General features: G+C 51.1%; 87 protein-coding genes and 2 riboswitches (1 of these 89 only partly in view). Of the genes, 42 read left to right on the top strand and 45 right to left on the bottom strand.

What is annotated here, in order from left to right; translation table 11 throughout:
- The first annotated feature begins 311 nt into the window (after nt 1-311).
- The 13 genes from gspE (ACR02O_RS10985) (at nt 312) to ACR02O_RS10925 (ending at nt 17,863) form a co-directional block, all read left to right on the top strand.
- Nucleotides 312-2,018, top strand: coding sequence for a type II secretion system ATPase GspE (gene gspE, locus ACR02O_RS10985; protein ID WP_445369889.1), 1,707 nt, complete (start codon nt 312-314; stop codon nt 2,016-2,018).
- Nucleotides 2,019-2,163: 145 nt separating this feature from the next.
- Nucleotides 2,164-7,884, top strand: coding sequence for an autotransporter domain-containing protein (locus ACR02O_RS10980; RefSeq protein WP_494523384.1), 5,721 nt, complete (start codon nt 2,164-2,166; stop codon nt 7,882-7,884).
- A gap of 327 nt (nt 7,885-8,211) precedes the next feature.
- On the top strand, nt 8,212-9,429 hold the full coding sequence (locus ACR02O_RS10975; protein WP_494523383.1) for a type II secretion system F family protein: 1,218 nt from the start codon (nt 8,212-8,214) through the stop codon (nt 9,427-9,429).
- Between the two features lie 57 nt (nt 9,430-9,486).
- On the top strand, nt 9,487-9,912 hold the full coding sequence (gspG, locus tag ACR02O_RS10970) for a type II secretion system major pseudopilin GspG (RefSeq protein WP_494523382.1): 426 nt from the start codon (nt 9,487-9,489) through the stop codon (nt 9,910-9,912).
- Nucleotides 9,913-10,380, top strand: a complete 468-nt coding sequence (locus ACR02O_RS10965; RefSeq protein ID WP_445369827.1) for a GspH/FimT family pseudopilin — start codon at nt 9,913-9,915, stop codon at nt 10,378-10,380.
- Entirely contained in the window at nt 10,367-10,786 is a 420-nt protein-coding gene (locus ACR02O_RS10960) for a type IV pilus modification PilV family protein (protein ID WP_415878620.1), read from the top strand. The genes ACR02O_RS10965 and ACR02O_RS10960 overlap by 14 nt, the downstream gene beginning before the upstream one ends.
- On the top strand, nt 10,786-11,499 hold the full coding sequence (locus tag ACR02O_RS10955; protein WP_494523381.1) for a prepilin-type N-terminal cleavage/methylation domain-containing protein: 714 nt from the start codon (nt 10,786-10,788) through the stop codon (nt 11,497-11,499). Before ACR02O_RS10960 ends, ACR02O_RS10955 begins: the two co-directional genes overlap by 1 nt.
- Entirely contained in the window at nt 11,492-12,472 is a 981-nt protein-coding gene (locus tag ACR02O_RS10950; RefSeq protein WP_494523380.1) for a type II secretion system minor pseudopilin, read from the top strand. Before ACR02O_RS10955 ends, ACR02O_RS10950 begins: the two co-directional genes overlap by 8 nt.
- Nucleotides 12,447-13,622 (top strand): PilN domain-containing protein, encoded by a 1,176-nt coding sequence (locus ACR02O_RS10945; protein WP_494523379.1) that lies wholly within the window; start codon nt 12,447-12,449, stop codon nt 13,620-13,622. Before ACR02O_RS10950 ends, ACR02O_RS10945 begins: the two co-directional genes overlap by 26 nt.
- Entirely contained in the window at nt 13,619-14,197 is a 579-nt protein-coding gene (gspM, locus tag ACR02O_RS10940; RefSeq protein ID WP_033159567.1) for a type II secretion system protein GspM, read from the top strand. The genes ACR02O_RS10945 and gspM overlap by 4 nt, the downstream gene beginning before the upstream one ends.
- Nucleotides 14,194-14,811: a hypothetical protein gene (locus ACR02O_RS10935; protein WP_033159566.1), complete on the top strand. Its 618-nt coding sequence runs from the start codon at nt 14,194-14,196 to the stop codon at nt 14,809-14,811. Before gspM ends, ACR02O_RS10935 begins: the two co-directional genes overlap by 4 nt.
- Nucleotides 14,801-17,071 (top strand): type II secretion system secretin GspD, encoded by a 2,271-nt coding sequence (gene gspD / locus ACR02O_RS10930; RefSeq protein ID WP_494523378.1) that lies wholly within the window; start codon nt 14,801-14,803, stop codon nt 17,069-17,071. Before ACR02O_RS10935 ends, gspD (ACR02O_RS10930) begins: the two co-directional genes overlap by 11 nt.
- 45 nt (nt 17,072-17,116) lie before the next feature.
- Entirely contained in the window at nt 17,117-17,863 is a 747-nt protein-coding gene (locus ACR02O_RS10925) for an MgtC/SapB family protein (protein ID WP_494523377.1), read from the top strand.
- Between the two features lie 68 nt (nt 17,864-17,931).
- On the opposite strand, the gene ACR02O_RS10920 is transcribed toward ACR02O_RS10925, so the two are convergent.
- From ACR02O_RS10920 to ACR02O_RS10910, 3 genes are all read right to left on the bottom strand, one after another.
- Entirely contained in the window at nt 17,932-18,144 is a 213-nt protein-coding gene (locus ACR02O_RS10920) for a hypothetical protein (protein WP_033159564.1), read from the bottom strand.
- Between the two features lie 316 nt (nt 18,145-18,460).
- Entirely contained in the window at nt 18,461-19,678 is a 1,218-nt protein-coding gene (locus ACR02O_RS10915; RefSeq protein ID WP_494523376.1) for a M20 aminoacylase family protein, read from the bottom strand.
- Between the two features lie 18 nt (nt 19,679-19,696).
- On the bottom strand, nt 19,697-21,112 hold the full coding sequence (locus ACR02O_RS10910; protein ID WP_033159563.1) for a sigma-54 dependent transcriptional regulator: 1,416 nt from the start codon (nt 21,110-21,112) through the stop codon (nt 19,697-19,699).
- 228 nt (nt 21,113-21,340) lie between these two features.
- Between ACR02O_RS10910 and ACR02O_RS10905 the strand changes: the two genes are divergently transcribed.
- Nucleotides 21,341-22,585, top strand: a complete 1,245-nt coding sequence (locus ACR02O_RS10905) for an HlyC/CorC family transporter (protein WP_033159562.1) — start codon at nt 21,341-21,343, stop codon at nt 22,583-22,585.
- Nucleotides 22,586-22,793: 208 nt separating this feature from the next.
- Here ACR02O_RS10905 and corA read toward each other — a convergent pair whose 3' ends face one another.
- From corA to xrtA, 3 genes are all read right to left on the bottom strand, one after another.
- A complete protein-coding gene (corA, locus tag ACR02O_RS10900; RefSeq protein ID WP_033159561.1) occupies nt 22,794-24,071 on the bottom strand; it encodes a magnesium/cobalt transporter CorA in 1,278 nt (425 codons plus the stop codon).
- Between the two features lie 274 nt (nt 24,072-24,345).
- Nucleotides 24,346-25,746, bottom strand: coding sequence for a mannose-1-phosphate guanylyltransferase/mannose-6-phosphate isomerase (locus ACR02O_RS10895; protein WP_494523375.1), 1,401 nt, complete (start codon nt 25,744-25,746; stop codon nt 24,346-24,348).
- A gap of 152 nt (nt 25,747-25,898) precedes the next feature.
- Nucleotides 25,899-27,422, bottom strand: coding sequence for an exosortase A (gene xrtA, locus ACR02O_RS10890; protein ID WP_494523374.1), 1,524 nt, complete (start codon nt 27,420-27,422; stop codon nt 25,899-25,901).
- 260 nt (nt 27,423-27,682) lie between these two features.
- On the opposite strand from xrtA, the gene ACR02O_RS10885 reads away from it, so the two are divergent.
- The 14 genes from ACR02O_RS10885 (at nt 27,683) to ACR02O_RS10820 (ending at nt 43,885) form a co-directional block, all read left to right on the top strand.
- The gene (locus ACR02O_RS10885; protein ID WP_494523373.1) at nt 27,683-28,921 is read left to right on the top strand and encodes a hypothetical protein; all 1,239 of its coding nucleotides are present in this window, start codon (nt 27,683-27,685) and stop codon (nt 28,919-28,921) included.
- A 36-nt stretch (nt 28,922-28,957) separates the two neighbouring features.
- Nucleotides 28,958-29,911, top strand: a complete 954-nt coding sequence (locus ACR02O_RS10880) for a glycosyltransferase family 2 protein (RefSeq protein ID WP_494523372.1) — start codon at nt 28,958-28,960, stop codon at nt 29,909-29,911.
- Nucleotides 29,912-29,949: 38 nt separating this feature from the next.
- Nucleotides 29,950-31,191, top strand: coding sequence for a glycosyltransferase family 4 protein (locus ACR02O_RS10875; protein WP_494523371.1), 1,242 nt, complete (start codon nt 29,950-29,952; stop codon nt 31,189-31,191).
- 20 nt (nt 31,192-31,211) lie between these two features.
- A complete protein-coding gene (locus ACR02O_RS10870) occupies nt 31,212-31,784 on the top strand; it encodes a hypothetical protein (RefSeq protein WP_494523370.1) in 573 nt (190 codons plus the stop codon).
- Between the two features lie 63 nt (nt 31,785-31,847).
- Nucleotides 31,848-32,666 (top strand): ABC transporter permease, encoded by an 819-nt coding sequence (locus ACR02O_RS10865; RefSeq protein ID WP_494523369.1) that lies wholly within the window; start codon nt 31,848-31,850, stop codon nt 32,664-32,666.
- Nucleotides 32,667-32,709: 43 nt separating this feature from the next.
- The gene (locus tag ACR02O_RS10860; RefSeq protein WP_494523368.1) at nt 32,710-33,969 is read left to right on the top strand and encodes an ABC transporter ATP-binding protein; all 1,260 of its coding nucleotides are present in this window, start codon (nt 32,710-32,712) and stop codon (nt 33,967-33,969) included.
- Between the two features lie 228 nt (nt 33,970-34,197).
- Nucleotides 34,198-35,079, top strand: a complete 882-nt coding sequence (locus ACR02O_RS10855) for a hypothetical protein (protein WP_494523367.1) — start codon at nt 34,198-34,200, stop codon at nt 35,077-35,079.
- Between the two features lie 27 nt (nt 35,080-35,106).
- Complete coding sequence (locus tag ACR02O_RS10850) at nt 35,107-36,027, top strand: glycosyltransferase (RefSeq protein ID WP_494523366.1); 921 nt, start codon at nt 35,107-35,109, stop codon at nt 36,025-36,027.
- Nucleotides 36,028-36,113: 86 nt separating this feature from the next.
- Complete coding sequence (locus tag ACR02O_RS10845; RefSeq protein WP_494523365.1) at nt 36,114-37,028, top strand: glycosyltransferase family 2 protein; 915 nt, start codon at nt 36,114-36,116, stop codon at nt 37,026-37,028.
- A 67-nt stretch (nt 37,029-37,095) separates the two neighbouring features.
- Nucleotides 37,096-38,493 (top strand): glycosyltransferase family 4 protein, encoded by a 1,398-nt coding sequence (locus ACR02O_RS10840; RefSeq protein ID WP_494523364.1) that lies wholly within the window; start codon nt 37,096-37,098, stop codon nt 38,491-38,493.
- Between the two features lie 30 nt (nt 38,494-38,523).
- Nucleotides 38,524-40,572, top strand: coding sequence for a glycosyltransferase family 2 protein (locus ACR02O_RS10835; protein WP_494523363.1), 2,049 nt, complete (start codon nt 38,524-38,526; stop codon nt 40,570-40,572).
- Entirely contained in the window at nt 40,569-41,897 is a 1,329-nt protein-coding gene (locus ACR02O_RS10830; RefSeq protein WP_494523362.1) for a glycosyltransferase, read from the top strand. Before ACR02O_RS10835 ends, ACR02O_RS10830 begins: the two co-directional genes overlap by 4 nt.
- Nucleotides 41,898-41,969: 72 nt before the next feature.
- Complete coding sequence (locus tag ACR02O_RS10825; RefSeq protein ID WP_494523361.1) at nt 41,970-42,926, top strand: glycosyltransferase family 2 protein; 957 nt, start codon at nt 41,970-41,972, stop codon at nt 42,924-42,926.
- Nucleotides 42,927-43,012: 86 nt separating this feature from the next.
- Nucleotides 43,013-43,885, top strand: coding sequence for an FAD:protein FMN transferase (locus ACR02O_RS10820; protein ID WP_494523464.1), 873 nt, complete (start codon nt 43,013-43,015; stop codon nt 43,883-43,885).
- A gap of 504 nt (nt 43,886-44,389) precedes the next feature.
- On the opposite strand, the gene ACR02O_RS10815 is transcribed toward ACR02O_RS10820, so the two are convergent.
- Nucleotides 44,390-45,367 carry a malate dehydrogenase gene (locus ACR02O_RS10815; RefSeq protein ID WP_033158994.1) on the bottom strand — a complete coding sequence of 326 codons (978 nt, stop codon included), beginning with the start codon at nt 45,365-45,367 and terminating at the stop codon, nt 44,390-44,392.
- A 207-nt stretch (nt 45,368-45,574) separates the two neighbouring features.
- On the opposite strand from ACR02O_RS10815, the gene ACR02O_RS10810 reads away from it, so the two are divergent.
- From ACR02O_RS10810 to glyA, 3 genes are read left to right on the top strand one after another with little or no spacing between them, the layout of a single operon-like run.
- On the top strand, nt 45,575-46,432 hold the full coding sequence (locus ACR02O_RS10810; protein ID WP_171694824.1) for an NADP-dependent methylenetetrahydromethanopterin/methylenetetrahydrofolate dehydrogenase: 858 nt from the start codon (nt 45,575-45,577) through the stop codon (nt 46,430-46,432).
- Nucleotides 46,433-46,449: 17 nt separating this feature from the next.
- Nucleotides 46,450-47,805: a glycerate kinase type-2 family protein gene (locus ACR02O_RS10805; RefSeq protein WP_494523360.1), complete on the top strand. Its 1,356-nt coding sequence runs from the start codon at nt 46,450-46,452 to the stop codon at nt 47,803-47,805.
- A gap of 24 nt (nt 47,806-47,829) precedes the next feature.
- A complete protein-coding gene (glyA, locus tag ACR02O_RS10800; protein WP_171694822.1) occupies nt 47,830-49,089 on the top strand; it encodes a serine hydroxymethyltransferase in 1,260 nt (419 codons plus the stop codon).
- 644 nt (nt 49,090-49,733) lie between these two features.
- Here glyA and ACR02O_RS10795 read toward each other — a convergent pair.
- The 4 genes from ACR02O_RS10795 to fur all read right to left on the bottom strand — a co-directional run bounded on the left by ACR02O_RS10795 (nt 49,734) and on the right by fur (nt 53,229).
- Nucleotides 49,734-50,282 carry a hypothetical protein gene (locus ACR02O_RS10795; protein WP_458137136.1) on the bottom strand — a complete coding sequence of 183 codons (549 nt, stop codon included), beginning with the start codon at nt 50,280-50,282 and terminating at the stop codon, nt 49,734-49,736.
- A 583-nt stretch (nt 50,283-50,865) separates the two neighbouring features.
- Nucleotides 50,866-51,564, bottom strand: a complete 699-nt coding sequence (lolD, locus tag ACR02O_RS10790) for a lipoprotein-releasing ABC transporter ATP-binding protein LolD (RefSeq protein WP_494523359.1) — start codon at nt 51,562-51,564, stop codon at nt 50,866-50,868.
- Entirely contained in the window at nt 51,557-52,804 is a 1,248-nt protein-coding gene (locus ACR02O_RS10785; protein ID WP_171694819.1) for a lipoprotein-releasing ABC transporter permease subunit, read from the bottom strand. Before ACR02O_RS10785 ends, lolD begins: the two co-directional genes overlap by 8 nt.
- Nucleotides 52,805-52,806: 2 nt before the next feature.
- A complete protein-coding gene (gene fur, locus ACR02O_RS10780) occupies nt 52,807-53,229 on the bottom strand; it encodes a ferric iron uptake transcriptional regulator (RefSeq protein WP_026146882.1) in 423 nt (140 codons plus the stop codon).
- 115 nt (nt 53,230-53,344) lie between these two features.
- On the opposite strand from fur, the gene ACR02O_RS10775 reads away from it, so the two are divergent.
- On the top strand, nt 53,345-53,899 hold the full coding sequence (locus ACR02O_RS10775; protein ID WP_033159000.1) for an outer membrane protein assembly factor BamE: 555 nt from the start codon (nt 53,345-53,347) through the stop codon (nt 53,897-53,899).
- Between the two features lie 18 nt (nt 53,900-53,917).
- Here the strand turns inward: ACR02O_RS10775 and ACR02O_RS10770 are convergent, their stop codons facing one another.
- Genes ACR02O_RS10770 through ACR02O_RS10750 form a run of 5 tightly spaced genes read right to left on the bottom strand, consistent with a single transcriptional unit; the run spans nt 53,918 to nt 56,723 of the window.
- On the bottom strand, nt 53,918-54,391 hold the full coding sequence (locus ACR02O_RS10770) for a LabA-like NYN domain-containing protein (protein ID WP_494523358.1): 474 nt from the start codon (nt 54,389-54,391) through the stop codon (nt 53,918-53,920).
- A 7-nt stretch (nt 54,392-54,398) separates the two neighbouring features.
- Nucleotides 54,399-54,713 carry a pyrimidine/purine nucleoside phosphorylase gene (gene ppnP / locus ACR02O_RS10765; RefSeq protein ID WP_205453913.1) on the bottom strand — a complete coding sequence of 105 codons (315 nt, stop codon included), beginning with the start codon at nt 54,711-54,713 and terminating at the stop codon, nt 54,399-54,401.
- Between the two features lie 36 nt (nt 54,714-54,749).
- Nucleotides 54,750-55,337 carry a tRNA 5-(aminomethyl)-2-thiouridylate-methyltransferase MnmM gene (gene mnmM / locus ACR02O_RS10760; RefSeq protein ID WP_494523357.1) on the bottom strand — a complete coding sequence of 196 codons (588 nt, stop codon included), beginning with the start codon at nt 55,335-55,337 and terminating at the stop codon, nt 54,750-54,752.
- Nucleotides 55,312-56,367: an NAD(P)/FAD-dependent oxidoreductase gene (locus ACR02O_RS10755; protein WP_494523356.1), complete on the bottom strand. Its 1,056-nt coding sequence runs from the start codon at nt 56,365-56,367 to the stop codon at nt 55,312-55,314. Before ACR02O_RS10755 ends, mnmM begins: the two co-directional genes overlap by 26 nt.
- A gap of 5 nt (nt 56,368-56,372) precedes the next feature.
- The gene (locus ACR02O_RS10750; protein ID WP_033159004.1) at nt 56,373-56,723 is read right to left on the bottom strand and encodes a HopJ type III effector protein; all 351 of its coding nucleotides are present in this window, start codon (nt 56,721-56,723) and stop codon (nt 56,373-56,375) included.
- A 366-nt stretch (nt 56,724-57,089) separates the two neighbouring features.
- Between ACR02O_RS10750 and ACR02O_RS10745 the strand changes: the two genes are divergently transcribed.
- From ACR02O_RS10745 to ACR02O_RS10730, 4 genes are read left to right on the top strand one after another with little or no spacing between them, the layout of a single operon-like run.
- Nucleotides 57,090-57,599, top strand: coding sequence for a polysaccharide biosynthesis/export family protein (locus ACR02O_RS10745; protein ID WP_033159006.1), 510 nt, complete (start codon nt 57,090-57,092; stop codon nt 57,597-57,599).
- A 25-nt stretch (nt 57,600-57,624) separates the two neighbouring features.
- Nucleotides 57,625-58,929, top strand: coding sequence for a TonB-dependent receptor domain-containing protein (locus ACR02O_RS10740; protein WP_494523355.1), 1,305 nt, complete (start codon nt 57,625-57,627; stop codon nt 58,927-58,929).
- 1 nt (nt 58,930) lies between these two features.
- Nucleotides 58,931-60,673 carry a lipopolysaccharide biosynthesis protein gene (locus ACR02O_RS10735; protein ID WP_458137128.1) on the top strand — a complete coding sequence of 581 codons (1,743 nt, stop codon included), beginning with the start codon at nt 58,931-58,933 and terminating at the stop codon, nt 60,671-60,673.
- Nucleotides 60,674-60,691: 18 nt separating this feature from the next.
- Entirely contained in the window at nt 60,692-61,474 is a 783-nt protein-coding gene (locus tag ACR02O_RS10730) for a CpsD/CapB family tyrosine-protein kinase (RefSeq protein ID WP_458137127.1), read from the top strand.
- Between the two features lie 48 nt (nt 61,475-61,522).
- On the opposite strand, the gene ACR02O_RS10725 is transcribed toward ACR02O_RS10730, so the two are convergent.
- The 6 genes from ACR02O_RS10725 to ACR02O_RS10700 all read right to left on the bottom strand — a co-directional run bounded on the left by ACR02O_RS10725 (nt 61,523) and on the right by ACR02O_RS10700 (nt 69,401).
- Nucleotides 61,523-63,910, bottom strand: coding sequence for a tetratricopeptide repeat protein (locus ACR02O_RS10725; RefSeq protein ID WP_458137126.1), 2,388 nt, complete (start codon nt 63,908-63,910; stop codon nt 61,523-61,525).
- A 154-nt stretch (nt 63,911-64,064) separates the two neighbouring features.
- Nucleotides 64,065-64,724: a hypothetical protein gene (locus ACR02O_RS10720; RefSeq protein ID WP_494523354.1), complete on the bottom strand. Its 660-nt coding sequence runs from the start codon at nt 64,722-64,724 to the stop codon at nt 64,065-64,067.
- Between the two features lie 11 nt (nt 64,725-64,735).
- A complete protein-coding gene (locus ACR02O_RS10715) occupies nt 64,736-66,430 on the bottom strand; it encodes a putative porin (RefSeq protein WP_458137124.1) in 1,695 nt (564 codons plus the stop codon).
- Between the two features lie 18 nt (nt 66,431-66,448).
- Nucleotides 66,449-67,111 carry an energy transducer TonB gene (locus tag ACR02O_RS10710; protein ID WP_458137123.1) on the bottom strand — a complete coding sequence of 221 codons (663 nt, stop codon included), beginning with the start codon at nt 67,109-67,111 and terminating at the stop codon, nt 66,449-66,451.
- Nucleotides 67,112-67,122: 11 nt separating this feature from the next.
- On the bottom strand, nt 67,123-67,527 hold the full coding sequence (locus ACR02O_RS10705; RefSeq protein WP_020482301.1) for an ExbD/TolR family protein: 405 nt from the start codon (nt 67,525-67,527) through the stop codon (nt 67,123-67,125).
- An 86-nt stretch (nt 67,528-67,613) separates the two neighbouring features.
- Nucleotides 67,614-69,401, bottom strand: coding sequence for a DUF2341 domain-containing protein (locus ACR02O_RS10700; RefSeq protein ID WP_494523353.1), 1,788 nt, complete (start codon nt 69,399-69,401; stop codon nt 67,614-67,616).
- Between ACR02O_RS10700 and ACR02O_RS10695 the strand changes: the two genes are divergently transcribed.
- Nucleotides 69,400-69,585 carry a hypothetical protein gene (locus tag ACR02O_RS10695; RefSeq protein ID WP_494523352.1) on the top strand — a complete coding sequence of 62 codons (186 nt, stop codon included), beginning with the start codon at nt 69,400-69,402 and terminating at the stop codon, nt 69,583-69,585. The two genes, ACR02O_RS10700 and ACR02O_RS10695, sit on opposite strands and share 2 nt — an antisense overlap.
- A 9-nt stretch (nt 69,586-69,594) precedes the next feature.
- Here ACR02O_RS10695 and ACR02O_RS10690 read toward each other — a convergent pair whose 3' ends face one another.
- The 16 genes from ACR02O_RS10690 to ACR02O_RS10615 form a co-directional block, all read right to left on the bottom strand.
- Nucleotides 69,595-80,196, bottom strand: coding sequence for a filamentous hemagglutinin family protein (locus ACR02O_RS10690; protein WP_494523351.1), 10,602 nt, complete (start codon nt 80,194-80,196; stop codon nt 69,595-69,597).
- 44 nt (nt 80,197-80,240) lie between these two features.
- A riboswitch (cyclic di-GMP riboswitch) is annotated at nt 80,241-80,319 on the bottom strand.
- A gap of 437 nt (nt 80,320-80,756) precedes the next feature.
- Nucleotides 80,757-81,800 (bottom strand): IS110 family RNA-guided transposase, encoded by a 1,044-nt coding sequence (locus tag ACR02O_RS10685; protein WP_494522208.1) that lies wholly within the window; start codon nt 81,798-81,800, stop codon nt 80,757-80,759.
- A gap of 411 nt (nt 81,801-82,211) precedes the next feature.
- Nucleotides 82,212-83,801: a ShlB/FhaC/HecB family hemolysin secretion/activation protein gene (locus tag ACR02O_RS10680; protein WP_494523350.1), complete on the bottom strand. Its 1,590-nt coding sequence runs from the start codon at nt 83,799-83,801 to the stop codon at nt 82,212-82,214.
- A 109-nt stretch (nt 83,802-83,910) separates the two neighbouring features.
- Nucleotides 83,911-85,470 carry a hypothetical protein gene (locus ACR02O_RS10675; protein WP_101052120.1) on the bottom strand — a complete coding sequence of 520 codons (1,560 nt, stop codon included), beginning with the start codon at nt 85,468-85,470 and terminating at the stop codon, nt 83,911-83,913.
- A gap of 100 nt (nt 85,471-85,570) precedes the next feature.
- Nucleotides 85,571-86,362, bottom strand: a complete 792-nt coding sequence (locus tag ACR02O_RS10670) for a hypothetical protein (protein ID WP_494523349.1) — start codon at nt 86,360-86,362, stop codon at nt 85,571-85,573.
- Between the two features lie 39 nt (nt 86,363-86,401).
- Nucleotides 86,402-86,480, bottom strand: a riboswitch (cyclic di-GMP riboswitch).
- A gap of 699 nt (nt 86,481-87,179) precedes the next feature.
- Nucleotides 87,180-87,695: a type II secretion system protein M gene (locus ACR02O_RS10665; protein WP_458137120.1), complete on the bottom strand. Its 516-nt coding sequence runs from the start codon at nt 87,693-87,695 to the stop codon at nt 87,180-87,182.
- Nucleotides 87,676-88,869 (bottom strand): type II secretion system protein GspL, encoded by a 1,194-nt coding sequence (gene gspL / locus ACR02O_RS10660; protein WP_494523348.1) that lies wholly within the window; start codon nt 88,867-88,869, stop codon nt 87,676-87,678. Before gspL ends, ACR02O_RS10665 begins: the two co-directional genes overlap by 20 nt.
- Nucleotides 88,862-89,782, bottom strand: a complete 921-nt coding sequence (gene gspK / locus ACR02O_RS10655; RefSeq protein ID WP_494523347.1) for a type II secretion system minor pseudopilin GspK — start codon at nt 89,780-89,782, stop codon at nt 88,862-88,864. Before gspK ends, gspL begins: the two co-directional genes overlap by 8 nt.
- Nucleotides 89,779-90,357 (bottom strand): type II secretion system minor pseudopilin GspJ, encoded by a 579-nt coding sequence (gene gspJ / locus ACR02O_RS10650; RefSeq protein ID WP_494523346.1) that lies wholly within the window; start codon nt 90,355-90,357, stop codon nt 89,779-89,781. The genes gspK and gspJ overlap by 4 nt, the downstream gene beginning before the upstream one ends.
- On the bottom strand, nt 90,347-90,724 hold the full coding sequence (gspI, locus tag ACR02O_RS10645) for a type II secretion system minor pseudopilin GspI (RefSeq protein WP_494523345.1): 378 nt from the start codon (nt 90,722-90,724) through the stop codon (nt 90,347-90,349). Before gspI ends, gspJ begins: the two co-directional genes overlap by 11 nt.
- Complete coding sequence (gspH, locus tag ACR02O_RS10640) at nt 90,721-91,263, bottom strand: type II secretion system minor pseudopilin GspH (RefSeq protein ID WP_445366313.1); 543 nt, start codon at nt 91,261-91,263, stop codon at nt 90,721-90,723. Before gspH ends, gspI begins: the two co-directional genes overlap by 4 nt.
- Complete coding sequence (gene gspG, locus ACR02O_RS10635; RefSeq protein WP_033159026.1) at nt 91,248-91,679, bottom strand: type II secretion system major pseudopilin GspG; 432 nt, start codon at nt 91,677-91,679, stop codon at nt 91,248-91,250. Before gspG (ACR02O_RS10635) ends, gspH begins: the two co-directional genes overlap by 16 nt.
- Before the next feature lie 96 nt (nt 91,680-91,775).
- Entirely contained in the window at nt 91,776-92,987 is a 1,212-nt protein-coding gene (gene gspF, locus ACR02O_RS10630; protein ID WP_494523344.1) for a type II secretion system inner membrane protein GspF, read from the bottom strand.
- A 6-nt stretch (nt 92,988-92,993) separates the two neighbouring features.
- Entirely contained in the window at nt 92,994-94,505 is a 1,512-nt protein-coding gene (gene gspE, locus ACR02O_RS10625) for a type II secretion system ATPase GspE (protein ID WP_494523343.1), read from the bottom strand.
- Nucleotides 94,492-96,399 (bottom strand): type II secretion system secretin GspD, encoded by a 1,908-nt coding sequence (gene gspD, locus ACR02O_RS10620; protein ID WP_494523342.1) that lies wholly within the window; start codon nt 96,397-96,399, stop codon nt 94,492-94,494. The genes gspE (ACR02O_RS10625) and gspD (ACR02O_RS10620) overlap by 14 nt, the downstream gene beginning before the upstream one ends.
- 21 nt (nt 96,400-96,420) lie before the next feature.
- The gene (locus tag ACR02O_RS10615; protein WP_494523341.1) at nt 96,421-96,966 is read right to left on the bottom strand and encodes a type II secretion system protein N; all 546 of its coding nucleotides are present in this window, start codon (nt 96,964-96,966) and stop codon (nt 96,421-96,423) included.
- Between the two features lie 150 nt (nt 96,967-97,116).
- On the opposite strand from ACR02O_RS10615, the gene ACR02O_RS10610 reads away from it, so the two are divergent.
- The 5 genes from ACR02O_RS10610 (at nt 97,117) to ACR02O_RS10590 (ending at nt 104,323) form a co-directional block, all read left to right on the top strand.
- A complete protein-coding gene (locus tag ACR02O_RS10610; protein WP_494523340.1) occupies nt 97,117-98,256 on the top strand; it encodes a hypothetical protein in 1,140 nt (379 codons plus the stop codon).
- 57 nt (nt 98,257-98,313) lie between these two features.
- Nucleotides 98,314-100,560, top strand: a complete 2,247-nt coding sequence (locus tag ACR02O_RS10605; RefSeq protein ID WP_494523339.1) for a hypothetical protein — start codon at nt 98,314-98,316, stop codon at nt 100,558-100,560.
- Nucleotides 100,561-100,776: 216 nt separating this feature from the next.
- Nucleotides 100,777-102,048 carry an IS256 family transposase gene (locus tag ACR02O_RS10600; RefSeq protein WP_494521800.1) on the top strand — a complete coding sequence of 424 codons (1,272 nt, stop codon included), beginning with the start codon at nt 100,777-100,779 and terminating at the stop codon, nt 102,046-102,048.
- 119 nt (nt 102,049-102,167) lie between these two features.
- On the top strand, nt 102,168-102,557 hold the full coding sequence (locus tag ACR02O_RS10595) for an HNH endonuclease (RefSeq protein WP_458137111.1): 390 nt from the start codon (nt 102,168-102,170) through the stop codon (nt 102,555-102,557).
- 722 nt (nt 102,558-103,279) lie between these two features.
- A complete protein-coding gene (locus ACR02O_RS10590) occupies nt 103,280-104,323 on the top strand; it encodes an IS110 family RNA-guided transposase (RefSeq protein WP_494522208.1) in 1,044 nt (347 codons plus the stop codon).
- A gap of 72 nt (nt 104,324-104,395) precedes the next feature.
- Here the strand turns inward: ACR02O_RS10590 and ACR02O_RS10585 are convergent, their stop codons facing one another.
- The 7 genes from ACR02O_RS10585 to ACR02O_RS10555 all read right to left on the bottom strand — a co-directional run.
- Nucleotides 104,396-105,667, bottom strand: a complete 1,272-nt coding sequence (locus ACR02O_RS10585) for a FecR family protein (RefSeq protein ID WP_458137109.1) — start codon at nt 105,665-105,667, stop codon at nt 104,396-104,398.
- A gap of 68 nt (nt 105,668-105,735) precedes the next feature.
- Nucleotides 105,736-106,251, bottom strand: a complete 516-nt coding sequence (locus tag ACR02O_RS10580; RefSeq protein ID WP_458137108.1) for an RNA polymerase sigma factor — start codon at nt 106,249-106,251, stop codon at nt 105,736-105,738.
- Nucleotides 106,252-106,482: 231 nt separating this feature from the next.
- The gene (locus ACR02O_RS10575) at nt 106,483-107,409 is read right to left on the bottom strand and encodes a LysR substrate-binding domain-containing protein (RefSeq protein WP_171695860.1); all 927 of its coding nucleotides are present in this window, start codon (nt 107,407-107,409) and stop codon (nt 106,483-106,485) included.
- 556 nt (nt 107,410-107,965) lie between these two features.
- Entirely contained in the window at nt 107,966-111,892 is a 3,927-nt protein-coding gene (locus ACR02O_RS10570; protein WP_494523338.1) for a PAS domain S-box protein, read from the bottom strand.
- A 49-nt stretch (nt 111,893-111,941) separates the two neighbouring features.
- The gene (locus ACR02O_RS10565; protein WP_494523337.1) at nt 111,942-113,084 is read right to left on the bottom strand and encodes a response regulator; all 1,143 of its coding nucleotides are present in this window, start codon (nt 113,082-113,084) and stop codon (nt 111,942-111,944) included.
- Nucleotides 113,085-113,318: 234 nt separating this feature from the next.
- Nucleotides 113,319-114,800: an N-acetylmuramoyl-L-alanine amidase gene (locus ACR02O_RS10560; RefSeq protein ID WP_494523336.1), complete on the bottom strand. Its 1,482-nt coding sequence runs from the start codon at nt 114,798-114,800 to the stop codon at nt 113,319-113,321.
- 9 nt (nt 114,801-114,809) lie between these two features.
- Nucleotides 114,810-115,343 carry the 3' end of a hypothetical protein gene (locus ACR02O_RS10555; protein WP_494523335.1) on the bottom strand. The gene runs 837 nt beyond the window's last position, so only the last 534 of its 1,371 coding nucleotides appear in the window; its start codon lies beyond the right edge, outside the window; it ends in the stop codon at nt 114,810-114,812.

Genomic DNA, 115,343 nt, shown 5'->3' with positions numbered 1-115,343 from the left:
TTGACAAAGGTGCAGGCAAGTATAGGGGCGATGCCAAGCCATTGGGGCTTGCCATCATGATCAACCTACCAAGCAATTGATCAGTATTTAACCGTCAACTCACCATGGTGCGATCTGACAAAAGCGGGAACCCAAGGGCGTCAAAATCCCCAACACTCGCCACCCCAAAAACAAGAAACTGTTCGAGCAGCGCCTCATTCCCTCTCTAACGCGGCGCAAGAGTCACCATCCCATAAACAATTACTGCCGGACTGAGTGGAAAATCGCTACAATGCGCCCGAGTTCTGCAAGTTTAGGCCGACACAGTGAACATGGAAACCGTGGAAAACCCCGAAAAATACGCCGCCTTTCTCAGCTTGTTAAAAAGGAAAGGTAAGCTCTCCGACAGCGATTTGAGTAAAGTCCGCCGCATGCAAAAATCGGCATTGGACGACTCCGTGCCGCAACTGCTGATCAAACTGGGTTTGTGTTCGGACAGCGACATCGCCGGCAGTTTCGCCGAAGCCAGCGGGATTGCTCGCGTAGGTCCGGCACAGTACCCGCCGCAAACGCCGCTGCCGGATAGTGTTTCGCAGCGTTTTTTAAAGCAATACCATGCCGTAGGTCTGACGGCGGACGACGAACAGATCCAAGTCGCGGTGATGGACCCGGAAGATGACTATGTGACGCAAGCTTTACAACTTGCCATCGGCAAACCCATTAAATTGCAAATCGGCCAACTTTCGGAAATCGACGCCGCGCTGGAATTGCAATACGGCGAAGGCAAGTCGCAAATGGACAAGCTGATGGACAACCTGAATGTCGAGGAAGAAGGCAGCGAAGACCTTGAACATCTAAAAGATCTAGCCAGCGAAGCGCCCATCATCAAGATGGTGAACTTCATCCTACAAAAAGCCGTGGAAAGCCGCGCCTCGGACGTGCATATCGAACCGTTCGAGCAAAGCCTGAAAGTGCGCCTGCGTATCGACGGCGTGTTGCAAGACATCGACTCGCCGCCGGTCGCCTCGACCGCCGCCGTGCTGTCGCGGATCAAGATCATGGCCAAGCTCAATATCGCCGAGCGTCGCTTGCCACAGGACGGCCGCATCAAATTGCAAATGATAGGCAAGGAGCTGGATTTGCGGGTTTCCACCATTCCTACCCTGCACGGCGAAAGCGTGGTGATCCGCTTGCTGGACAAGGAAAACGCGGTATTGGATTTCGAAACCCTGGGCTTCGTCGGCAAACAGGCCGAGCGCTTTATTGAAGTACTGGCGCAACCGCACGGCATTTTGTTGATCACCGGCCCGACCGGTAGCGGTAAATCCACGTCGTTGTATGCCGCTTTAAAAACCCTGAATACCTCGGAACGCAAGATCATCACCGTCGAAGATCCGGTGGAATATCAGTTGGAAGGCATCAACCAGATTCAGGCCAAACCACAAATTGGTTTGACTTTTGCATCGGCCTTGCGCTCCATCGTCCGCCAAGACCCGGACGTGATCATGATCGGCGAGATGCGCGACCTGGAAACCGCAAAAATTGCCGTGCAATCGGCACTGACCGGTCACTTGGTGTTATCCACCCTGCACACCAACGACGCCGCCGCCGGCGTCACCCGCTTGCAGGACATGGGCCTGGAAGAATACCTGCTCAGCTCTACCATCAACGGCATTCTGGCCCAGCGCTTGGTGCGCCGCCTCTGTCCGCACTGCAAACAAGCCCACCCGGCCTCGGACACGCTGATCGAAGAAATGAAACTTAGACAGTGGCAACCTACCGGCGAAATCCTGCTGCACAAACCGGTCGGCTGTCCCACCTGTAACGGCATCGGCTATAAAGGCCGACTGGCGATCATCGAATTTTTGACGATGACCGACACGATCCGCAAGCAAATCATGAAACACGAAGAAGCTTTCGTGATCCAGCAAACCGCGATCCAGGAAGGCATGCAAACCATGTACGAAGACGGCGTCGGCAAAGCCTTGCAGGGTATCACCACCTTAGAAGAGGTATTAAGGGTAACGACCGAAGCTTGAGCTGTTTAATCGGCGCCCGACAACAAACTTTCGTTGATCTAAACCTAGAAAGGCTTTGAATAACAAAGCCAACATACCGCATAACAAATAGCGTCAAGTGGAATATGACTAAAACCCACTTTTTAATCAACATCATGGATTCAAGATGTGCCAATCGCCAGCCGAGTCTGCAAATAATCCAACGATAGCCAAACGACGTTCGCGCAGCGTCGGCGCCGATGCCTCTTTCGCTTTCTCGGCGTTGCTGATCGGATTTTTTTCAACTGCCGAAGCTGCCGTTTGTACCTGGCAAGGTGGTGATGATATTTGGTCTACGCCCGCTAACTGGTCATGTGCCGCAAGCCCCGGAGCGGCCGATGATGCGGCTATCAATGTCGGCCAAAATGTGGCTCTTGATATTTCGCCCACTGTGGCAAATTTCAGTATGGCGCATGCCGGGGCGACTTTGAGCGGTGCCGGCACATTATCCTCAACCAACGACTTTGATATGCAAGCCGGCACGGTCAGTGCGATATTGGGCGGTAGCGTCGGATTGACCAAAACTACTGCCGGCACCGTGACACTCAGCGGGGCGAATACCTACACCGGCAACACCCAAGTAAATGCCGGCACGTTAGCCTTGGGCGCCGGCGATGTGCTTGCCAATGCCTCGAGTCTGGTCGTCAACGGCGGCACTTTTGATTTGGGTGCGAACAACGACACTGTCGCCGGCGTGCAATTACTGTCCGGTTCGATTACCGGCACCGGCACTTTGACGTCTACCAGCACGTTTGATGTGCAAGCCGGCACGGTCAGTGCCAATTTGGGCGGCAGCGTGGGCTTGAACAAAACCACCGCAGGTACCGTGACCCTGAGCGGCGCCAATACCTACACCGGCAACACCCAAGTCAGCGCCGGCACGTTGGCCTTGGGTGCCAGTGACGCGCTTGCCAACACCTCCAGCTTGATCGTCAACGGCGGCACTTTCGATTTGGGTGCGAACAACGACACCGTCGCCGGCGTGCAATTACTGTCCGGTTCGATTACCGGCACCGGCACGTTAACATCAACCAGCGACTTTGATATGCAAGCCGGCACGGTCAGCGCGGCGTTGGGCGGCAGTGTGGGCTTGAGTAAAACCACCGCCGGCACCGTGACCCTGAGCGGGACGAATACCTACACCGGCAACACCCAAGTCAATGCCGGCACGTTTGCCTTGGGCGCCGGCGATGTGCTTGCCAATGCCTCGAGTCTGATCGTCAACGGCGGCACCTTTGATCTGGGCGCAAACAGCGACACCGTCGCCGGCGTGCAATTGCTGTCCGGTTCGATTACCGGCTCCGGCACTCTGACGTCGAACAGCACGTTTGATGTGCAATCCGGCACGGTCAGCGCCAAGCTAGGTGGCACCAATATCGGTCTAAACAAAACCACCGCCGGCACCGTGACGCTGAGCGGCGCCAATACCTACACCGGCAACACCCAAGTCAGCGCCGGCACGTTGACCTTGGGCGCCAGCGATGTGCTTGCCAATACGTCCAGTCTGGTCGTCAACGGCGGCACTTTTGATTTGGGCGCAAACAACGACACCGTCGCCGGCGTGCAATTAACGTCCGGCTCGATTACAGGCACCGGCACGTTAACGTCAACCAGTGACTTTGATATGCAAGCCGGTACGGTCAGTGCCGCACTAGGCGGCAGCGTCGGATTGACCAAAACTACTGCCGGCACCGTGACCCTGAGCGGGACCAATACTTACACCGGCAACACCCAAGTCAACGCCGGCACGTTGGCCTTGGGCGCCGGCGATGTGCTTGCCAATGCCTCGAGTCTGATCGTCAACGGCGGCACTTTCGATTTGGGCGCGAACAACGACACCGTCGCCGGCGTGCAATTACTGTCCGGTTCGATTACCGGCTCAGGCACTCTGACGTCGAACAGCACGTTTGATGTGCAAGCCGGCACGGTCAGCGCGGCGTTGGGCGGCAGTGCGGGCTTGAGTAAAATCACCGCAGGAACCGTGACGCTGAGCGGGACCAATACTTACACCGGCAACACCCAAGTCAGCGCCGGCACGTTGGCCTTGGGCGCCAGCGATGTGCTTGCAAATGCCTCGAGTCTGGTCGTCAATGGCGGCACTTTCGCTCTAGGCAACCATAACGACACAGTAGATGGGGTGCAATTAACGTCCGGTTCGATTACCGGCTCCGGCACTCTGACGTCGAACAGCACGTTTGATGTGCAATCCGGCACGGTCAGTGCCGCACTAGGCGGCAGCGTCGGATTGACCAAAACTACTGCCGGCAGCGTGACACTGAGCGGGACGAATACCTACACCGGCAACACCCAAGTAAATGCCGGCACGTTGGCCTTGGGCGCCGGCGATGTGCTTGCCAATACGTCCAGTCTGGTCGTCAACGGCGGCACCTTTGATCTAGGCGCAAACAGCGACACCGTCGCTGGGGTGCAATTACTGTCCGGTTCGATTACCGGCTCCGGCACTCTGACGTCGAACAGCACGTTTGATGTGCAATCCGGCACGGTCAGCGCGGTATTGGGCGGCAGCGTCGGATTGACCAAAACTACTGCCGGCAGCGTGACCCTGAGCGGGACGAATACCTACACCGGCAACACCCTAGTCAGCGCCGGCACGTTGGCCTTGGGTGCCAGTGACGTGCTAGCCAACACCTCCAGCTTGATCGTCAACGGCGGCACATTCGCTCTAGGCAGCCATAACGACACAGTGGCAGGCGTACGACTGCTGTCGGGGTCTATCACCGGCGCCGGCACCTTGACTTCGAACAGTGCCTTTGATGTGCAATCAGGCACGGTCAGCGCCAATTTAGGCGGAAGCGTGGGCTTGAGCAAAACCACCGCCGGTAGCGTGACGCTAAGCGGCAGCAATACTTATACCGGCAACACCCAAGTCAGTGCCGGCGCGTTGACCTTGGGCGCCAGCGATGTGCTTGCCAATACGTCCAGTCTGGTCGTCAACGGCGGCACCTTTGCTCTGGGCAGCCATAACGACACAGTGGCAGGCGTACGACTGCTGTCGGGGTCTATCACCGGCGCCGGCACCTTGACTTCGAACAGTGCCTTTGATCTTCAATCCGGCACAGTCAGCGCCAATTTGGGTGGTGGCGCGGGTTTGAACAAAACCACTTCGGGTACGGTGACCTTGAGCGGCACTAACAGCTACACCGGTAACACGCTGGTAGATGCCGGCGTATTGAATTTTACCGGCAGCAATACCCACTCCGGCAATTTCACCGGCAACGGCACCTTGCAATTCGGCGCAGGCACGCAACAATTCAATGCCGGCACCAACCTTGGCACAGCCAATATCACTTTTAGCGGTGGGACCAATCTAGTCAACGCCGGCGTTGCCCTAACGGCCACCGATGCGGTGTTCAGCGGCGGAACAACCACTATCGCCGGCGATTATTCAGTAAGCAATTCCACGACGGTATCGGGCGGCACCGTCAATTTTTCGTCCGCGGCGACCAAGCAGCTCAATCTGGGTAGCACTTTTACCATAAACAATGGCACCGTCAATTTACAGCACAGCAGCACCGAGGTGAGTCGTTACGTGCAGACTGGCGGCATATTATCGGGCCCAGGCGAATTAAGAGTGCAATCCGCAGTGCTTTCCGGGGGCGAGATGCGCGGCCCAGGTAGCTTGATTATCAGCGGCTCGGGAGGCTCCGCCAGCGACTTATTGCTGAACGGCAATTTCATCCTCAACAATCAATCGACGGTCATTAATTCCGGCAATGTGCGCGTGACCAGTAATGCCTCGTTTATCGGCAACGGCACTTACCGGCAGACCGCGGGTACTACCCGGGTAGACGGGGTTTGGAGCCAGGCTTTGACCGACATACAAGCCGGCAGCTTCGGCGGCAACGGCAGCGTCAGCGGTCCGCTCATCAACAATGGCACGGTCGGCATCGCCGGTTCGCACCTGACTTTGAACGGGCCGGTATCCGGCAACGGTTCTTACGCCGGCATCGTGGACATAAACAACAGTTTCTCGCCGGGTCCGGGTGCCAATGGGCAAGGGATAGCGGCCATTGACGCCACATCGGCTGATTTGATTTTCCGCCAATCCGGCAGCTTGAATTTGGAATTGGGCGGGGTAAACGGACAGTTGGTAACCGATTCGATTACTGCGCGCAGCATCGATATTCAAGGCGCAAAGCTTAACTTACAACGCTTGGCCAGCCAGCCTAACTTCTCGCCGCAACAGGCTTTTTCGCAGTCTGTGCTGTTGCAAACCACCAGCGGCAGCATCTCCGGAAATTTTAACCAAAGCATTACCTGTCCGGAAGGCTCCAGCGATATGTTTATATTTTCCAAGCAGGAAAAGCAGTTTTTGCTGACCATGGTGCCCAGATTGCCCAATCTGGTTCCCGCCGACGTGCAATCCTTGGCCAACGCCTTACAGCAAATAGACTGCAGTGCCTCAACCCCAACTAATCTGCAGAATCTATTGAACGGCTTGAAACCCTTTTTAGCAAACGGTAACGCCGATGCCAGCAAAGTAGACCAATTCATCAGCGCGTTGCGGCAAATCAGCCCTGGCCAAATCGCGGCGGAACAAACCGTATCGAACCAAATAGCCAAATTGCAGACCGGCAACATTACTCAGCGACTCGTCACCCTGAGGTCCGTAAGCGTCGGCACCGGTTCCGCTTCAAGTTTCAAGTCGTCCCCCACGTTCAACACACCGGTAAGCAGTTCAATGGCTATCGGCAGCGCTCCGGGCGTTCTCAGCGCACCCAGCTCAGCCAACAGTATCAGCTCACCGAATGCGTCAAGCAGCATAAACACGCCTAGTAGTGCACCCAGTGCGCCCACCAGTTCAGTTAGTTCAGCCAGTTCACCCAACACACCCAGTTCTAACGCTATCAGCATTCAGGCTTCAACGCCGGAAAAAGACGGTCAACCCTCATCCAATGCCCCCTCCTCGGTCAGTATTTCCCTAAGCACGGGTAATGACAGCGACGGCACCGATCTTATCTCCGGCTTCAGCAATTTGGGCTTATTCATTAACGGCCAATTCGAATGGGCTGATAGAACCGCGACGGTCGTTCAACGCGGTTATGCGTCCACGATGTCCGCCGTCACTGCCGGTGCCGACTATCGCTTGAGCAAACGGCTACTCTTGGGTTTGTCTGCCGGCTACGGCAGCAGTACTGCCCTGATTTCCCAACAGGGCGGCAGCCAAAGCATAGACGGGTACACTTTATCAGCCTTCGGCTCGTTAAACCTGACCGATAACTGGTACGTTGATCTGGTCAACAACCTGACTTATAACCAATACGATTCCAAACGTGTCACGCTTTATAACGATGCCAACGGCACAGCAATTAATGAAACGGCATCCAGCCAAACCGATGGCTGGCAAAATCGCACCAGCCTCAGCAGCGGTTACGACATAGCGGTAAAAGAATGGACATTCGGCCTTAGAGGCCGCACGGAATACGGTTACAACTTTGTCAACGGCCGCAAGGAACAAGGTGCCGGTTTAGGCATGAACATGATAGTCGGCGAGCTGGACAACGAGTCGTTGAGCAGCAGTATCGGCGCGATGGTCTCGCATGCGCTGAGCACGCCGGTGGGCGTGCTGGTTTCGCAAGTGAATGTCGAGTGGGAGCATCAGTGGTTCAACAAAAACTCCTTGATTACCACCCGCTTCGTCGATTCGCCTAACAATGCCTTTACCACCAACAGTTTTAGCGTCGATAAGGACTACATCAATCTGCGCGCCGGTTTATCCGCCCAACTGCCGTTTGGCGGCTCGGCATTCGTGCAATACGACACCACCTTCGGCCAGCAATACGTTTCCCGCCACGCCTTTAATGTCGGGATACGCATGGAGTTTTGAGATACGCCCGCAACTACTTTATAGTGGCGAGCATGTTTTGCTGGCGGCATTAAGCCTCGCCAGACCGAATCTGCGTGATGATTAACCCGGCCCTTAAATAGCCGGTCACCTTTATGCCGTTGGCTATCGAAGCGCATATCCGTCTGGGCTTAGATGAACTCAACTTGATCGGAATATCCGTTATCAATAGGGCCGGGCTAGTAACATGAAATGTGATAGACATATACACGCTACGCCAAGGTTATCGAGTATCCATGTTTTGGCATTGCAAAAACATTGCCGAGTACCAAAACGCAAACCCAGCTAAAAAGCAAACTAAACAAATACATGCCTTTATTCTCCTACAAAGCCGTCAACAGTCAGGGTGTCGCCGAAGAAGGTGTGCGTAATGCTGCAGACGAGCAGGCCTTGCTGCTGGAATTGCAAAACCAGGGCTTGATTCCCATCCGCATTGAGTTGGCGAAAGATAAGACCTTTCTGGGGTTCAAACTAAAGTCGGCTACCGTCAAACTGTCGCAAAAAGAAATCGGTATGCTGACCGGCGAATTGGCGACCTTGCTGGAATCCGGTTTGCCGCTGGATCGGTCGTTAACGATTCTGATGCAGTTGACCGAGGAAAATCCGAAACTGAATAAACTAGTCGGCGAAGTGCTGGAAAAGGTCAAAGCCGGCAAGGCACTAGCCGATGCCTTGGAAAGCCAGAGCGGCGTGTTTTCCAAGTTTTATCTGAACATGATCCGCGCCGGGGAAATGGGCGGCAATCTGGGCGGCGTGTTGCTGCGCTTGTCGGAATACATGGAACGTTCGCAGGAACTGAAAGACACGGTCAGCACCGCGTTGATTTACCCGGCCATTTTGTTGCTGATGTCGCTGGCCTCATTGTTCGTGATGCTGACCTTCGTAGTCCCGCAGTTTAAGGAAATGTTCGATAGCGCCGGCCAAGCCTTGCCGGTGCCAACCCAGATAGTGATTGGCCTGGCCGAGTTTCTGCAAAGTTATTGGTGGGTGCTGCTGATTGTTATTGTCGGCAGCGTGCAAACTATAAAATTGCAGTTGGCCGATCCGGCCGGCAAGAAAGCCTGGGACGGCCGGCTACTGAAGTTTCCGTTATTCGGCGACATCATCCTGACCATGGAAATAGCCAATTTCAGCCGTACCTTCGGCACTTTATTGGGCAACGGCGTGTCGATTTTGAAATCGCTGGGCATCGTCCAGGAAACCGTCGGTAATATGGTGTTGGCCGATTTGTTGGAAAATGCCGAAGCCCAGCTCAAGCAAGGCCGGACCATGTCGGACGCCTTGGCCCAGCAAAACCTGTTTCCCAAACTGGCGGTACAAATGATTAAAATGGGCGAGGAAACCGGCAAGCTGGAGGAAATGCTGATGCGGGTAGCCACCATTTACGACAAGCAGCTAAAGACCACCATCCAGCGGATGCTGGCGCTTTTGGAACCGGCCTTGATCATTTCGCTGGGCTTGATGATAGGCGGCATCATCGTTTCCATCTTACTGGCTATTTTGAGCGTAAACGATCTGGCGGCTTAGGCGCATGGGCGAATGAATTCGCCGGTAACATCCATTTTTATAGAAGGAGTTTTGCAAATGAAACACATGTTACGCCTCCACGGCGGTTTTACCTTGCTGGAATTATTGGTGGTATTGGGCATTATCGCCATGCTGGCCGGGATTGTAGGCCCGCAGGTGATGAAACATATGGGCGCCTCCAAAACCAAGGCCGCCAGAGTACAAATCGAGGATCTGGCGGCGTCGCTGGACATGTACAAACTGGACGAAGGCCGCTACCCCACCAGCCAACAAGGCTTGGCCGCGTTAGTGGAAAGACCCGCCGATGCCAAGCGCTGGAACGGCCCTTACCTGCGTAAGGACAAAATCCCGCAAGATCCTTGGAATCAGGATTATCACTATGTCTTCCCCGGCCAGCACGGTAAGTTCGATTTATTCAGCTATGGTGCCGATGAAAAAGAAGGCGGCGAAGGTGAAGACCAGGACATCAACAGCTGGGAATAAATGACCACCCAGCCCGCCCGCCAACGCATGCAAGGCTTTACGCTGATCGAGCTGATCATCGTACTGCTGATCAGCGTGCTGGCTTTTGCGGTGGTCGGCAGCAATATCGGCTCCGGCAACCGCAGTACCAAGCTACAAGCCGTCGCCAGGGATATGGCGTCGGCTCTGCGTTACGCGCACGGCCAGGCACTGATGACGCAAAAGCCGGTCAGTGTCGCCATCGACCTGCAAGACAACAGTTACCGCATCAGTAACCACGACAAAACTTATCCGTTTGCCGAAGAGATTGACGTGTCCTTAGTGGTCGCGGAGGAAGAGTTTAGCGAGGGCGAGCAAGGCCATATTCGGTTCTTTGGCGACGGCTCGTCCACCGGAGGCAGAATCACGCTGGAATGGGGCAATCAATTGCGCCGCATCGACGTTAACTGGATTACCGGCCAGGTCAGTATTTCCGATGCAGCGGCATAAAGGCTTTTCCCTGCTGGAAATTCTGGTCGCCTTTTCCATCATGGCGATAGCGTTAACGATACTGCTGCGCATCTTCGGCACCGGTGTTAACAATGCGGTTATTTCCGAGGAATACACTATCGCGGTGCAAATTGCCGAATCGCTGATGGCCCGCACCGGGGTGGAGACAGAGCTGACAACCGGCGAAAGCCAGGGCACGGAAGGCGATAAATACGACTGGCAAATCACGGTCAATCCGGCGACGCCAGTGCAATCCCGAGCCAGTCTGAAAGATACGGATCCCGATCAGCAAAAGCCGGCGCCGGTGTTGATGTCGGTGCGGGTAGTGGTGGCGTGGGGTGAGGATGAACAACCGCGTGCCGTGGAATTGCATACCCTAAAACTACAACAACCAGGTCCGGGCTAGTGTCGCAGCGTTCATCGGTAAAAGGATTTACGCTGATCGAAATGCTGATAGCCATCAGCTTGCTGGGGATCATGGTGGTCTTGCTCTTCGCCAGTTTGCGGATAGCCGCGGAAAGCTGGAACAGCGGTGAAGCCAAAATCAGCGAAGTGAATAAAAAAGCCGTGGTTTACCAATTCTTCAAACGGCATTTGAGCAATACCAAACCCTTCCCTATCATCCAGGAAAACCAAGCACAAAACGCTCAACAACTGGCATCGCAAGAATTGCCGAAACTGGCTTTCGAAGGCTTGCCGCAAAGCATCAGCTTTGTCTCTGCGCTGCCGGCCGCGTCGGCACGCAAGGGCTTACAAGTGTTTCATGTCGGCCTGGACCCTCAGGAGCCGTCGACCCTGAAAGTCGCATTAACCCCTTACCGGCAAACCGAATCGATACCGGCCGACGCCGAACCGGTCGTGCTATTGGAAAACTTACGGCATTTCAAAATCAGTTACTTTGGCGCATCGGCTGACAACGTTGACGGTAATGGTGCTTGGCTGGACGAATGGCAAGGACAAGCCACCGGCCAGTTACCCAAACTGGTAAAAGTCAGCATCGCACTAAACGACGACAGTTTTTGGCCGGACATGATATTTGCATTAAAAATCAACGGCCAGCCGAACGCAGAAGCGTTGCTCGGCGAGCAAAACCAGCAGCCCGGCATCGCGAATGAATAGCACGCTTCGTACACAGGCCCCCCATCGGCAACGCGGCCTGGCGCTGGTAATCGTCATTTGGATTTTGACGCTGCTGAGCCTGATGGCCGGCAGTTTTGCGTTAAGTATGCGCCGGGAAAGCAGCGTCGCCGGCGCGTTGAAAAACAATGCCCAAGCCCAAGCACTGGCGGAAACCGGTTTAAACATTGCCCAATTCATGCTGCAACAGGCCGATCCCGAGCGGCGTTGGCACGCGGATGGCAGTATCTATCGAATACCGGGCAACGATAGCGAAATTCGGGTCCGAATTATCGCCGAATCCGGCAAAGTGGATATCAACGCCGCGGAGGAACCTTTATTAAAGGCCTTGATTAGTTCGGTAAGCGACGACAAAAAGCTACAGCAGAATTTGTTGGATGCCCTGCTCGATTGGCGGGACGCCGACGATGATCCGCGCCCGCAAGGCGCCGAGAAAAAACAATATCGGCAGGTCGGGCTGCCTTATCAGCCCAGCAATCAACCTTTTCAATCCCTGGAGGAGTTGCAATTAGTGCTGGGGTTCAACGCTGATATTTTCGAGCAGCTGCAACCGTGGATTACCATCTATTCTGGACAAGCGGAATTAAACTTGCGGCGGGCACCGTCGGAGTTACTGGAAATGGTTGGTGACAACCTGAAGGCACAGAATATTCATGATGTATACTTGGACAAACGCTTGTCTGAATCGGCTGCGGCAGACGATAGCACGGCCGATCAGACCGATCCAGCATTGGCGGATGAAGAGCAAACGTATACTATTATGGTGCAAACCCTGCTGGAAGATCAGGCGACGGCCGCTATCGAAGCAGTGGTAAGAATCCAGAACCAAGACCCCAGCCAAGCGCCCTACCAAATCCTGGATTGGAAACAAGGTCAGCAAGTATTGGCCTTATTCGACTCGGCCAAGGAATCCCAGCTCATTACCGTTCATGATGAATTTACAAACCAGCATTGATTTCGATCTGAAACGTTTCTTCCAGTGGTGGGGGCGAGAATTGGCGTTTTTGGTACCGAGTCGTCTCAGATCCTTGCTGACAGACCGTAGTGGCGCACTCGTAATCAGCGCCGCCGACGCGGATTTTCAAATCCGTTTTTACCGCGAGGCCGAACAGCAAACCCCGATGACATGGCGCTTGGACAGCAACATCGCGGATAGTTATCAAACCTTGAAAGCCCAACATCCGGACTTTGAAAAAGCCGAATGTATCTTGCGCCTGGACCCGACACAGGCACTAAAAAAAATCGTCTATTTACCCGCTGCGGCCCAAGAGAATCTGCAGCAAGTTGTCGGATTTGAATTAGACCGTTATACGCCGTTCAAGGCCGAGCAAGTCTATTTTGCCGCCATACCGCTCGGTAAAACCGAGCATGGTCAAATTGAAGTATTACTGGTATTTACACCCAAAACCGTACTGGACGAGCAACTGGTCAAACTACAGGCTTTGGGGATACAGCCGGTGCGGGTGGATTTTTGCCATGCCAGCACCGTGTGCCCTGCCGATGCGCCCGCTTACAATTTACTCCCGGAACGCTACCGGCCGCGCGGCAACGCCTTGGCTCAAGCCATGCACTGGCTGCTGAACAGCTTACTGTTACTGTTGTTTCTGGCAGTTTTGATTTGGCCGGTGTGGCAGGAAGGTCAAGCCGTCGATGTCTTGAAAAATCACATCAAAACGCTGGAAAAAGAAACCCGCGTAATAGAAGAACAACAGCACGAAATCGATGCCTTACGCCAGCAAACCCAACGATTGATAGACATTAAAACCCAGTCTCCCGCTCTGGTCGCGGTATTGAACGAACTGAGCACCTTGTTAAAAGATGACAGCTGGTTGACGCATTTTCAATTTGCCGACAAACGTCTGCAAATCCAGGGTCAATCGCCGGGGGCGTCGTCTTTGATCGGTTTGTTGGAAAGTTCCGGATATTTCAGCAATGTCAGTTTCGTCTCGCCGTTGACCCAGGATAAAGCCACCGGGCGCGAGCGCTTCCAAATTAGTATGGATGTTAGCCCGCCACCCGCCGAGCCTGCTGAGGATACTGAGGCGACGACCACCAGCCAGCCTGCTCCAGCTGAATCCGAGGCAAATGGAGGGTCCGAGCAATGAATGAAGCGCGCTATCAGCGCTGGCTGGCACTGGCTTTACTTGGATTGGTGTTATTTACCGTGATATTTTTGGTACTGCTGCCTTTATTCAGCAGCTGGCTGGATTACCGCGAGCAAAAAAACGACCTATTGTTTCGTTTGCAACGCCAACAAGCCATTGTCGCCCGCCGCGACAGCGTTGCCCAAAACCTGGAATCATTGAATCAGCAATACCAGCAGCAAGGCTATCTAAGCGACAGCGACACCGAAGCCTTGGCCTCAGCTGAGCTACAAAACATCGTCAAAACCGCAGTAACGGAAGCCGGCGGCCAACTGACCAGCACGCAAGGTTTACCGGGCAAGGCCGAAGAGGATTTTGTGCGTATCGCGGTAAAAGTGCGCATGAGCGGCAGCATTGAAGCATTGCGCGCGGTGCTGCACAGTCTGGATACCAATATGCCCTTGCTGCTGGTCGATCAATTGGACATTTCCCCGGTACGCGGCGCGCGTAACCGCAGCACCAACAAAATGGACCCCAGTTCTCAGTTGAATGTCAGTTTTGAAGTGATCAGCTTTATGCGAGCCAAAGCCTCATGAATCAGAAACTGATCAGATTGCAATTACTGGGTTGCGGCACGCTGAGCCTGCTGTTGGCAGCGGAATGGACGTATAGTCAATATACGTTAAAGCAATTGCAAACATTGCTTGAGCCGCGCCCGCAAACCGAATCCCCGGCAGAGCAACTGCCCAATATCGCCGATAATAGCGGCTCTGCGGAAACCTACAGCGATATTGTCGACAGACCTTTGTTTGTGGAAGGCCGAAAGCCTGTCGCGGAAACCAATCCGACCGACAATTTGCAAACTCAAGATTCCGGACAAATCGACGATTGGGAGTTAATCGGCGTTTACGATAAAAATAACAAGCCGACCGCCTTGTTTAGAAAGCGCAACGAAGCGAAAAAGTTTTTAAAAATAACCGAAGAACAAAGCATATCCGGCTGGCTGCTGAAGCAAATACACGCCGACAATGTGCTGCTTCAGCAAGGCAGCCAGGAAAAATCGGTCGTATTGAGAAAGCCGCGTGCGCAAGTCAAGCCTCCGGTACCGGGCAAGCCAGCCGTACCGCCCAGACCGCCGCAGCCCAACGCCGTTGCCAAACCTATAGAACCAGTACCTAATGAAAATCCCGAGAACATCAATGACAACTAAAAAAATCAACATTCCTCCAATGTTGGCGTTGGCGCTGTCCATGACCGGCTGTGAATTTATCGGCCCGCAGTTGCATGAAAAACTGGCTATTGCCGATCACAAACCGGCTCAAGAAGATACTTTGTTGATTCCGGAACTGGCTAACGAGGCCAATAAAAACGCCGAAAATAGAATCACTAAAGTCGAAATGTACCCTAGCGGCGACGCAAGCATCGCCCCGCAAGCCGGCCACCAAGGCAGCGGCAAAACCAGCGGTAAGGGCGAATACAGTTTGAATTTCGATGACGCCGATCTGGGCGAAGTGGCGAAAGTAATACTCAGCGATATTCTGGGCCGGAACTACACCATCAGTCCGCAAGTGGTCGGCAAAGTGACTTTGCAAACCTCCAAACCCTTAAGCAAGGACGAGCTGATCCCAACCCTGGATATGCTGCTGAGCTTGAATAATGCCGCCCTGACCGAACAAGGCGGCATGTATCTGATTAAACCGTCCAATGAAGCCTTGTACAGCAGCTCAATCAGCTCGCTGTCCGGCGCCAAAATGCCCAATGGTTATCAGGTGCGGGTAATTCCGGTCAAAAATGTCGCGGCCTCGGAACTGGCGGAGATATTGAAACCGTTATTGCCGGAAAAATCGTTGCTGCATGTCGATCCGAACCGTAATCTGATATTGGTCGCCGGTTCCGGCGCGGAAATCTCCAGGGCGTTGGATGTGGTCAATACCTTTGATGTCGACATTTTAAAAGGCCGCTCGTTTGCTCTGTTTACACCGGCTAACGTCAGCGCCGGCAAAATCATTGAAGAGCTGGAGCAAATCTTCAACACCAAAAAATCCAAAGACGACGAAGCCAGCTTTTTCCGGTTTATCGAAATAGAAAGGCTTAACGCGGTATTAGCCGTCACCCATCAAGCCGGTTATCTGAAGGACATTGAAAACTGGGTATTTCGGCTGGATCGCATTAACACAGCGGCAGCCGGCGGCGTGAATGTCTACCGGGCGCAACATGTCAGCGCCACCGATTTGGCCGAGACCTTAAGCAATATTTTCGGTAGCGGCGGTTCTGGTAAATCCAGCAAGGCCTCTATCGCTTCCGGCCGCAAATCATTATCGGCCAGCAATAAAAAGTCGGACAGCTCATCAAGTAGCAGCGCAGGCGGCGCCAACCGGCAACAGGATTCGATGAGCGATAGAACGCTTAGCGACCGAACCAAAGACAAAAACAGCAGCGGTAGCGGCGCACTCGGCGGCAGCTTAAGCAGCAGTTCGGGCGGTAGCAATAGCAACGACATGCCCAACGTCAAAATCATCGCCGATGAAGGCAATAACGCGCTGATTATTGTCGCAACTGCCCAGGAATATGCAGTGATAGAGCGCGTGTTAAAACAGCTGGATGTGCTGCCTTTACAAGTGATGATCGATGCCACGATTGTGGAAGTTACGCTGAAAGACGATTTAAAGTATGGATTGCAATGGTATTTTAGCCACAATAACGGAGGAAATAACGATACAGCTGGAGGCTCTGCACAAGGCTTGAGTCTCACAAATGTTGCTAAAGATGCTATGAAGGCATTTGGCACAAGTGGTTTCTCCTACGCTTTTTCTAGCGGTTCAAAGGACATTCAAGCCGTACTAAATGCCAGTGCTGTCAATAATAACGTCAATGTCATCTCCTCGCCGTCCTTGATGGTACTGAACAACCAGGAAGCCACGATCAAAGTCGGCGATTCGGTGCCGATACGTTCCTCAGTTTCCAGCAATTTGAGCAGCAACAATTCCAATAACGGTATCGTGCAAACCAGTTCAATCCAGATGATCGATACCGGTGTGAATTTGTCGGTTAGGCCCAGGGTGAATGCCGGTGGATTGGTGCTGATGGACATATTACAAAGTGTTAATCAGGCTATCAAAACCACGACCAGCGACACCATCGACTCGCCCACCATTCAAAAAAGGGAAATCGAGAGCAGCGTTGCAGTACAAAGCGGCGAAACCATTGTTTTGGGCGGTTTGATCAAAGAAAACAACGATTATTTGCGTGATGGCGTGCCGCTGCTGCACGAGATACCCTTAATCGGGCCGCTTTTCGGCGGTACGACGCGGAATAAGGACAAAACCGAGCTGGTGGTGCTACTCACCCCCCGCGTGATGAAAAGCCGCCAGGATGCTAGGGATATAACAGACGAGTTCAAACGTAAACTGTCCGGCATCTATTATCAAAAGCCTGTTGAAATTAATGTTGAAGTGGAAACGGTGCCATAGGCCCAAGCCTTTAGCCCGTATCTACCAAAAAACCGGACGATAAACATGAATCCAATCTCGCCGGACCGGCTGATTTCGTTTTGGTCGCTTGCCCAATTGGAAGCCAGCGTGGTGATTCTGATGAATATCGTCGGCGCTTTGTTTTTGGGCATGGTGGTGGGCTACGAACGCTCCTACCACGGCCGAGCAGCCGGCATGCGCACCTATGGACTGGTGTGCATGGCTTCCGCGGCGGTAACGGTTATCGTCGGTTACCCGCAGTTCTGGTTTGGCGGCTTATTGCCGCTCACCACTACCGCCGACCCCACTCGGGTTATTCAAGGCATCGTGACAGGTATCGGTTTCTTGGGTGCCGGCGTAATCATGAAGGAAGGTCTGAACATCAGCGGCTTGACGACCGCCGCATCGATTTGGGCCTCTTCGGCGATTGGTATTTTATGCGGCGCCGGGTTTTATTTTGCGGCCATTTTGTTGGCTTTAATTGCGTCGGCGACGATGATCTGGGGCGGGCGAATCGAAGCAGCCTTACCTTCCCGTCATGCAGTGTCGGTGATTTTGCGTTTTCAAACCGGCTTTCGACCTAATCAGACCGAGATTAACGATTTGGCAAATGCCTTGGGTTATCGATTGGCCGAAGGCTCGATTGCCGTTATCAGCAACAATAAACACGAAGAATGGCATCTGGTTTTTATTGCAACCGGTAATCATAAAATATCGATTCCTGCGATTGCGGAAAGCTTGGAACGCTGCGAATTTCTCAACGGTTATCAAGTCGCCTTTGCCCGAAACTGAGCGTCAGGAAGCAGTGAATCGATAAGATGCCCTGCTTCCTCATCGCTTTTCTCGGTTGAATTGCCGGGTTATTCCAATACGTTTTTCACACATTGTCTGGCGAACGTATTAATCGACAGCGTATCGCTTAAGTATTGGTTGAATAAACCGCTGATATCGACCGGGTTGAGATAGACATAAACGCCGCAGCCGGTTAGCGCGATAAATTGCTGACTCAGCGTTTCAACGAATAAAGTGCGTGTGTTGCTGAGTTGGGTGATTTCGTTGCTTGAGGTTTTCATGACATCCACCTAATTTGCTGGTTAAACCCAACAACCAAGCAGCATGATCCACGCCAAATCACTCACCAATTACGCTTCAATGGCCTCAACGCAAACCGGAATCCGTCCAAGTACCTCAAAATCCTGCCTTTTCTAAAACATAAGGAACCCAGACTGATTCTTTCCCGGGTTGATGCTTTGAAGGAAACCGCTCTCCTCATGAGCTAAGCATGGAAAACTGTGCACTGACCTGGCAATTTTGTCGCAAAAACTGCCAGAGTTGTCACAAAACCGGCATTTTCAATCCACTCTGTCACAGTCGTTTGGCAGGCATTATTTAAGCTGACAGACAAGTTTCTACCAATCTCACCCAATAGGTCGCGCCTAGAGGCAAAATATCATCGTTAAAATCGTAACTGGTGTTATGCAGGGCACAAGGACCGGCGCCATGACCAATACTGCGATGATCACCGGAGCCGTTGCCGATGAAACAGTAGCTACCGGGTAACTTTTGCAGCATAAACGCAAAATCTTCGGCGCCCATCGTGGCTTTTTGCTCCAAAACATGCCGGTCGCCAACAATAGAGGCCATGACGCTACGCGACGTTTCGACTGCCTCACGGTGATTAACCGTCGGCGGATAGCTACGTTTAAATTCAAAATCACATGCCATTCCATGTGCCAGACAAATATGCCGGGCTACTTCCTGCATACGGGTTTCGATCAAATCCAGTAATTGGTTGGAGAATGTGCGTACTGTACCGGCTAGCTCGCAGGTATCGGCAATAATATTGGTCGCCTCTCCGGCATGTAACATCGTGACTGAAATCAAACCGTTATCCAAGGGATGGGCGCTGCGGGTTAAGATGGTTTGAAACGCCATAATCATTTGCGCGGCCACCGGCACCGGATCCAATCCCAAGTGCGGCAATGCTGCATGGCAGCCTTTGCCCCGAATCACGATACGAAAAGTATTCAAAGATGCCATCACCGGTCCGGGACTCACCGCAAATTGCCCAGCCGGCAACTCCGGCCAATTGTGCATGCCATAAACCGCTTGCATCGGAAACAATTCAAACAGGCCATCCTTGATCATCTCATCGGCGCCGCCACCGCCCTCTTCCGCCGGTTGGAATATTAGATAGACAGTCCCGTCAAAATGACGGTGGGTTGCCAGATATTGCGCCGCAGCCAACAGCATCCCGATATGGCCATCATGCCCGCAGCCGTGCATTTTGCCTGGGTACCGCGAGGCATGTGCAAAGCTGTTTTGTTCATGCATCGGCAAGGCGTCCATATCGGCACGCAAGCCGATTGCCTTGTCGGAACTCCCTGCTTTGATGATCCCGACTACACCGGTTTTACCCAAGCCGCGATGAATAGGAATCCCCCATTCGGTCAGTTTAGCCGCGACCAAATCCGCGGTACGCATCTCTTCGAAGCACAACTCCGGATGGGCGTGTATGTCGCGGCGCAATTGGCGAATACCGGCAATATTGGCGACAATTTCCGGTATCAGTAAGGCTGACGACAATTCAGCATCGAGTTTATTCATGGCAAGGCGGTGTGCGGTCTAAGCCGTATCGGTTTTGCGCAGCTTTTCCACGAGCGTGGTTCTGCGCATATTCAGCAATTTGGCGGCATGCGCTACAACGCCATTGCATTCTTCCAAAGCCTGACGAATCAATTCGTTCTCGAGATCGGTCAAATATTCCTTAAGATCGATACCTTGTTCGGGTAAATGCACGGCCGCGACTGCACCGGGAGTCGGCATCGCCAGCGCTTCACGCTCAGCGGGCCGCACAATGTGAATATCTTGCTCCGGCAATACAATCTGCACGCCTTCCGGTACTTCATAGCCCTGAAATTTTTCCGGTAAATCACTGACATCGACACTAGCATCCGGACTAATGATGGCTAAACGCTCGATCAAATTTGACAACTCGCGGACATTACCGGGCCAACTGTGTTGCATCAAGGTGGCGATTGCGCGAGGCGATAAACTGACGGTGCCCCGGTTGGCGGCTTCCATGCGGGCAATCAGGTCGTTGATTAAATAAGGAATATCTTCGGCTCTTTCCCGCAAGGCTGGCACTTCGATCGGGAACACATTCAGACGGTAGAACAAATCCTCTCGAAAGCGCTTCTCGGCAATTTCCTGTTCGAGGTGACGATGCGTCGCGGCAATAATCCGCACATCGCAATGGATGGTTTTATTACTGCCGACACGTTCGAAAGTGCGTTCCTGCAATACTCTTAACAATTTAACCTGCATCGGCATCGGCATGTCGCCGATTTCATCCAAAAACAGCGTACCGCCTTCCGCCATTTCGAAACGACCTTGCCGCGAAGTCAACGCGCCGGTAAATGCACCCTTCTCGTGGCCGAACAATTCGCTTTCCAGCAGTTCACCGGGAATAGCGCCGCAATTGACCGGCACGAATGGCCTGTCTCGCCGCGCAGAGGCACGATGCAGCGCTTGCGCCACCACTTCCTTACCTGTGCCGGATTCGCCGAGGATAAGCACCGTGGCGTCGGATTTGGCGACTTGATCGATCTGCGCACGGGTTTTTTGAATGGCTTTGCTTTTACCCGCCAGACCCTTATCAGGCAGCGATTTTTTACTGGCTTGCGCAGGCTGCGGCAAACTGTCCAATAGTTGGATCAATAGCGGGTAGACAGTCGGCCACTCCAAGGTTTTATTGACCATTTGCTGAATGGCGCTAACCACCTGCGGCCCACCGGCGTCCACCAGCAAAACCACAGGAATGTCGCCGACGCTTTCGGTGACCGTTTTGATCAAGCTGGCTTGCTTGTCTCCGCCGCAGCCGACAAATACCGCACCGAAACTGTCATGATCTCTAAACGCCGCTTCAAAATCGCTACTGGCAACCACCTCCACGCGATATTCCAAAAACCGGAGTATGCCTTCTACTTGCTGACTGCGGTGGGTGTTGTCATCAATGAGCAAAATTTCTGGCAAAGCCATGCGTATATTCTCTACAAACTACGTTGTTTTAAGGCGGAAGGGGGTTGCTGATTTTAAGTTAAGCATCGAATCCGGTTATTGTCAAAATGGCCCCATTTCAAGCTATTGCATAGTTTAGTTCATGTTATTTACATCGATTGACTAATCAGCCATCCCATTTTGCAGCTTGACAAATTTTCCACAACATAGAAACTAGCTCGATGTTTAACAACCAAGAGCCCCGTTGCCTTGAACGACATATCTTTGAGTATACTGTTCGGTATACTGGCAGCCTTACTGATTATTTCAGCTTTTTTTTCCGGCTCTGAAACCGCCTTGATGACGCTGAACCGTTATCGGTTGCAGCATTTGGTGAAAAAAAATCATAAGGGCGCGATTAAAGCCCATCAACTCTTAAAAAGGCCGGACCGTTTGCTGGGCCTGATCCTGCTGGGCAACAATTTTGTCAATATCCTGGCGTCGTCGTTAACAACCTTGATTGCCATCCGCGTCAGCGGAGATAACGCTATAGCCCCCGCTATCGGCCTGCTAACTTTCGGCATGCTGGTATTTTCCGAAGTAACCCCAAAAACCCTGGGCGCCCTCAAACCTGAGTTACTGGCATTACTATCCTCCTGGATTTACATTCCGTTATTAAAGATATTTTATCCCTTGGTATGGGTGATTAACGCTATATCCAGCCTGTTGTTATGGCCGTTCGGTATTAAAAGCACGAGTAATACGGCTATCGAATCGCTAAATAAAGACGAGTTAAAAAGTATCGTTTCGGATGCCAATCATTTGCCGGCTCGCTATCAAAACATGCTGTTGAGTATTTTAGATCTGGAATCCGCCAGCGTTACCGACATCATGACCCATCGCAATGAAATTATCGGTATCGATCTGGAAGAATCGGTCGAAGACATTATCGAACAACTACAAAATAGCCCGCATACTCGCCTGCCGGTATACAAAAAAAATATAGACCGGGTGATAGGTTTTCTACATTTACGTACGATTTTGGCACAAATTAGCGACCCTGATTTCGATAAACACAATATCACCAATAGCCTGTCCAAGCCTTTTTTCATTCCGGCCAGCACCTCGATTCACAAGCAAATGCAAATCTTTAAGGCCGAAAAACTCCGTATCGGCTTGGTAGTAGACGAATATGGCGATGTACAGGGCTTAGTGACGTTGGATGATTTATTACAGGAAATCGTCGGTGAACTAGTCTCGGAAGAACCCGATATAAAAATGCAAAAAGACGGTAGCTATCTGGTGGATGCCGGCGTAACCATACGCGAACTCAATCGCATCACCCACTGGGATTTGCCCACCGAAGGCCCGAAAACCTTGAATGGCTTGGTAATCGAATACATGGAAACCATTCCGGAACCAGGTACCAGCGTGAAACTGCATGGGCACATTATTGAAATAATTAAGCGCGATGAAAACGCGATCAAGCTGATTAAATTCAATCCCAAACGCTGACCAAAGTTTATTTTAGGCAAAAAAAAGGCGGTTATTTTTAATAACCGCCTTAGAAGCAATAGGAAGAAATATAACGCAACTTTAAACTATCAAACCGAACTAAAAAGTTAGGTTAATCATAGTGGCGAAAATTTCAAATTCAAATGTGACATATTGTCGCAGGTTGAGTTTGAGCGTTAAACAGTTCAGCAGTATGTAAATCGCTCGCTTACCTCAACCACCCCTTCCTTTTAAAGAAAATAAACGGCAATAATACCGAGATAGTCATCAATCCGAGTGCAAAAGGATAACCCAGCATCCACTGCAATTCCGGCATATTCTCAAAGTTCATACCGTAAATACTGGCAATCAGGGTGGGCGGTAACATTGCCACCGAAGCGACCGAGAAAATCTTGATCACCTTATTCTGATTGATATTGATAAAACCGACGGTGGCATCCATCAGGAAGTTAATCTTGTCGAACAAAAACGCGGTATGGCTATTAAGCGATTCTATATCGCGCAGAATTTGCTGCGCATCTTCCAACTGCGTGGTATTCAGCAGTTTGCGGCGAATCAAAAACGACACGGCGCGCTGAGTGTCGAGCATATTCCGGCGGATTCGGCCGTTTAAATCCTCCTCTGCGGCAATATCGGTCAAAATATCCGCAGCTTCTTCGTCGCTAATATCCTGGCTCAAAACTTTTTTGCTGACAATTTCCAACTGCTCGTAAATATTCTCCAGCGCGTCCGCGGAATACTCGGCTTCAGCGCCGTATAAATCCAGCAACATATCCTTGCAATCGGAGACAAAGCCTGGCTGCGTGCGTGCGCGTAAACGCTGTAAACGAAACACCGGCAATTCTTCGCTACGTACCGAAAACAACATATCGCCGCGCAATATAAATGCGACCGGTACGCTGCGCGATTTGCCTTCGCGATCCAGCAAAAAATCCGAATGTATATGAATTTCGTGCTGATCCTCGACGTAGAACCGGGCGCTGGCTTCCAAATCGGTCAAATCCAGGGGGTCCGGCAACTCCAGGCCATAATGTTGCCCGATAAGCAGCCGCTGCGCCTTGCTTGGCGCCAACAAATCGATCCAGATCGGCTTGATGGCGTACAAATCGTGGCGGCAGGTGATAGCGACCTTAGCGAGGCGACCTTCGACCAACTCGAATGCGCTCATTTGTCCCACGCCACAATGCGGTTCTCGGTCGCCGACCAATTCCTCGCGCAAGGTATCGGACAATTCCCAAAGCACATCGTCCTGTCTGGCTTCCTCGACCTGCTGCCAAACCAAGTTCGCATCTTCCAGGTCCAGAGCATGCAGAATTTGCCCAATTTCGATAGCAGACAGCCGCGCCAACAGACTACGCAGTTCCACCATGTGCTGCTTTTGTACCAAAGCAGTGATCAACTTGCGGCGCGGCATAGGCTGGTTATTCAGCATGCCTTCGACAAGCTTATGTTTTTTCAACAAATCGTTGATTGTTTGTAGCGACAAGAGCAACTCCGGAATAAAGCAAGCACCACATTTTTTATTCGGCGGGTATAAAACGGCTAACTTTAAACCAAAACGCTGACAAAAAATCCTTCGCCGCTCTTCGTTGAACGGCGAACTTCAGTAAATTTAGACAAAAGCATTTAATTTTGATGACACATCAAACGATGGATTGATGCAAACCATATGCTTAAAGTAGTCGCTGACAGATAATTTAGACAATATGCAAGTCCAGGCGCCACGTAAACTGACGCGGCGATAAGCAAGCAATTCCGAGTTAAATACGGCCGTATTGGTCTTCGTAACGGACGATATCATCTTCGCCTAGGTAGCTGCCGGACTGGACTTCCACCATTTCCAATGGAATCACCCCCGGATTCTCCAGGCTGTGAATAACCCCCAAAGGGATATAAATCGATTCGTTCTCAGTGACTAAAATTTTCTCACCGTTTTTATCTACCCAGGCCGTACCTTTGACAACTACCCAATGCTCTGCGCGGTGATGATGCTTTTGTACTGATAATTTGGCGCCGGGCTTCACGACTATACGCTTGGTTTGATGGCGCTCACCGGCATCGACCAAATCGTAATGTCCCCAAGGTCTGTAAACTTTACGATGCACGCTGGCTTCACTGCGTTTCAATTTTTTCAGTTGATCGACTACTTCCTTGACGTCTTGCACCCTATCCTTCGCGGCAATCATGACCGCATCGTCGGTTTCAACCACCACCAAATTATCCACACCGATCACCGCTACCAATTTGTTGGCCGAGTGAATATAGGAGTTGCAAGTATCCACCGTTAACACATCGCCTTTGATGGCGTTGCCGGCTGCATCTTTATCCGTTACGTCCCAAAGCGCGGACCAAGAACCGACGTCATTCCATTCTGCATCCAACGGGATCACTACCGCCTTATCGGTTTTCTCCATCACCGCGTAATCGATGGAATCTGATGGACATGTCGAAAAAATCTGCTTATCCAAACGCACAAAATCCATATCCGGTTTTGCCGCCCGCAAAGCTTCTCTACACACTTCCAGCATTTCCGGATTGAATTTTTCCAGCTCACGCAAAAAGCAACCCGCTTTAAAAGCGAACATGCCGCTGTTCCAAAAATATTCGCCACTTTCCAGATAGCGCTGCGCGGTTTGCAAATCGGGCTTTTCAACAAATGCGGCAACTTTATAGGCTTCACCATGGCGGGTATCGCCGCGCTTGATGTAGCCATAGCCGGTTTCCGGCTCGGTCGCGACGATGCCAAACGTCACCAAAAGATCCTGTTTCGCCAACAGTTCGGCTTGAACCACCGCCCGATGGAAAGCGGCACGATTACCGACCACATGGTCAGCCGGCAAAATCAACAACACATCGTCTTCGGAGCGTGCACTTAATGCCGCCATCGCTACGGCCGGTGCGGTATTTTTGCCGACAGGCTCCAAAATAATCGCAGCCGGTTTGATGCCGATTTCCCGCATTTGCTCTGCGAGCATAAATCGATGGTCTTCGTTACAAACCGCAATGGGTGCTTGTAGGCCGGCAACACCATCAAGCCTTAAAATCGTTTCCTGAAGCATGGTGTTGCCGCACACCAAGGGTAAAAATTGCTTGGGATACTGACCACGAGACAAAGGCCATAGCCGAGTTCCTGAACCGCCTGATAATACTACCGGGATCATAATGTCGTTTTCCTTACGGGCTGAATGAAAATGGGTTGGTCTAGTCTAACATTTAGGTAACTGCTGGGGTCAAGCCTTAGATTACGCAATTTAACTCGCAAATTTGCCCCTTCGTTTTCATTGAATTGTCACAATAAGCTCAGCGCAGCCGTTTAATCACAACAAGCTACCGCGAGCTGTTTCAATTTTTGCCGGGCCACATCGTAATCTCCATCCGGGGTTTCGGTATACATAACGACAAGCAACTCGGCGGATGCATCACCTGACAAACGTTTCAGCAACTGCCACCATTTCGCCAGATAGGCATTGGCGGTATTTTTGTTGCCAATCCGATACCAACGCTCAACCAACAAACTCCGATGCGTACTGTTTAGTACCGCTTCTTCAATATCGCCACTTTTATCGGCCGCCCACGGCATGGCAATGACGTCGTCATGCAGCATCCGCCATATCGGGTGTTTTTGCGGCACCAGATAATTTTGCGAATTAACCAGTTCACCACCTTGGGTTTCATCGCCAAAATTGGCAAAATACATACCGACTATGGTTTGACCATCGCTTAAATAAACTTTGGCATCCGCCACCACGCCCTTAAAACTGGGCACCCAACCCCAATCGGGCGCTGCAACCGGCTGCCAATCAGGCGAAGACGGGCGGCTAAAGCGCTCGGGTACCTCGACGTGGGCGGCCTGTAGTGCGGATAGACCTTGTGACGCAAACGGCCAAATGAAAACGCATAAAGCGGTTACTGTTAAGGCTGGCCAATAATGTTTGTAAATCGTTGCAGCATCAGCAAGGTTAGAGTCACCCGCCAAATCCGGGGTCGATGCGGCCGCTACCCCAGCATCCGAATCGTGCCAAAAAGAGCCAAAATAAAACAACGCAAACATGACGATCCCAAAAAACACCCAGCCGTAAACGATGTGATCGACACCCGCAGCCAGCTTCATGTTACTGAAGTGGCCTATCATCACAATCAAATAGGCGCGCAGACCGTTAGCTAAAATCGGCACCAAAAACGAGAGCGTAATGAAGATAGTCCGTTTCTTGTAGCTGCTGTAATTGAGATACGCATAGACCGAACCCAGTGTTAGCGAAGAAATCAAATAACGTAAACCACTGCAACCCTCTACCACCGACCAGTTACCCGAGGTTAGCGTAAAAAACAAGCCTTCCCGGTAAACACTCATTCCGGTCAGCCGTATCAGCGTAACGACAAAGGTGGCGGTGTATTCCATTAAAGGCGGAATAAATGCTTCCCCGAATGGCACCATCAAAAATAAAAACACTATCGGAAATAACATTTGCGCGACGGTATGGCTGCCAAGCACGGCCCAAAAACCACCGACCAAAACACCAACCACTGCCCATTGCTGAATCACCGCAACATGCACCAAATCCGCAATTAACCAGCCAAATCCGCTAACGATAATAAACAGCAAACCTAACGGGCTAAAAGCCGGCCGTAAATCTCGATAGAGCTCCCGGCGCGACCAAATCAACCAAAGACTAACCGGGGCCACTAAAAAACCGTGCGTGAATGTGTCTGACCGAGACCAAATAGCAACAATTTCTGACCAGGTCTCAAAAAAAGCCGCTACTGAAACCAGGGTAACCAACACGACGCCCAGCAGCGGTCTACGCCAGTGTTCAGGCAGTCCTAAAGCTTTTAACATTCTAATTCCTCTGCTATTTAGAGTTTTGTTATGGTTACTCAACTACGAACGCCCGTGTCGTCTGCCTGTTATTGAGCCTAGACTCATTCCAAAGTTTAGCGAATGGCTATTTACCGCTGTTATCATAAGCCTGCTGCTATGTCGACCACATCTAAAGTTTGCGCTGTGGTTTTCAGCTAGTTCACTAATCTCTGCTACGATAAAAGTTCAGTGCGTTCGTCGACCCAATATTCAGGCTTTTTAATTATTAAACAAAATCCATGGTAGTTCTGTTTTTTTTAGGTTTCTGGCTGGCCTGCCTTACCGGCTTATGGCTGTGGAAAAAATCCCTATTTATCGCTACCTGGCGTGAGCCCTATTTTGCCGATACGCCGGTTTTAATCGAAAGCGACGACTGGGGGCCGGGTGGCGACTTCCACGCAGCGCGTTTAACAGAGTTGCTCTCCATGCTGGCTCAACACAAAGACGCTGTAAACCGCTCTGCGATACTTACCGCCGATATGGTGTTAGCCGTTCCGGATTTAGCAAAGATCGAATCCACGGGCCAATACCACAGGCGCATGCTGGACAAAGACTTCCCGGCCATTTTTGCAGCACTGCAACAAGGCATACAACAAGACACTTTAGTGCCGCAACTGCATGGCATGGAACACCTGAACGGCAAGGCCTTCGCGGAATTATGCCGGCAACAAGACCCCCGCCTGGCAACCGCCCGCGCAACTAAGGATTGGTGGGACTGGGAAAAACTGGATTCACCGCTACAAGGCCACTATGTAGACGGACGCAATTTACCTACCCAGGCAATTGACGCTGCGGAAGCCAATTCACTGGTCGCAAATGCCATGCAATGTTTTACCGGCATGTTCGGCTATCCCAGCCTCAGCACAGTCGCCCCGTGCTATTTATGGAACGATGAGATCGAACAAAGTTGGCAACAGCAAAATATCATCGCCATTCAAACTGCTGGCTACCGCTGTACCGGGCGCAATGAAACCGGACATTATTTTCAGGATCCTCCGCTGATACGGGTCGGCAATACCAATCGTTTCGCACAACTTTACCTCGTTCGCAACGTGATGTACGAACCTGTTGACGGCAAAAACACACCGGCCAGCGCGTTTGCCGAAGCTGAAATGGCTTATCGCCAAGCCCTGCCTGTGAGTATTTCCACACATCGCTACAATTACACGCGCTCAGACGACGAATGCCAACAAGCTATACGTGGGTTAGACCATCTTTTAGGGCAAATCAGGGCAAATTTGCCCAACGTTCGCTTCTTGGCGTCCCCGGAACTCGGCGAATTCTTGCAAAACAAAACCGACAATATCGTGAATCGTTTCAATCAGCGTCAATGGCCAGCAATTAGCTTAGCTGCGACGCACCGCAAAACCGGTGCATTTCTATACCGTCTATACTACAGACACAGAAAATTAGCGCTGATCGGTTATTGCACCGGATTAATTGTACCGGCGTGGTTGATCTGCAAAACCAGTCTATAACCATTCTAACGTATCGAAAATTTTGATTAGCCCAAAATGAAAATCAGCGCCGTCATTCCAGCGTATAACAGCGCGACATTCATTCGTGCCGCCATCGAAAGCATCCAGGCGCAAACCAGCAAAGTTGACGAGATCATCGTGGTGGATGATGGCTCCACGGACAACACCGAACAAGTCCTTAAGACGTTTGCCGATACCGTCATTTATCACAAACAAGCCAATCAAGGCCCGTCCGCCGCGCGCAATAAAGGCATAGAATTGGCTAGCGGTGACTGGATTGCATTTCTGGATGCCGATGATCAATGGACTGTGGACAAAACCACCAAGCAAATCCAAGCATTGCAAACCAATCCGGAACTCCACCTGATTGCCGGCGACATGACGGAAATCGACAACGACGACCAACTGCTAACCCAATCGGTGTTAGCCAAACATAAAATGTTGGACTATTTCCAACAGCTGGCCGGAAAACCAATTCCCAACGCCCTTGCTGCGTTAGTGAAAAAAAATTTTATACCGACGGGTACCGTTTTGGTGAAGCGCCAAACCTTGCTTGAAGCAGGCATGTTCAATACCGAGATTCGCTATGGAGAGGACTTGGAGTTGTGGGCAAAAATCGCCACATTTCACGCAGTAACGTGCCTTCCCGACATTTTGATGCTGCGCCGCCAGCACGGCAACAATGCCACGCAAGCCAGCGAAGGTATGTTAATAGACTTGACCAAGGTGACTGAGTCTATTCGGAACTTCGCCTCGCCCCAGCTAATTGCCCAAGGCGTTTCGCCAAATAGTTTAGTGGCAGAGGCGCAATGGACGCTTGGCTACTGGTATTTCAGCGGCGGCAATAATGCCAAAGCCAGAGAAGCCTTTAAAAAAAGCCTCTCCCAGGACTTCACACTTAACAATCTACTCTATCTGATTTTCAGTAACTTGCCAGCCAGCTTAATTTATGCGCTACGTGTCATTAAACAAAAATTCGCAAAATCCTGAGTATATGAGAATATTCCTTAACGCTTTCTACGCTGATATTGCCAAACTCTGATTTCATGTCTACCAACAACCTCCCAAAAAGAATTATCTATGTCGAAAACGGAATTGGTTATGGTGGCGCCATTATCTGTTTGAGGCATTTAGTCAGAAACCTTGATCGTGATCGCTTTCTACCTCTAGTTGTTACAGGACGCAACGGTCCGCAATATCGGGAGATTGCCGATGAAGCCTTATGGAAACACATCCCGGACCGTCATATAGACATCGTGGCGTGGCGTGCAAAAGCGGAATCGATTCAATGGTTAACGAAGGTGTCTCCCCTGCGGTTTTTCGTCAATCAACTGATAGCCAGAAGCGACGACTTATTTAATTTTTTACCGTTTTTTCTCGACTTGCTTTGGACTGCATGGCGTTTCAAAGCCGACTTGATCCATGCCAATAACGAGCCGCTTTGTAACAGAGCCGCACTCTTGGTAGCCAAGATTTTGCGTATCCCCAGTATTTGCCATGTCCGTGGCAACCCTGACGGACCGCATTCAGCCCGCTGGGCTTATTCCCTACCCGATCATTTTGTGTCCGTCTCCCATTGGGTTGCCAATAGCATGCGTGAAAAATTAGCCGTGCAGGACGAGAAAATTAGCGTGGTCTATGATGGCATCGCTTTGGATAAGCTGAACAACCAAGCAGGTGGCTCCTTATTTAGGCAACGATTCGATTTACCTGAAAATATCTTTATCGTAGGTTTAGTAGGCTTACTTATTCCTTGGAAAGGGCACCAACTATTTATCGACGCGGCTAAAATACTGCAAGACCAAATACCCCATTTGAAAATGCTGATTGTCGGTGGAACGCCAGACGATTGCATCCCTTACGAACGAGAGCTTAGAGAACGTGTAAGACTGGAATCGTTATCGGATACCGTCAACTTTATCGGCCACGTCAGCGACATGATAGAAGCCTACAAAGCGCTGGATATTGTGGTCTCAGCATCCACTAGCCCCGAACCATTAGGTACGGTCGTCATCGAAGCGATGGCGTTAGGCCGGCCATTGATCGTACCAAACCATGGCGGCGGCGCGGAGATGGTTGAAGATAATCAAACCGGACTATTATTTAACAGCGGTGACGCGGAAAGTTTGGCAGCGTCTATCCTTAAGTTTTACCGCTCCAGCGAGTTGATGAATCGGTTAGCCAGTAACGCCCGGGCCAAAGCATTAGCAACCTTCGACGTCCGGCAGCACACAGAAGCGATACAGTCCATATATCAAAAGTTTTTATAAAACAGTATTTGAGCAAATTCATGCCCCAGAAAAAAGTCAGACTACTTACATTGCTATTTATTGCCTGTATCCGGAATGCGGCAGCCGAGTTCCCGAAAACCGACGCCGATTACGCCTTCTTACCACCCTACTGCAAGGCTCGCGCATCCGATCAAAAATCGCCTGACTACCAAAGCTGGAACCGAAGGCTCGGCGACGACTTCATTCACATCCACCACTATTGCGCAGGCTTACACACCATGAATCTAGCCTTCAGAGCCCATGATGAGGCTGAAAAACAGGATAAATACCGCGGGGCAGTGGGCGATCTTCTGTATGTACCGGAGCATGCCTCACCCGCTTTTAAGTTAATGCCAAAAATATTTTACGATCTCGGTCAAGCCTACCAATTCATGGGTGAAATTGATGAAGCAATTGCCGCCAACTTAAAGAGTATTTCGCTTGATAAAAACAACTCTTTTCCTTATGCCGCCTTGAGCAGTTTGTATCAAAGAAAAAACATGAAAACAGAAGCTAAAACCATTTTAGAAAAAGGCTTGGAACACAACCCCAACTCGAAAATATTGCTTAAACGCATGAAGAATTTCAAATAATCCCCATCTATAATTAAAAGCTTAACCGCTACCGATTGGATTATTCAGTTAAAATAAATACCCATGTTACGAATCGCCAAAAACTTATACACCTACAGAGAGCTAATAGCCGCACTCACCTGGAAAAACATCGTTATCCGCTATAAACAAGCATACCTCGGAATTTTATGGGCTGTATTAAAGCCTATTATGTTAATGCTGGTATTTACCTTGGTTAAAGGTTTTGTGGGGATAGAAACCGGAGGCTTACCTTATCCGCTTATTACGTTTGCAGCACTAATACCTTGGGTATTTTTTCAGGAATCAGTTTCTGAAGGCGTCAATAGCGTGACTTCGAATGCCAATTTGATCAAAAAAATATATTTCCCGCGTGAAGTGTTTCCGTTAACCGCGATGGTTACCAAACTAGTGGAATTAGTTATCAGTTTTGCGATATTGGCGGCCATGATGATTTATTATCATGTCATGCCCACTCTCCATGCGGTCTGGATACCGGCTTTCGTGCTATACACGATGATAGTCGCCTTAACAATCAGCTTCTTTGGCGCAGCGATGAATGTATACTACCGCGATATAGCTCAAGCAATACCAATAGCATTATCTTTATTGATGTACGGTTCCCCAGTCATCTATCCGTTGGGCTTGGTACAAAAGAAATTAGTTATCGAACAGGCAGCGGGCGAGTGGTCTAATGATCTGTATTTTTTATACACACTTAATCCTTTAGTGGGCATTATAGATGGATTTCAAAGTGTTTTAATTAGAGCAACAGAGCCCGATTTAAATGTAATTTATCCGGGGTTAATTTTGATTTTGGTAATACTACCGTTCAGCTATTGGTTTTTTAAGCGCGCGGAAAGTTGGTTCGCCGATGTCATATAATATTCGGCAAAAAACTTTAAAATTACATCATTAATTAACATATATGGCCATCATAGAAGTCAACCACCTCACCAAGGAATATCAACTCGGTCACCTTACCAGTTTGAAGGAAACCGCTTTAAACACCATGAGACGCCTCGCCTTCCAACCGGTTCAGGAGCGCGAGCGTTTCAAAGCACTTGACGATGTCAATTTTCACATCAATGAAGGTGAAGTGGTCGGTATCATCGGGCATAATGGCGCAGGTAAAAGCACTCTGCTCAAGCACTTGGCCAATATCAGCAAACCCACCAAGGGTGAAGTCATTGTTAAAGGCAGCGTAGCGCCGTTGATTGAAGTGGGCGCAGGTGTCAATCCGGAACTGACCGGCCGGGAAAATATCTATCTTAACGGCGCTATCCTAGGTATTCCCAAAAAAATCATTCAACAGAAATTGGATGAAATCATTGATTTCTCCGAGCTGGAACAGTTTATTGACACACCGGTTAAACGTTATAGTTCCGGAATGACGGTAAAACTGGGATTTTCTATTGCTACCAGCATGGATGCCGATATTCTGATTATCGACGAAGTATTGGCTGTAGGCGATTTAGCATTTCAGCGAAAATGTTTCGACCGCATGGAAGAAATTATAAAAAGAAAAAACAAAACTGTCCTAATAGTTAGCCATAATATTCGCCAAATCAGTCGCATATGCAGTAGAGCTATTCTACTTAGTAAAGGCAAGGTTCTGAATGACGGCAATAGCGATAAAATATGCGATCAATTTTACGAAATAAATAACGAAAAAATACAAAAGCAAGCAGAAATTTTACCGCAAAACACATTAAATTATCAAAGCGCAAATGAGTTTAAGTTAATTTCTATAGAAATAATAGATTACAATAAAAAACCAGTTGAATTTATTGAATCACGATCATCATTGAATGTTAGAGTAAAATTTGAACTCAAAAAGTTTTTTAGAAAACCAGAAATAATAATCGGAACACACACCACGGATTTTGTTTACTTGTCAGCAAGCTCTACTTTGACTTTCGCTGATCGTCCAGACTATGAACCAGGAGTACACGAAGTAATTTACTCCGTTGACTCATTCCCTTTAATCCATGGAACCTACTGTGTCAGGTTAGCTATGTTCGATGAAAATAGAGGTTTGATATTCGGTGGCGAATCACTCAAAACATTTCAGGTCACCGAATCTTATGGAGTTCGCAATGAACAAGGTTGGTTGACATTAAATCTGCCTACCACATGGACACTTAATGGTCAGCAATACCTAGCTAAAGAGTTTAGTCATGCCTAACAGCCTGGTGAATAACTCTTTTTAGCAGCTAGTCGAACTTATATTTAGCAACAAGGAGATAGCATTAATACTAAATAAAGTCTACCTTCAGTTGAATTAGTGATCAGGATATATTTTTTCACCAACATGCTAAAACTGTAGAAATGTTTCAATACAAAAAAGATATATTTTTACTTGGGAACAGAGTTTTTAAAAAATCACAATGTGACGCACATACCAAAACTAGACATGAAAGAACAAACAAGTGTAGTTAATAAAGAAAATCATCTTATAAGGCGGATAAAGAGCAAAATATGGGGGCTGTTAAAAAAACGCAGCATAAACATAATAATTTTCAGCAAAGATAGAGCATGCCAACTGGAGTTGTTACTTAGAAGCATGAGGAAGCATTGGCCTGAATCATTTGTGCATAATATAAGAGTTCTGTATGCCTATAGTAATAATGACTACAAGAAAGGTTATGAAATATTATCTTCTGAATACAACTGTGTTTCGTTCGTCAAGGAAAATAACTTCAAATTCGACTTATTATCACTTTTAGAAAAAAAATATTTCACTGTTTTTTTCGTTGACGACATTATATTTAAAGAAAACTTTTCACTATCAGAAAATGAATTAACACAATTTGAAAAAAGAAAAGATATATTATGTTTAAGCTTGAGACTACATCCAAATTTAACATACTGCTACGCAGAGAACATAGAAATGGAACCAACAAATACGACCATTTGGAATTGGCATGAAAAAACAGGAGATTATGGCTACCCTATGTCGCTTGATGGGCATATATTTAGAACCCTACAGCTAAAACCTTTACTCGAAAAAATAAAGTTCACAAATCCAAATACTCTTGAAGCGGAGATGGCGAACAATCCATTACCAGAACCTAAAATACTGTGCTTTACACAATCGAAGATTATAAACAATCCATGCAATATTGTTCAAAATACTTATAACAATCGCCACGGCATTATAGACAGCATTTTTTTTAACCAGAGGTATCTGCAAGGCGAAAGAATTAGTCTTGACAACATCACTCACTTAAAAAATACAGCCTGCCACCAAGAAATTGAAGTAATTTTTCGCCATAAAAACAAACCAACCACTTAAATGCTTAACCATTTAGTTACAATAATAATGCCAGTTTATAATGGGCAAGAATATATTCAAAAAGCAATAGAAAGCATTTTAATTCAAACTTACAAAAATTTTGAATTAATTATAGTTAATGATGGCTCAACCGATAACACTGAATCCATTATTAAATCATACCTAAAAGACCCGAGAATAATGTATTTTTACCAGCAGAATATGGGTGTATCTGCAGCTAGAAACTTCGCTTTTAGCCAATCCAAGGGGCAGTTAATTGGGTTTCTTGATAGCGATGATGAATGGGATCATAAAAAACTTGAGATACAAGTTGAATACTTCAAAAACCACCCAAATACATGCCTGCTTTTTAGCGACTATTTCATAAAAAATGAAAAAACCGGAAGCAAAATCGACTCATCAACATTCCTACCTAATAACAATAAAAATTGGAACCTACACACCCTATTTAGGCAAAACTTTATTGGCACCCTAACTGTTTTGATCCATAGGAACTTTCTGCTGTACGATGACCTTTTTGATGTACAGTTAAAAGGAGCTGAAGATTACGAACTTTGGTTGCAATTAGCACTAAACAATTGCTTTGATTATATTCATCAGCCTCTAGCCACTTATAGGCAACATAACTCCAACACCAGTTCCGATGAAATCATGATGTGTGAACAAGAGATCAAGGCCATTTACTCTTTCCTAGAAAAGAAACCTGAAGCTCGGGTGATATTGGGGCAAGAAAATATAAATAAAAAGCTCTTTAACTTGTACAATGAAATTGGCGACCTATACAGCTGGATTGTTAAAGACAAAACCAAAGCAAGACATTTTTATATCTTTGCTTACAAACACCAACCAATTAATTTAAATGCAGCCATGAAAATAATCAATACTTTTATACCAAGAAAACTTATCAGCTACATTACATGGAAAAAAGAAAACTTATTTAAGCTTTAATCCTTTATAAAATATTCACTCCTTAGGGCTTCTTTTTTATTAACTTCAACATATCTCTCAATCCTTAACTTAAGACGGACATTCTTGTGTCTTCATATATATCAGTAATAGTACCGTGTTTTAATCAGGCCAGGTTTCTCCCTGATGCAATTGAGAGCCTACTAGATCAAACTTATACCGAATGGGAATGTATCATTGTAAATGATGGCTCAACCGATAATACAGAGGAGATTGCTCGGAATCTATCAAGACTGGACGAAAGAATTCGAGTCATTACCCAGGAAAACAAAGGATTATCGGCAGCTCGTAATACAGGAGTTCATAATGCCAAAGGGGAGTTCTTTCAGTTTCTCGATGCCGACGATAAAATTGAGAAATCTAAATTTACCAATCAAATAGATTATTTAAAATCACACCCGGAAGTCGATATTGTATACGGCGACGCTAGATATTTTACCAATGAAAATCCAGATTTGCGCGAGTACGGCTTTCTTGAACATAGAATGACCAGCTCCTGGATTGTTAATTTGTGGAACGAGCCTGGTATTTTTTTTGAAAAGCTATTAATCAGATGCTTATTTGCTGTCAACTGTCCACTAATTAAACGCTCAGTTTTTGATTCAGTAGGCCTCTGGAACGAGAACCTAGAGGCACTTGAGGACTGGGAGTTTTGGTTAAGATGCGCAGTTATTGGCATTAATTTCAAGTTTAATGACCCACCTGACACTCTAGCTCTAATACGCATGCATTCGGTTAGCATGAGTAGAGATACTGACCGAATGCAAAAATCATCAATACAAATGCGAATAGCCATAGGAAAGATGCTTAAAATACCAAGCCATAGGCTAATCAATTTTAGAGAAGGATTAAAAGTAATAAATACCAATAACCCACCTAACAAGTACAAGCACTTAAACTCATTGGCTATTGCTAACATTTGCCAGCCGGTTTTATTAAATTATTTGGCATTTTTAATCAAAAGTAACCTTTACTCAAAGTAAATCATCCACATTTATAAACCGATGCGAACTTGTTCTTTAAAAAGCAAGTTAAGTTATTTTTTCAAACATGATCAACCAGCTAGCTGTTATTAAGGTTTTATTTGTACAACACGGTGCGACCGTGATGGGCGGCGTCGAGCGACTGTTGTTACAAATCTCGGGGTCCTACCGGGACAGGGGTATTGAATCCATCGTAGTATTGCCCGAAGACGGGGAGCTAGTAACCCGTTTAAATGCTATCGGCATAAAAACCTATATTATCCCGAGCATTTTATTCCCTGGCTCAAACAACGCCGGCATCAATCTATACCTTGCAGGTACTATCGAACGAGCACAAGCGGTATTACAGATCATTAAAGACGAAGCAATCGATATAGTTCATACCAATACTGTCTACCCATTCGATGGCGCTTTAGCGGCAAAAATGGCCAATATTCCGCATATCTGGCATGTACATAGTAATTTCGATATCGATACCACTCCTACGCTGCTAAAGGCCTACAACTTATCCGATCAAGCGATTAGAGCGCTTTACGCCGCTCTTTGCGATACTTTGGTAGGGGTGAGTAGCCGTACTTTGAAATTTTTTGAAGGAGACCCCAGGATTTCCTCGCGTGTCATTTTGAACGCGCTCAAGATAGACGAGTTTGATCATAAAACCTTATCCCAAAGCGGCGAACCAAACTTACGCGATTTATTAAAAATTAATACTAATGACCCGATAGTCGGCTTCGTTGGCAGGATATGCGATCAGAAAGATCCTTTAACATTTGTGCGAGCGGCCAAACTTATTTCCGAAAAAAATCCGGAGGCGCATTTTGTAATCATTGGCCCCCCAGATGATAAAACTCTAAAAAAGCTAGTCGAAGACGAAATTTGCCGTTCTCGTAATCCAAGCCATTTCCATTTCCTAGGCGAAAGAGAGGACGTTCCTGCCCTGTTGCCGCAACTCAGCGTCATACTCATCACATCGATATTCGAGGGACTTGCCGGCGTCTGCCTTGAGGCCCTTGCAGCACGCTGTCCTACCGTGTCAACACGTTGTGGAGGTTCTGAGGACGTAATTGTGGATGGTGAAAACGGTTTTTTGGTCGATATAGGGGATTATGAAGCTATAGCGCAACAGGCTTTGAGAATTATTGAAGATCCTGAGCTCTCTAATAATTTAAAGATTTCCGGAAGAAAAATAGTTGAAAAAAACTTTTCCTGGGAATGCTTTATCGATAATTTTATAGCTTTATATTCTGAATTACTGAAAAAAAACAATGATCGGCAAAAATCCGACCCGGCCTTGGAGCTCTGCTTTCATCTTATCGCGCAAAATGCTGCGCTAAACTTAAAGCTCGAAGCCCACAATTCCAGACTTATTGAATTGGAAGGTTTTTTTGAGCGACTGCAAAACAGTAATGTATACCGCCTCACCAAGTATATTTATAAAATACTTGGCGGGCATGTAAGGTCATAAAAACCAATCATGCATATTAGGCCAAACGAAATGGTGCCGCCATCCATCAGCGTCATCATGGCCGTTTACAATACTCAACGGTATTTAACGGAAGCCATTCAGAGTATTCTGTCGCAATCTTTTACGGACTTTGAATTGGTGATCGTCGATGACGGGAGCACCGATGGCAGCCCGGAGATTTTGAAAAATCTCGCCCAACAAGATTCGCGCATTAAACTCATCACTCAAGTCAATGCCGGCATAGGTGCAGCAACCCAAAGAGGCATTACCGAAAGCCAAGGTGAATATATCGCCATTATGGACTCCGACGATATTTCCCTCCCCGATCGACTAAAGCTACAGAAACAGTTCCTCGATCAGCATCCAGACATTGACGCGGTCGGTAGCCAATGGCGAATGTTGCACGCCGACGGGCGAGATATTGGTATCGATACGCACCCGCTTGATTCAGAGAGAATTTCGGTGTTGATGTACGCTTTTTTTTCGCTGCATCACCCGACCACGATGATTAGACGACACGCATTGGAAAAAGTGGGTGGCTACTCCGTAGACCGCAGTTGTCTGGTACCCGACTACGATGTATTTATGCGCATGCAATTGGCGGGATGCCGGTTCGCGAATCTGCCGGAAATTCTGTTCATCTGGCGCTTAAATCCAGCCAGTACCACACACCACAAAGCGCGAGCACAGTGTGCTTCGGTAGCGGAGGTTCGCGATGCGGGATTTAACCAACTGCTATTAGACGATCCTCGACGAGCTGCGGACACCGCAAAAACGGTTATTTGTACTTTTCCAACCGGCACATGGCAAGACGAAAGAATCAAACAACTATTACCCGAGCAGGGACCGTCATTGTTGTATCGCACCTGGCGGAATCTGCCAGACGCTACCTCGGGAGACCGTCTTAACAAGGCGCTGGTCTTGTGGCTGGAAAAGCCGGAGCTCTATTGCGAAAACTTGCGCGAACAACTGCTCGCCAACGACAAGCCTTGGTTGGCGGCATTACTCAATGCCTACCGCGGCATCGAAAACCTAGACCTAGCCCTGAATCCCGATACGCTGGCGATTATCCCCTGCAATCAGATAGCGGTAAGTTTATTCGTTACCTATAACCAAGCTGGCGAAGATTTCAATCAACGTCTGCAACAAGCCTTCGCCTTGAAGGCTCAGGCCAAGTTTTCGATAGAAATTATTGTAGTTTCGGTCAAACCAGAACTTAGCCTGAAACCTTTTATCCCGTTACTTGCCACTCATGATTGTATTTTCGATGAAAACGGCCTTGCGTGGCACACGGCATTGCATAGGGCTAAAGGTGCTTATTTTGCATATTTGGAAGACAATTTTAGATTCAATATCGATGTAATATTGAAAATCCTGGCTAGTCACATCCAGCACAAAACATCTATTTCATTTATGCCGGATACTCGCTACTTTAGCGAAGCATGCGATGAAAAAGGTCAACCGGCTCTAGATAATCAATTCCATCCAGTTTGGACACGTAGCACTCTACTTGGAAAAAATCGCGTTCAGTCTAGTCACTTTATTCATCATCGCTCTTTATTAGACAACTTAAAAGGCAATTTAGCAGAGCTGGGGGGGGCAACAGGGCGATACTTGGGTAGATACTTGGCAATTAGAAACGAATTTAACATTATTGATGGAGCTGTTAGCTATTTTATGCCAGGAATAATTTTAAACGCCAACCCATTGCCTTTATTTCAACAAACTGTTGGCGATTGGTATCTGGATTATGGCATGACAAACTTTCCTGATCTTGTATTCCATGACAACTTGTCAAAATCTGAAATTGCACATTATGCTCAAACCCTTTCAACAGCTTGGCTCAACAAAAATTTATATATATACCAAGGTAATATATCGGTACTGGAAAGCTTCTACCTCAATCGTGTCAATTTAGCGATCAGGATACCATTATTTAGATATTTACTCGCACACAATAAGAAAACTTATTTACTCGCCTTCTGGCGGAAGAAGGATTATCTAAATGCAACTTTGGCTTTATTTTATTGTGTTTATCAGACCATAGCTGTTCGTTTGTTTTCTCCGTATAAAAAATGAAAACTCTACATATTTTCCATAATAGTGATTTAAAAAACGGGGTTGACAAAACCACCTGCACCTTGATGGTCGCATTAAAAAAACTAGGCATCGAACCTATCGCGGTGGTGCCCAAAGCTGGCAATGTCACGGAATATTTACAGTCTCAAGCGATTCGTTACTGGCTGGTCCCATATTCCTGCTGCGTAAGCCGAACAGAACGGGCGCAATTTAAGTTTTACGGAGATTCTTTTGCACAATTAGACAATTTAATTACGTTGATACAGCAGGAAAACCCTGACATTATTCATATTAACACCGGTCATTTACTGCATGCCGGTATTGCCGCCGCTCGTCAAAGAATACCGGCCATTTGGCACATTCATGCACCGTTTGCGGAAGATTTGTCCCGTTATGAATCCAGCATTGGCACCGGCGGCTATATTCACCTTTTAAAACAATTGAGCAGCCGCATCATCGGCGTATCAGACGACGTTGCTAAATCGCTATCGGAATATTTACCCGCTGACCGAATAAAAACCCTCTACAACGGCATCGATATAGAAGATTTGCGTAGTTCTGCCAAGTCATCTTCAACCGATATACGCGCAGAATTGGGCCTTTCCGCAGACGCAAAATTGGTAATCGGCGTGGGCCGCATCTCTGCGCAAAAGGACTTTGCTGCCTTTGCCAGGGTAGCCGCCAAGGTCGTTACGTTTAAATCGGATTGTTATTTCCTTATCGCCGGCCCAAAACAGGAACCGGAAGCTGTCCGCCTGTTGGAAGACGAATTAGAGCGTGGCCAATTAAACAACAAGTTACATATACTCGGACCGCGAGATGACATTGCCGCCCTGCTGGCACAAAGCACTATATTTCTCTCCACGGCAATTTTTGAAGGCCAGGGTATTGCCGCGCTGGAGGCAATGGCTGTGGGTACGCCAGCGGTCGCAATGGCGTGTTCGGGTCTACGGGAGTGCATCGTTAACGAACACGACAGCATTTTAGTAGATCCGGGCGATGAAAATTCCGCCGCCACGGCCATTTTGCGCCTGCTGGACGACCCGGAATTGGCTCAAAAACTCACCGCCAACGCCCGTATCTCCGTCGCTGAAAAATTTTCCAGCCAAAAATACGCTAAGCAATTTTTGAACATCGCCAACGCTGCGCTGGCCTACGGCCCGGCGGCGATTTCTGATCAAGAACTTGATCTGCTATCGGGATTATTGGGACAAATCAATAATGCCCATCTGCGTTTGCTAGGCTTTGAACAGCAAACCTTAAATCAACGTATAAAAGGCATTCTCTGGGAGTGGCGCCAACAGCTAAAGGCAATATTCCAATAAAAGCTCGAATTGCCACAATTTGATTTAAAATAAATTTCGCACAATCAACGGCCTGATTCAGGCGAATCCAGTATGCGACAAACTACTGATATATCTCAAGCTAAACCACTCATTTCCGTGATTATGCCTTGCTATAACTCGGCACATATCATTGAAAAAACCATCGGCAATCTGTATCAACAAACTTTCAAGAATTTCGAATTGATAGTCGTTGACGACGGTTCATCGGATAACTCGCTAGAGGTTTTGCAGACAATAACAACGCTGTATCAAAATATATTAGTTATTTCCCAACAGAATAAAGGCCCCGGCCCTGCGCGCAATCGCGGATTGGAAGCCGCATCAGGAGAATTTATCGCCTTTCTGGACTCCGACGACAGTTGGCACCCTGAGTTTCTGGCAAAGCTTCATCATAAGCTTGAAGAAAAACCGGATAGCGTACTCGCATACTGCGGCTGGCAAAATATTGGTCTGAGCGCAGAAAAATCCCAACCTTATATTCCGCCTGATTACGAAGAAAATGATAAGTTTGCCGTTTTGTTGCGCAGTTGCCCTTGGCCAATTCACGCCGCATTGACGCGCAAATTTGCCATCGATCAAGTTGGAGGTTTTAACGAACACTGGCTAACCGCTGAAGATTTCGATATGTGGATCAGAATTGCAATGTTTGCCCATATTGTCCGCGTTCCTGAAGTATTGGCTTATTATCACCATCAACAAGGCGAACAAATTTCCAGCAACCGACTTAGGGCCATACTAAATCATTGGGGCGTGCAAAAAGGCTTGCTGCGAGACTTTCCCGTAATATCGCAAACGCTGGGTGAAGCTAAAACCGATCTTTTGACAAAAGGCCAGTTATTGCAAAGAGCTTATGAGTTTTATTGGAAAAACGATTTACCTAGCGCGCATCATTTATTTAGAAAAACCTTGGGTTTGGGGTATTTTGGTATGAAGGACTTAAAATATATTCTACCCAGTTTACTGCCTCTAGCGCTTTACCTGGTTCTAATAAAAAAAATACGGAGTTAATATTCCATCAGCCACGCTTATCACTTTAAAACCGACAAAGATTAATCGTGAGCCCAACATCCTTATTTCGCTTCCCATTCCAGGCTATGGGTACTCAATGCGAAATCCAATTGATTGCCACGGAGCATAAACAGGCCAAGCGTATTGCCGATATAGTAACAGCCGACGTGCAACGCTTGGAGGGCTTGTATTCGCGGTATAAACCCGACAGCCTGCTTTCAAGCATCAATCAAGTCGCAGCCATGGGAGGCCGCATTACCGTGGATGAGGAAACGGCTGGCTTACTGAATTATGCTGCAACCTGTCATCAACAAAGCGACGGCCTGTTCGACATCACGTCCGGAATTTTACGGCAGGCTTGGCGTTTCGAATCCGGCCAGTTGCCGGATGAACAACTAATTAAAACACTATTGAAAAAAGTTGGATGGGACAAACTACGCTGGCAGGCGCCGCTATTAGAGTTCCCATTGGCCGGCATGGAGCTGGATTTTGGCGGTATCGTCAAAGAATATGCCGTAGACCGGGCTGCGCGAATTGCGTGGAATGCCGGCGCCCGCCACGGCTTTATCAATCTGGGCGGCGACATCAAACTGATAGGCCCACGCCCGGACGGCACTGCCTGGCGAGTGGGCATCCATCACCCCCGCCAAAGGCAGGCATTAGCAAGTACTTTGGCACTACATAACGGCGCAGTCGCCAGCAGTGGGGACTATGAGCGTTGCATTATCGTCAACGGCCAACGCTACGGACACATTCTTAATCCCAAAACAGGCTGGCCGGTTCGGCATTTGGCATCTGTCAGTGTCGTCGGCGAATTCTGCGTAGTGGCCGGCAGCGCGTCAACCATCGCCATGCTCAAGGAAGAACAAGGTCCAAGTTGGCTGGAACAGTTGGAATTGCCGTACTTGTGGATAGACGTACACGGCAATTCCGGAGGCTCGTTAGCCAATCGCATCTAGACAGCAACACGCCGAATTTTTTCCCGTTACCGATGTGGCGCAAACTGAATGCGCCCAAAAATACGGCATATCCCCTGCCATTGCGGCATAAGCCGCAAAACCGGTACTTTGGCATTACTCATACCCTCGACAGGCCCCGCCGAATGCGGATTGATTATTGGCACATCTATTGCTTTATATAAAATAAAGCACTATTTTGTTGCCTGCCCCATCCAAGCAATTTGCGGGGTATCAACTACAGCCCCCAACCCATTCAAGATTTTAAGAACGCGCTAAAAAATTCCCTTTCTTAGGATGAGGGATAGAGTGCTTTTACCAGTCGTTAACAAGCTGCCACGGATGGCGGCGCCTTATGAATCGGCTAGCCGAGAGACCCGCCGACGTAAACACAAGATAACATCAGCAACAAATAATGGAGCGGTAGTTATTACGCCATACCGCGATAGTGATGCTCGATAAGCCCAGCCGCGCGGAATAGCCGCAGAGCTCCCGCATTCGGACAATTTAGAGTAAATGTTTGATGGCTTGTCGCTCTTCTTTTAACTCTACTTCGTTTTGACGCAATCTTGCCAAGCTGAACTCGTTAAGATCCAAGCCCTTAACGATGCCGATCTGCCCATCCACCACCGTCACCGGGAAGGAATAAACCAATCCTTCCGCAACACCATAGCTACCATCGGATGCGACCGCCATACTCACCCAGTCCCCCGGATCGGTACCGAAGGCCCAAACCCGCATATGCTCAATCGCCGCATGCGCCGCAGACGCCGCGCTGGACTGGCCGCGTACTTTGATAATTTCCGTACCTCGGTACTGCACAGTGGGGATAAATTCATCAACAAACCAGGATTGCTCGACCAAAGAGAATACATCCATGCCCTTGACCTTGGCATGATGTAAATCAGGATATTGAGTGCAGGAATGGTTACCCCAAACCGCCACGTTTTTCACGTCTCTGCTCAGCACCCCGCATTTCTCGGCCACCTGACTTATCGCACGTTTATGATCGAGCATGGTCATCGCCGTAAAACACTCCGGCGCTAAATCCGGAGCGTTATGAATAGCGATTAGAGCATTAGTATTGGCCGGGTTGCCGGTCACTAAAACCTTGACATTCCGGTTGGCTACTTCATTCAGCGCCCGGCCTTGGGTGATAAAAATCTGCGCGTTATCCAATAACAAATCGCTACGCAGCATCCCCGGTCCGCGCGGTTTTGCCCCTACCAAAAAGGCGTAATCGACGTTATCGAATGCCACTTTCGGATCGTCGGTAATGATGATTTTGTTGATCAACGGAAACGCGCAATCGTTCAACTCCATCACCACGCCTTGTAACTGCTTCATAGCCGGTGGAATTTCCAACAGACGCAGCACGATAGGCTGATCCGGCCCCAGCAATTCGCCAGACGCCAAATGAAATAGCAAGGAGTAACTAATCTGACCAGCTGCACCTGTTACAGCAATATCCACGGGCGTTTTCATCTGCGTTCCTCTTTATTGATTGGATTCTTCCACACCCGACCCAACGGCAGGCTTTTCCAATATGACATAAAGTTTTTGAGCAAACAATCACTAATTCCTGCCTGCCAAAACCCGCTTGGATTCTGCGGCGAGGTAAATATTATTCTGTATAATGCCGGCGGCTAACCTTCTCCCACCGGGCCACCACTATTCATATCAGGTAGCTTAATGAAAAAATTGTTATTCCAGTTCGACACCGACACCCATCCCTCGGCTTTCGATACCGTAGTCGCTTACGACGGCGGCGCGGACCATGTCATTGGTTACGGCAACATTACCCCCGATAACGTCGGAGGCCTGGTCGACGGTACGATCTTCACTCGCGCCCCCAAAGACAAAAAAAACACGGCGATTTTTATCGGCGGCAGCAATATCGAGGCCGGCCAGCGTTTACTGATAGCGGTGCAAAAACATTTTTTCCCCGGGTTTCAAGTCTCGGTGATGCTGGACAGTAACGGCAGCAACACTACAGCCGCCGCCGCCGTCGCCAAACTGAGCAGCAGCGCAAGCCTGGCCGGCAAAAAAGCGGTGGTATTAGCTGGTACAGGTCCGGTCGGTCAACGTGCGGCGGCAATGATGGCGCTGGAAGGCGCGCATGTCAGTATCACGTCCCGACACATATTTAACGCGGAAAAAGCCTGCTTCGCGATGAAGGAGCGTTTCGGCGTAGATCTGACACCCTTAGAAGCCGCCGATTACGACAGTCGCGCCGCCGCCATCCAAGACGCCAACGTCGTATTAGCGACCGGTGCTGCCGGTGTCCAATTATTAAAGCCGGAACATTGGCAAAACAATCCAAATTTGCAATTGTTGGCGGACGCCAACGCCACGCCGCCTGTCGGCATTGGCGGCACGGACGTACTGGATAGAGGCGAACAGCGACACGGCAAAATCGTCTGGGGCGCCATCGGCTTCGGCGCGCTAAAACTAGCCTTACACCGCGCCTGTATCACCAAGCTATTTGAAAGCAATAAGCAGGTGTTCGACGCGGAAATCATCTTTGCACTCGCTAAAGCCATGGCTTAAGGTTCTGCCGGATCGATATGTCCGCAGTCCAGCCAAGTTATCGTGAACACGCAGCCGCCATTTTTCGCGCCGGCGTTGCGGCGGCTGATCCGTATCTTGCCGTAAAACGTTTTCTCAGAGCCGATAGCGAACTGCTGCATATGGGTTCGGAACAAACCGGCTACCGCAGCGGCGACTGGCGACGCATTCATTTAATTTCATTCGGTAAAGCTGCTTGCGCAATGGCCGATGCGGCACAAACGATAATTCCCGAGTCTTGGCTTGTCGCTAAAGGCATTGTCGTAACCAATTACGACAACATTGATGTCGTCGAAAATTGTCAGGTATTCGGCGCCGGCCATCCGCTACCGGACGCTGCTGGGTTGCATGCGGCAAAAACCATCGCCACCCGCCTGAGCGACACGAATCCCGGCGAGTTGGTATTAGTGTTGATTTCCGGCGGCGGCTCGGCATTGCTGCCCTACCCGGTCGCCGACATCAATTTGGCGGATAAAATCGCCACCACCCGTCTATTACTGGCCTCCGGCGCAACCATCAATCAGATCAATTGCGTCCGTAAACATCTGTCTCAACTCAAAGGCGGCGGCTTAGCCAGGCTTGCCGCGCCCGCCGATTTGCATGCACTGATTCTATCCGACGTACTGGATAACGATTTAAGCGCCATCGCCAGTGGCCCCACCGTGCCCGACGACACCACTTTCACAGACGCCGTCGCAGTATTGGAATCGTTCGGCATATGGCAGAAAATACCATCCAGCGTGCAAAACTATTTGCAACAAGGCGCTCAAGGCTTGCAAATCGAAACGCCTAAAGACAGTGACCCGCTCTTCCGGCAGACGAGCCACCATTTGCTTGGCAGCAATGCCATTAGCGTTGACGCTGCAATCGACAAAGCACGCAAATTGGGCTATGACACCCAGCTTTACAGCAAACAGTTGAGCGGCGAAGCGCGCTTGGTTGCCGAGCAAATAGCACTGCATGCACTATCCGCAGCAGCCGGCATGACGCAACCAACAGCCTTGATCGCCGGCGGCGAAACCACTGTGACCTTAAAGGGAAATGGCAAGGGCGGCCGCAATCAGGAAATGGCTCTTGCCTTCGCGTTGGCCGCCGAAAAATACGGGCTGAACGGCGCTTGGACCTTTCTCAGCGGCGGTACTGATGGCCGCGACGGCCCTACCGATGCCGCCGGCGGCATCGTCGATGAGGGCACTTTGCCACGCATCCGCGCCGCCGGACTCGACCCAGCGGCCCTGCTCGACGATAATGACTCATACCCTGCCTTGCAAGCGGCGAACGATTTACTGCTCAGCGGCGCAACCGGCACCAATGTCGCCGACCTGCAAGTCCTGCTGCTGCATCCCCACGAATAACCCGAACTTACTTTAGGAGACCCCATGTTTAGCGAATCGATGACCATCAAAGGCTTTGACGACGAACTATTTCAAGCGATGGAACAAGAACGCCAACGCCAGGAAGACCATATCGAACTGATCGCCTCGGAAAACTATGCCAGCCCCCGAGTTTTGGAAGCCCAGGGCACGGTGCTGACCAACAAATACGCCGAAGGCTATCCGGAAAAGCGCTACTACGGCGGCTGCGAATACGTCGATGTCGTCGAGCAATTGGCGATCGACCGCGCCAAAGAATTGTTCGGCGCCGATTACGCCAACGTCCAGGCGCACTCCGGTTCGCAAGCCAATATGGCAGTGTTCATGTCCTTAATTCAACCGGGCGACACCATCCTAGGTTTGAGTTTGGCGGACGGCGGCCATTTAACCCACGGTGCCAAACCCAACTTCTCCGGCAAAATCTACAACGCAATACAGTACGGCTTGAACAAAGACACCGGCGAAATCGATTACGAACAAGTCGAAGCGTTGGCTTTGGAACATAAACCCAAATTGATCATCGCCGGCTTCTCGGCCTACTCGCGCATTTGGGACTGGCAACGTTTTCGCGACATTGCCGATAAAGTTGGCGCTTACTTCGTTGTAGACATGGCCCATGTCGCCGGCCTAGTCGCGGCGGGTTTATATCCCAATCCGGTGCCGATTGCGGACGTGGTCACCAGCACCACCCACAAATCCCTGCGTGGCCCACGCGGCGGCTTGATTTTGTGCAAAAGCAATCCGGACCTGGAAAAAAAGATCAACTCCAACATCTTCCCCGGCATCCAGGGTGGTCCGCTGATGCACGTGATCGCCGCCAAAGCCGTAGCCTTTAAAGAAGCGCTGACCCCGGAATTTAAAACCTACCAGCAACAAGTGGTGAAAAACGCCCAAGCCATGGCGGAGGTTTTTATCAAACGCGGTTTTGATGTGGTTTCCGGCGGCACCGACAACCACTTGATGCTGGTGTCTTTAATCCCCAAAGGCATCACCGGCAAAGCCGCCGACGCCGCATTAGGCCGGGCCCACATCACCGTCAACAAAAACGCCGTCCCCAACGACCCGCAATCGCCGTTCGTCACCAGTGGCATCCGCGTTGGCACCCCTGCCCCCACCTCGCGCGGCTTCAAGGAAGACGAAGTTCGCCAAGTGGCGGAATGGATGTGCGATGTGATGGATAACCTGGAGGACGAGAGTGTGATTGATGCGGTTAGGGAGAAGGTGCATTTGTTGTGTGCTAGGTTTCCGGTTTATTCAGCGGGATAATTTTGAGTTGCCTTATTTGAGTTGGATGATGTTGTGTCGCTAACGCGACGGGTTGTTTAGAGGTCGGGTCTCGGCCCGACAGCCGAGTAACTTTTCTTTGTTTGGCCAAAGAAAAGTCACCAAAAGAAACGCCACCCGGATGCCGCTTTGATCCTGCGCTCCTCGCTTTTGAACGGGGTTGCCGAAAGGGGCTTCCTGCCCCTTCGGCAACGCGATGCATCCCTGCATCGCCCCTAACGGGCTGAGCCGTTCAAAAGCTCCGGTGCTCGGCGCGGCATACGGGAATCAAAACCGTCTCGACCGTAAAAGATTTTGGGGATTGTTCAGAATTTTGATGTAGCTCCGAATAGCGCAGCGTATTCGGAGGAACGAGAAATTTAATTTACACATACGTCCGATTACGCTGTTCTAATTCGACCTACAAACTCTATATGCCTGCCATGGTGACGCTTTATAAAACGCCTGGGGCAAACAATTCCGTAGACGATTGCCGGTGCCGGTAAACCCAATAAGCTGATAATCGGTGCCATGATGCGTAGTTTGATTCATGTGGCATTCGGTGTCTTGAACCTTCGATTCGGCTCTTCGTTTGCTTTGACTTGGATAACAGTATCTACGAGCTGGCAGATTTGGCAGAAGTAAGGCTATTGAAATTCGGCATGTATGCCCTCAATCGTAGCCTCTGCAGTTGGCGGTAAGAGTAGCATCCACTTGCCATCATGTTTTTTGAGCTTTTGAACCACATCTTTGCTGACATCGCGCCCCTGTATACTCACTTTAAGGGAATACACTACATACGCCACGTCGCCTTTAAGCGATGTATCGAGTATATCTAAACGAGATGAACGCATCATCTGCACCAAATTAGGTTGCCCCCTGGCAATTACATCATTCAGGCGTTGATAAGCTTCCTTGTTAGTTAATCTTCGATAATCATTCATCGTTGATACGCCAAATAACGGTAGCAACTCTCTTTCCGCCTGCGAACTTTTCGGGCCTTTCAAGGCTGCATCAAAAGTGTTTCGAAAAGTTGAGAGCGCTTCAGGATGCATTAAATCTGTCATGAGGCGTGTGTTATACGCCCCTAAAGCCGTAGCATATTGATGCATGGCCTGATTGATCTCGGAGTTATCTGCCGCTGCTCCCCCACACACCAATACAGCTGTCAATAGCAAAACTGCCCTAATATTCATATTACCTCCATTGGTTTTTGAGCCTAACCGGTGATGAGATGATTTCAGCAAGTAGCCTGGATGAAGCGTAGCGGAATCCGGGTAATCTAAGCCATCAAAACCTCGATTTCGTTTCACTCCATCGAGGCTACATCATTTGTTCACTAACTACTTTTTAGTGACGGGACGGTTTTATCCCGTATGCCGCGCCGAGCACCGGAGCTTTTGGCGAGAAAGCCCGAAGGGGGGCGGCAGGGATGCCGCACGTTGGCGGAGGGGCAGGAAGCCCCTTCTGCCGACCCTCGGCAAAAGCGAGTAGCGCAGGAAATAAGCGGCATCCGGGTGGCCTTTTCTTTGGATACTTTTTTTTTGGCCACGCACAAATTCGTCTGGAACGAATTTGAACAGCCGACAGGCTGGCCCGAAGGGCGAAAACCAAGGATGGTTTTCGTAGCGAAAGTATCTCAGCTGTCGGGCCGAGACCCGACGTTAAATCAAGCCGTCGCGATAGCGACACAACCATTTGAATCTCCTCTCCCCAACCCTATCCTGCTGGAGAAGGGGCAAACCACGAGGAAACTAGGGCATCACCAGAAACTAACGTTTAAATGTGATGAACCCTCTCCGGCACAATCAACCCATCCTCCATATAAAGCACATGATCCATTCGCCCAGCCAACTCAGGATCATGCGTCACCACCAAAAAACTCACCTGTAATTCCTGGTTTAACTCCAACATCAGCTGATAAATCTGCTCGGCGGTTTTACTGTCGAGATTACCCGTCGGCTCGTCGGCCAGCACGCATTTAGGCTGATTAATCAAAGCCCGGGCTACAGCAGCGCGTTGCCGCTCGCCACCGGACAATTCGCCGGGTTTGTGCAGCATGCGATGCCCCAAGCCGACACGCTTGAGTAACTCGGCAGCTTGTTGTTGGGCGTGCTTGATCGATTGGTTGCCGATCAACAGCGGCATTGCCACATTTTCCAGGATGTTAAATTCACCCAGCAAATGATGAAACTGGTAGATAAACCCCAGTGAACGATTACGAAGCTGACTCAGTTTGCCGGCGCTAATCTTGTTCAAATCGGCGCCATCCAGCATCACCGAGCCGGAGCTGGGTTTTTCCAGGCCGCCCAGTAAATGCAGCAAGGTGCTTTTGCCGGAGCCGGATGCACCCATGATGGCGACGCGCTGACCGGCATGAATCGCCAAATCGACGCCGCGCAACACTTCGACATTCAAATCGCCCTGCTCGTAACGCTTGGTTAACTGCTGGCACTGCAATACGATGGCATTATTCATAACGCAACACCTCGGCAGGATTGATACGCGCCGCCTGCCAAGCTGGATACAGCGTCGCCAGCAAGGACAATAAAAACGCCACGCAGGCTATCCAATACACATCGGTCCAGATCAGTTTTGACGGCACTTCGCTGATGTAATAGACGTCGGCAGCCATGAACTGCACGCCAAAGGCTTTTTCGATGGCTGGCACAATGGTTTCGACGTTCAGCGCCAGCAACACGCCACCGACGGTTCCCAGTAGGGTACCTATGCTGCCGATGATGCAGCCCAAGACAATGAAAATGCCCATCACCGAACCGTTGGATAAACCCTGGGTTTTCAGGATCGCGATGTCGCCGCGCTTGTCGGTGACCACCATCACCAGCGTGGATACAATGTTAAACGCCGCCACTGCGACGATCAGCAGCAAAATGATAAACATTGCCCGCTTCTCGGTTTGCACGGCACGGAAGAAGTTGCTGTGGGCCTTGGTCCAGTCGCTGACCCGAAACTCGTCGCCCAGCGTATCGGCCAAGCCTTGGGTGATGCGCGGGGCATTGAATAAGTCATCCAGCTTTAGACGCAAACCGGATACTGCCGACTCCAATCTGAACAATTTGCCGGCATCTTCGAGATGCATCAAAGCCATATTCCGGTCGTACTCATACATGCCGACCTTGAACACGCCCACCACGGTAAAGCGTTTCATGCGCGGCAGAATCCCGGCCGGCGTGGAGTTGATTTGCGGAGTGATGATGGTGACTTTGTCACCCATCATCACGCCTAAATAACTTGCCAATTCTGCCCCCAAGACAATACCAAACTCGCCGGGGACCAAATCGTTCAAGCTACCGAACATCATTTTATTGGCCACTTCAGACACTTTGGCTTCATATTCGGGTAACACGCCCTGCAACAAAGTGCCGCTGACTTGGCGGTCAGCATTCACCATCACCTGTCCATGGATAAACGGCGCAGCACCTTCGACATGGGGCATGCTGCGAGTGCGTTGCTCTAAAGCTTGCCAATCATCTAGTTGACCGAAGCGGCCGGTAATTGTGCTGTGCGCGGTCATGCCCAGGATGCGCTCGCGCAATTCGGCTTCGAAACCATTCATGACCGACAGCACGGTAATCAAGGCGGTCACGCCCAATGCGATACCGAGTACGGATGTTAAAGTGATGAATGAAATAAATTGAGTGCGTTTTTTAGCACGGGTATAGCGTAACCCGATATACAGGATGAGAGGTTTAAACATGCTTAGGCTTTTGGGGGTTTACAAGCGGCGCAATAACCGTAAAGGTAAAGGCTGTGATCGGTAAGGGTGTAACCCAATCTCAGGGCAATTTCCGATTGGCGTTTTTCGATGACTTCATCGGTAAATTCGTCGACCTTTCCACACTTCATGCAGACGACGTGATCGTGGTGGCCGCCGCTATTTAGTTCGAATATCGAGTTGCCGCCCTCGAAATGATGACGGTTGACCAAGCCGGCGGCTTCGAACTGGGTCAAAACCCGGTAAACCGTCGCCAGGCCAATTTCCTCGCCTTCCGCCAACAATATTTTGTAGACCTTCTCGGCCGACAAATGCCTATCGTCCTGTTGTTTTTCCAGAATCTCCAGAATTTTGATTCTGGGCAAGGTCACCTTTAAGCCCGCATTACGCAAATCCTGAGTTTCCACAAGCCCCCTCCTTTAAACCGATAATCCGCAACATTGTATCGTTTTTTGCGCCAAGCCGCTGACAGAATTATGGGATAATGACCCATCGTTTGTCGTCAGACTCCATTCTCTTCTCATGAAAAAATCGACTTTTTTGCTAGCGGCCGTCACCAGTTTATCGATTAACGCTTGTAGCACCATTCTCACTAACTTGCCCGGCGTGTACACCCTGGATATTGAGCAAGGCAATATCATCGATCAAAGCATGATTAACCAATTGCGGCCCAATATGACCAAGCGCCAGGTCTTGTATATCATGGGTTCGCCTATGCTGTCCGATGCCTTTCATGAAAAGCGCTGGGACTATTTATACTCTGAGCAACCGGGCGGCGAAGACCGGGTGCAAAAGCGGGTATCTTTATTTTTCAATGGCGACAATTTAATGGGTGTGCAAGGCGACTTCAGACCTAGCTCGATGCCGGTTGCCAAGGAATCCACAGAAACCAGTGTCGACGTGCCAAAACGCGACCTGGAACGCTCGATGTGGGAAAAAATTAGCGGTTTATTCGGTAGCGACGAACCCGACACCTTTGCCCGCAGAAACAATCAAAACGCTACCGAACCCAAAGAAGCCGCCAGTTCCGCAGAGAAAGGCAAAGAATTGGTAGAAGAAGACGCCGACAAACAATAGGTAAAACGCCCAAACGTCTCACAGCAATAATGCACCGGCGATGGCGATGAAATTGTCGGCGGCCTGAATCAAGGCCGGCGCGGTTAAACTATGAATGCCATAAACATCGCTGGCAGTACCGAAATCGCTGCGCACCTTTTGCAATAACAATTCGAAATCGCCGTCGCCAGACAATAGAATAATCCGATCAGCCTGCGCCGCGTAATCCATTACATCCAGGGTAATCCCCACATCCCAATCGCCCTTACTGGTACCGTCGCGGCGCTGAATATAGGGTTTTAGTTTGACGGTAAAACCGATATTTTTCAGGATCTGCTGAAAACCTTGTTGCTTGCTGTCTCCGCGGTCCGTCGCATATGCAATGGCAGCAACGACCTGTTTACCTGCGGTTGCCTGCTGCCAAAACGCGCTGTAATTGAAATGCTTCTGGTAGCGTTGCCGGGTGGTGTAGTAAATATTCTGCACATCGACAAAAATCGCTACCTTTTCCATCCAATGCTTACTTCAAAAAAGAACAGCAATAATCGCTGGCAACACTAACCTTCATGGTGAAGGCGGCATTGCCGGGCACATTGAAAGACTCGCCGCCTTTCACCGCTTGCCAGGCATCGTTACCGGGCAACAACACTTGCAGTTCACCGGCCAGTATTTCCATCAGCTCAGGATCCGCCGTGTTAAAGGTATATTCGCCCGGCTGCATAAAACCCAAGGTTTTCGAAGAGCCATCGGCAAATTTAATGGTGCGGCTATTCACTTTGCCGTCGAAATAAACATTGGCCTGCTTGACGATGGTGACGTTATTGAATTCTGACATGATGCAAATCTGTTACTAGTAAAAAAAGGAGCGCAATCATAGCAGATCGGCTTGTTTGCGAATAACAAAAAGCCGCGGTGCACTGGGCTTGTCGTGACTGCTGAGAATGACCTCAGAAGTAAAACCGCTCCCATCCACCTGCCGACACCATACCGACAACTGCCGGGTTTCCAGATCACCGCCAGCGTGACCCGGATACGCCAATACCGTCATCACGGCGCGCGGCGCCAACAAGCCAGACGCAGCATTTAAGGCGACCAGCGTCGAATCGATTTGGGTAATCACTGTTTTGTCGGTGCCGGGCAAATAACCCAGATTGAACATCACTGCTCTCACCCGGCCACGCCACTGCTCAGGAACATGCAACAGCATATCGGCATGGCTGGCGAGACGCAGTATCACCCGGCGCTGCAAATCGAGCTGAAGTAAACGCTGGAAACTGTTGATCAGCGCTTGCCGCTGAATATCAAATCCGAACACATGACCACTCGCCCCAACGCTCTGTGCCAGAAACACGGTATCGTGGCCGTTACCCAGTGTCGCGTCGACCGCCACGTCACCCGGCTTAAGGTAAGAACCAACAATATGGTGGGCAATTTCAAGCAGGGATGTAGGTTTTGTCATAGCGGCGTATATCGCAACCGGGCGGCAAGCCGGCGTGCTGTTGCAAGTAATCGGCAAACCGGACAACGTACCAGGGAATCGCCAAGCTGCCCTTGGCGCCAAAGCCATTGAAAATATGCAGTTGCGGATATTTGGGATGCGTGCCAATAAACGGCTGTTTATCGCGTGTAGCCGGCCGGATTCCGGCGCGATGCTGATAAACATTAAGGTTTTGTTGTTGTGGGCAGACCGCACGTAAGCTCGCCAATAAAGCGGTTTTCGCTGCTTCGGTCGGCACATGATCTACTTGATCTGTTTCGAAAGTCGCACCGGTCTTAAAGCGCCCGGACTCCAATGGAATCAGCCAATGCCCGTAATTCAAAATCTGTTTTGGAATATCTTGCCTACTTTCGCAACCCAGTATTTCACCTTTTGCCAATTGAAACGGCAAATACTTAAACCATGGATTGCTAAGCGCCTGATAACCTTCGCAGAAAACAATATGCCGCGGATATATTTCCTGCCAGCGCAGCGCCGGCTCGAGATTAATTTCTTCGTATTGCAGAGTGTATCGCCGATAACAGTGCTTGTTCCGTAAAAAATCACGCAACCGACTCAGCAAAGCCTCGGTCCGCAAATAGCCGGTCTGGCCTTGTTGCAACACACCGTAAGGCGCGTTAATTCTCTTGGGGGCTGCCGCCAACTCCGACAAATAGTCGCGATAATCCGCCTGGCACAAACGGCGTTCGGCAATTTCAAGCTCTTTGGCGGTGCGCAAAATTTTCAGCATTGGCATTTGCTGATAGAAGGCTTGTCCAAACTGTCTCTCAAGTTGCCGATAAGCATGCATCGCGGCCGGCAGCAGATTTTCCACATCCACCTGCTTTACCAAGCGCTGCCCGGTAACCGGATTGATTAAACCGGCCGCGACTTGCGAGGCGTTTTCGGCGCCATCATCCACCACCACGACGCGCAATTGCCGCTGCAATAACTCCCAAGCCAATAAACTGCCAGCCAAACCCTGACCGATCAGCAGTACATCGATTTGCACGGCAATTATTGGGCTTGCAAGGCCTCGCCTTTAAAAACAATGCCTTCCCAACCATCACGCATAAAGTGTCTGATATTTTGATGATCGTCGCCGGACGGGTTACCCAATACATCTTGGCGATAATAATCACCGAAGAGCGCCAGAGTTTGCTCGACAGTCAGTTTATGCAATTTGGCGAATGCAAAAATCTTGCAAGAGCCCTCATTACGACCCGCTTCGTTTACCAGAGGCTGTTGCAAGCCGTTACTAAATTCGGTGGGTTGGTATTGATAATGCTCGGCAATAAGCGCAATGACTTCCTGAAATTCGACCGCTTGCCCGGACTTAACACGTTGTAAAAAATCGTTCACTGTCACTGCCTTACTCCCGAAGTTTTATTAATTTTTGGTTAATTTGCTGTTTGATTCGAACAAAACACAGTCATTCCCGGTTATAATCGCATGAAATTTCTAGGTGTTTCTCACCTAAGACTGCGTTTGGGATCGTCTTATTCTTGTTATATTCCGCTACTAAAATCCCGCCTTACTTTGGCGTTTGGCTCGAAAAGTGCGGTTTGCAACCTCAATAACATCATAAAGGAATACATTTTGAAACAGATAATTACTCTTTTCTCGTTTTGTCTGCTTTGCTCCTCCACTGCCCTGGCAGAACCGGAAACCCCGATCCCACCTGCACCGCCAATAGAGCCCATTAACAACACTACAATCAGCCCTGCACCTACGGTGACTATCGAGCAGACCAATTATGCGGCTTACCAACTATCGCCGGGTGATGCATTGGAAATCACGGTCTGGAAAGAAGAAGGCTTACAACAATTGCAAATCCTGATTTCCCCGGACGGCACGATTATTTTCCCCTTGATCGGCACCGTCGGTGCTGCCGGCAAAACCATTACCGAACTGAAAGACAATTTGACCAGCAGACTGGCCGATTACATATCCGACCCCTCGATTTCGGTTAAATTACTCAACAACCAGGGCAACTCCATCTTCGTGATCGGTAAAGTCAACAAACCCGGACAAGTGTTTTCCGGCAGACGCCTTGATGTACTGCAAGCGCTGAGCCTTGCCGGTGGCCTGACCGTGTTTGCCAAGGAAGGTTCGATTAGCATTATTCGCCGCACCGGCGATCAAGTTAAAGTGTTTCCTTTCGACTACAGCGATGTGATTGATGGCGAAGACCTGGAACAAAACATCCTGCTGGAACCGGGAGACACGGTTACCGTACCCTAAGCGGAATTAGATAGAAGCACTATCTATGAAGATAAAAACGGATTTTTTGCTACCTGCGTTGGTTTTATTCAGCACCGATGGCTACGCGCTGGATTTGTTGTTCAAACCGGAGTTCAGCTTTAAGGAGCGCTTTGACGATAATGTACGCATGCAGATTCATCCAAAGCATAGCAATTTTATCAGCACCCTTTCTCCAGGTGTGATGTTCGGCTATCTTGCCGACGACAACGAGTTAAATACCCGTTTTAAGTGGAATGAGTTGATTTACAGTAGCGACTCGGCGCTGGATTTTTCCGAAAAACTGGTCAATCTTAGCCACAAATATCAGGGCGAGCGTTTCAAAACCGATCTTGCGGCAAGCTATGCGGAAGAATCCTCGATCAATACCCAATTGGATCCAACCACAATCGACCCAACTCAGATAAATGAAGCAGGTGGCGTGCAACTTCTCGTACCACGGAACACCAAATCAGTATCCCCCACTGTCACTTATAATTTGAACGAAAAAAGCTCCCTACAATTGGGTTATAGCTACCAGGATGTGGCGTTTGACAGAGCGCAAAATCTGACAAACATTTTCAATTACTCGGATTATAGTTTCCAGCAATATTCGGCAACGGCCAGCCACGCTTACAGCGAACGCCTTTCGTTCAATCTGACAGGTGCTTATTCAGACTATGAGTCGGCAAATCAAACCCCAGGATTAGCTTTTGGGCTCATCCCTATAACCACAGGCTTTAGTCAAAAATCAACAACTTTCACCTACCAAGCAGGCTTGCAATATTTATTTGACGAACGAACTCAATTAGCATTTTCAGCGGGTATCCGGGACACAACTACGGAAAGCACGCAATTCACAAACTCGTCAAATCCGTCGCCACTGTTCAATAGCCGTTCGTCCTTGCCACCTAAAAATGTTGTAGGTAACGTGTTTTCAGCAAGCTTGGCTCGTAAAAGCGACTGGGGTGACTTTAGCTTAAGTGCCGGACAACAGCTTAACCCGGCCAGCACAGGTCAGCAACAAACCTCAACCACCTTTTCAGCCCGAGGCCGATACAATCTCACGGAGCGCTTATCCACCGGTATCAACGCCAATTACTTGCTATCTGAATCGATATCCACATTTAGTAACGATACCACCAGAACTAATAACCGCACTTTCATTACCCTATCACCGAATGTCCAATGGCGTTGGACGCCGGAAATTAATTTGGATCTGTCTTATAGCTATCGCCAACAGGTAATCGAGTCAAACAACCAGACCATCACCGGCGATAGCGTACAACTACAATTCTCTTATCAACCGCAAATCAATCGTCAGGTGAAATAGCGTGGAAAATCAAGCCATCGACATCAAGGACTATCTAAAAATCATCAAACGACGCAGACGGTTTTTAGTTATTCCGTTTCTAATCATTGCGCTGATCAGCATCGTTTTGGCAGTACTGCTACCGGCTGTGTACCGCTCGACCTCCACCATTTTGATCGAGGCGCAAGAAATCCCCGCCGAACTGGTGCATTCCACAGTGACCACCTTCGCCGACCAGCGGATTCAGATGATCAGCCAACGGATAATGACCCGACCGAATTTGACGGAAATCATCAAGAAATACGATCTCTATGCCGAGGAACGGCAAAAAAAGCCGGAGGAAGTGATTCTGGAAAAAATGCGTAAAAGCATCAAAGTAGAAACCATTAGTGCCGACGTCGCCAATAACAAAAGCGGCCCTGCCCAACAAGCTACGATAGCCTTTACGCTGACATTTGACGATAAATCACCCGCGCTCGCGCAAAAAGTCGCTAACGAATTGACTTCCTTGTTCCTGAAAGAAAACATCAAGTCACGCACAGAATCTGCGGAAAATGCAGCATTGTTTTTGAGTGAGGAATCCAAACGTCTTAAAGCCAAAATTCAGGAAATTCAACAAAACCTGGCTACGTTCAAGGAAAAGAACCTGAACCAACTGCCGCAAATCAGCGCCATGAACCAGCAAGAACTGACCTCTTTGAGTAATCAGTTATTGCAATTGGATAGCCAAGAACGAACGCTGCAGGATAGACGTTATTATCTTGAAGGCGAACTGGCGCAAATCGATCCCAACACCATGGCTACCAATGCCGTGGGCAATCGGGTGTTCGACATGAAAGACCGTTTGAAGGAACTACAATCGCAATATCCATCGGTGTTATCCAACCATTCTGCGAACCATCCCGATGTGATTAAAATCAAACGGGAAATCGACTCATTGCAAAAAGAAATCGGCTCCAACACCGATCTGAATGCGATGAACGGCGAACTAACCGACAGAAAAGCGGAATTGGCCTTGTTGTTGAAACAATATTCGGACAAACACCCGGACGTGGTGAAACTGCAAAAACAAATCAGCGCCTTGCAACAAAGCCTGGCTAGCGCGAAACAAAGCGACTACAGCAACTCCAGCATTCAACCGGATAACCCGGCCTATATCACCTTGAAATCGCAACTGGCTTCAGTGAATACCGAAATCGAATCGTTGAATTTCACTCGTAGTCGCGTACAGAGCAAAATGGAAGAGTTACGCTCAAGCCTACGCCAATCGCCATTGGTTGAAAAAGAATACATGGATTTGATCCAGGATCTGGACAATACCAATCTGCGCTACCGTGAAGTGAGTGCGCGAGAAATGGAAGCGCAAATCTCGCAGCAATTGGAAATGGAAAGAAAAGGCGAGCGTTTTACTTTAATCGACCCCCCCCAAGAACCATTACAACCGGTTAGCCCGAATCGAATTGCGATTATGGTACTGGGCATGGTGTTGGCGGTGGCAAGCGGCTTAGGAGCGGTGGCATTGACCGAAATGCTGGATTCGACCGTTAATAGCCCAAAAGCGGTCGCGGCGATTCTTGGTGTGGAACCTTTGGCGTCGATACCTTATTTCGAAAGCCAGAAGGAACATCAAGCACATAGAAACGAGCGACGGCTGTTATTGATAGGCATGGCAATAGCCGGCATTCTGGCTGTCATCGCATTTCATTTTATCGTCATGCCGCTAGATGTGTTTTGGTACAAATTACTACGTGTCGTGGGCAATTAATCATTTAAGGGAAAATTCATGAACCCCATTGAAAACCTCGTGGAAAAAAGTAATCCAGCCGCAGCCGGATTAGCCAATCAACCCGGCGACAAAGTCAGCATCGCTTACACCCAAACGCGGGTACACACTCCGGATCAAAACTTACTGAAGCAAAACCGGATTATTTCCGCGGCTTTACCTGGAAAATGGCTGGAATCCTACCGCATGCTACGCACCCGCTGCTTGCAGCAAATGGATGCGATGGAATGGAAGACCATGGCAATTACCAGCCCCAGCGAAGGTACCGGCAATAGCTTAACAGCCGCGAATTTAGCCATCAGCATGGCAATGGAACTTGACCGCACTGCCCTGCTGGTGGATGCCAATTTCCAAAATCCCAGCATTAATCAATTATTCGGCATTCAGTCGGGCGCGGGTCTTAGCGATTATTTATTGAACGACACCGAATTAAGCTCCATGCTGATTAATCCGGGCATCGAGCGTCTGGTAGTGCTGCCGGCCGGCAAACCTTTATTCAACTCAACTGAGATGTTGCGCTCACCGAAAATGGTACGACTGGTTAACGAACTGAAAAGCCGTTATCCCTCGCGTATCATTATTTTCGATATGCCGCCGATTTTGTCGCACGACGATACGCTGGGTTTTTCGCCTTATGTGGATTGCGTGTTGTTGGTGATCGACGAAGGCCATACCAAGACCGAGCAGTTGAAGCACGCAGCCTCTTTGTTAAAAGACACCAACGTACTGGGGACAGTATTCAATAAAGCCACCGACATTAAAATCGGCTATACCGGGGTTTAAGCCGGTTTGACGTGGCTACCTGCGGTAGCCACGTCCCTACATTTCCTATCAGAGTTTACTCAAAACATCCTTCGCTTCATTCAAGCCATCGAATTCCACTTTTTTATCGACCGCTTTTTGCAAATATTCGCGGGCTTTAACCGGATCGTTTTGCTTGAAATACACCATACCCAAATGATAATTGCTGATCGGCGATTGCGGATCGCGTTCAATCACTTTCAACAATATCTCTTTAGCCTTATCGTAATTGCTTTGTTTATAGGCAACCCAAGCAACCGTATCCATCATATTAGGATTATTGGTTTGCAATAAAGGCTCGGCCAATTTGGCTGCACGTTCCAAACTATCCGGACCGGCGGAAAAATCCGACAAGTAACTGGCCAGATTGTTAACTGCAACCACCGAATCCGGATGCAGTTTGTAAGACTCTTCGTAAAGCGCCAACACCTGCTCATGCTGACCGTCACGATGATACAAACGCGCCAAGTCGTCGACCAATTCCAATGCCCCTTTAGTTTTTTCAATCCCTTTTTTGTAGATATTGATGGCTTCGGCCTGGTTTTTTTGTGCCAACTCGATCAAGGCCAAGTTCCGATAAGGGCTATACCACTCCGGTTTGATATTCAAAGCCTTTGTGTAAGCTGCTTTTGCTTCGGCAAATTTCTGTTCGTTCAGATAAGCACCACCCAGCAAATTGTAAGCAACGAAATGATCGGGTTGCTGTTTAATGACTTGCTGCAATTTGCTAATAGCCTTATCCGACTGCTTCAATACCAAATAGCTTTTGACCATCTCGGTCAAAGGCTCAATCGCATCCGGCTTACGCGCCAAGGCCTGTTGAAAGGCTTCGGTGCTGGCTTCCAGCTTGCCTTCCGCCTGATAGCCCAAGCCGGACATGTAAAAGCCGGTGGCGTCTTTATCGGATAACTGTTGCACCTGTTTGGCAATCTCTTGCGCTTTATCCCAATGCTTTTGCGACAACTCCATTTTAAACAGCGCCTCCAAGCCTTTCAGACTTTTCGGATTGGCTTTCATCAGCGCTTCAAGCTGCTGCTTGGCTTGATCTTGGTGCCCGGCTTTCATATGCAAGCCAACCAAATCCAGCCGGGCGGTCTCATCGCCCGGTGCGACGGCCACCACTTTTTCCATGTTTTCTCTGGCCAGCTCTTCCTCGTTATTGCGCAGATGAGCCGCGGCCAGCATTTTCAACACACCGATATTGTTGGGTTGATCAACCAATACCGAGCGAAAATCGGCAATTGCGTCGGGAATTTTGCTTTCACCCAAAGCAAACTGACCGCGCAGCGTCAAAGCCTCGGCATCGCGCGGATTGTTATCCAACACTTCCTTGATCAAGGCCTTAGCCTCGTCGCCACGCTTGGTCATTGCATACAAAGCCGCTAATTTATTTCGTGCGGTGATGCCGCTGGGTCCCAATTTATCCTGATCGACGACTTCTTTCATGGTCGCTTCGGCCTTATCGACTTGCTTTTGGGCCAGCTGGATATTAGCCAGTTTGAATTTCAACTCATACGCTTGCGGCTTTTGCTCTATCATCGGTAGCAACTCGGCAATCGCCACTTCCGGACTGCGTTTTTCCAACAGAAAGTCGACCAAATAAGTCTTGGCGGTATCGTTGTCCGGCAATTTGCTGACCGCGTCGCGCAGAGTCGCTTCGGCTTTATCGACTTGTTTGGTACCGACTTGGAACAAGGCTAACGTACGGTAATGCTGTAATTGCTGCGGCTCCAGTTTGACAATTTCCAACAACATGGCCTCTGAATCGGCAATCTGATTGTTTTTAGCGTACAAACCGGCCAGCATGCTACGCAACGCAACATTATCCGGCTTCTTTTCAATAGTTTGCTTCAATAAAGTAATCGCTTCGCCAACTTTATCCAAACGCGCTTTAATAGAGGCCATCATCAAGGTCGCCGGCACATCGTCCGGGCTGTTTTTCAAGGCGCGCTCCACCGTCATAATCGCGCCATCGCTGTTATTTTTGGCTGCTTGGACGCCGGCGAACAACACCAAAGCTTCGACATTATCCGGTTCCTTCGCCAAAGCTTCACCGACCATTTTTTCCGCATCGTCTACCGCGCGATTTAATAACAGCAGCTGACCAACCCGCACCCGCGCCATCACGTGATTTTCATTGCCGGCAACCACGGTGCTGTATTCTTTAAAGGCATTTTCGATTTTGCCTTGTTTACTCAGGGCTTCCGCAATCTGGAAGTGAGTTTCCCAGTCCTTAGGATCGATTTGCAGCACGTTTTTATAGGCAAGCAACGCTTTCTCATAATCACCCGCTTGATATAGCTGTTTGCCTTCTTCCATGTATTTCGCTTTCCGTTCATCGGCGCCGTTACAGGCCACCAAGCCGGTCGATAACACAACAATGCCTAGATTTTTTAAAAAATTTTGTTTCGTTGTCATTAGTCTCTCGATAATTCGTGCATTTGATTATGTAGCCGCCATGATGGAGCGCCGCTTTTTGGGATTTTAACTTATTTACGCGACCAAGCCTTAAGGCTTTCGGTAAATCAGCGAGGGTCGAGGTGCGGCATGTTGCCGCACCTGAGTAGAGAAACTATTGGACGCCAGCCGGCGCTGTGCCGCTATCCGCAGCAGATTGTTTTTGATATTTACCGGCGCTCAACTTGTCCTGATATTCCTGGACGATAGTTTCCATTTCCACACTGTTGAATTGCAGCAAGGCTTCATTCTGCAACACACTAGCCAGTGCGCCTTTGTTTTCGTAGCGTTCCAGCAATTCCTTGGCGGCCTCGTAAAGTTTCACATTATGAATATCGCAAACCCCCAATTGCTGCTCGGTTGCTTGCTGCTTGGCAGTTAATGCCGTTAGTTGCGCTTGCAAATCGGCTTTAGCCTGACTCACTTCCTTATGCTTTTCCATCACATCGGAGAGTCTGGCATTACTTTTCTCCAAACGCTCGCGCACCTCACCGTTGGCATTTCGCTGTGCGGACAACTCGCTGCTGACTTGTTCCTTGGCCGCCACTGCCGCCGAATGCGCTTTTTTCAACTGCTCAAGCTCCTGTAACTCCTCGGCTAACTTGGCCGATTCAGCTTTTGCCGCATCGCGTTCGGCCGTCAGGCTTTTAACCATCGCTTGCAGCTTTAAAACAACGCCATCGTTCTTGGCAGCCTCACGTGGCGCAGCCTGACTGGTGGACCAGCCGCTGCTAATAAGCACAAACAATACGGCCACTTTCGGAAATGTATTCATCGGCAACCTACCTAGAATTGCGTATTCACGTCGATCTGCAACACATCGATACCAAGAGGGGGTCCCGTGATGATATCGGCACTCAACCAGCGGCCGGTCAACCAAACGTTCTTCATCAAGCCATAGTTACCGCCGATGAACCAGCCCTTACTGTTGGTACCGCCGAGGTGGAAATCAGAATCGGTGAATGCATCCAATACCGCATCGCGCTCCACGTACTTATAGGCAGCAAACACATTCCAATGTCCGGCCACTTCGGCTCTTGGCCAACCGAAATCAGCCCTAAACTGCCAGGCGTTGGTTTTACCCTCAACCACTGTACCGTTCAGCATCCGGCTGACCGCGGCTTTATTAAAGCCGACGTTTTTAGCGTAGTCGCCGCTCAAGCGCAGATGGTAAGGGGCAAACAGAGTCATTTCATACGAAACATTGGCGTTGACGATATTGTAATCGGACGCCAAACCGACCATGCCCGGATTGGAAGCCAAAGCGCCGGTGCCTTCTCGACAAATCGACGCCAAGGTATTACCGCCCTGCATGAATTCCGGACGCGAAGCGGTGTTGCCGCGCGTATTGAGATCGCAAGTGCCTAAAACGCTGGTATTTTGCTTAGCTTCGACGTTGACGTAATCGAAATAAGCCAACGCGGCCTTTAAATTATCTTGATTGACAAAGCCCCAATCCACGCCGACTTGACCGCCGAACAACCATTTATCGCTGCTCAGCGCCGATTCCTGTAGTGGAAACGCCCCGGCTGTGGCAAAAACGGAATGCGTGTGGTCGTCGTTAGCCATCAAGCTGTCCGATCCGCCCAAACGGTGGCGCACGGTGCCGGCAAAACCTTCGAAAGATAAATCCGTATCCCACACCAATTCGCTACCGCCGGTAAACTCGCCACCGCCGGTATACCAGGGGTTCTTGATCCGGCCGCCCGACAAAGTCAGCCATTTAAACTTGTTATCGTCGACTGCATCGTATTGCAGATAAGCCCGGTCCACGGTGAAATCGTATTTTTGTCCGGTAAAGCCTAAAGACTGGTTAGTAGACACCGGGTCACGTTGATTACCCGTCGCCAAACGCACACCGGCTTTCATACCATCGGTAATCGCCGCATCAATGCCCAAGCGCAAGCGCTCGCGAAAATGCTGTCTGTCGGTAGTCGTATTCAAGAATTGATCCACACCCGCCGCGTTCAGACCGCCTCTTTCGTTAACCGCTTGCCAGTCAATATAAGAATTGGCGATGTTTTCCTTGGCCATCATCTCATGCTGAGAACGTAGACGAATATCGCCAGACAGCTTGAAACGCCTGGTCCACTCCGGCAACGCATTAGGCAAGCCCCACTGTTCGTTCTTGGCCTTTTGCATCACATCGCCGACCACTTCTTCACGCAGCTCACTGCGCACCTGCTGACGAATTTCGTCCTTCACAAAATCAGGCACATAAGCCACCCGCACTTCATCGGCCGGCACCGCTTCCTTGACACCGGCGGCCTTGGCTTCGGCCACTTGCTGGCCGGCTTCGACTTCGGCTTGTTTGATCATCTCGTTGGCAGCCTTGTCGGTAATCACGCCTTGCTTGACCAATTGCTTAATCAAATTAGTGGTGGTATTGCGCAGTTTCAGCAACTCTTCCTTTTCTCCGGCCTGCACGGTGCCGATCAGTCCTGATAGCGCCAGGGCCATCAGCTGTTTCTTATTCGCCATTGTTTTACCTGTGGATACTTAAATACGTGATGAAATTTTTAACTTGATCGGTTGCTGCATACCCGGTGGCGGCGCCTCCGCGACTCGATCGAATTTATTCAATAAGCGGCTGAGCAATTCGTCGATGTCCGCATCGTTGCTACCCTTGGCCAACTCCACCCGTTCTACCGAGCCGTCGGCTTTCAACCAGACCTTAACGATGGCGGTATAGCCCTTGCGGCGCAATTCTTCATGGCTGCTGAGAATGTTCAGAATGCCGTTCTTGACCAAACCGCCGTACCAGGCAAACGGGTTGCCGGCCCCACCGCCGAACAGGCCGGTACCGCCCTTGCGGGCCGCCAGACCAAAACCGTCCGATCCGGCCGTGCCCTCGGCATCCAGACCCAGATCGCGCGGCGGTGCTTGTTCCGGTTCGGGTTCCGGCTCAGGCTCGGGTTCCGGATCGGGTTCCTTGATTTTTTCCTTGATCTCCGGCTCGGGCGGCTTCTCAACTTTCGGCGGTGGCGGCGGAGGGGGCGGCGGTTTAAACAGGGTAACCGGCTGAATTTTTTTCTCGTTTTTCGCCGGTTTTTTGTCGACGAACTCCATGATGATTTTAACGACGTAAAAAATCGCGATAGCGGCGATTACGGCAGCGATGACCATGGGAATATAAACCCGCCAATGTTTCTTCTTTGACATGTCGCAAGGCTTTATTTGGTCAGATTTTGGGTAACCAGACCAACCTGGGTAATTTCCAGTTTGCCGAGCAAAGCCAGAATATCGACGACACTTTGGTACTGGACGGTGGCGTCTCCCTTAACAACGACCGGCAATTCCGGGTTGGCGGCTTTGTATTGCATCAGTGTCGATTCCAGCTGTTCCATCGTCACCGGAAAGGTATCCAAAAATAACGTACCGTCCGCCGTCACCGTGATGGCCTTGGTTTGCGGCTTGGCCAAACTGGGCGTATTGCTGGCCTTAGGCAGATTGACCTGCACGCCTTGCACAGCCGCCGTGGTCATCAGAATAAACACCACCAGCAACACATAAGCCAAATCCAGCATCGGCGTGACGTTGATTTCGTCGTACGCCGCGTTTTCTTCTTGAACTTTCATTGAATTTTCTCGTGTTTTCGTAGGGTACGCAGCGCGTACCGGCAGACTTTGGCAAGGTACGCATTGCGTACCCTACGAATGTTTGATTAGCTATGCTGCTCGGCGAGTTTGGCGACGAATTCGTCAACGAACACATGCATGTCGGCAGTCACCGCTTTGATCATGCTGCCCAGGTAGTTGTAGGCAAACAGCGCCGGAATCGCTACGCCCAAGCCGGCAACGGTAGCTGCCAAGGCCGCGGCGATACCGGGCGCGATGGCGTTGACGTTGACTTCGCCGCTGGCGGCAATCGCCGCGAACGTGATCATGACCCCGACCACGGTGCCCAGCAGGCCTAGGAACGGTCCACCGGAAATCGCGATGGTCAACAACACCATTTGCGAATTGAGTTTTTGCAGTTCCCGGACCAACACGCCGTCCATCGAGGCCTTTACCGCATTCAAAGCCTGGGCGGACAAGCCCTGTTCGGCGGCTTCGGCTCCAACACTTTTGGCCAGACGTTTGTTCATTTCCTGCACGCCAACGTGATAAATCCGGTAAATCGATGAACCCGCAAAAGCCGCATGATTGCCGGTCAATGACAGCAACAACGGCGATTCATCATAATCTTCCTGGCCGTCTTCGTCCTGGTGATCCAGATTGCTGATATTTTTCGCGCCTAATTGACTAAAAGCCTCTTCGAATTTCTTGTTCTCACTGCGGGTACGGTTCAACACAATCGCCTTGCTGACAATCACCAAGGTACTGACAATAAACATCACGCCCAGAATCCCGATGATGACCCAGCCGTCCACGGTAACGTTATCCAGCGTCGACATCAGATAAGACTCACCGCCCTCTTCGCTGTCGGGCGTGCTGTCTTCGCCGTAATTCAACAATGCCGATGACTGGCCTTGCATCAGCGCCGCAAATTGCAGGTAATTCTGGTCACGAGCAACCTTGGCAATACCAAATTCGTCAATGGCACCGACCAAGCCGCGTGAACCGTCCACCGCCGCGCCTATGCTCATATCACCCAACAGCGAAGGCACGCTGGCCGGTAAGATACCGACCGGTTTACCGTCCACATACAAGGTAAAACCGTCCTTATTCCCTGCGACTGACAAATACTGCCAAGTGGCCAAATTCAGATCGGCGGAACTGACCAACTGCTTACGATTAACCTCCAAAACCGGGGTTTGACCTCTAACAGATAAAATCAGCCCATCGCGCGCGAATATCACCCCGTCGGTTTGGGCTTGATCAATTTTTACCCATGCCGAAACAGTCCAGCCAAATTCGACTGCCATCTGAATCGCGGGGGTTGCCGCAATGCGTATCGATTGACTCCCGTTAAAACCGCCCGCTTCGCCAATGGCTCCACCTTCCACAACGGTTTGGGTAGCGGTGGCCGGTTGATTGGCATAGGCCGTAGCGTCTTTAACCGGACCGGCTTCGAAGTGATAGGCGACAGCCTGAGCCACATCGAATATCCCGGCAGATTCCTGAGCATCCACAGCCTTGGGATTGCCGTAATACATCCAGAACATCGGCTCATCGGCCGTAGCAATGTCCTTGGGCAATTTCACCCAAATCAGCGCCATTTCGTTGACCGTATCGATTTTCTCTATGTAAAACTTCAGCGGCGTTTTATCGTCGCCGGCCATGAAGCGCAAATCCTTGCCGTTTTCACCCAAATCGGCGAAGAAGCTGAAATTGCCGGTATGTAGTCGCACCAGCACCAAGCCTTCCGCTACCGGCGTCACGCCGCCCTGCTGCAATTGCTGGGCATCGATGGTTATTTTCTTTCTATAACCCCAGTCGTCATTCCACCAAGCTTGGGCCAGCCCGGGCATCGCCAACAGGGCCGCTACTAATAACACAATCCGTTTCATGATCACTCTCAAATCAAAACATAAACTGGATTATCCCAACGTTTTTTTACATGATTATGACGGGCGGGAAAGAATCGAAAAAACGGGAAAAAATAGTATTAATCCGACCGTTATAGGGCAGGCCGACACGCCCACTGCCCGTGGCGAACACGGGCAATTCAGCCATTGTCAGCCTGAATGGTGACTAAGTGGGTTATTCACCAAAACCCAGAATATCCACGCTCAAGATACCCAAGGTGTTGGCCGCGGCCTTAGCCAGTTTTTCGGCTGCTTCCTTACCAACGCTGCCGGTGCTATCCAGCGACTTGCCGACTGCCGCCGCCACGTTGCTGACGCCGGTCAAACCGGCGGCGATGCTGCCGGTCGCGGCGACCGGCACGCCCACGGCAGAACCACCAACATCAATATTATCCGCGCCGACAATGGCGGTGGCCGCCAGCGTGATGTTATTGCCTCTAATACCCGCCTCACCGGCGTCGATGATGCCGCGCGGTGCAAACAACAACACGTCCCCTGCTCCCACCGTCCTGATACCGCCACCTTGCAACACCGGCGATACTTCCAGTACCGGCATCCCCGCCGCATCGTAACTGACTTTAAGCGGCGGAGCCGCCAACGCGGTTTGCGCACTCCGACCGGCATCGACATCACCCTCAGTGGAACCGCCGGTAATATTGCCGTTACCCAAAGTCACCACGCGCTGGATGTTCACATCGATGTCGTTGCGGGCCAGCAGATTAGCCTCGCCCTGTTTTTTTACGATCACGCCCAACTCATCGTCTTCCTTTGCTAAACCAATATCGGCGGTTGCCAAGCCCACGGTAATGCCACCATTGGGAGTAAACAGATTGGCGTCGCCGCCGTCCTTGGTTTGTATCGAGCTTAAAAACAGCGATATATTGCCCAGCTTGGGCCTGACCAACTCACGGGCGTCGTCTTTCTCGCGGTCGCTAGCGCTGGCAAAAGTTTTGCCCTGCCGTGCCAACTCTGCCTCAATTTTTTGCTGCAGCGCGGCATTCAAACTATTCAAGATATTACTGGCGCTGGTATCGGCGTTAACTACAATGCCGTTCGCAGCATCAATGCGGTAATTGCTATTGCCTGCCAATAAGGTGGTACCGGGGAACAGCGACTCGATGGTAGCCAGCAATTTTAGCTCGGCCAGATCCTGCGCCTGTTTGGTGGTGGCTTTGGCCAGCGTGCTGGCATTGGCTTTTACCTCCTGCAAAAACACCGATTGCACGACGCTTAACAGCTTGCTGTCTAACCGGGCCTTATCCACCGTGGAAAGCCCGCTAAATGCCAGTTTGGCCGCATCGACACTTAACGACGGGTCGCCGGTGATGCTGCGCATTTCCTGCACGAACAAATTCAGGTAACGCTGATTTTCCAGGACGTATTTACCCGAGTTGAGCATAAACTCTTCGGCAAAGCCATTGCTGTTCAGCGCACCGCCAGCCAAACCGGCAATCACGGTAATGTTGGCACCGTCATCTGCCAAGGCGGCGTTGGATTGATCTCCCGAAGAAGTAATACCGATGGACGATCCCAAATTCACATCCCGGCCTGCCAGCGCGATTAATTGTCCGGGGCCGGCCACGTCTATGCCTTGATCGGCTTCGACAATATTGCCGGTTTCGGGGTGAATATTGATCCTGTAACGAATATCCCGGCCGGCATTAAAGATACTGACAGCGCCTGGGTTATTGTGCTGAATTTTGAACGTGGCGCTGACAATATCCCTACCGGCGCTGACCTCGGCGGGCTTGGCCAATACAAACACCATATCCTCGTGGATGTTGCCTATATTGCCGCTGCCGGTACTAATCAACACCGGATTCGGGTCATTGGCGTGCAGCGGCGTGCCGGCATGAATCGCGGTGGGCGATTGCGGCTGCTGAATCTCCAAAACCTTCAGCACATTGTCCAAGTCGGTTAAGGAAGACCCGACGAAGGGCAATGCGGCGCTCGGTAAGGCGGTAGGTTCCGCATCGCTCAGAATAATCGAAGGATTACCTTTACCGGTTAAATTCTCAGCCGCGAATAACTCCAAGCCACCCTGAGCGGACGGATACAAGGTAAAGCTCTTATCTACGGCAATATTGCCGTTCAGTGCGTAGGCTTGTAGGCCGGCGGGATAAACCAAAAAGTTTTTTGAAATATTGGCATTGGTAGCCAAAAGAAGGCTGGCAATGTCGTTTTCCAAGGTAAGATCACCGGAGAGCGTGGTCAATTTCACATTGCTATCGGCACTGTAGCGGAAGAACCGGTTCGATGATTTATTTATCGCGTCGACCGGTTCCGACAAGGTCACGAACATCGGATCGACAATCGCTTCCAGGGCCATGGACTTGCCGGCGACGACATTAAACTGCGCATCGCCCAAGGCCAATATCGGATTCAGCTCTTTGCCTTTCGGATTCAGACCTTGGTTCGTACCCGCTTTCAGCGATCCGTGCGCATAAATATCCGCCGCACCGCCGTCCACGTAAAACACGCCGCCGGCTATGTCGCCACCCGCCTGCAATTGCAGATTACCGCCGCCATTCACCTCGACCACATTGGTCTTGAACGTGATGATGGTGGCATCCAAGATGTTCGGAGCATCCCGCTCGCCTACCTGTTTACCGGTGGTAGGGATCATCACCGACAGGTCTTCGACATTTCCGCCCGCGCTGATGCGGACATTACCGCCGCCGAAGGCGGTTACGCTTTGCTGGTGCTGACGAGAAACGCTGGTCGAGTCGCTGACGCCCAAGGCGACGCCCCAAGCTGTCGGACGTTCCGAGTCAAATTCCGTGCTGTGCTGATTGCTTTTAGACCAATCGCCGGTGCGTACCAAGGCATCGCTGAGCAATTGCGCACTAGGTTTAGCATCTATATCGTGTCCGACCTGAATGCTGATGTCGCCGCCATCCAATGGATATTCTGCGTAGAACAATGCGGCCAAATCTGGTCCGCCGCTGCCCCAGCGTTTGGCATCATCCACATCCGCCCGCCCCGCCGTGTAGATCGCCGAATTTTCATTACCGTAGACCAGATCGCGCGCCGCGCGAATATCAATATTGCCGGTACCGGTCCGCACACTGACATTGCGGGCTAAACTGACATTGCCGCTACCCGGTTTCGCCAATAGACTGGCCGAGGCCAGCACCGTCATCGCATTCGCGGAACCCAAATCGGCGCCGCCGATCAGCTGGTAACTCCACGAAGCACCGGTTTGCAAATAGTCGCTGACGCCGAACGATCCCAAATTTGCAGTATTCAATACGCCCTTGGAAAAGCCGTCGCTCAAATTGGCATCGAACAACAAATCGCCTTTCGCTCTAAGCGTTAACATCCCAACCAGATCGTTATTGGCGCCATATCGCCAGGCTTCTCCGCTATCGAGTTTTCCCAAGTCCCAGGCCTCGGCGATGGTCAAATTGCCGCTGCTGCGGACTTCCACGCCGGGGATAATGGTAAAGCCGGCGCCAAAGCGACTGTTAGCCACATTGGCCGCCGCCAAATCGGCCATATAAGCCAGATTATCGTTATGCATCGCCTGCTGTTCGGCGGAGGCGATACGGCTGTTGTGATAAATGCGCGCGCCTTCAACGGTAACGTCGCTATCGCCAACGATAGTGCCTGCGGCAATGGCTTTGACGTTAATGTCCGCCAAACCGTCGCCGTCGGTATCCTCTCGGTCGGCACGTAAATACACCTCGCCCGCCACACCGGCTCCAGCCGCTGCAACGTTGATGCGCGCACCGGACTGGATGTCAATGCCGGAGCCATCGGCGGACGCATCGATAGACGACAAACTGACCTTGCCGCCGTTGCCGTTCGCCGCTTGCGCGTTTGCCAGAATCAGCGCCGAGCTATTCAGCATCAGCAGATCTTCCGCCGCCAGCGTCACCGAACCGCCATTCGCACCCGCAGCATCCAAGGTGCCGGTAATGCTGATACTGCCGGTGTCGGCGACTAGGTCGATAGCATTCGCATTCACGGTTTGCCCGGCATCGACCACGATATCGCCGCTACGGGTTCTCAGTTCGACAGCACCACTAAACCCAGCGGCGGCAAATACATTATTCAAAGCACTAAAACCGCCGGCGCTCAAACTGCCGGTATCAACGGCGATTCGGCCACCGTTTGCCTTACCGATGCCGTGAGCATCGATAAATCCATTGAATTGCACCTGGCCGGTGCCGGCTTGCGCGGACAAAAATCCGGCCAGCATATCGGCGTTACTGGCGTTTAACAGTAGCTTACTGCCTGCTTCGGCGCTGACATCGCCATGCTGAGAACTCAGACTGATTTTGCCGCCGGACAAATTCAGCGGTTTGCTTAAACCCGCATACGCCACGGCACCGGATACATCAATCAAAGCATTCCCGCCTAAGGTCACATTACCTTGCAAAGCGTTCATGGACACGTTACCGGTTTGATACAACAAGGCCGTATTCAAACCAATGCTATCGGCTTCCAACAGTAATTGCGCAGCTATGCCTTGGGTAGAAGCGGTTAGCAACTGGCTGCCACCCGTGAGCGACAAGTTATGGCCGCCAGCACTGATGATGGTTTTAGCGCCGTTCTCGGCACTGACAAACGGTGTGTTCACGCTCAAGTCGGCCAATACGGTCAAGGTACTGTCGCCCTTGCCCGTCATGCGCTCGCCGGCATTCACATTAACTGCGCTAAAACCGGACAGCTGGAATTTACCTTGGTCCAGCAGCAGCTGTTGCACATTGATATTCAATACCCCGCTGCCGTCGCCCGCCAAAACACTGCCCGTAGACTTGCTATTGGCAATACTCAGGGTTTTCGCATTCAAAGACAGAGTTTTCCCGGCATTGGCTTTGCCGGCCAGACCCAAGGCATCAATGCGTAGATCACCGAATTGAAAAGGCTGACCAAGCGCATCAGTTTGCAATAACTCGCCGTACAAATTGACCATACCCCGGCTGCTCAACACCAGCTCGTCAACGGCCAAGTGCGCGAGCTGAGTATTATCCAGCGACAGGCCGTTCGCTACGCCGGTGGTCTCGCCGAGATTGATGGTCTCCGCGCCCAGGTACAAGGAGCCGCCGGCCAGATTCAATTCGCCGGCCATTTTGGTTCGCCGTGTCGAGTCCAGCGCCACCGAACCCGCGCCGGCCGAAATGACCGCGCCGGCATTTATATTCAGATCGCCTTTCAAGCCCTTGGCGCCGGTTCGGTTGATCGTTGCTTGTTTGCCCGCCGATGCGCGCAGTAAGGTGCCGTCGCCGTTCAGCTCCAGCACCGTATCGCCATCGGTATCCGCAACCGCGCCGCTGGCTTCGATTTTGGCGCCCTGTTCAAGCGTGACGGTTTCGCTGGCAGCCAGCAAGGCCTCCGGCGCTTTCAAGGTCGTGTTTTGGGCTAGCGTCACTGACTTGGCAATGACATCCAGCTTGGTGTGGCCGGTCGTCGCGTCAAAGCTTCTCACCGCCCCCAGCAACAAGCTATCCACTCTAAACTTATCCAGGTCGCTCACCAACAATTCAACATCGTCGGTGGCGGCGGTTGTGCCCAAGGCCAATTTATCCGCTACGATGTCTACCAAGCCGCCACGTCCGCCCTCGACCACATCGGCCACCACGGTGGGTAGCTCCAGACGGGTTTTGGCGTTTAGCACCAATTGTCCGGCATCTTGCGGCAGACGCGGAATCGCCTCTTCTTTGGTTACCGCTCTATCCGCGAAAAATTGGTTGGCCGAGCTGATGTTGTATTCGCTACGAGTTTTAGCAATGCTGCCGGCTTCGACCACATACTCGGACCAATACTGATCACGGATGTCTGTTCCGGCAACGCTGCGGTAGCCGGTGACGACAGCTGCGCCATCGACCCGGGTTCTACTGGTGCCGGGAATGGCATTGGCGCTGCCGGCGACCGGCGACACCAAAAAGGCATTCGGCAGCAAGGCATACCGAGCCGGCAACAATGCATAGTAGCCCGCGGCAAGGCCGCTACCGGCACCGATGTAAATGCTGTCGCCGGTTTTCAGGCCGGATTCTGGAAACGATTTGGGGTCGAACGGCGAATAACCGGACATACCCGGCACGACCGCAAAGCGCTGATCAGTATCAAGAACATCTACCGAACCGCCATCACCGGGAATAAATTCGAAGCCTAATAAATCGCCGCCGCCGGATAAATCCACCAACGCACCGTCTTCCCGAAGGATTTGCGCGGCTTTAACGGTTATTTTCTTCTCGGGGCTTTCAAACTTCCGCTTATTTTGAATATCCGCCGGTTTCAGATCGGGGTTGACCACGTTAAGATTGTTGCCGGTGCCGGCCAAGGGCAACAGCCATTCCAAGCCGCCCTGGGTGACGCCTAACGGGATGATTTGCCCCTTAGCCGAGACCGACGTAATACTTTCGGCGCCGAAGGTCACCGATTTTGTCGCTTCCAAAACGATCTCACCCAATGGCGCGGTCAGCACGCCGTTTTGGACAATATTAGGTGCTTGCACGGTCAAACTGCCCAAGGCCGACAGCACCGGCGTTGCATGACCGCTTTTGTTGAAAGTCACCGTGCCGTTCGGATCGCCGGCAACCGCCAAGGTAAACTCGGTCAAGGAGGTGGGATAAACCTGCGCCGCAGTTAAATTAAGCTTGGAAAAGGTTTTAAATTCGCCGACAAAATCCAGTTCCTTACTGTCGATCCGTATCCCTTTCAGGCGAATATCGCCAGCGGCGGCAAGATCAACCGTATTAAAACCGGTCGTTACCGAGCCACCGACCAAATCGATTAAATCGGCATTAACCGCCAATCGGCCATCCCCGTTGCTGGCTTTTACTAGCGGCGCGCGATAGCTATCCGACCCCAAAGTCGCAGTAGTAGCACTGATTTGCACATTACCGGTATCAGCGGCGGATTTCCGCTCCCAACCGAAATTGACTGCATCCAAAGCAATAGCGTTATTCAGTTGCAGATCGACGTCGCCAGTAAAACGAATCTCACCCTTCTCTCCGGATACGGCCAGATCCAGAGAGCTAAAACCGCCCTCGCTAATCTGCTCGGCAGCCAGATAGCCGATGCCGGTCAGCCGATCACCGGGCGAATCTTTCTTGGGTAATGAATCGCCGGGTTTAGAAAAAACGGCGGAAAACGGTACATTCCGTTCCTGGGAGATTTTCAAAATGCGCTGCGCGCGCGGAAAGATGGAGTTTTCTGCATCCGGATCGGCACGATTGTCTACGTTCAAAAACACCGACAATTTACCGCCCGAGGTGCCGGGCGCTGCGCCCCCCACGGCTTGCATATCGCCGTCCAGAAACGCGCCTTCGGCGGCAGTAATATTGATGCTGCCGGCATGCGAACCTACTAGCGTGGCGGCAAAACTCGCGCCTATCGCCGCGGGACTATTAACCGGTAAATCCAGGATGTCTTGGCTACCGGAAATATTAATCAAAGAGCCAGCCTGGGAAGCAAAAAAGCCGCGTTGCGCATCGACGATTACCTTACCGCCGTCGAAGACCTTGCCTATACGCCGGTCCAAGCCGTCCACGGTGATTTGGCTACCGCCCGCCACGTCGATGCCGGCAGTACTCCCTAACCAAATACCTTGATCCCGCCGGTATAGCGGGTCTACTTCGCTTTGATCGGGAATGAGTTTCAGTGTCACAGTACCGCCGGGCGCGACGATTCGACCGTCCATGACCAGGGACGAATCGGACTCCAGCGTAACGCTGCTTAAATCGTCGGCGTTAATCGTCGCGCTGGCAGCCACCAGCAAATTGCTGTTGGCATTAATCCCGGCGGCATGATCGGATCGCAAGATCAATTTGCTGGGTGCGCGCAGCTCCGGCAACAAAGTCGTCAAATCCGAGAATGCTTCGATACCGTCGGCGTTAGCCTGCTCCAGATAGGTGTTGTTTAGTACTCTGTTCTGTTGGCGCAGCTGGATATTGGCGCCGTCGTCCACCGTCAATCCGTTCAGATTTGCGCCGATATCGAACTCGGCAAAGCCGCCTTCGCCGAAAAACGTAGTAGCGATTTGCAAAGGCTGCACGCCGCCATCGCCTATGCTAGGCGTCTCTTCCCGGCGAATGGCTACCGCATTGGCTTTTACTGTAAAGCCGCCGCCTTGTTGCATGGCATAAGCGTGCATGACACCGTCCAGCAACACGTTGGCGCCGGCCTTGTCTATGGCGGGCTCGGCGACCAACACAATACCGCCCTCTTTAAAAGTATCACCCTCGCCGGTGTTTCTTTGCGCCTTACCGGCTTCCAGCCTGCGGTCTTCGTGCAACCAAGCCCCGGCGCTGATGTCGATCAAGCTGCCGGCCCGCAAATTCACGCCGCCGCCATTACCCATGGCCTTGGCAATAAAGCTACCGCCGTCTATCGCCACCGTCTTGCCGTCCAAATTTCCGGGTTGGGCGAAGTCATTCACCCATTCCCCGCGCAAATCTATCGTGGCGCCGGAAGCAAGATTAATCTCGCCTTGCATTCCCGGTACGTTGTTTCGGGCGGTTTCCAGTTTTACCGTGGCGCCGGCACCGACGATATTGCCGCGCACGTCAACCGCGCCGCCTTGTAAAGTCAGATTACCGCCGGCGGCCAAGCGCAAGGTCGCATTATCGGCAACGCTGATTTTAGCGTTGGTTTTAAACACCGCATTGCGCACACCGCCTTCAATCAGCTTGTTGGCATCCACAGCCAAGGCCATAGCCAAACCGTCATTGCCGACCGGCAAGGCCTCGTCGATATCCACATTGATGCTGTTTTGTACACCGGCGGAAAAAATCAATGCCTGGGCATTAGTCAGGGTAAACGCGGTATCGACCGTCAGACGGCTGCCTTTGGCCTGCTCGGCCAGCGTCCGTTGCCGCCTGCCGTTGGTGGTTTTACCCAGCAGGTCGCCGTCTAAAATGGCGTTGTTGGCTCGAATCATCAGGCTGCCGGCGTCCTGGCCTTCCACATAACCCGGTTCGAAACGCGCCAGCGTAAACGGCCCGTCGATTTTCCAGACTTTGGTGATACCCCATTTCTGGTATTTTTTGACCACCTCGCCATAAATCGCCTCATAAGGCACCAAAGGATCGGCTTCGCTAATATCCACCAAGCGGCCATTAGCTAGCAGTTTACTGGTGGTAATAAAGCCATCCAGATAGGTAATCTCACCACCGGAAAAGTCCAGAACCGCGCCTTTTTCCAAGATGACATCGCCTTCGGAGTTCAGCGCTATCTCGCCGCCTTTCGCCATCCGTTCGGCGACCGTGCGACCAATCCCTGCCACGGTGGGCTCAATGTCCGTGAGCGGCGTGCCTTCACGGATGTCCACCAGGACAGTCTTACCTTTTAATATCCCGGTCTTTTGCAACGGCGCGTCTTTCAATTCAAAGTTACGCAGCTCCACTTCCAGGACATTGCTTTCCATGGTGCGAATGACGTTGTCGGTGCCGGATACATCGATTTTCGCGCCGGCATCGATCAGGATCCGGCTATCGTTTTTAATACTGTTGTTGGCAACTGGATTTAACGGCGATTTGGTCGCGGTGATTGAAACATTGCCGAAGGGGGCATTGATCTGCGAACCCGCTTGCAGATGCACTTTATCGGCCATAATCTCGACCCGAGATGGCGTCTGGTTCTGACCGGATACGGCGGTTTTTTCCACCAACACCTTGACGGATTCGCCGGATTCCAGGGTCTGCGTTTCCTCTATGTATTCCACCTCCGGCAAAATCTCGGTGGTGCTGCCTTCACCCAAAGTCACTTGTGCGGAACGGCCCAAGCCATCGCCTTTGTCCGTCGTGCGGGTGGTGGCCTTGGCGGCTATCATCGTCTCGCCGCCTTCGGCTTTGGTCGTAAAACCTTCCCTAGCCAACAGGCGGATAGTGCCGTTGACGTTGGTGGAAGTCGTTGCCGACACCTTGCCGCTTTGATTGACGGCAAAACCCATCAAGGTGACGTTACCGCGATTGGCGGCGATGTTACCCAAGTTTTCCACTTTACCGCCGGTCTCGACTTCCACCAGCAATCCACGCACATCGTTATTGGTTCTTTTATCGGCGGTGGGTGCTTCCTGCAAATACACCTTGTCGGTCGCCGCCGCCATGATCACCTGGCCGCCGGGCGATTCCACATCGCCTTTGTTCATGATGCTCGGGGCAATCACCAGGATGCGGCCGCCCTCGCTGGACTGGAGCCGCGCCCCGCTTTCCACTTTGATCTCGATGGGGATTTTTTGACCATTGGCATCCAGCCGAAAACTGCCGTCATCGTTTTTTTGATAAACATCGCCGGAGCCTTGAAAAGCAGCGCGACCATCCTTGGAGACAGTGCCGATGGTTTCTTTATCAAAGGTTTTTTCGAAACTGACATCCATCGTCGAAGCCACCAAACCGCGGGCATTGACCACGGAATCCCTACCGAACACGAAACCATTTTTATTGACCAGATATATCTGGCCGTTGGCAGTCACCGAGCCCAAAATCTGGCTGGGATTTTTGCTGGGATCGACGATTTTATTCAGCGCGATGGCACTGGCGCTAGGCTGTTTGAACTCGACGGAACTCTCGGCACTGACGTTGAATTTATCCCAATTCAGAATAACCCGGTCGGTTTCCTGATTAATGGTCATATTATTGCCGATGACGGAACGACTGGCGCCGCCCATGCTGGCCCAAACCGCGCTGGGCACCGGTAATTCGGCGCAGACCGGCGAGACAAAAGCGATCAGCATACTGCCGGCGACTGCCGACTTTACGCAAGCCGCAATGGGATTTAATCTGAAAAATACCGCGTCGTCATGCTGGTGCTGTTGTCTATTAGTCATAATATCGCCTGTGCCAATCGAAGAAACAACCGCATAAAAAATCGGTTGGCAACCCGGCTGTCTTGACTGACAAGACCCGCGGCTTTCCGCCCCCGCTTCGCAACGGGTTTAGCAATATTTAAATAAAATGGTAAAAATTATAAAAATAACTTTTAACTACCTTAATAAGCATAAAATGCTGAATAAATACTAATTTAAAACCATTGCATAATAACTGTACAAAAGTAGTATCAAGGCAATATAAAATATTACATATTTATTACATGAAATAGCTTTGTAATAAATATGTAATATTATTAAGCGAAACCTATAATCTAAAATAATCGTATTGCCCGCAAAAGCGGCTGCCCAGAGAAATCCACAACCTGGATTCGCTGCGCGGTCTGCGGCTCCCGCATACGCGAGAATGACGAGTTTTTTAGAGACCCTCTAGGGAGCCACTGATAGTGCCTTTTCCCTCAGCAGGCTGTCGTAAACACGCCTTGCCCGGAAGGCAATACCGTTAATTCTTAAGGGTCCGCGTAGATACTCTGTTCAAAAGCAACAAATTTCATCATTTTTTACTCGGCGATGATGGATTCAGGGATGGCATAAAACCGTGTGTTATCGAACGGCTGATCGTGCTTCAACATGCCATGGATCGCATGCAGTAATTTACGCATGACGGCGCAGACGGCTTGCAAAGGTTTCTTGCCGTTGTCGATCAAATGCTGGAAATACGCTCGCACATGCGGATCGTGCTGTTTGGCACTCAAGGCCGGCATATACAACGCCGAACGAATATGCCGGTTACCGGCCTTGGATAGCCGCATTTTCTTGTGTACGCTTTTGCCCGACTCAAAGGCCTTGGGATCGAGTCCGGCAAACTTGACCCATTCGCGATGCGACAGGTTGGGCGGCAATAGCAGTAGTTCGCCCATCAAGGCAATGGCGCTGGTTTGGGCAATGCCTTTGATGCCGGTCAACAGGTCGAATATTCGTTGCAGTTCCGGATGCTGGTCGATCAACGCCAGCGCCTCGCCAGCCAACGTATCGATGCGTTTTTCCAGCTGACTAATCGCCAATTTGGCATCGCGTAGTAGGGCCTTCGGCGTTTCCTCGGTCGCACTCAGCGCATGTAGATGATTTTTCGCGGCGGCCTTCTGACCGGTTAGCGCGTCGATACGGCGAGCATAGCCGCGCAAAGCCAGCGCTTGATTCGAAGGACGAGTCCAGGCGACGAAATCCATGCGCTCGACATATTCGGCCAAGGTGTTGGCATCGACGGCGTCGGTTTTACTGTTTTTCATCAATACCTTAGCGAAGTGATGCGAAGCCTTGGGATTGACCACCATCACAGGTACACCGACGTCGTGTAGCGCAATAGCAAGATCGAAATGGTAAATACCGGTGGCTTCCAGACAGACCTTGATGCCGGGTAATTTGATCAACTTATTCACCAGACGCGCACGGTCGCTACGAGTATTAGCATATTTTTGCGGGTCGAACGGCTTGCCGTTCTTGCGGATCACTAAAACCAATTCGTCGGCGCCGACATCCACGCCGGCAAACAGGCGATGGACAGATTCAGCGGGGGTGTTGAGCGAGCGGTTCGTCATCATCATTTTTAAATACAGTTTAAAGGGAAGTACACTATTCACCGGTTCCCGACCCTGCACATGCACCTACCTTCCTTGTGTATGCAGGCTCTAAGCCTCGGATACTCCACGGTATGGGTGAATAGGGCGGGGGCCAATCTACACGACAGGCTCTGGTAAACTACCAGTCCTCAGGGTGGGACGGCCTCCCAATGAACAATCACAGCTTAATCGGTTTTTCTGGGCTATCGGTTGTTAAAATTCATCATACAAGGGTGGATAAGCCTTGCGCATCCACCACGATTGCCGGACGTGCTTCGCTTATCCAGCCTACGATTCATTAACGCTGTTTTGACTGAATAATTACGACAGGAGCGAATAACCCAAAGACACCAGTTAATTCGCTCCCGTCTTCCGCAACCATTCAGCCGCCGCGCCCTAAAATTGGGTAGCAATCCTAAAGTCCACCCTATTCTCGCCGCGCCGGACAGTGCCTTGGTCGAGCAGCGGAATGCCAAAATCAAACTCGCCTTGCACATGTTTAAACATATCGAAACGTAAACCCACGCCGGTGCTGGCCAGCGCCATTTCGTTAGCATTACCGGGCAAGGCATCGACAATCCAGCCTTTCCCGGCATCGACAAACACCAGCGCCCGCATTTTGTCGAACTCGTCCCATTCGTCCGGCACCAGCCGGGGGCTATACCATTCCAGCGAGGCGGTCACGCCGTCATCCGACAGCGCATTAGTTTCCAAATAACCGCGCACGGTTTGATAGCCACCCATAGAAAACTGCTCGTTACTGATCAGCGGCGAATCGGTGATCTGTCCGGACATGCGCGCCGCCACTTCCATACCCCATGGCAAGTCATGCCGGTAATCCATACCGCCGCTCAGATAGATAAAATTGGATCGGGCTAAAAAGCGCTTGTCGGCAAACTGCTGCTCATCGCTGCCCAAGCCGCGTATCGCGAAATTAACGCCCACATTGAAAGACAGCAAAGACTCGGCATCGCGGTAATTGCCGCTGTACTGGGCCATGAACGGCAGATAACTGATAGGGGTTTTTAAGGTATCCGAACCTAATAAATTCAAATCTTCCTTAAAGTCTTTGTAATCGACGCCCAGCGTCGCAGTGTGGGTGTAATTATTTAGGGTCTTCAGCGGCGACACAAAACGCGCGCCGTAAATATCACCGGTACCAATCACCGATAAGGCGCCGGCGCTGGCAATTTGCGAGGTAGAAGACGAACTGACCGCGTATAAGGCCAGGCGCTTATCGTCATCAATGACCGGCAGCACATAACTGCCCACCAAAACCTCCACTTCGTCCGGATTTTCCGGCGAGGTTTGATACATAAACGAAGCACTGTGAAATTTTTGCCAGAGATTGTCGTAACGCAGCGATACCAAGGTCCGTAAGCGGCTGGTGTTTTGCGTATTGTGAGAATTCACTTCCACCTTGCCGTGCAAAGGCAGTTCGTCTTTCACCTTTAGATCTACTTCCAGCGTGCCCGGCGTTTCACCGGCGCGCAGTACCGGCACCACGGTTCTATCCTGGCTCTCGCCGGCCAAAGTGGTCAATTGCTCCTGCATTTTTTGTAGATTGGGAACATTACCCTCTGCCAGCTCAGGTACTTTGGCTTTAATGGCCCCCAACGAGAAATAACGAGAATCGGTGACCCGCAAGCGCGACACCTTACCTTCCGTCACCTGTAAATACACGACGCCGCCGACCACATTCTGTTCCGGAATATCCACGGAGACGGTTTGATAACCTTTACTACGATAAAGCTCTTCCAGTGCGATACGGGCTTCCTCCACGGTATCGATGGTTTTTTTCGGACCTAAAAACCGGTAAACCGTGCGTTCAACCAGTTTCCGGTCCAATAAGGTGCTGCCCTTCATCCGCAGCTCCAGTAAATCGAATTGATTGCCGGTTTCTTCCGCCTGGCCAAGCGCGCTGGCCGTCAGCAACACAGCCGCGAGACCGAACCGGACCGAGCCTAAAAACAAATGTTGTTTCATTTCACCCATCGCAAAAAAAGACAGCCTCCGCAAGCGAAGGCTGTTTGTATTCAATGCGCATCCTTGCGCGAACCTCCAGCTATTACACTAAAGGTTTGTTACATGCTGATTACATCGGCTTGTTGGTGTTGGTAGATGCTTTGATAACCGGCACTTGGCAGTTGCTCAAAGAACCTGCAGCAGCATGCGAGTAAGGCATAACAGGTGCATTGACGTTCAAGGTGTCGGTGAAGTTGTTGCCGTTACCGATAGCCAGATAACCTGATTGACCGAAGGGGTGAACAAAACCAATGTTCAACTCGGTAGCCAGAATGGTTGGTGAAGCCGCATCGGCAGCGATTTTAGCGATGACGGTAGATTTATCCGCGCTGATACCTTTACGCCATTGGAAGGTTTGCTCAACCCAATCCATATACTTGCCTCTGAAGGCTTGTTCCAGAGTCGGTGCTACACCGTCCACTTTAATAAAGCGGTAATGCTTGGCATGCGTAGCATTGTTTTCCAAGCTTTGTTGACCGATGGCCCAGCCTCTGTTACCGGCAGTATTAACCGCGGTGTTGAACACGTCAGGGTTAGTCGTGGTGATTTGTTTAGCCACCGCTTCGCCGTCGGCAAAGTCTTCCAGACACAATTCCATATCGCCGGAACCACTAATTTCGTGCTTCACAGGACCGGCCAAAGAAGAACCTACCCAGTCAGGATTCAAACCGGCCGTGCTGCAAGGGTTGTTTAGGAATTTAACGTACTGTTGCGCGCCGGTACCGGAACCGTCGATACGTTTGCAAAAATGCACTTTAGTATCGTTAGGGGTTACGTTTCTGACAGTGCCGTCGGAATCGGTGTAAGTCAAACCGGCAGTCAAGCTGGTTAAGGCCGTGCCGTTTACTTTAAACTCGGACCATCTTTTGATTTGACCGGAGATCAACTCAGCCACTTGTTGTTTGCTCAAGCTAGGCATACAAGCTTCGGTGTAATCGCCCGGTGCGCAGCTGCCGCCAAAACCGGCCAACAGGTTTTGCGCTCTTTGTAAAGCCACATACAAGTTATCGGAAACCGGCACGCCAAATACCAAGGCCGCAGCAGGTACTACGTTCAGAGCCGCGTCGGCAGCTACTGGATCAACTGCACTGGCGTTTGAAGGTTTGTTAGGACCGACGAACAATTTTGGCTCGACATCGGAAATACCGGCATCGGACAGCACGTTGGTCAGGTTAGCGCCGCTGGCGTTGCAAAACCAAGTGTTGGTCGCGCCTTGTTGCGTGCAGTTACCGTTGTCGATACGCATCGCCGCAATCGCCACGCCGTCGATCAGCGGGTTAACGCCTTGCGCAGAACCGCCGGCAGAACGTTTGTGGAACAGGACTTTAGCCGTGGTTGCCGCAGAACCGTTGACGGTCAGGCCGGGTACGTTAGTAGAGTTCAGTGTGCAGAAATAAGCACTATGGTTTTTACCTTCGGAACCCGCTGTACCGTTATCTTTAAATACATCCAAAGTACCGGCGTCGCACAAGTTCACAAACAAGGCAGCCAGGGCTTTGTCTTGCGCGCTAGCGCCGGACATGAAGATTTCGATATCCGGCGTAACGCTTGGCGCATGCGCGGATGCGCCTTGCGAAAAACCTGCCAGAGAAGCCACTGCGATAGCAGCAGACAATAATTGCTTTTTCATTGTATATCTCTCAATGGATTAAATTTAAAGTGTGAGCCGACCCGTTCATGAAGGGGGAACCAGCAAAACAGAATCCGGCCGGCTCAAGCCGCTTACGGAATTAAACCGCCAGCGATTTACGACGAGTGGCGCGCAGTACACCCATCAGACCGGCGCCGAACATCCAAACCGCAGCAGGTAGTGGCACAGCAGCAGGCGCAGCGGTATAGGTCAAAGAACCGACGTTGCCGTTGATTGCGAAATTCCATACGCCTGGGAAAGTGACTAATTCGCCGGTGTCGAAGTCATCGGCATTGGCTCTTTCGCGAACAAAAGACAATGCTGTGCCTAACTGACCTTGCGCGGTAAATGGCAAGGCAGTTTGGAAATCGTTACCGTAAACAGCTGTGTATCCTTGCTGGCCGACAGTTTTGAAGGTACTCAAGTTGTTGCTGTTAGCATCTTGAGTTTGGATATAGCTGACCAAATCATTCCATTTACCCATCGTGTTGCTAATGTCTGGAGCGTTCGCGTCGATGCTGGATGGTGAAGGCACTACAGAAGTGGTGTAAAAACCAAATTTAGCTAAGTCGGTCAATTCATTCAATACACCATGACCACCAGAAACACCCCAAGTAACGTTGTTGCCGGCAGTGTAAGCAGCAGCGAACGATTGGAAGTTGTTGTCGCTCAGTGTGAATGACAATGGTTGGCTAGGATTAGCCAAAAATTGTTCAACAGTGATGCCCAAATCCAGCGTGTAAGAGTTTTGTGCTGTGTAGTTAACCAGGTTAAACAAAAACTCACTACCGTCTGCTGTTGCATCGCCGATAGCTTGGATACGCGCTTCCGCGGCGCCTGAAGCGGCCGCTGCCAATACTGCAACTGCCAACAATTTTTTAGACAATTTCATTTTTAAAACCTCATGTTTAAATTTCGATTAATGACATAAGGTGACAGCCCAGCCGTCTTGACCTGCAAGACCCGTGACTTTCCGTCCCCGCTTCACAACGAGTTTGGCTTTTACACGCTTTAGATTGCACTCGACACCATCTAACATCCTGACAGCGCCGCTTTGTTGCCCCCGCGACCATGTTCCGCCTAGCCTCCTCCCTATCCTCTTCCTTCGCCGCTCCTTGTTCGTGCCGTCCGTGTTCCCTAGTTGCTCCCGAATCTTTGCTGAACGGCCGTTCCTCAACCCCTCAACTTGGCGCGAATTATTCCAGAGCAATAGCGGCGTTTCGGTTACAGCATTGTTAAATTAACGTGACATGTAATACATCTGTATTACAAAGCCGGCCGCTAACACGAAAATTCAGCGGATGACCTAGGCGGGAGGGAGCGATGAAATCTAAGATTCTGTTTGCGGGGGTCGCATCAGTGCGATTCAGTTAAGGAAGAACCCCCTTCTCCCTCCGGGAGAAGCTTGGGATGCGGGAATCAAATAAAGCTATTTTCGGCGTAGCCTAGGTATTAGTGGCCGCTAGCTCTCGACGGCAAGGGCCTTGCTGACTATTGAGCAAGTTAGTTAAACCCAAAAAGTCCGTCATGCCGCCGGGATAAGGGCGTCCGGTGCCATGGATGGCAAGCTTCGAACTCTGCGTGCGCTGAACACGGCATTCCCCGACAAGCAAACGCCTTGCGACCGCTTCACCAATCGATTGGGAACACTGGGCTCCCGCCTGCGCGGGAGCGACGGACGTTAAAGGCCAGGCTAATATGAAGGCGGGCTAAACAACGCCCAACAAGACTTTGGCGTTAACGATACCGTCCGCATCGGCCGGTTTTTCCACATCGATTTGCAGCACTTGCAAGCGGTGTTTGGTTTCCAAAATTGTCAACCATGACATCAGTCGGTCGAAGGCCAGATTTTCCAGCCAGACGCTGACTTTGTCCTCGCCTTCCGGTGACAGATGTTTGATCGCCGGTTTTATATCCAGCTGTTGGCTGCTGAAATCGACTAACGCCAGCGGCGATTGATTACCGCCATCCACTGCCGGCGTATCAACCGCGGCTTGTTGCCGCAAAGCCGCCGCTTCGTTGCCGACTTGTTGTAAATAGCTATAGATTTGCTGTTGCGCCTGGATTTTTAGGTTCAGCAAGCGGCTTTGTTCAGCAATTGGTTGGTAAAACAGCAGGTATGCGCCATACACCAGTACGACCAATAAACCGCCCAGCGCCAGTACTCGCTCTCTGGGCGTTAATTCGGCAAAACGCTGCGCTATGTCATTTTTCGCGAATCTCAAGTTGCGCCTCCACGCCGTTTGCGCCGCTATCGGCGGATTGAAGTTTCACCTGCATGCTGGTTTGCAGTTGTTGTTTGAATTGCTCCAGCTGGCCTATGTCATCGGCAACTACATGCAACTGCAAACCGCCGTTCAGGAAATTGAGTTTTTGCAAATGCACGGCCGGCGTGTCTTTTAATACCAAGCCGGACCGGTAAAGCAAGCGCATGAAACCGCTACCGATGACATCGTGTTGTTTTCTGAGCTGCGCCAATTGTTGCTCGGCTTGGGCTTTGACATTGACGATGCGTTTCACCTCGGGAAAGCTTTGTTTGAACAGCGCTTGGGTTTTAGCTTCCCACTCGCTCAGCTCGGCTTGCTGTTGCCAGTAGGTATGCAATACGGCGTAGCTCTGCACCGCCAAAGCTGCACCCAAAATAATTGCTGCAGGCAGCCACTGTTGCCAGCGGCCTACCTTTCGACTGGTGACGGCATAGGCACCGCTCAACACATTCAGCTCTGCCGGTAACAATTCGACAGCGCTCGCCATGAATGGCAAAGGCCTTGTTATGACTGTTTCCAAACAGGTATTTGCCAAACCGTCAGGCAGCTTGCGGTCTTCGCTGGCTTTGCATATCAATAAAGTCTGAAAATCAGCACCTTCGGCACGGGCTTTTTCCAGCAGTTGCGGCAGAAATTGCGTATCCACGCCGCCGCCCAAATAAGCAGCGCTGCGCAAAATTGCGTTGCTTTCTTCGAGCAACAAAGTCGTTTGTCCAGGCTGATACGGCAGGCATAAGGTTTCCGGATACGCAGCTGCCAGCTCTAAACCGGCTTCGCGAAACGGAGTAAGCCGCGCCGCTAATGTGTCGTGCGTAATCGCCGCCACGGCGAGTTTATCCCGGTCCTGCTTTAACCAAACCAGATGATAATTTTCCACGTCCTCGGCCAGTAAATCTTCCAAGGCAAACGGCAAAGCCTTTTTCAGTTGCGCGGTGGTCTTAACGGCCAGCTCGATTTCCAATAACAACACCGAGGCAGCCGGCAATAACAGCAGCACGGACTTACCCTGCGCGGCCGCTGCCAACTCGGCGATTGTGCCGGATGCCGGCTGGCTATCCGGCCCGGCTAGACTCAACCATTCCAGGTTGTCGGCAGACCCTGCGATGAATCTGACCAGCAGTTTTTCAGCCATGCGCCAAGCCCTGGCGCTGGCGCTTCACCACTTGCGCGCCACCACTATCGCGCTGCAATTGCGATTCAAACTGCAAATGGGTTTTGCCCATATCGATTTGCCCTTGTAGTAAAAAGTTTTGCGAACTGACACCCAAGCCGTATTTACCGATGCCGGCATCGGCAACCGCCTCGTCCTTTAAAAACTCGGCGACTTTTTCGAAAGGCTTGCCTCTGGCTCTGAAGATGGATGCCGCCTGATCGGCGCTGATGTCGTCCGCCAAACAGCGCAACACCATGGCGCTGGCGGTATTGATATTCAGCGGCGCGTAGCCGTCGACCACATACACATACGGCAATAATTTCGAATAAATCTCGCGCGTCATGCCTTGTACCAGCAATAACTCGCTGACATCTGCAAATTGCCGGTTCGCGGCGCGGTAGCCGGGCTTAGATCGGGTATAGGTGTCGTCTTCCGCACCGTGCGGATAGCCAGCGTCCATATCTGCATCGATCCAATCCGTGATTGCCTGCACCAGCTCGGTTTTCAGCTTTAGCTGCGCCAACAAGCGTTCCAGGCGTTTTACATCGGGCACGGATACTTTGCCCTCGACCAATAAGTTGTTCAGATTTATACGGCCTTGCAAATCCTCAATGCCGGCTTGCATCGTGCCGCCAGCCACCACGGTCGTTGCCAGCGGTTTGGACCAGGTATCATCCACACCATCGACATCACCCGACAGCCGGCCAATCGCCCAGCTTTCCAAGCCATACGCATATTCCCAGGCTTGCATGCTGCGCAGTTGATTTTCAGTGCGGCGAATATCCAGCTGCCGCGCGCTGGACATGGACACAACCGCGACCGTGGCGATAGCCAGTATCAGCATCACCGTGATCAACGCGATCCCTCGTTGATTCTGATCTAGCGACCTCATTCCCGCACCAGAAACAGCCGGCGAATGTCACCCAAGCCGGCCAAGTTAAAATTAGCTTCCACCGCTTTGGGTAATCCGCTGCCGTCTGCCGGCCAATGCGTAGTCCAGTCGCTGCCGTAAAAGCGCAATTCAAGCGCATTAACATCCAGCAACTTTTTCCGGCGAAATTGCGTCTGCTGAGTGCGATCCAACACGGTCCAGACCTGCCGGTACAAACTGCCGTTTTCCAGACGATAACTGACACGCTGCAGATCACTTCGCATCGACAACGCCGACCATTCCGGCACGCTGCGGGTTAAAGTCAGCAAATCCTCGCCATTACCGCCGGAAAATGCCGGCTGCTCGCTACCCAATTCGTCCCGAATCGAGCGCGGCAAAGCCTGGGCTAAATCTTCGTTCAGCAAATACAAGGTTTGCTGCAACGCGGCGATGCTGGACGAGCGCTGTTCGGTACCGGCTCTGGCGTCCAAAACAGCACCCAAACCGGCGTAAGCCATCGCCGCCATGATCGCGAACACGGCCATTGCGATCAGGATTTCCAACAAGGTGAAGCCTCGACTGGCGCTATTGTGCATGGCCGGCCGGAACATAACTAAGCAGACCGGCATAAGCCGACTTATCGCCTTCCAGAAACACTTCAATCCGATAATCCCAGACCGTGCCGCCGAGACTCGGCGTCACGCCGCGCTTGGCTTGCCAATACCAACGCCGCCCGGCCATGGTTTCCCAGCCGTCCTGGTTCTCCGGCTTTTCGGTATCCAGACGCAATTGCACCGCACGATTGGCAGCTATCGTCGCCGCTATGGTTTTGTTTTCCAGATACCAAAGGTTCTTGGTGTTATCGGCGGTAATTTTGATCAAGCCGGCCATTAGGATGACTAACAGGGCCAAGGCAATCAGCACCTCCAACAGCGTAAAACCGCCGTCGCCGGGGTATTTCATGGCTTGAGAGCGGCGCTGGAAATGGCCAAGCCCTCGTCCGCCGTATTGCTCAGCCAAAACCGGAGATCGCTTTTTGCTAAATCCAAGGCAATTTTAAATGCGTCGGAGGCCCCGTCCGGGGTAAATACAATCTGCGGCTCTGGATGCACTTTGCTGCCAAAGTGCTTAGTCAGGTACACCGGCTTTTCATCCAGGGTCAATGCCAAGGTCATACCGGCTGGCAAATCCCGTTGTCTGAAGACCGCATCAGTATTCTCCGGCCGCCACTTGCCTTGGGTCGGCGACAGAAACCTATACCCTTGACCGACCAATTCCAGACCGATACTGTCGCCGCGTATCATCGCTTCCTGCTCAGCCAGCTCCAGCAATTTCGCCAGCCGCTGAATTTCCAATTGTTGCTGCTGGCTGTGATCAGCATTGCCCATCGCCAGCATCGCCATGCTGCTCATCACGCCGATCAGGACCATAGCAATCAATAGCTCGATCAGCGTAAAGCCGCGAACCTTCACGCCCTCAACCTGACTTATTTTTGCGCCCAATTGGTGATGTCCGCGCCGGCTTCGCTGCCGCCTTCCACACCGTCGGCGCCGAAGGAATACAAATCAAATTCGCCGTGCGCGCCGGGCTGCATATAAAAATACGCTTTGCCCCAAGCGTCGACTGGCAGTTGATCCAGATAGCCGCCCTGCTTCCAATGCGCGCCGGCCGGCAGATTGGCGGGTTTATGCACCAAAGCTTCCAGGCCTTGGTCGGTGGTGGGGTAGCTGAAGTTATCCAGTCTGTACAAGTCCAGTGCGGCGCTGATGGCTCTGATGTCTTGCAAGGTGCGCGTGGCCCGAGCCTCGTCCGGTCTGCCCATGATTTTAGGGACGACGATGGACGCCAAGATGCCCAAAATCACCACCACGATCATCACTTCGATCAGGGTAAAGCCTTGCTGTTTTTTATTGCTCATAACGGTTTAAAGTCGGATTGGTTTAAACAGGTCCCTGCCTGCGGGACAACGGGGAGAAGATTAGAAAGCCAACGTGACAGGCGTATGACAAAACCGCTATCTAATCAATTGGTTCATTTCAAATATCGGTAACAGAATCGCCAATACGATGGTCAGCACCACCAGACCCATGAACAAAATCAAGGCAGGCTCGAACAAGCCCATGGTCAGTTCGGTCAGCGCCTGAATATCGCGTTCCTGATCGTCGGCGGCACTTTCCAGCATGCGCGGCAATTGGCCGCTGGCCTCGCCGCTGGCGACCAAATGTATCGTCACCGGCGGGAAGAAACCGCTGGCTTCCAGCGCCTTGTTCAAGCTCTGGCCTTCGCGCACGCGAATCGCGGTATGCGCCACCGCCTGCCGCATCGCCTCGTTCGCCAACACCTGGCTGGAGATTTTCAAGGCTTCCAGCAACTCCACGCCGCTATTGGTCAAAATCGCCAAGGTGCGGGTAAAACGCGCGGTGTTTAAGCCTTTGGAAAAACGGGCGGTAATTGGCATGGTCAGCAGCCAACGGTGAAACAGCATGCGCGGCCGCTCCCGGCGCAGAATCAGCTTGGCGGCCACGGATAAAGCCCCCCCAATAGCCAGCAGCAGCAAGCCATTGCGCTGCAAAAAATCGCTGCAACTAATTAAGGCCTGGGTAATAGCCGGCAACTCGTGGCCCATTTTGTCGAACACCCCGGTGATTTCCGGCACCACGTAAGCCAACAGGCCGACAACCACCAATATCGACACGGACGACAGCAACACCGGATAAATCATCGCCATCTGCAACTTACGATGCAGTTGGCCTTTGTCACTCAGATAGTCAGCTAGTTTTTCCAAGACCTGATCCAGCTTGCCCGAGGATTCGCCGGCTTCGATGGTGGCGCGGTATAAAGGCGGAAAAGTACTCGGAAATGCCTGGCAAGCCACGGCCAGACTTTGCCCTTCAAGAATTCGGCTTCTGATCGCTAGCAATATCCGTCTGGCCCGCGCCGACTCCAGTTGCCTGGCGATAATACCCAAGGCTTCATCAATCGCCAAGCCGGACTTCAGCAGAGCCGCCAACTGCCGGGTAATATGCGCCAGCGCGCGCATGCCGATGTTTTGCGCCAATAAGGGCGACTGGCCGCTGCGTTCTTTTTTATGAACTTCTTGAATGTCCAGCAGGGTTAAGTCGTTGGCCTTTAATTGCTGGCGCGCGGTTTTGATCGTATCGCTTTCAAGCGTGCCTTTAACCGATTTGCCCTTGCCGTTCAGCGCTTGATATTCGAAGACCGCCATGCCCAGTTAGTCCTTTAAGGTGATGCGGATGGCTTCGTCGATGCTGGTGTCGCCGTTCAGGACTTTTTCCAGCGCGCTTTGTTGAATGCTGCGCGAAGTCAGTCGGGCATGCCGTTCCAATTCCAGATCGCCCGCGCCGTCATGGATTAACTGTTGCATCGTGCCATCCAGCATGATCATTTCAAAGATCCCGGCCCGGCCTTTGTAACCGTGGTTATGACATTGCGGACAGCCTTGGGCTTGATACACCGTCACCAATTCCCCGGCATCCCCGCCATAACCCAGCTTGGCTAAATCCCGAGCCGGCACCTGCTCCGGCGTTTTGCAATGTGGACACAGTTTGCGCAACAAGCGCTGGGCGATGACGCCGACCAAACTGGATGCCAGCAAAAACGGCTCTATGCCCATGTCCCGCAGCCGGGTAATGGCACCCACGGCGGTGTTGGTATGCAAAGTCGATAGCACCAAATGTCCGGTCAAGCTAGCTTGCACGGCAATCTCGGCGGTTTCCCGGTCACGAATCTCGCCGACCATCACAATGTCCGGGTCCTGGCGCAGAATAGCCCGCAAGCCTTTGGCAAAGGTCATATCCACCTTGGCATTAACCTGGGTCTGGCCAACGCCGTCCAGGTAGTATTCGATGGGGTCTTCGACGGTGAGAATATTGCGGCTGCGTTGATTGAGCTGGTTTACCACCGCGTACAAACTGGTAGTTTTTCCGGAGCCGGTCGGCCCGGTCACTAAAATAATGCCGTGCGGGCGGGCGATCATTTGCTGAATACTGTTCAACTCGTAATCCGACATGCCGACTTGCTTCAGGCTTAACTGGTTGGCCTGCTTGTCCAGCAAGCGCAGTACCACCCGCTCGCCATGCCCGGACGGCAAGGTCGATACCCGCACATCCACGGTGCGGCCGCCGATGTTCAAGGAAATGCGGCCGTCCTGCGGTAAGCGTTTTTCGGCGATGTCCAGCTTGGCCATCACTTTCAGACGGGAAATCACCATAGGTGCAAATTCGCGTTGCGGCTCGATAATTTCCCGCAAGGTGCCGTCCACCCGAAACCGCACTACCATGCGTTTTTCGTAGGATTCGATGTGAATATCCGAGGCATTTTCCTTGATGGCTTCGGTAAGCAGTGCATTGATCAAACGGATGATGGGCGCTTCGTCCTCGCTTTCCAATAAGTCTTCCGGCTTGGGCAAATGCTGGGCCATCTCCGACAAATCCAGATTGTCCTGCATATCGGCCACCATCTGCTGGGCATGGCCGGTTTTGTGTTCGTAAACCGCCTGCAATAGGCGTTCGAATTCCTCCGCGCCGACCGCTTCAAAACTCGCCGGCCGATCCACAAAGCGGCGGATTTCCAACAAGGCCGTTACCGTGGCTTTGGGCTGGTAAACGATACGCGCCTGCTGCGCCGAACATTCCGCAACCAGCACGCCGTGGCGTTTAGCAAAACCGTAAGACGGCAGCCTGTTATCGGTCGGCGCTGGCACTGTTGGTTCAGCGCTGGCCATTGCCGCCAGCCTCACCGCGATTATCTTGCGCAGCCGCATTGTCGTCCGCTAAGTTATCCAGCAGAGGCTGTTTCTGCTCCGGCATCAACAACACGCCGTCTTCGTTAAACTCTTGCTGCTTGTCGCGAATGTAGTTGTATTTGTCGTGGGTCAAACCGCTGGATTTACCCGCGTCCCGGATGATTTGCGGCCGCAAAAACACCATCAGATTCTTTTTAGTGATAGTCGTGGAATTGGTTTGAAACAAATAACCCAGATAAGGAATATCGCCCAACAGCGGCACCTTATCCACCGTTTCGGTGATGTCGTCTTCGATCAAGCCGCCCAATACCAAGACCTTGCCGTCATCGACCAATACGCTGGTTTCGATCTTGCGTTTATTGGTCTGCAAGTCGGCGCCGGTAGTGCCTTGCACCACGCTGGAGACCTCTTGCGCGACTTTCAATTTAACCGCGTTGCCTTCGTTGATCTGCGGCAAGACTTTGAGTTTGATACCGATGTCTTCGCGCTGAATGGTCTGAAACGGCGTGCTCAGGCTGCCGCCGACCGACGGCGTGTATTGGCCGGTGGTTAACGGGATGTTGCGGCCGACTATCATGCTGGCTTCCTCATTATCCATCGTCACCAACGACGGTGTGGATAACACATTGACATCGGTATCGCTGGCAAACGCGGTCAGCAAGGCTTTCAGTTCGCTGCCGGCTAGATAACCGATGCTTAAGCCCTTGCCGGCGGAGGTAATGAATTGCGACAAATTCAAAGAGTTGCCTTCGCCCTTTCTGCTGGCCGCAAACACGCTGCCATCGTCCTTGGTTTGCCATTCGACGCCGATGTTCTGCGATTTGTCGTAGCTGACCTCGGCGATGATCGCTTCGATATGCACTTGCGCGCGGCGCACGTCCAACTGCCGGACCACCGATTTCAAGGTCAGCATTAAATCGTGCGGCGCTGTGATAATCAGCGCATTGGCGGCTTCGTCGGCCCTAATATCAAAGTCCTTGGCGGTGGTGGCTTTGGTTTTGGCTTGATCGGCTTTTTCGTCCTTCAAAGACCCCACCCCGGTCAGCGTTTCCACCAATTCCTTGGCTACGGCGTAACGCATATAAATTACTTCTGTATTGCCGGCTTTTTCCATCGGCGTATCCAGATTGGCGATCAAGGCGCGCATCTGCAAACGCATCTCCGGGTCGCCGCCCAGAATAATGGAATTGGAGCGTTCGTCGGCCACCATGGGCGGCGGGACAGCCGTGGTTTTTCCGGCATTATTGCTGGTAATCAGCGTATTCAGCGGCAGTATCAAATCGGCGGCGTTGGCATGCCGCAGATTGATGATTTCAATGTTTTGTAAATCGCTTTTATCGATTTGCTTGATCATCGCTGCCAAGCGCTTAACATTCGCGGCGGTATCGGACAGGATGACGGTGTTACTTTCCGGCACGGCGCCGATAAAGGCGTATTGCGGCATCAAGGGTAACAAGGTTTGCACCAGTTGCGCCGCATCCACGTGATGCACCTGCAACACCCGGGTCAGTTGCTCATCGCCGTTCTGCGGATTACCGCGTAACTCGCTTTCCTCGCCGTCTTGCTTGGCGGTGATGTTGGGAATAATCTTCACCACATTGCCGTTCGGAATCGCCGAGTAACCGTGCACCTTTAGTATCGACAGGAATACATCGTAAACTTGGGCGGACTTCATGGGTGTGGAAGTCACCACCGAGATATTGCCGGTGATGCGCGGGTCGATAATAAAGTTTTTACCGGTGACATCGGCCACCGTTTCGATCAGCGCCCGGATATCGACATCTTTGAGATTCAGCGAGAATTCGTCTTTTTCCGCCAACACCATCGGGCAGAATAGGGCCAGCAGCAAGCCGATCAACAAGCGTGTTTTCATTTGCAGTTTACAAGGGAAGGATTATTCGGCGGCGGCTGACGCGCGGACGCTATCTTTTTTTAATAACAGGGATTCCCGGTGTTCGCCACGCTTCAGCAACACCCGGTCGGCTTGGACAGACTGCAACACCGCGCCGCCGGGCAGTTCATCCCCTAGCCTATATTTCTTTTGCTGGCCGTCGTCGGTTTGGATGATGCCGCTGGCATTTTCCGGATTCTTGGATAAAAACAGGATGCCCAGCAGTTTGAGTTGCGATTGCGTCTCCGCAACGGCGCCATCACCAGACACGCTCTCCGGGCTTTGCCCGAACAAATGCCAGGTGCCGATTTCCGACAAATCCATGGGCGGATTTTGCGTGACCATTTCGGGTGAGATGGGCGCTGCGGACTCTGCCGGCATTTGGTCGACATCGGCCAACGCATCGGGCAGATTGGCATACAACACCGCAAGCAAATAAACCGTCGCCAGCGCTGTGGCAAGCCATGGCAAAGAAACGCCGCCGCCTAATCCACACGCCGCTGATTTCCAATCGAAAGCAAATCTTGAATATCCCGCAAATTTCATCATGCTTGGATTATGCTGGGAAAACATGACTGTTTTATGACAAAGCCGACCTGGCCGATAGCCCCCATCTGCGTCGGCAGCTGGCTTGCCGGCAGCCTTCAAGCGCTGATAAAGTCGGCCGAAAAACTGAACCCACCCACATTAACTAAGCCCATGAATGGATTATCAACCCTGGCACAGGCCTTTGGCGGCGTAACGAGCCGCATTGAAGGAATAGACAAATTAGCCAGCGATTTAAATCGCTGGTATTTGCAACAGCCGCTAGACCGCAACTTCCTGCATCCCTGCTTAATCGACGGCAAACCGGCCTTGGTGTGCCAAGCCGGCCTGAGCCGCGACGCCGCCGCAGCTTATGCCGAATTGGCAGTAATCGCCCGGCGCTACGGTATTTATTTAAAAGAAGACAGCCGGCAGCGCGACGATAGCGCTATCTTGCATAACCGCCGCCGCGAAGTCAGTCTGGTGTTGAGTTTTTGCATAGGCATGATGGCGTCTTCGCGCGTGGTAAGCGCCAACGATTTGCAGCCGGTCAATGCCGTGCCGGCCGTCGCCAGCCAATTGGCCGAACCGGTCAACAGCATGCAGGCCAAGCTCTCGGTCGATCAGGACGGCGCCGCGACGATACGCTTACGTCTGCGTAAACCGCCCAGCGCAGCGGAAGTGATGGCGGCCTACAGTCAAAAGCAGGCCACGCTGAACAGCGATGCGCTGGCGAAAACGGAAATTGCCAATTTCCTCAGCGCTATCTATCAGGCCGAGTCCAGCGATCCGGCCAATATCAGCGCAGACTTGGCAGTCATGGCCGACTATTTTTCGCATTACCCGCAAGCCGTGAATTTGCTCAGCGAACTGCGCGGCCAAAAACTCATCCTCAAATACCGGCAAAATACCTGGCAAACTCAGGCCTTTGGCAATCAATTTGGGGTGGATAGCGTGACGATTTACTTCGACACCCGTTTGGGCGCGCAATTGCTGAACGATCCGGGCTGCGACAGCACACCCGCATGCAGCATCTCGCCCGCCGACGCCTTACTGCATGAATTGCTGCATGCCAAATTGATGTTGCTGGATAGCCAGCATTTTATTGACGGCGGCGGCATGGCCCAGACTTTGTACCCTTTCGAGCACGAACGCGAAGTGATTCATCACGAAAACCGGCTTTACCAAGACATGAATCAATTGGACGGCCGCGCCCGGCCTTTAAGGCATAGACATAGCGGCGAGTTATTGCAAGTCTCCTGCCCGGCCTGCAACCCAATAAAGCAAGTTGCGTCAGGCGACCCAAGTCTGTAAAACTAACGAAATTTCGTGATAGACATAACAAAAACTACTCAACACAGGAGACACACCATGACGCCCATATCCAGCCGCAATGTTGCCGAAAAATGGCGGTTTGCCCGACTCGGCGGTTTCGATCAGGTTGAATTGCAGCGCGGTAGCGATTTAATTGGACTGCCTGAACTGGATCAGAAATTATGGGCGGCGCTGAGTTGCCCGACCCACGGCTTGTTCTTCGACAACCAAACATTGGCGTTGCTGGATACCGATAACGACGGCCGCATCAGAGCGAACGAGGTCATCGAAGCGGTGCGTTGGGTGAGTAAAGTGCTTAAAAACCCGGCCGATTTGATCCAACAAAACACCACACTGCCGCTGGCGGCGATTAACGATCAAGATGAAGAAGGTCAGCAGCTACTGGCTTCCGCCATTGAGATCTTAAAAAACCTGGGCAAGGCGGATGCAAGCGAAATCACCGCCGACGATCTGGCCGATATGACCAAGATTTTCGCCAACACCCAATTTAACGGCGACGGCATAATTCCAGTTAAAGCCGCCGGCGACGAGGCCGGCCAGCAAGCCATCACCGACATCATCGCCTGCTTGGGCGAAATTCAGGACCGCAGCGGCGACCCGGGTATTAATCTGGAAAAGATCGAACAGTTTTTTAAAGACGCCGGCGCATACTTCGATTGGTGGCAACAGAGCGACGCCGAAGCCGTGCGGATTCGCAATCAAATCGCCGACACCGAAGCGGCGGCGGCCTTGCTGGCGCAAGTAAAACCCAAAATCGACGACTTTTTTACCCGCTGTCAATTGGCGGAATTCGACACCGGCGCGACCGAGTTGTTGAACCCAGCCGACAGCCGCTACGAGCAACTGGCCGGCATCGATTTATCCGCCGGCAGCGAAGAGCTGGCTAAATTGCCGCTGGCTGCCATCGTCGCTGGCGGCAATTTGCCATTGACCACCGGTTTGAATCCGGCCTGGCGGGCGGCGATAGACCAGTTAAAAACCCAGGTGCTGACACCGCTGCTGGGCACTTTGGATAGCTTGTCCGACGCACAATGGCAAAGCGTGGTCGGCCAATTCGCCGATTACCAGGCTTGGTTGCAGAAAAAACCTGTCAATGCCGTCGAAAGCTTGGGGCTGGAGCGCATCAAAACGCTGTTGCAAAGCGATACGCAAGCCAAATTGACCGGCTTGGTCGAACAGGATTTGGCTCTGGAACCGCACGCCAAAGCCATCGATTCTGTCGTGCGCTTGCTACATTACTACCGCGATCTGTACACCTTATTAAACAACTTCGTGTCGTTTCGCGATTTTTACAGCCCGGAACCGCACGCTATTTTCCAAGCCGGTACCTTGTATCTGGACGGCAGAAGCTGCCAATTGTGCGTGAAAGTGGATGACGTGGACAGCCATAGCAAGTTGGCGGAACTGAGCAAAATCTTTCTGGCCTATTGCGTCTGCCGCCGCCAAGGCAGCAACGAAACCCTGACCATCGCCGCGGCCTTTACCGGCGGCGACAGCGACAATTTGCGCGTCGGCCGCAACGGCGTGTTTTACGACCGCAATGGCGTGGACTGGGATGCGACCATCGTCAAAATCATCGAAAACCCGATCAGCATCAAAGAAGCATTCTGGGCGCCTTATAAACGTGTCGCGCGGATGATTAACGAGCAATTGGAAAAAAGCGCGTCGGCCCGCGACAAAGCGGCCCACGAAAATACGTTTAAAGGCATTTCCGAAGCCGGCGCGAATGCCGGACAAGGCAAGGAACCGCCCGCCCCGTTCGACGTCGGCAAATTCGCCGGGATTTTCGCCGCCATCGGTTTGGCAATCGGCGCCATTGGTACTGCGCTGGCCACCGTGATGAGCAGCTTCATGGGCTTGGTTTGGTGGCAAATGCCGCTTGCCATCATCGGCGTGATGCTGGCGATTTCCGGCCCATCCATGTTTATCGCTTATTTGAAACTACGCCAACGCAATCTGGCACCGGTTCTGGACGCCTGCGGCTGGGCGGTGAATGCCAAAGCCTTTATCAACATCCCGTTCGGCCGCTTGTTGACCGGTATCGCCAAATTACCGAAAGACGCGGAAATGCAAATGGTCGATCCATTCGGCGAAAAGCAAAGCCATTGGAAAAGCTACGTGTTTTTGCTGATCCTGCTGGCCGGCGCGGCCTACGCTTGGCATAAAGGCTATATCGGACCCAAGCAAGAAACGGAACAAGCGGCCCAGGTTGAGGAAAAAGCGGCGGTGGCTAAAGTTGAAGTGCCTGCTGCTCCAGCTAAACCTGCGGAACCGGCTAAGTAAGTATTTCCTTGTAGAAAGTTCGGAGCCGAGGCAATTACTTTATCAAGTAGTTGCCCCCGTTCCACCAATCTTATAGATGTGGGGTGGCGAAGCTCCCGCCACCTAATGTTTCAAGAGTTATAACTAAATCTGGTGTACGGCCCGACTTGATGAAAGGTGGCGCCCTCTGCTGAAATGAGATTGTCGAGATCGAATAACAGCAAAATGAGAGACGCCATGAACAAAGATAATGCAAAAGACTGGAATAATGCCAGTGGGATTAACGATCCTTTGACGGATTTGTTGAAGACGGGTGCTAGAGCCTTGATCCAACAAGCCGTTGAGGCGGAGCTACAGGCTTTTCTGGGCGAATACGCCAAGGTTACCGATTTACGGGGCCGGCAAACCGTGGTGCGTAATGGCTATTTGCCGGAGCGGGAGATCGTGACGGGCGTGGGTAACGTGACGGTCAAAATCCCCAAGGTTCGAGACCGTTCCGGCGGCAGGATCAAGTTCAACTCGTCGCTGGTGCCGCCGTATGTTCGCAAGACAAAACGGGTGGAAGCGGCCTTACCCTGGCTGTATTTGCGCGGCATTTCCACCGGCGACATGCAGTCGGCCTTATCGGTGTTGCTGGGTGACGATGCCAAAGGCTTGTCACCTGCCGTGGTTAGCCGCCTGAAAGCCCAATGGGCCGAGGATTATCTGGCCTGGAATCGGCGAGATTTATCGAAGGAGCGCACTGTGTATGTCTGGGCCGACGGCATCTATTCGACCCTGCGTGGCGAGGATGATCGGCTGTGCCTATTGGTCATCATCGGAGTCAACGAACAGGGTGAAAAGCGCTTGCTGGCCTTATCGGACGGTTATCGGGAATCGAAAGCCTCGTGGCTGAGTGTTTTGCAGGATTTACAAACGCGAGGTCTACAGGACGCGCCGAAACTGGCTACCGGCGACGGCGCTTTGGGTTTCTGGGCAGCCATCAACGAAGCTTGGCCCACCACACAACACCAGCGCTGCTGGGTGCATAAGACGGCGAATGTGCTGGCGACGCTACCCGATTCAATCCAAGGCAAGGCCAAGGCGGGGCTGAAAGAAATCTGGATGGCGGAAACCAAAGCCCTGGCCAATCAAGCCTTCGACACGTTCTTGCGTGACTTTGAAGCCAAGTACCCCAAGGCGGTGGGCGTGTTGGAAAAAGACCGTGAATCGCTATTGGCCTTTTACGACTTTCCCGCCGAGCACTGGATACACATTCGGACGACAAATCCGATCGAATCCAGCTTTGCGACGATTCGCCATCGGACCACCCGCACCAAGAACTGCGTGTCCCGCAATACCTTGTTGGGCTTGGTGTTCCAATTGGCGTTAACCGCCGAGAAGAGTTGGCGCAAGATACGCGGCTTTAAACGATTGCCGGATGTGATTGAGGGCATTCGTTTTCAGGACGGCATGGCTGTCATTATGGAACCGGAGAAAACAGAAGAAACACAGCAGATGGCCGCCTGATTCAAATCAGCCATACACCAGATTTGACTATTTCTCAGTTTCAATGGTGGATGACGCTTCTCTTATCCACCATTCAACCCAAAACACTTGTTAAATAATCGATCTACAGGCGCCCAGCAATGAAACCAAGCACACAGATGACATCTAAGGTCTATGCGGGAACAGGCCATTGCATCTACTGCCTCAAACAATTTTCAAAAGAACAACTTACGGATGAACACATTATTCCGTTAGCTCTAAATGGCACATTAATTATTCGCGATGCAGCTTGTGATTCATGCCGCGCAATATCAAACGAAAAATACGAAAACCCAGCCTTACAGGCTGACCTACTAGTTCCACGTCTGCTGCTTGGTTTAAAGCGGCGAAAAAAGAACCAGAAAAAACATATGCCCACGGCTAAATTGGGCAACCATTTGATGGATGAAGGGGGGAAGACATTCAATACACCATTGATGACTACCCTAAAACATTTGCTCTGGTTCATTTTTTGCCCCCAGGAAAGCTAGCGGGAGTGGTAATGAACAATGAATTGGAGTCATTACGTATTCAAATTGTAAACCTTAGAATAAATCCGATGCCTTCGACTGGAGTTACGCTTCGAACACCGTTCAACCATACAGCATTCTCTCTCACGCTAGCCAAAATAGGCTACTGTTATGCTATAGCTGAGCGAGGATACGACTCCTTTGAGTCAACTGAAATACGGGATTTATTATTGGGTTACCGCGACGATGTATATAACTTTGTTGGAAGCTATGGGATTTCAGAAAAACCAAAGATTAATCAGCTTCACTGGTTGTCGCTTGTCAAAATAGGAAAATACTTGGTAGCGCGAGTGCATCTATTTGCATCGTGTGGCATCACTCCTTACCAAGTAGTCCTGGGCGAGTCTAGATAAAAAGTCAGGGTAGGCACGGTTTTTGTGCCCACGCGGAATTAAAGCAATCGCGCGAAATGGTGGGCAGAAAAGCGTTGCCCACCCTTGTATGATGAATTTTAACAACCGATAGCCCAGAAAAACCGATTAAGCTGTGATTGTTCATTGGGAGGCCGTCCCACCCTGAGGACTGGTAGTTTACCAGAGCCTGTCGTGTAGATTGGCCCCCGCCCTATTCACCCATACCGTGGAGTATCCGAGGCTTAGAGCCTGCATACACAAGGAAGGTAGGTGCATGTGCAGGGTCGGGAACCGGTGAATAGTGTACTTCCCTTTAAACTGTATTTAAAAATGATGATGACGAACCGCTCGCTCAACACCCCCGCTGAATCTGTCCATCGCCTGTTTGCCGGCGTGGATGTCGGCGCCGACGAATTGGTTTTAGTGATCCGCAAGAACGGCAAGCCGTTCGACCCGCAAAAATATGCTAATACTCGTAGCGACCGTGCGCGTCTGGTGAATAAGTTGATCAAATTACCCGGCATCAAGGTCTGTCTGGAAGCCACCGGTATTTACCATTTCGATCTTGCTATTGCGCTACACGACGTCGGTGTACCTGTGATGGTGGTCAATCCCAAGGCTTCGCATCACTTCGCTAAGGTATTGATGAAAAACAGTAAAACCGACGCCGTCGATGCCAACACCTTGGCCGAATATGTCGAGCGCATGGATTTCGTCGCCTGGACTCGTCCTTCGAATCAAGCGCTGGCTTTGCGCGGCTATGCTCGCCGTATCGACGCGCTAACCGGTCAGAAGGCCGCCGCGAAAAATCATCTACATGCGCTGAGTGCGACCGAGGAAACGCCGAAGGCCCTACTACGCGATGCCAAATTGGCGATTAGTCAGCTGGAAAAACGCATCGATACGTTGGCTGGCGAGGCGCTGGCGTTGATCGACCAGCATCCGGAACTGCAACGAATATTCGACCTGTTGACCGGCATCAAAGGCATTGCCCAAACCAGCGCCATTGCCTTGATGGGCGAACTACTGCTATTGCCGCCCAACCTGTCGCATCGCGAATGGGTCAAGTTTGCCGGACTCGATCCCAAGGCCTTTGAGTCGGGCAAAAGCGTACACAAGAAAATGCGGCTATCCAAGGCCGGTAACCGGCATATTCGTTCGGCGTTGTATATGCCGGCCTTGAGTGCCAAACAGCACGATCCGCATGTGCGAGCGTATTTCCAGCATTTGATCGACAACGGCAAGAAACCTTTGCAAGCCGTCTGCGCCGTCATGCGTAAATTACTGCATGCGATCCATGGCATGTTGAAGCACGATCAGCCGTTCGATAACACACGGTTTTATGCCATCCCTGAATCCATCATCGCCGAGTAAAAAATGATGAAATTTGTTGCTTTTGAACAGAGTATCTACCGGCGGAATTACTGTTGGCTTTAGCCTTTCCTGTTAACGCAACACCACCAAATAAGGCGTAACGTTGACAATCTGCAGCTCCGGTACGGCGGCTTTTAAACTGGCGATGGCTTGATCCAGCGCGTCCAAGCGAAACAGGCCGCTAATGCGCTTGTCGGCCAGCGCGGTATTCAGCAACACGACGCGGCCGGGACGATATTGGTTGATTTGGGCAATGGCGTCGCTTAGCGGCAAGCCGTCGAATTGCAGATAGCCGGCCCGCCACAGCGCCATGCTGTCAGGTTGGCCGGCGCTTTTTAGGGCGATGCTGTTGGCGCCTATCGACGCGGACTGTCCCGCCGTCAGGCGTTCTTGGTGTTGCTGCCCCGCGTCTTGTATTTCAACTATCCCTTCGACCAGTTCCACCTCGGTATGCTCGGATTGTCGCTTTACGGCGAAGGCGGTGCCCACTGCCCGCACTTCGCTGCCGGCAGCCGCGACCACGAACGGCCGTTGCGGATTTTTAGCCACGTCAAAAAACGCTTCGCCGGCTAATAACTCCACCCGGCGCGTGCCGGCATCGAAGTGGATGGCCAGGGCCGTGGCGGTGTTAAGCATCACCCGCGAGCCGTCGGCCAAGGTCACGGTGCGTTGCTCGCCCTTACCGGTGAGATAGTCTGCCCGCCAGAATGCCGGCGGATACAGCGCGGTGAGCGTGACTGCCAGCATTACACAACAGGCTAAAGCCAAACGGAAGGATCGGTTAGGGTGGCGGGTTCTGGTATTGACCCGGACTTTAAAATCCCTGGGGCTGTCATTTCCGCGCCGACGGGAATCCAGCATGGCAATCGAACTTGCAGCCAGCACATCCGCTGCCTGCGCTTGCCTGCCACCTTGCCCTGGAGACTGTCGTAAAAGCTCGCTTTCTTCTCGGGACGACTGCATCGATACAGAAGATAGGGTAATGTCGGGATCGATTACCGAGAGGGTTGGAGCGAGGGAATCAAAATGCGTCAAAGCGTTAGTTTGCATCCCATCACCCTGCCCTCTCCCAGAGGGAGAGGGTTGTATTTTGGCTGTTAAGCTTCCCTCCCCGGGCAAGGGTTGCGCACCGGGAATAATGCGGCGGCCGCGCAGTTGTCCCAAACCGGCCCACAGCGCTTCGGCGCGTTGCCACGCTTGTTCGTGGGCGCTGTCGGCGGCGCGCCAGGCATTCAGCTCTTGCCGCGCGGACGTGGAAAAATCACCGGAATGCAATTGGCTTAACCAAGCGCAAGCCTGTTCCAGCAAACGCTCGGCATTATCCGACATCGGTTCGGTGGACATGGTTAATTCCTGGTTAAACGGTGGGGGAGATATATCATAGACGAGGCCGGAGGCCTAAACCACAGACGCTATTCGAATTCATCCAGGGTTTTAGCACATTGCAGCAATGCCCTTTTGATGTTCTCTTCGACGGTGCGAACCGAGATATTCAGGGTTTCGGCGATTTCGCGCTGCTTCAGGCCTTCGAAGCGGTTCAGGTAAAAAATGCGTTGGCACAACGGGGACAGGCTGCTCATGCCCTCGATCAGGCGGTCCAAATCCTCCTCGCCCAGCGCCACAGTTTCCGCGCAGCGCAGGTCTTCGGCTTCCGGCGGCGTATCGTCCGGCCATTCCACAATCGCGGCATGGCGCACGGTTTGACTGCGATAGTAATCAATCACCAGATTTTGCGCGGTACGGAACAGATAGGCTTTTAGATTGCCGACGCTACCCAAGTCCTCGCTGCGGCATAAGCGCACGAAGGCTTCCTGGCAAATGTCGGCGGCGGTTTCCCGGCAGCGTACACGCGAATACAGCACAGTCTCCAACTCGCCGTGGCAACTGACGTATAGCTCTTGGAGAGATTGATGGACTGGAAAAGACATTTGCCGACTTAAGGGTTTCGGTATCAGGGCTTAAACCGAAAGTAACCAGCAAATTTAAAGCCGGACTAGAAATATTTTGCGCAATCAAACAGCTAGAAAATTGGCAAGACGCCAAATCCGATAGTTTTTTATTAATCTATGTTAAATAAAGCTGGTCTAGCCCCCCGTTTCACACATATTTGCTACATCTAACCGACAGAGACGGCCCACCCACAGCCATGGTCCGACAGCTTAACATTCGTCAAACCCCTCGCCTCTTTCCCGGCTTTTCCGCGCGGCTTCCGCCAGCAATTCGTCGATAAAATATCGACAGTAATTGGGTACGTAAAGTTGTTTCAGGTAAGCAATCTTAGTTGTGGAACTGGGTATCAAACCCGACAGGTCTAGGGCAACCAAATCGGCATCCTTGCTGGCTTCGTAAGCCGTACCGGCAATTATCCCCACGCCCATTCCCAAACGCACATAGGTTTTTATCACGTCGGAATCGGCCGCCGCCAAGGTAATATCCAGTGGTAAATGGGCGTTATGAAAGGCTTTTTCTATCGTCGAGCGACCGGTAAAACCAGGTGTGTAGGTCAAAATCGGCTCAGCTGATAGCCGTTGCAGGCTTATTTCGCCTTCCGCCAGCCTGTGACCGAGTGGCACCACGGCGACGTGATGCCAGTGATAACAGGGCTTGACTACTAATTTGTCGTCTTCGTCCAGTTTTTCGGTGCAGATGGCGATGTCGGCTTGATGCCTATGTAACAAATTAATCAGATTATCCGGCGACGATTGCACCATATAGATTTTAATGCCCGGATATTTGCGCCTAAACCGGCCTATCGGTTCCGGCAGTAAATATTTAGCCTGCGTATGAGTAGTCGCTATCCGTAAGGTGCCGTTACTATTTTCCAGAAAGTCGTCGGCAATCAGTTGGATATTTTTTTTAGCCTGATTGATTAAATCAACTTCTTCCATGATCTTTTCGCCCAAGGGCGTCAGACCCGTGAGCTTTTTTCCCTGTCTGACGAACAGCGGCGAGCCCACTTCTATTTCAAACAACTGGAGTTGCCGGCTGACCGCCGACTGCACCACGTGCATTTTTTCCGCGGCTTTGCTCAAGTTGCAATCGGTTTCCTGCAAAACTCGCAGCAATTCCAATTGATTAAGATTCATAGGCGTGCTCCTAAAAAAATTCCGGGATTCAAAGCAAAATTTTATTACTAACCTATACTGTAATTCGACGTTGCAATGACAATCTATTCTTTCGATATAAAAATCACATTATATCGTTTTAATTTAGAGGTTCCGTTCATTAACATGACAAATCGACCAGGTGATTTTGTCGGCTTTTGTTAGTGAGAGGCAAACCTCCTCCTAGCGACAGGGATGTTTTGATGGCGGGTTGCATAGACCCGCCATTTTTTTCGTCACCAGTCTAAGCACATCGGGGCAATCAAGCGATGATTAGTAACCCGGCCACTAACTACCGTTCGCCTCAATGCCCTTGCGGGCACAGAACCTGCGGAATGCAAACCAGCCAGAGCTTCAACGAGCTCAGCCTTTATGCCCCTGAGGATACGAAAGGGATAACGGTGTGCAATATAGGACCGGGAAATCCTTTCCTGGGATGATGACGAGCGGTCGCCCCTTAAATGTCGCCACTACCGTGAAAGCGGCCTCTCCGAGGCTGCGGACGACGTGGCTGATGGCATAAATAGTTTCGGAGGCCCTAACCAGCGACAGTCCGTTTACGCTGCAACTCCGCCAGAGTCGTTTCCAGCGCATTGGCCAAACCTTCGGCCAGTACCATCGCTTCTTCGGCCTGATCCTTGGCGGCCACCTCGGTTTGCTGCGCCAAGTTCTGTATTTGCTGAATCTCGAAAATGCCGGCAAAACCTTTCAAGTTATGCGCCACAAATTTAATGGCGGCATAGTCGCGCTGCTCAGCGGCCAGTCTTAGTTTATCGACATTCGCCTGCTGCGCGCCGTCCAAGGCGTTGTCGATCAACTTGTCTATAAAGGCCTGACGACCGTCAAAACGCTGCTGTAAGGCCTCCCAATCGATCAAGCCTTCAGTCGCTACCGCCACCATAGCCTCATTTGCCGCTTCCGGAATTTCAATTACCGCGGAGACACCAGCTTTTCCGCTTGCGTCGTCAGACACTTTGCTGATGGGCACATGCTGCCGCAACGCACCGACCAGGGCGTTGGCATCGATGGGTTTGGTAACGCGATCCCGCATGCCCGTTTCCAGACAGCGCTGCCGCTCTTCCGGCATGGCGTGAGCGGTCAAACCGATGATAGGTAAATCCGGCGCGATTTCCAGAATACGCCGGGCAGCCTGATAACCATCCATGACCGGCATCTGAATGTCCATCAGCACCGCATCGAAACCGGCATAGCCGGCTTCCTCCAAGCGATCCAGCGCCTGTTGGCCGTTTTCCGCAAAAGTAACCTGCGCGCCTTCGTGGCTCAACAAATCCTCCAATACCAAGCGATTTAAAGCCACGTCTTCCGCAGCCAATATTCTCAAACCGCGCAAGCGCCCGCCATTGTCCTGATGATAATTGGCCGAATGCTCGACACCGGCATCCGTCGCCGGTAGCGGCACAGTCAAAGTGAATTTGCTGCCTGTCCCCAACGTACTTTTGACGACAATATCGCCGCCCATCAAGTTGGCCAGATCCCGGCTAATTGCCAAACCTAAGCCGCTGCCGCCGAATTTACGGGTGGTAGAGTTATCCGCTTGCTGAAAAGCGGTAAACAGACGACCAATCTGCTCGGCGGTCATGCCGATACCGCTGTCCGTCACGCTGATGTCCGTCATGTCTTTCTGCCGATAAATTTCCAGGCTGACATAGCCATGATTGGTAAACTTCACCGCATTTGACAATAAATTCACCAAAATCTGCCTTAAGCGCAAGGGGTCGCCAATCACCCATTCCGGCAAATCTTGGGGACGATGCACTATTAAATCGAGTTGCTTTTCCTTGGCACGCATATCCACCAGACTGATAGCATCTTGAATCAACGCATCCAGGCGAAACGGATGCTCGTCTAAAGTCATCTTGCCCGCCTCAATTTTGGAGAAATCCAAGATGTCGTTGACCACACTGAGCAAATGCATGCCGGCATCGTAAATACGGGCGCTGTTTTCCTGCATATTCCGCCCGGCATTATCGCGTAGGTTCATTTTGGCCAGGCCGATAATGGCATTTAACGGTGTACGAATTTCATGACTCATATTGGCCAGAAACTCGCTTTTCATATGCACCAAATGCTCCGCCTCCAAACGCGCAGCTTCGTGCGCTTGTTCTACTGCTTTGCGATGGCTGATGTCACGCATAACCCCAATGTAAGTGCTACCAAAATCGTCCATCAATTCGTTGACGCTCAACTCTATCGGCACCAGCAGCCCATCCTTACGCTTGCCTTCCACTTCGATTCGCCGGCCGATCATCACCCGTTCCTTGGTATTGTCCAGATGCCGACGCAAGTAACCGTCATGCTCGGAATAGTAAGGCTCCGGCATCAACATCTTCACATTTTGCCCCAATAACTCGTCTTCCTCATAGCCAAACAAATCGCTAATGGCGTCGTTAACCAGCAGCATGATGCCTTTGTTATCAATCAACACCACGGCATCGGACATGGTCCGCAGTACCGCCCTAGTCCTGGCTTCGCTGGTCATCAGTGCCGCTTTGGCACGCTTTTTTTCGCTGATGTCGCGCACCGTGGCCTGCAGCACAATTTCGTTGTCGATCTCCACCCGGCTGAGTTGCACTTCGGCGTAAAAGGTTTCGCCGGTTAAGCGTTGGTGCAACCATTCGAAGATCACCGAGCCTTCGGCGATGGCCTGCTCGAGCTTTTCATTGGCCAGCTCGGCGGATGATAGGCCGTTTGGTTGAAATTCCGGCGACAATGAGGCCGGGGTTTGCGCTAAAAACGCCTGCTCATCCCGGCAGGCGAACAGGTTGATTGCTGCCGTATTGGCTGAGATAAAGCCACGGCTGGCACTGAGGGTCATCAGCGCATCCCGAGACGATTCGAACAGCGCCCGATGCCGCTGTTCGCTGGCTTGCAAAGTCTGTATCGCCTGTTTTTGCGCGGAAATGTCTCTGATAAAGGCGCTGAACTCGACAGCATTTGCCAATTTGTTAGGGGTGATGGCCAATTCAATCGGAAACTCATGCCCGTCACGGTGCAGCGCCACCACTTCAATTCGCTGGTTCAAGACCGTTCCGCGCCCGGTATCCAAATAGCGCCGTATGCCTTGCTGATGAGCTTGTTGGTAACGCTCCGGAATAATCACATCATGCAACAAGCGGCCCAAGACTTCGGTGGCCGGCCAACCGAATATTTGTTCGGCCTGGCGATTCCAGCCATTGATAAAACCATCGGCGTCCATCTGCACCAAAGCATCCAACGCGGTGTCGACAATACTGCGGATGCGGATCTCGTCCTCGCGCCTCGCAGCCAATAGCGCCGCAAAGCCATCGGCCATTTCGTTAAAACTCTCCGCAACCTGCCCGATTTCATCACGCAGGGTTAACGGCATTCTTTGCTGAAAGTCGCCGCCGGCAAACGCTTTTGCGGTTTTCGCCAGCCTCTCCACGTATTGGCTCACCGCAAGATGGGCGCCAATCGCAAAATAAATGATCAGCATAAATATAAAGCCGGGGATGCCGATACTCAGCGCTAGCGTGGTTTTCGCCACGCCAATTCTGGCCTCGATCAGTTGTTCGGCTGCCGGGATAAAACTGTCGTAAATTTCCGCATACGCTGTATCCAGCGCTAAGGTAACGGTGGAATGAAAGTATTCCGGATTGATGGAGAATTTTTCCTCCACAATATCGGCAATCACATGCTGAGTAATCAGCCTGGCTGCGTTGACAATATTTTCCCTGGTGGTGGCGAGTATCGGGTGCAGTTCCGGTTTATAGCGTTTAAAGTCATGAGTCGTTTCTTCAATGACTCTGATGCCGGATTCGATTCTGTCCTTAATCAGGTAAATCTCGATTTTTTCCTGAGCGCTAATCTGCTTTTTGGCCAGTATCCCAATGCCATACGCACGCAATTGCGCAACGCCTTCCAGGGCCTTTGGCATTTGCTCGGTTACCAGCATGATCAGATGGTAGGAATCCAGATTCGAGTCGGTGAACAACAAGGATTCCTCGCCAATCAGTTCTTCTAAATCCAATAACTTCTCGACCAAACGGCTGTGTAAGCGGTAGCTTTCTTCAATGCTTTGCTTGGCGGCGTTTTGCCGGAGTTGCTCCCAATCGTTTTTTATATCCGCGTATGCCGAAGCGGTCAACGAATCCGCCGCCAGCGTTGGCCCCAAAGCCGATAAGGCCGCAGCGACTTTGGCTTCCGATACGTCAAGTTTATCGCGCAAACTCTCTATTCCGCCGAGCACCGCCACGGTAATACCGCGATGCTGCTGCACAGATTGCATGGTCTGCGTAATATGCTTGATTTGTAACAGTCCCTGCAGTTCGCGCTCTGAATCCAATATCACCCGGTTCAGACTTTGATAAAGAGCGTAAAACACCACGGCAACCGCCAGCAACGACAGAAAACCTATCACCACAAACTTCTTGCTGAAACTCAATCGATTCATCAGCGCCACAGCGGGCGAAAACAAAGCTTGCATAGGCAATCCTCGGTGCGAATGTTAGATCGGTAGCGATTCGGACGGGTATTTAGCGGCTATCTTGGGCCGATAACAGCAAGGCTTTTTGTTTTTCGACAATTTGGTTCAGCCGCAAGGCCAGCTTGTTATCGTTCTCGAACAAGTTGTCCATTTGCGAAGTGAGTTCGTCCACGTAACCGTTCAGCAAAAATTCCTGGCTATCGGTCAACCCCAAATGAATAAAGGCGCTTTCCATGTTCATTTTGTGCTGTTCGGCCAAATTCACCATCTGCGAGTGATTACTTTGTTGATTGGCCTCGATCTCGATCAATAAATCGGTCAACTCTCTCACGCCTTCCAGGCGGGCATTCGCTTCCTGTAGACGTTGTTGTTCGCTGATCATGGCTTCGATACGGGCACCGGCACCTTCGGCAAGTATCGCCAGATGATCGCGCAAGCGGCCAATCGCATCCGGATCGTCGGTATCCAGGCCGGTCACCAATAGCGTCACGTGCGGAAAATTAAACACCAAGCGATCACCGGCCTGATAAATCCGGCCCAACTTAGTCACGTAGGTAAGGATGGAGGCTTCGAGCGGCGTACAGATTGTTTCCGGACTAAAGTCGTATTCGTTCACGGTATCGGTCAATTTCACCAAACCGTTTAGATCGTATTGCTGCAAGGTCTCGATTAACAAACTGCCCAATTGCTGAAACGACACACATTGAAACGATGAGCGCAAGAACTGCAATACCGTGCCGGTTTCGCCCAAACTGGACATAGCGGTAAATGCGGTTTTTTGTGCGTAAGACAGTTGCGATTGCAGTTGCCGTTTTTGCTGCTCGGCTTCGATAGCCAAATCGACCTTACGCAGAAGCACGTCTTTTTTGGCGTTTTTCGGAATAAAATCGTTACCGCCGGCATCAAATGCGGTCAGTAAAATCTCCAGATCGTCGTGGGCAGACACAAACATGACCTGCACATCGTCATTGCCGTCAGCGCGAATCTGCCGACATACCTCGATACCGCTGAGGCCCGGCATTTCAATATCCAACAAAATCAGATTGGGGGCCAAATCCATGGCGGCCAAACATTCCTCGCCATTGGCAAACTCGTGGAGTTGATAGCCATGCCCCTGCAATTGGTCGGTTATGACCAAACGCAACAGAGCATCGTCATCCACTACAAAAATACAGAACGGTTTTTCGGGCATGATATTTCCTGGGTTGCTGGATTTGCGGGTGAGGCGATAGCGTGTGCCAAATAAGCATAGCGGTCCGGGCCAAAATTGCCTGACCGCTTACTTAAACCATCTTAACAGCCGCAGCGAACATTCATGCCGACGGCCGGGAAGAACTGTGACGGCCGCATCGGTTGTGAGAATAAGCTTGTGATAAGGCGCCACAAATACCTGATCACCAGCGGGATTGGCGTATACAAGCGCGAATCAGGCGCCGTGCGCATTGGCAATAGCCAACGCCGCCCAATCGAAGGCCGGGCCTATATCCCATTTATCGCTACGAAAATTCACATGACTGGCGATGCCGGAATAACTTTGGAAAAAATCCAGATCGCGTTCAAATTGCTTGGCTTTAGGAGGCAAGGTTTTCGGTATGGAAAATCGCCCGCATAAATCGTTCAGCAACAAGCGAATCGCTTCTACCTGCTGCGCTGGAAAAGTAGCGAAATACTGCTCGCCCCGATAGCTGGTTTGCCTATATTTATCGGTTTGGGTTTTGTCGCAGTATTGAGTACCGAATAACTGGGTTTGGCCCCGACGCGGCGGCCACCAATTCAAGACTTCCGGATTATCCGGCGCCGGCCGCAATGGCCCGACATTGGCAATTTCTATCGCTATTGAACGTTGATCCAGCCGGCCGTTAAAACCCTTCACCCCCAGATGATAAGCCCACTGCGTCGGGTCGAACACTTCATAGACCGTGCCGTCGACATCCACCAGATAAGCTGCGGCAATATGTTGGGCATCGCCGATCCAGGTATCGAACGCCGACTTGGCAGACGAACCCGCAGTGAAGTGCAAAACAATCAGATCTTTTTTCGGCCGCTCGGGAAAAAACTGCCCAGCCGGCAAGCGGAATCGGGAGCGATTGATCTGCAAACCGGCAACCGCAGCGGCAGCTTGGTCACGGAGCAGCATAGTATCGGTACTCGCCTCGTCTTCGTTCGGCGTTAGCAATACCCGCGGATTGGGCCGATCTGTGGCCCCCGCCCAGAAAAAACAATTGTCTTTATCCTGATACCAATAGCCGTTGCCGGACACCACATCACCCGCCGTAAAGCTGACAACCTCGACTTTACTGCCGGCATCCAAGACGCGCAGCACCGGTGCACTGACAGATGCGCGACTGCGGAGATTTACTTTACTCAGCAAACCCACCTGGTTGCCGGCCACTAAATTGACTGCCGGATCGGGTAACGCAGCCGCAATCAGACCTGAAATATCGACGCTGGAACCGGGACAATTTACCGAGGCGCGAATCGCGCTATGCGACAACACATGATCCGCATCGACGGTGATATGCCAGCGGTCGGCAATTTCCCTGATTAATTTCGAGCATGCCGCTAATTGCGTGGCCGTAGGCGGGCCAAGCACCGACACTTCTAAGGCAACACCAATCGAGAAAAAATTGGGATTGGTGTTGGGCCGCTGCTTGATAAATTCGGCAGCCGGATTGACTACCAAGCCGGCGTGAAAGGCTGTGTCGGCTTCCTGGACATATTGATGAATCTCACCGTTGTTGCCGATGGCGTAATGCACAGACTGCAACGTGCCCGGCTTGTTGTAGCACATAGCGGCATTCGTCAAGCTGCCATCAGTCGTATGCAAAACTATAATTTCCGGCTTTAAACCTGCTGGGCGGGCGACCCGAAAATTACCCGGCGCGCAGCCTATCCATTGCTTATCCATACGGCCTCCTCAGCCCTGCGCCTTCATATCGCCACGTTCGCCTTGTAACGGATTAGGCGTTGGCGAAGTGTCGGGGTTTTGCGGATCGCCGCCCGACGCCTGCGTGGTTTGGCGAATAGCTTTCTGCTCATCATCCTTGCGAGCAAGGCCGGAGCGCAATTGCACCAGCTTACTCAAAGCGTTATACCAAAACGGCCCGCCCAGACTCAGTAGAAAAATCGACAAAATCAAACCGGGAATACTCACCAATTTCCAATGTTTGCACCAGTTTTCCCGGTCGACGGGCAGGCTGATCAAACCCTGTTCCGCTAGAAAATTCAGATAATACTTTTGCTTTTCCAGATCGAGGCCTTTTTTGGCTGTAACAGTCTCGTCAGCCGAGGTCTCGGTATCCTGCTCTCCGCTAGCTTTGGCAGCGGCTGGTTCAACTGCATCCTTTACTTGCGTATCTTCCGTTATCGAAGGGGCCAATGCCACAAAAGTCGCCCGCATTTGCTCGTCCATGGACAGCCGATTGATCAAATACACCGTATCCAGCTGCAA

It is taken from the genome of Methylomonas sp. PHL2-19 (assembly GCF_059331595.1).
This window is presented reverse-complemented; position numbering and strand designations above follow the sequence as displayed.

Excerpts from the sequence above, each read along its gene's own strand:
- ACR02O_RS10865 (WP_494523369.1), top strand. The coding sequence starts at position 31,848 with ATGTTACGAATCGCCAAAAACTTATACACCTACAGAGAGCTAATAGCC.
- gspE (WP_494523343.1), bottom strand. The coding sequence starts at position 94,505 with ATGGCCAGCGCTGAACCAACAGTGCCAGCGCCGACCGATAACAGGCTG.
- ACR02O_RS10945 (WP_494523379.1), top strand. The coding sequence starts at position 12,447 with ATGATGAATTTACAAACCAGCATTGATTTCGATCTGAAACGTTTCTTC.
- ACR02O_RS10825 (WP_494523361.1), top strand. The coding sequence starts at position 41,970 with ATGCGACAAACTACTGATATATCTCAAGCTAAACCACTCATTTCCGTG.
- ACR02O_RS10835 (WP_494523363.1), top strand. The coding sequence starts at position 38,524 with ATGGTGCCGCCATCCATCAGCGTCATCATGGCCGTTTACAATACTCAA.
- ACR02O_RS10860 (WP_494523368.1), top strand. The coding sequence starts at position 32,710 with ATGGCCATCATAGAAGTCAACCACCTCACCAAGGAATATCAACTCGGT.
- ACR02O_RS10680 (WP_494523350.1), bottom strand. The coding sequence starts at position 83,801 with ATGAAACAACATTTGTTTTTAGGCTCGGTCCGGTTCGGTCTCGCGGCT.
- ACR02O_RS10925 (WP_494523377.1), top strand. The coding sequence starts at position 17,117 with ATGAATCCAATCTCGCCGGACCGGCTGATTTCGTTTTGGTCGCTTGCC.
- ACR02O_RS10730 (WP_458137127.1), top strand. The coding sequence starts at position 60,692 with ATGAACCCCATTGAAAACCTCGTGGAAAAAAGTAATCCAGCCGCAGCC.
- ACR02O_RS10910 (WP_033159563.1), bottom strand. The coding sequence starts at position 21,112 with ATGGCTTTGCCAGAAATTTTGCTCATTGATGACAACACCCACCGCAGT.
- ACR02O_RS10600 (WP_494521800.1), top strand. The coding sequence starts at position 100,777 with ATGAACAAAGATAATGCAAAAGACTGGAATAATGCCAGTGGGATTAAC.
- ACR02O_RS10675 (WP_101052120.1), bottom strand. The coding sequence starts at position 85,470 with ATGAAAAAGCAATTATTGTCTGCTGCTATCGCAGTGGCTTCTCTGGCA.
- ACR02O_RS10720 (WP_494523354.1), bottom strand. The coding sequence starts at position 64,724 with ATGAATACATTTCCGAAAGTGGCCGTATTGTTTGTGCTTATTAGCAGC.
- ACR02O_RS10885 (WP_494523373.1), top strand. The coding sequence starts at position 27,683 with ATGGTAGTTCTGTTTTTTTTAGGTTTCTGGCTGGCCTGCCTTACCGGC.
- mnmM (WP_494523357.1), bottom strand. The coding sequence starts at position 55,337 with ATGACAAAACCTACATCCCTGCTTGAAATTGCCCACCATATTGTTGGT.
- gspE (WP_445369889.1), top strand. The coding sequence starts at position 312 with ATGGAAACCGTGGAAAACCCCGAAAAATACGCCGCCTTTCTCAGCTTG.
- ACR02O_RS10595 (WP_458137111.1), top strand. The coding sequence starts at position 102,168 with ATGAAACCAAGCACACAGATGACATCTAAGGTCTATGCGGGAACAGGC.
- ACR02O_RS10950 (WP_494523380.1), top strand. The coding sequence starts at position 11,492 with ATGAATAGCACGCTTCGTACACAGGCCCCCCATCGGCAACGCGGCCTG.
- ACR02O_RS10805 (WP_494523360.1), top strand. The coding sequence starts at position 46,450 with ATGTCCGCAGTCCAGCCAAGTTATCGTGAACACGCAGCCGCCATTTTT.
- ACR02O_RS10700 (WP_494523353.1), bottom strand. The coding sequence starts at position 69,401 with ATGAAACGGATTGTGTTATTAGTAGCGGCCCTGTTGGCGATGCCCGGG.
- gspF (WP_494523344.1), bottom strand. The coding sequence starts at position 92,987 with ATGGCGGTCTTCGAATATCAAGCGCTGAACGGCAAGGGCAAATCGGTT.
- ACR02O_RS10575 (WP_171695860.1), bottom strand. The coding sequence starts at position 107,409 with ATGAATCTTAATCAATTGGAATTGCTGCGAGTTTTGCAGGAAACCGAT.
- ACR02O_RS10610 (WP_494523340.1), top strand. The coding sequence starts at position 97,117 with ATGAATGGATTATCAACCCTGGCACAGGCCTTTGGCGGCGTAACGAGC.
- gspJ (WP_494523346.1), bottom strand. The coding sequence starts at position 90,357 with ATGCACAATAGCGCCAGTCGAGGCTTCACCTTGTTGGAAATCCTGATC.
- ACR02O_RS10815 (WP_033158994.1), bottom strand. The coding sequence starts at position 45,367 with ATGAAAACGCCCGTGGATATTGCTGTAACAGGTGCAGCTGGTCAGATT.
- ACR02O_RS10980 (WP_494523384.1), top strand. The coding sequence starts at position 2,164 with ATGTGCCAATCGCCAGCCGAGTCTGCAAATAATCCAACGATAGCCAAA.
- gspG (WP_494523382.1), top strand. The coding sequence starts at position 9,487 with ATGAAACACATGTTACGCCTCCACGGCGGTTTTACCTTGCTGGAATTA.
- ACR02O_RS10615 (WP_494523341.1), bottom strand. The coding sequence starts at position 96,966 with ATGATGAAATTTGCGGGATATTCAAGATTTGCTTTCGATTGGAAATCA.
- ACR02O_RS10670 (WP_494523349.1), bottom strand. The coding sequence starts at position 86,362 with ATGAAATTGTCTAAAAAATTGTTGGCAGTTGCAGTATTGGCAGCGGCC.
- ACR02O_RS10740 (WP_494523355.1), top strand. The coding sequence starts at position 57,625 with ATGAAGATAAAAACGGATTTTTTGCTACCTGCGTTGGTTTTATTCAGC.
- ACR02O_RS10920 (WP_033159564.1), bottom strand. The coding sequence starts at position 18,144 with ATGAAAACCTCAAGCAACGAAATCACCCAACTCAGCAACACACGCACT.
- ACR02O_RS10570 (WP_494523338.1), bottom strand. The coding sequence starts at position 111,892 with ATGCAAGCTTTGTTTTCGCCCGCTGTGGCGCTGATGAATCGATTGAGT.
- ACR02O_RS10880 (WP_494523372.1), top strand. The coding sequence starts at position 28,958 with ATGAAAATCAGCGCCGTCATTCCAGCGTATAACAGCGCGACATTCATT.
- ACR02O_RS10685 (WP_494522208.1), bottom strand. The coding sequence starts at position 81,800 with ATGATGATGACGAACCGCTCGCTCAACACCCCCGCTGAATCTGTCCAT.
- gspL (WP_494523348.1), bottom strand. The coding sequence starts at position 88,869 with ATGGCTGAAAAACTGCTGGTCAGATTCATCGCAGGGTCTGCCGACAAC.
- ACR02O_RS10770 (WP_494523358.1), bottom strand. The coding sequence starts at position 54,391 with ATGGAAAAGGTAGCGATTTTTGTCGATGTGCAGAATATTTACTACACC.
- ACR02O_RS10960 (WP_415878620.1), top strand. The coding sequence starts at position 10,367 with ATGCAGCGGCATAAAGGCTTTTCCCTGCTGGAAATTCTGGTCGCCTTT.
- ACR02O_RS10775 (WP_033159000.1), top strand. The coding sequence starts at position 53,345 with ATGAAAAAATCGACTTTTTTGCTAGCGGCCGTCACCAGTTTATCGATT.
- ACR02O_RS10895 (WP_494523375.1), bottom strand. The coding sequence starts at position 25,746 with ATGATCCCGGTAGTATTATCAGGCGGTTCAGGAACTCGGCTATGGCCT.
- ACR02O_RS10715 (WP_458137124.1), bottom strand. The coding sequence starts at position 66,430 with ATGGCGAATAAGAAACAGCTGATGGCCCTGGCGCTATCAGGACTGATC.
- ACR02O_RS10590 (WP_494522208.1), top strand. The coding sequence starts at position 103,280 with ATGATGATGACGAACCGCTCGCTCAACACCCCCGCTGAATCTGTCCAT.
- ACR02O_RS10705 (WP_020482301.1), bottom strand. The coding sequence starts at position 67,527 with ATGAAAGTTCAAGAAGAAAACGCGGCGTACGACGAAATCAACGTCACG.
- gspK (WP_494523347.1), bottom strand. The coding sequence starts at position 89,782 with ATGAGGTCGCTAGATCAGAATCAACGAGGGATCGCGTTGATCACGGTG.
- gspD (WP_494523378.1), top strand. The coding sequence starts at position 14,801 with ATGACAACTAAAAAAATCAACATTCCTCCAATGTTGGCGTTGGCGCTG.
- ACR02O_RS10690 (WP_494523351.1), bottom strand. The coding sequence starts at position 80,196 with ATGACTAATAGACAACAGCACCAGCATGACGACGCGGTATTTTTCAGA.
- ACR02O_RS10710 (WP_458137123.1), bottom strand. The coding sequence starts at position 67,111 with ATGTCAAAGAAGAAACATTGGCGGGTTTATATTCCCATGGTCATCGCT.
- ACR02O_RS10855 (WP_494523367.1), top strand. The coding sequence starts at position 34,198 with ATGAAAGAACAAACAAGTGTAGTTAATAAAGAAAATCATCTTATAAGG.
- ACR02O_RS10560 (WP_494523336.1), bottom strand. The coding sequence starts at position 114,800 with ATGGATAAGCAATGGATAGGCTGCGCGCCGGGTAATTTTCGGGTCGCC.
- ACR02O_RS10605 (WP_494523339.1), top strand. The coding sequence starts at position 98,314 with ATGACGCCCATATCCAGCCGCAATGTTGCCGAAAAATGGCGGTTTGCC.
- ACR02O_RS10850 (WP_494523366.1), top strand. The coding sequence starts at position 35,107 with ATGCCAGTTTATAATGGGCAAGAATATATTCAAAAAGCAATAGAAAGC.
- ACR02O_RS10810 (WP_171694824.1), top strand. The coding sequence starts at position 45,575 with ATGAAAAAATTGTTATTCCAGTTCGACACCGACACCCATCCCTCGGCT.
- ACR02O_RS10580 (WP_458137108.1), bottom strand. The coding sequence starts at position 106,251 with ATGTCTTTTCCAGTCCATCAATCTCTCCAAGAGCTATACGTCAGTTGC.
- ACR02O_RS10870 (WP_494523370.1), top strand. The coding sequence starts at position 31,212 with ATGCCCCAGAAAAAAGTCAGACTACTTACATTGCTATTTATTGCCTGT.
- ACR02O_RS10915 (WP_494523376.1), bottom strand. The coding sequence starts at position 19,678 with ATGAATAAACTCGATGCTGAATTGTCGTCAGCCTTACTGATACCGGAA.
- ACR02O_RS10975 (WP_494523383.1), top strand. The coding sequence starts at position 8,212 with ATGCCTTTATTCTCCTACAAAGCCGTCAACAGTCAGGGTGTCGCCGAA.
- ACR02O_RS10565 (WP_494523337.1), bottom strand. The coding sequence starts at position 113,084 with ATGCCCGAAAAACCGTTCTGTATTTTTGTAGTGGATGACGATGCTCTG.
- ACR02O_RS10585 (WP_458137109.1), bottom strand. The coding sequence starts at position 105,667 with ATGTCCACCGAACCGATGTCGGATAATGCCGAGCGTTTGCTGGAACAG.
- xrtA (WP_494523374.1), bottom strand. The coding sequence starts at position 27,422 with ATGTTAAAAGCTTTAGGACTGCCTGAACACTGGCGTAGACCGCTGCTG.
- ACR02O_RS10795 (WP_458137136.1), bottom strand. The coding sequence starts at position 50,282 with ATGAATATTAGGGCAGTTTTGCTATTGACAGCTGTATTGGTGTGTGGG.
- ACR02O_RS10820 (WP_494523464.1), top strand. The coding sequence starts at position 43,013 with ATGGGTACTCAATGCGAAATCCAATTGATTGCCACGGAGCATAAACAG.
- lolD (WP_494523359.1), bottom strand. The coding sequence starts at position 51,564 with ATGAATAATGCCATCGTATTGCAGTGCCAGCAGTTAACCAAGCGTTAC.
- gspG (WP_033159026.1), bottom strand. The coding sequence starts at position 91,679 with ATGAGCAATAAAAAACAGCAAGGCTTTACCCTGATCGAAGTGATGATC.
- ACR02O_RS10695 (WP_494523352.1), top strand. The coding sequence starts at position 69,400 with ATGATCACTCTCAAATCAAAACATAAACTGGATTATCCCAACGTTTTT.
- ACR02O_RS10725 (WP_458137126.1), bottom strand. The coding sequence starts at position 63,910 with ATGACAACGAAACAAAATTTTTTAAAAAATCTAGGCATTGTTGTGTTA.
- gspD (WP_494523342.1), bottom strand. The coding sequence starts at position 96,399 with ATGAAAACACGCTTGTTGATCGGCTTGCTGCTGGCCCTATTCTGCCCG.
- gspI (WP_494523345.1), bottom strand. The coding sequence starts at position 90,724 with ATGAAATACCCCGGCGACGGCGGTTTTACGCTGTTGGAGGTGCTGATT.
- ACR02O_RS10965 (WP_445369827.1), top strand. The coding sequence starts at position 9,913 with ATGACCACCCAGCCCGCCCGCCAACGCATGCAAGGCTTTACGCTGATC.
- ACR02O_RS10840 (WP_494523364.1), top strand. The coding sequence starts at position 37,096 with ATGATCAACCAGCTAGCTGTTATTAAGGTTTTATTTGTACAACACGGT.
- gspM (WP_033159567.1), top strand. The coding sequence starts at position 13,619 with ATGAATGAAGCGCGCTATCAGCGCTGGCTGGCACTGGCTTTACTTGGA.
- ppnP (WP_205453913.1), bottom strand. The coding sequence starts at position 54,713 with ATGTCAGAATTCAATAACGTCACCATCGTCAAGCAGGCCAATGTTTAT.
- glyA (WP_171694822.1), top strand. The coding sequence starts at position 47,830 with ATGTTTAGCGAATCGATGACCATCAAAGGCTTTGACGACGAACTATTT.
- ACR02O_RS10830 (WP_494523362.1), top strand. The coding sequence starts at position 40,569 with ATGAAAACTCTACATATTTTCCATAATAGTGATTTAAAAAACGGGGTT.
- ACR02O_RS10935 (WP_033159566.1), top strand. The coding sequence starts at position 14,194 with ATGAATCAGAAACTGATCAGATTGCAATTACTGGGTTGCGGCACGCTG.
- ACR02O_RS10785 (WP_171694819.1), bottom strand. The coding sequence starts at position 52,804 with ATGTTTAAACCTCTCATCCTGTATATCGGGTTACGCTATACCCGTGCT.